This is a genomic window from Nocardia sp. NPDC004573 (genome assembly GCF_053602135.1).
In genome coordinates, this window is sequence record NZ_JBSGDA010000010.1 from 112426 (window position 1) to 226820 (window position 114395).

The 114395-nt window shown below is 69.1% G+C and carries 107 protein-coding genes (2 of these 107 only partly in view); 56 read left to right on the top strand and 51 right to left on the bottom strand.

The annotated features are described in order from the left end of the window. Positions 1–80: the 3' end of a DUF4345 family protein gene (locus ACWEKR_RS18170; RefSeq protein ID WP_452355426.1), read on the top strand. 286 nt of this gene lie to the left of the window's left edge; 80 of the gene's 366 nt are visible here — the last part of the coding sequence; the start codon falls outside the window, past its left edge; the stop codon is at positions 78–80. 13 nt (positions 81–93) lie between these two features. Here the strand turns inward: ACWEKR_RS18170 and ACWEKR_RS18175 are convergent, their stop codons facing one another. Next, positions 94–1530 carry an amino acid permease gene (locus ACWEKR_RS18175; protein WP_452355427.1) on the bottom strand — a complete coding sequence of 479 codons (1437 nt, stop codon included), beginning with the start codon at positions 1528–1530 and terminating at the stop codon, positions 94–96. 200 nt (positions 1531–1730) lie between these two features. Between ACWEKR_RS18175 and ACWEKR_RS18180 the strand changes: the two genes are divergently transcribed. Together ACWEKR_RS18180 and ACWEKR_RS18185 are read left to right on the top strand one after the other, a co-directional pair. After that, a complete protein-coding gene (locus ACWEKR_RS18180) occupies positions 1731–2918 on the top strand; it encodes a serine hydrolase domain-containing protein (protein WP_452355428.1) in 1188 nt (395 codons plus the stop codon). 67 nt (positions 2919–2985) lie between these two features. Continuing rightward, positions 2986–3981 carry an LLM class flavin-dependent oxidoreductase gene (locus tag ACWEKR_RS18185; RefSeq protein ID WP_452355429.1) on the top strand — a complete coding sequence of 332 codons (996 nt, stop codon included), beginning with the start codon at positions 2986–2988 and terminating at the stop codon, positions 3979–3981. Positions 3982–3990: 9 nt separating this feature from the next. On the opposite strand, the gene ACWEKR_RS18190 is transcribed toward ACWEKR_RS18185, so the two are convergent. Continuing rightward, positions 3991–4818: an NADPH-dependent oxidoreductase gene (locus ACWEKR_RS18190; protein WP_452355430.1), complete on the bottom strand. Its 828-nt coding sequence runs from the start codon at positions 4816–4818 to the stop codon at positions 3991–3993. A 111-nt stretch (positions 4819–4929) separates the two neighbouring features. On the opposite strand from ACWEKR_RS18190, the gene ACWEKR_RS18195 reads away from it, so the two are divergent. The 3 genes from ACWEKR_RS18195 to ACWEKR_RS18205 all read left to right on the top strand — a co-directional run bounded on the left by ACWEKR_RS18195 (position 4930) and on the right by ACWEKR_RS18205 (position 8319). Beyond that, positions 4930–5685: a siderophore-interacting protein gene (locus ACWEKR_RS18195; protein WP_452355431.1), complete on the top strand. Its 756-nt coding sequence runs from the start codon at positions 4930–4932 to the stop codon at positions 5683–5685. Positions 5686–6368: 683 nt separating this feature from the next. After that, positions 6369–7082, top strand: a complete 714-nt coding sequence (locus ACWEKR_RS18200; RefSeq protein WP_452355432.1) for a YciI family protein — start codon at positions 6369–6371, stop codon at positions 7080–7082. A gap of 1 nt (position 7083) precedes the next feature. Continuing rightward, positions 7084–8319, top strand: coding sequence for an RNA polymerase sigma factor (locus tag ACWEKR_RS18205; RefSeq protein WP_452355433.1), 1236 nt, complete (start codon positions 7084–7086; stop codon positions 8317–8319). 4 nt (positions 8320–8323) lie between these two features. Here the strand turns inward: ACWEKR_RS18205 and ACWEKR_RS18210 are convergent, their stop codons facing one another. Next, entirely contained in the window at positions 8324–9562 is a 1239-nt protein-coding gene (locus ACWEKR_RS18210; RefSeq protein ID WP_452355434.1) for a NupC/NupG family nucleoside CNT transporter, read from the bottom strand. 213 nt (positions 9563–9775) lie between these two features. Between ACWEKR_RS18210 and ACWEKR_RS18215 the strand changes: the two genes are divergently transcribed. Then, positions 9776–11248, top strand: coding sequence for an APC family permease (locus tag ACWEKR_RS18215; RefSeq protein ID WP_452355435.1), 1473 nt, complete (start codon positions 9776–9778; stop codon positions 11246–11248). 90 nt (positions 11249–11338) lie between these two features. Here ACWEKR_RS18215 and ACWEKR_RS18220 read toward each other — a convergent pair whose 3' ends face one another. The 3 genes from ACWEKR_RS18220 to ACWEKR_RS18230 are packed head-to-tail and all read right to left on the bottom strand — an operon-like array spanning position 11339 to position 14071. Further along, positions 11339–12388, bottom strand: a complete 1050-nt coding sequence (locus ACWEKR_RS18220) for an ABC transporter substrate-binding protein (protein ID WP_452355436.1) — start codon at positions 12386–12388, stop codon at positions 11339–11341. A 2-nt stretch (positions 12389–12390) separates the two neighbouring features. Then, a complete protein-coding gene (locus ACWEKR_RS18225; RefSeq protein ID WP_452355437.1) occupies positions 12391–13275 on the bottom strand; it encodes an ABC transporter permease in 885 nt (294 codons plus the stop codon). Beyond that, the gene (locus ACWEKR_RS18230; RefSeq protein WP_452355438.1) at positions 13265–14071 is read right to left on the bottom strand and encodes an ABC transporter ATP-binding protein; all 807 of its coding nucleotides are present in this window, start codon (positions 14069–14071) and stop codon (positions 13265–13267) included. The genes ACWEKR_RS18225 and ACWEKR_RS18230 overlap by 11 nt, the downstream gene beginning before the upstream one ends. A gap of 155 nt (positions 14072–14226) precedes the next feature. On the opposite strand from ACWEKR_RS18230, the gene ACWEKR_RS18235 reads away from it, so the two are divergent. From ACWEKR_RS18235 to ACWEKR_RS18265, 7 genes are all read left to right on the top strand, one after another. Beyond that, positions 14227–15915: an ATP-binding protein gene (locus tag ACWEKR_RS18235; protein ID WP_452355439.1), complete on the top strand. Its 1689-nt coding sequence runs from the start codon at positions 14227–14229 to the stop codon at positions 15913–15915. Continuing rightward, on the top strand, positions 15897–16568 hold the full coding sequence (locus ACWEKR_RS18240; RefSeq protein WP_452355440.1) for a response regulator: 672 nt from the start codon (positions 15897–15899) through the stop codon (positions 16566–16568). Before ACWEKR_RS18235 ends, ACWEKR_RS18240 begins: the two co-directional genes overlap by 19 nt. Positions 16569–17165: 597 nt before the next feature. Continuing rightward, positions 17166–18215 carry a Gfo/Idh/MocA family oxidoreductase gene (locus tag ACWEKR_RS18245; RefSeq protein ID WP_452355441.1) on the top strand — a complete coding sequence of 350 codons (1050 nt, stop codon included), beginning with the start codon at positions 17166–17168 and terminating at the stop codon, positions 18213–18215. A gap of 85 nt (positions 18216–18300) precedes the next feature. Next, positions 18301–19191: a bile acid:sodium symporter family protein gene (locus tag ACWEKR_RS18250; RefSeq protein WP_452355442.1), complete on the top strand. Its 891-nt coding sequence runs from the start codon at positions 18301–18303 to the stop codon at positions 19189–19191. Between the two features lie 86 nt (positions 19192–19277). Beyond that, a complete protein-coding gene (locus ACWEKR_RS18255) occupies positions 19278–20948 on the top strand; it encodes a protein kinase domain-containing protein (protein ID WP_452355443.1) in 1671 nt (556 codons plus the stop codon). 85 nt (positions 20949–21033) lie between these two features. Continuing rightward, entirely contained in the window at positions 21034–21828 is a 795-nt protein-coding gene (locus ACWEKR_RS18260; RefSeq protein ID WP_195089859.1) for a M50 family metallopeptidase, read from the top strand. Between the two features lie 83 nt (positions 21829–21911). Next, on the top strand, positions 21912–22787 hold the full coding sequence (locus ACWEKR_RS18265) for a DUF5995 family protein (protein ID WP_452355444.1): 876 nt from the start codon (positions 21912–21914) through the stop codon (positions 22785–22787). Between the two features lie 22 nt (positions 22788–22809). Here the strand turns inward: ACWEKR_RS18265 and ACWEKR_RS18270 are convergent, their stop codons facing one another. Next, a complete protein-coding gene (locus ACWEKR_RS18270) occupies positions 22810–23283 on the bottom strand; it encodes a gluconokinase (RefSeq protein WP_452355551.1) in 474 nt (157 codons plus the stop codon). A gap of 308 nt (positions 23284–23591) precedes the next feature. On the opposite strand from ACWEKR_RS18270, the gene ACWEKR_RS18275 reads away from it, so the two are divergent. After that, entirely contained in the window at positions 23592–24827 is a 1236-nt protein-coding gene (locus tag ACWEKR_RS18275) for a PucR family transcriptional regulator (RefSeq protein ID WP_452355445.1), read from the top strand. Positions 24828–24856: 29 nt separating this feature from the next. After that, the gene (locus ACWEKR_RS18280) at positions 24857–25777 is read left to right on the top strand and encodes an LLM class F420-dependent oxidoreductase (RefSeq protein WP_452355446.1); all 921 of its coding nucleotides are present in this window, start codon (positions 24857–24859) and stop codon (positions 25775–25777) included. A gap of 40 nt (positions 25778–25817) precedes the next feature. Here the strand turns inward: ACWEKR_RS18280 and ACWEKR_RS18285 are convergent, their stop codons facing one another. Further along, positions 25818–27821, bottom strand: coding sequence for a CocE/NonD family hydrolase (locus ACWEKR_RS18285; RefSeq protein ID WP_452355447.1), 2004 nt, complete (start codon positions 27819–27821; stop codon positions 25818–25820). A 215-nt stretch (positions 27822–28036) separates the two neighbouring features. Here ACWEKR_RS18285 and ACWEKR_RS18290 point away from each other — a divergent pair, with 215 nt between their 5' ends. From ACWEKR_RS18290 to ACWEKR_RS18310, 5 genes are all read left to right on the top strand, one after another. Then, positions 28037–28927 (top strand): dienelactone hydrolase family protein, encoded by an 891-nt coding sequence (locus tag ACWEKR_RS18290; protein WP_452355448.1) that lies wholly within the window; start codon positions 28037–28039, stop codon positions 28925–28927. Between the two features lie 173 nt (positions 28928–29100). Next, on the top strand, positions 29101–30150 hold the full coding sequence (locus ACWEKR_RS18295; RefSeq protein ID WP_452355552.1) for a PQQ-dependent sugar dehydrogenase: 1050 nt from the start codon (positions 29101–29103) through the stop codon (positions 30148–30150). Between the two features lie 114 nt (positions 30151–30264). After that, positions 30265–30711: a MarR family winged helix-turn-helix transcriptional regulator gene (locus tag ACWEKR_RS18300; protein WP_452355449.1), complete on the top strand. Its 447-nt coding sequence runs from the start codon at positions 30265–30267 to the stop codon at positions 30709–30711. A gap of 2 nt (positions 30712–30713) precedes the next feature. After that, on the top strand, positions 30714–31136 hold the full coding sequence (locus ACWEKR_RS18305) for an organic hydroperoxide resistance protein (RefSeq protein ID WP_159839932.1): 423 nt from the start codon (positions 30714–30716) through the stop codon (positions 31134–31136). A gap of 16 nt (positions 31137–31152) precedes the next feature. Beyond that, positions 31153–32139, top strand: a complete 987-nt coding sequence (locus ACWEKR_RS18310; RefSeq protein ID WP_452355450.1) for a zinc-binding dehydrogenase — start codon at positions 31153–31155, stop codon at positions 32137–32139. On the opposite strand, the gene ACWEKR_RS18315 is transcribed toward ACWEKR_RS18310, so the two are convergent. The 3 genes from ACWEKR_RS18315 to ACWEKR_RS18325 are packed head-to-tail and all read right to left on the bottom strand — an operon-like array spanning position 32127 to position 35365. After that, positions 32127–33686, bottom strand: a complete 1560-nt coding sequence (locus tag ACWEKR_RS18315) for a phytoene desaturase family protein (protein ID WP_452355451.1) — start codon at positions 33684–33686, stop codon at positions 32127–32129. The two genes, ACWEKR_RS18310 and ACWEKR_RS18315, sit on opposite strands and share 13 nt — an antisense overlap. After that, positions 33683–34870, bottom strand: a complete 1188-nt coding sequence (locus ACWEKR_RS18320) for a hypothetical protein (RefSeq protein WP_452355452.1) — start codon at positions 34868–34870, stop codon at positions 33683–33685. The genes ACWEKR_RS18315 and ACWEKR_RS18320 overlap by 4 nt, the downstream gene beginning before the upstream one ends. 39 nt (positions 34871–34909) lie before the next feature. Then, positions 34910–35365: a hypothetical protein gene (locus tag ACWEKR_RS18325; protein WP_452355453.1), complete on the bottom strand. Its 456-nt coding sequence runs from the start codon at positions 35363–35365 to the stop codon at positions 34910–34912. A gap of 134 nt (positions 35366–35499) precedes the next feature. Here ACWEKR_RS18325 and ACWEKR_RS18330 point away from each other — a divergent pair, with 134 nt between their 5' ends. The 4 genes from ACWEKR_RS18330 (at position 35500) to ACWEKR_RS18345 (ending at position 38419) form a co-directional block, all read left to right on the top strand. Beyond that, positions 35500–35868: a hypothetical protein gene (locus ACWEKR_RS18330; RefSeq protein ID WP_452355454.1), complete on the top strand. Its 369-nt coding sequence runs from the start codon at positions 35500–35502 to the stop codon at positions 35866–35868. Between the two features lie 212 nt (positions 35869–36080). Further along, entirely contained in the window at positions 36081–36668 is a 588-nt protein-coding gene (locus tag ACWEKR_RS18335; RefSeq protein ID WP_452355455.1) for a hypothetical protein, read from the top strand. 9 nt (positions 36669–36677) lie between these two features. Then, complete coding sequence (locus ACWEKR_RS18340; RefSeq protein ID WP_452355456.1) at positions 36678–37667, top strand: ATP-binding cassette domain-containing protein; 990 nt, start codon at positions 36678–36680, stop codon at positions 37665–37667. Next, a complete protein-coding gene (locus ACWEKR_RS18345) occupies positions 37664–38419 on the top strand; it encodes an ABC transporter permease (protein ID WP_452355457.1) in 756 nt (251 codons plus the stop codon). Before ACWEKR_RS18340 ends, ACWEKR_RS18345 begins: the two co-directional genes overlap by 4 nt. A 26-nt stretch (positions 38420–38445) precedes the next feature. Here the strand turns inward: ACWEKR_RS18345 and ACWEKR_RS18350 are convergent, their stop codons facing one another. From ACWEKR_RS18350 to ACWEKR_RS18380, 7 genes are all read right to left on the bottom strand, one after another. Beyond that, positions 38446–38808 carry a hypothetical protein gene (locus ACWEKR_RS18350; protein WP_452355458.1) on the bottom strand — a complete coding sequence of 121 codons (363 nt, stop codon included), beginning with the start codon at positions 38806–38808 and terminating at the stop codon, positions 38446–38448. A gap of 13 nt (positions 38809–38821) precedes the next feature. Continuing rightward, on the bottom strand, positions 38822–40738 hold the full coding sequence (locus tag ACWEKR_RS18355) for a TOMM precursor leader peptide-binding protein (protein WP_452355459.1): 1917 nt from the start codon (positions 40736–40738) through the stop codon (positions 38822–38824). Next, positions 40735–42120: a SagB family peptide dehydrogenase gene (locus ACWEKR_RS18360; protein ID WP_452355460.1), complete on the bottom strand. Its 1386-nt coding sequence runs from the start codon at positions 42118–42120 to the stop codon at positions 40735–40737. Before ACWEKR_RS18360 ends, ACWEKR_RS18355 begins: the two co-directional genes overlap by 4 nt. Continuing rightward, positions 42117–43085 (bottom strand): lantibiotic dehydratase C-terminal domain-containing protein, encoded by a 969-nt coding sequence (locus ACWEKR_RS18365; protein ID WP_452355461.1) that lies wholly within the window; start codon positions 43083–43085, stop codon positions 42117–42119. Before ACWEKR_RS18365 ends, ACWEKR_RS18360 begins: the two co-directional genes overlap by 4 nt. Then, positions 43082–45280: a lantibiotic dehydratase gene (locus tag ACWEKR_RS18370; protein WP_452355462.1), complete on the bottom strand. Its 2199-nt coding sequence runs from the start codon at positions 45278–45280 to the stop codon at positions 43082–43084. Before ACWEKR_RS18370 ends, ACWEKR_RS18365 begins: the two co-directional genes overlap by 4 nt. Before the next feature lie 5 nt (positions 45281–45285). Further along, a complete protein-coding gene (locus ACWEKR_RS18375) occupies positions 45286–45654 on the bottom strand; it encodes a hypothetical protein (RefSeq protein ID WP_452355463.1) in 369 nt (122 codons plus the stop codon). Between the two features lie 210 nt (positions 45655–45864). Then, positions 45865–46017: a hypothetical protein gene (locus tag ACWEKR_RS18380; RefSeq protein WP_159839920.1), complete on the bottom strand. Its 153-nt coding sequence runs from the start codon at positions 46015–46017 to the stop codon at positions 45865–45867. A gap of 307 nt (positions 46018–46324) precedes the next feature. Between ACWEKR_RS18380 and ACWEKR_RS18385 the strand changes: the two genes are divergently transcribed. Together ACWEKR_RS18385 and ACWEKR_RS18390 are read left to right on the top strand one after the other, a co-directional pair. After that, entirely contained in the window at positions 46325–46729 is a 405-nt protein-coding gene (locus tag ACWEKR_RS18385; protein WP_452355464.1) for a hypothetical protein, read from the top strand. A 149-nt stretch (positions 46730–46878) separates the two neighbouring features. Further along, positions 46879–47409, top strand: coding sequence for a class IV adenylate cyclase (locus tag ACWEKR_RS18390; RefSeq protein ID WP_452355465.1), 531 nt, complete (start codon positions 46879–46881; stop codon positions 47407–47409). 101 nt (positions 47410–47510) lie between these two features. On the opposite strand, the gene ACWEKR_RS18395 is transcribed toward ACWEKR_RS18390, so the two are convergent. From ACWEKR_RS18395 to ACWEKR_RS18410, 4 genes are all read right to left on the bottom strand, one after another. Next, a complete protein-coding gene (locus ACWEKR_RS18395) occupies positions 47511–47987 on the bottom strand; it encodes a DUF3237 domain-containing protein (RefSeq protein ID WP_452355466.1) in 477 nt (158 codons plus the stop codon). A 1-nt stretch (position 47988) separates the two neighbouring features. Beyond that, the gene (locus ACWEKR_RS18400; protein WP_228830371.1) at positions 47989–48435 is read right to left on the bottom strand and encodes an ester cyclase; all 447 of its coding nucleotides are present in this window, start codon (positions 48433–48435) and stop codon (positions 47989–47991) included. A 359-nt stretch (positions 48436–48794) separates the two neighbouring features. Beyond that, positions 48795–50798 (bottom strand): serine/threonine-protein kinase, encoded by a 2004-nt coding sequence (locus ACWEKR_RS18405; RefSeq protein WP_452355467.1) that lies wholly within the window; start codon positions 50796–50798, stop codon positions 48795–48797. A gap of 437 nt (positions 50799–51235) precedes the next feature. Then, complete coding sequence (locus ACWEKR_RS18410; protein WP_452355468.1) at positions 51236–52489, bottom strand: PucR family transcriptional regulator; 1254 nt, start codon at positions 52487–52489, stop codon at positions 51236–51238. A 125-nt stretch (positions 52490–52614) separates the two neighbouring features. Here ACWEKR_RS18410 and pruA point away from each other — a divergent pair, with 125 nt between their 5' ends. From pruA to ACWEKR_RS18440, 6 genes are all read left to right on the top strand, one after another. Further along, positions 52615–54252: an L-glutamate gamma-semialdehyde dehydrogenase gene (gene pruA, locus ACWEKR_RS18415; protein WP_452355469.1), complete on the top strand. Its 1638-nt coding sequence runs from the start codon at positions 52615–52617 to the stop codon at positions 54250–54252. Next, positions 54252–55211: a proline dehydrogenase family protein gene (locus ACWEKR_RS18420; RefSeq protein WP_452355470.1), complete on the top strand. Its 960-nt coding sequence runs from the start codon at positions 54252–54254 to the stop codon at positions 55209–55211. The genes pruA and ACWEKR_RS18420 overlap by 1 nt, the downstream gene beginning before the upstream one ends. 256 nt (positions 55212–55467) lie before the next feature. Then, on the top strand, positions 55468–56910 hold the full coding sequence (locus tag ACWEKR_RS18425) for an amino acid permease (protein WP_452355471.1): 1443 nt from the start codon (positions 55468–55470) through the stop codon (positions 56908–56910). 112 nt (positions 56911–57022) lie between these two features. Further along, positions 57023–58432 (top strand): amidase, encoded by a 1410-nt coding sequence (locus ACWEKR_RS18430; RefSeq protein ID WP_452355472.1) that lies wholly within the window; start codon positions 57023–57025, stop codon positions 58430–58432. 144 nt (positions 58433–58576) lie between these two features. Then, positions 58577–59218, top strand: a complete 642-nt coding sequence (locus tag ACWEKR_RS18435) for a GntR family transcriptional regulator (RefSeq protein ID WP_452355473.1) — start codon at positions 58577–58579, stop codon at positions 59216–59218. Then, positions 59215–60435 (top strand): MFS transporter, encoded by a 1221-nt coding sequence (locus tag ACWEKR_RS18440; RefSeq protein WP_452355474.1) that lies wholly within the window; start codon positions 59215–59217, stop codon positions 60433–60435. Before ACWEKR_RS18435 ends, ACWEKR_RS18440 begins: the two co-directional genes overlap by 4 nt. A gap of 26 nt (positions 60436–60461) precedes the next feature. Here the strand turns inward: ACWEKR_RS18440 and ACWEKR_RS18445 are convergent, their stop codons facing one another. Together ACWEKR_RS18445 and ACWEKR_RS18450 are read right to left on the bottom strand one after the other, a co-directional pair. Next, complete coding sequence (locus tag ACWEKR_RS18445; protein ID WP_452355475.1) at positions 60462–60893, bottom strand: nitroreductase/quinone reductase family protein; 432 nt, start codon at positions 60891–60893, stop codon at positions 60462–60464. A gap of 95 nt (positions 60894–60988) precedes the next feature. After that, complete coding sequence (locus ACWEKR_RS18450) at positions 60989–61408, bottom strand: TIGR03668 family PPOX class F420-dependent oxidoreductase (RefSeq protein ID WP_452355476.1); 420 nt, start codon at positions 61406–61408, stop codon at positions 60989–60991. A gap of 164 nt (positions 61409–61572) precedes the next feature. Here ACWEKR_RS18450 and ACWEKR_RS18455 point away from each other — a divergent pair, with 164 nt between their 5' ends. The 9 genes from ACWEKR_RS18455 (at position 61573) to ACWEKR_RS18495 (ending at position 69576) form a co-directional block, all read left to right on the top strand. Next, the gene (locus ACWEKR_RS18455) at positions 61573–61989 is read left to right on the top strand and encodes a hypothetical protein (RefSeq protein WP_159839903.1); all 417 of its coding nucleotides are present in this window, start codon (positions 61573–61575) and stop codon (positions 61987–61989) included. A 551-nt stretch (positions 61990–62540) separates the two neighbouring features. After that, a complete protein-coding gene (locus tag ACWEKR_RS18460) occupies positions 62541–63866 on the top strand; it encodes an ATP-binding protein (RefSeq protein ID WP_452355477.1) in 1326 nt (441 codons plus the stop codon). After that, complete coding sequence (locus ACWEKR_RS18465) at positions 63863–64279, top strand: roadblock/LC7 domain-containing protein (RefSeq protein WP_452355478.1); 417 nt, start codon at positions 63863–63865, stop codon at positions 64277–64279. The genes ACWEKR_RS18460 and ACWEKR_RS18465 overlap by 4 nt, the downstream gene beginning before the upstream one ends. Continuing rightward, positions 64276–64641, top strand: coding sequence for a DUF742 domain-containing protein (locus tag ACWEKR_RS18470; protein WP_195089763.1), 366 nt, complete (start codon positions 64276–64278; stop codon positions 64639–64641). Before ACWEKR_RS18465 ends, ACWEKR_RS18470 begins: the two co-directional genes overlap by 4 nt. After that, positions 64622–65266 (top strand): GTP-binding protein, encoded by a 645-nt coding sequence (locus ACWEKR_RS18475; protein ID WP_452355479.1) that lies wholly within the window; start codon positions 64622–64624, stop codon positions 65264–65266. Before ACWEKR_RS18470 ends, ACWEKR_RS18475 begins: the two co-directional genes overlap by 20 nt. Beyond that, positions 65263–66534, top strand: coding sequence for a cytochrome P450 (locus ACWEKR_RS18480; protein WP_452355480.1), 1272 nt, complete (start codon positions 65263–65265; stop codon positions 66532–66534). Before ACWEKR_RS18475 ends, ACWEKR_RS18480 begins: the two co-directional genes overlap by 4 nt. Next, positions 66531–67766 (top strand): cytochrome P450 family protein, encoded by a 1236-nt coding sequence (locus ACWEKR_RS18485; protein WP_452355481.1) that lies wholly within the window; start codon positions 66531–66533, stop codon positions 67764–67766. Before ACWEKR_RS18480 ends, ACWEKR_RS18485 begins: the two co-directional genes overlap by 4 nt. 109 nt (positions 67767–67875) lie before the next feature. Further along, on the top strand, positions 67876–68730 hold the full coding sequence (locus ACWEKR_RS18490; protein ID WP_452355482.1) for a helix-turn-helix transcriptional regulator: 855 nt from the start codon (positions 67876–67878) through the stop codon (positions 68728–68730). A gap of 75 nt (positions 68731–68805) precedes the next feature. Further along, positions 68806–69576, top strand: a complete 771-nt coding sequence (locus tag ACWEKR_RS18495; protein WP_452355483.1) for a glucose 1-dehydrogenase — start codon at positions 68806–68808, stop codon at positions 69574–69576. Between the two features lie 3 nt (positions 69577–69579). Here the strand turns inward: ACWEKR_RS18495 and ACWEKR_RS18500 are convergent, their stop codons facing one another. Next, positions 69580–70572: an NAD-dependent epimerase/dehydratase family protein gene (locus tag ACWEKR_RS18500; protein ID WP_452355553.1), complete on the bottom strand. Its 993-nt coding sequence runs from the start codon at positions 70570–70572 to the stop codon at positions 69580–69582. 224 nt (positions 70573–70796) lie between these two features. Between ACWEKR_RS18500 and ACWEKR_RS18505 the strand changes: the two genes are divergently transcribed. Together ACWEKR_RS18505 and ACWEKR_RS18510 are read left to right on the top strand one after the other, a co-directional pair. Continuing rightward, positions 70797–71393, top strand: a complete 597-nt coding sequence (locus ACWEKR_RS18505) for a helix-turn-helix domain-containing protein (RefSeq protein WP_452355484.1) — start codon at positions 70797–70799, stop codon at positions 71391–71393. 62 nt (positions 71394–71455) lie between these two features. Then, entirely contained in the window at positions 71456–71854 is a 399-nt protein-coding gene (locus ACWEKR_RS18510; protein ID WP_452355485.1) for an NUDIX hydrolase, read from the top strand. A gap of 103 nt (positions 71855–71957) precedes the next feature. On the opposite strand, the gene ACWEKR_RS18515 is transcribed toward ACWEKR_RS18510, so the two are convergent. Both ACWEKR_RS18515 and ACWEKR_RS18520 read right to left on the bottom strand, forming a co-directional pair. Continuing rightward, a complete protein-coding gene (locus ACWEKR_RS18515) occupies positions 71958–72269 on the bottom strand; it encodes a DUF427 domain-containing protein (RefSeq protein ID WP_452355486.1) in 312 nt (103 codons plus the stop codon). A 255-nt stretch (positions 72270–72524) separates the two neighbouring features. Next, positions 72525–72929 carry a hypothetical protein gene (locus ACWEKR_RS18520; protein ID WP_452355487.1) on the bottom strand — a complete coding sequence of 135 codons (405 nt, stop codon included), beginning with the start codon at positions 72927–72929 and terminating at the stop codon, positions 72525–72527. Between the two features lie 452 nt (positions 72930–73381). Between ACWEKR_RS18520 and ACWEKR_RS18525 the strand changes: the two genes are divergently transcribed. The 4 genes from ACWEKR_RS18525 (at position 73382) to ACWEKR_RS18540 (ending at position 76609) form a co-directional block, all read left to right on the top strand. Next, positions 73382–74542 carry a lipase family protein gene (locus ACWEKR_RS18525; protein ID WP_452355488.1) on the top strand — a complete coding sequence of 387 codons (1161 nt, stop codon included), beginning with the start codon at positions 73382–73384 and terminating at the stop codon, positions 74540–74542. Between the two features lie 129 nt (positions 74543–74671). Beyond that, on the top strand, positions 74672–74998 hold the full coding sequence (locus tag ACWEKR_RS18530; protein ID WP_067809656.1) for a plasmid stabilization protein: 327 nt from the start codon (positions 74672–74674) through the stop codon (positions 74996–74998). A gap of 44 nt (positions 74999–75042) precedes the next feature. After that, positions 75043–75285: a hypothetical protein gene (locus tag ACWEKR_RS18535; protein WP_452355489.1), complete on the top strand. Its 243-nt coding sequence runs from the start codon at positions 75043–75045 to the stop codon at positions 75283–75285. A gap of 82 nt (positions 75286–75367) precedes the next feature. Beyond that, positions 75368–76609, top strand: coding sequence for an NAD-dependent epimerase/dehydratase family protein (locus tag ACWEKR_RS18540; RefSeq protein ID WP_452355490.1), 1242 nt, complete (start codon positions 75368–75370; stop codon positions 76607–76609). A gap of 58 nt (positions 76610–76667) precedes the next feature. Here ACWEKR_RS18540 and ACWEKR_RS18545 read toward each other — a convergent pair whose 3' ends face one another. Continuing rightward, positions 76668–77411 carry an IPT/TIG domain-containing protein gene (locus ACWEKR_RS18545; protein WP_452355491.1) on the bottom strand — a complete coding sequence of 248 codons (744 nt, stop codon included), beginning with the start codon at positions 77409–77411 and terminating at the stop codon, positions 76668–76670. Between the two features lie 479 nt (positions 77412–77890). Here ACWEKR_RS18545 and ACWEKR_RS18550 point away from each other — a divergent pair, with 479 nt between their 5' ends. Together ACWEKR_RS18550 and ACWEKR_RS18555 are read left to right on the top strand one after the other, a co-directional pair. Further along, entirely contained in the window at positions 77891–78292 is a 402-nt protein-coding gene (locus ACWEKR_RS18550; RefSeq protein ID WP_452355492.1) for a MerR family transcriptional regulator, read from the top strand. Then, a complete protein-coding gene (locus ACWEKR_RS18555) occupies positions 78289–79146 on the top strand; it encodes a TIGR03619 family F420-dependent LLM class oxidoreductase (RefSeq protein ID WP_452355493.1) in 858 nt (285 codons plus the stop codon). The genes ACWEKR_RS18550 and ACWEKR_RS18555 overlap by 4 nt, the downstream gene beginning before the upstream one ends. A gap of 31 nt (positions 79147–79177) precedes the next feature. Here the strand turns inward: ACWEKR_RS18555 and ACWEKR_RS18560 are convergent, their stop codons facing one another. Together ACWEKR_RS18560 and ACWEKR_RS18565 are read right to left on the bottom strand one after the other, a co-directional pair. Further along, a complete protein-coding gene (locus tag ACWEKR_RS18560) occupies positions 79178–79678 on the bottom strand; it encodes a flavin reductase family protein (RefSeq protein ID WP_159839886.1) in 501 nt (166 codons plus the stop codon). A gap of 358 nt (positions 79679–80036) precedes the next feature. Beyond that, entirely contained in the window at positions 80037–81365 is a 1329-nt protein-coding gene (locus ACWEKR_RS18565; RefSeq protein WP_452355494.1) for an MFS transporter, read from the bottom strand. Between the two features lie 59 nt (positions 81366–81424). Between ACWEKR_RS18565 and ACWEKR_RS18570 the strand changes: the two genes are divergently transcribed. Further along, positions 81425–82372 carry a hypothetical protein gene (locus ACWEKR_RS18570; RefSeq protein WP_452355495.1) on the top strand — a complete coding sequence of 316 codons (948 nt, stop codon included), beginning with the start codon at positions 81425–81427 and terminating at the stop codon, positions 82370–82372. A gap of 35 nt (positions 82373–82407) precedes the next feature. Here the strand turns inward: ACWEKR_RS18570 and ACWEKR_RS18575 are convergent, their stop codons facing one another. The 9 genes from ACWEKR_RS18575 to ACWEKR_RS18615 form a co-directional block, all read right to left on the bottom strand. Next, entirely contained in the window at positions 82408–83637 is a 1230-nt protein-coding gene (locus ACWEKR_RS18575) for a cytochrome P450 family protein (RefSeq protein WP_452355496.1), read from the bottom strand. A 9-nt stretch (positions 83638–83646) separates the two neighbouring features. Then, positions 83647–84909, bottom strand: coding sequence for a cytochrome P450 (locus ACWEKR_RS18580; RefSeq protein ID WP_452355497.1), 1263 nt, complete (start codon positions 84907–84909; stop codon positions 83647–83649). 201 nt (positions 84910–85110) lie between these two features. Further along, the gene (locus tag ACWEKR_RS18585) at positions 85111–86397 is read right to left on the bottom strand and encodes a cytochrome P450 (protein ID WP_452355498.1); all 1287 of its coding nucleotides are present in this window, start codon (positions 86395–86397) and stop codon (positions 85111–85113) included. Positions 86398–86690: 293 nt separating this feature from the next. Then, on the bottom strand, positions 86691–87920 hold the full coding sequence (locus ACWEKR_RS18590) for a cytochrome P450 family protein (protein ID WP_452355499.1): 1230 nt from the start codon (positions 87918–87920) through the stop codon (positions 86691–86693). Positions 87921–87933: 13 nt separating this feature from the next. Then, positions 87934–89199: a cytochrome P450 gene (locus ACWEKR_RS18595; RefSeq protein ID WP_452355500.1), complete on the bottom strand. Its 1266-nt coding sequence runs from the start codon at positions 89197–89199 to the stop codon at positions 87934–87936. A 2-nt stretch (positions 89200–89201) separates the two neighbouring features. Next, complete coding sequence (locus tag ACWEKR_RS18600) at positions 89202–89807, bottom strand: GTP-binding protein (RefSeq protein WP_063020778.1); 606 nt, start codon at positions 89805–89807, stop codon at positions 89202–89204. Further along, positions 89782–90132, bottom strand: a complete 351-nt coding sequence (locus tag ACWEKR_RS18605) for a DUF742 domain-containing protein (RefSeq protein WP_039805398.1) — start codon at positions 90130–90132, stop codon at positions 89782–89784. Before ACWEKR_RS18605 ends, ACWEKR_RS18600 begins: the two co-directional genes overlap by 26 nt. 73 nt (positions 90133–90205) lie before the next feature. After that, positions 90206–90631: a roadblock/LC7 domain-containing protein gene (locus ACWEKR_RS18610; protein WP_159839877.1), complete on the bottom strand. Its 426-nt coding sequence runs from the start codon at positions 90629–90631 to the stop codon at positions 90206–90208. After that, the gene (locus ACWEKR_RS18615) at positions 90631–92001 is read right to left on the bottom strand and encodes a sensor histidine kinase (protein WP_452355501.1); all 1371 of its coding nucleotides are present in this window, start codon (positions 91999–92001) and stop codon (positions 90631–90633) included. The genes ACWEKR_RS18610 and ACWEKR_RS18615 overlap by 1 nt, the downstream gene beginning before the upstream one ends. Positions 92002–92628: 627 nt before the next feature. Between ACWEKR_RS18615 and ACWEKR_RS18620 the strand changes: the two genes are divergently transcribed. Further along, positions 92629–93060 (top strand): type II toxin-antitoxin system Rv0910 family toxin, encoded by a 432-nt coding sequence (locus ACWEKR_RS18620; RefSeq protein ID WP_195089721.1) that lies wholly within the window; start codon positions 92629–92631, stop codon positions 93058–93060. A gap of 9 nt (positions 93061–93069) precedes the next feature. Here ACWEKR_RS18620 and ACWEKR_RS18625 read toward each other — a convergent pair whose 3' ends face one another. Next, a complete protein-coding gene (locus ACWEKR_RS18625) occupies positions 93070–93786 on the bottom strand; it encodes an SDR family NAD(P)-dependent oxidoreductase (RefSeq protein ID WP_452355502.1) in 717 nt (238 codons plus the stop codon). 85 nt (positions 93787–93871) lie between these two features. Here ACWEKR_RS18625 and ACWEKR_RS18630 point away from each other — a divergent pair, with 85 nt between their 5' ends. Beyond that, a complete protein-coding gene (locus ACWEKR_RS18630; RefSeq protein ID WP_452355503.1) occupies positions 93872–94426 on the top strand; it encodes a TetR/AcrR family transcriptional regulator in 555 nt (184 codons plus the stop codon). A 50-nt stretch (positions 94427–94476) separates the two neighbouring features. On the opposite strand, the gene ACWEKR_RS18635 is transcribed toward ACWEKR_RS18630, so the two are convergent. Continuing rightward, positions 94477–96015 carry a DHA2 family efflux MFS transporter permease subunit gene (locus tag ACWEKR_RS18635; RefSeq protein WP_452355504.1) on the bottom strand — a complete coding sequence of 513 codons (1539 nt, stop codon included), beginning with the start codon at positions 96013–96015 and terminating at the stop codon, positions 94477–94479. Next, positions 96012–96947 (bottom strand): 4-hydroxy-tetrahydrodipicolinate synthase, encoded by a 936-nt coding sequence (gene dapA / locus ACWEKR_RS18640; RefSeq protein WP_452355505.1) that lies wholly within the window; start codon positions 96945–96947, stop codon positions 96012–96014. The genes ACWEKR_RS18635 and dapA overlap by 4 nt, the downstream gene beginning before the upstream one ends. Before the next feature lie 71 nt (positions 96948–97018). On the opposite strand from dapA, the gene ACWEKR_RS18645 reads away from it, so the two are divergent. Next, complete coding sequence (locus ACWEKR_RS18645; RefSeq protein WP_452355506.1) at positions 97019–97897, top strand: LysR substrate-binding domain-containing protein; 879 nt, start codon at positions 97019–97021, stop codon at positions 97895–97897. 5 nt (positions 97898–97902) lie between these two features. Here ACWEKR_RS18645 and ACWEKR_RS18650 read toward each other — a convergent pair whose 3' ends face one another. After that, positions 97903–98559 (bottom strand): hypothetical protein, encoded by a 657-nt coding sequence (locus tag ACWEKR_RS18650; protein ID WP_452355507.1) that lies wholly within the window; start codon positions 98557–98559, stop codon positions 97903–97905. A 115-nt stretch (positions 98560–98674) separates the two neighbouring features. Between ACWEKR_RS18650 and ACWEKR_RS18655 the strand changes: the two genes are divergently transcribed. Then, complete coding sequence (locus ACWEKR_RS18655; protein ID WP_452355508.1) at positions 98675–100150, top strand: MFS transporter; 1476 nt, start codon at positions 98675–98677, stop codon at positions 100148–100150. Here the strand turns inward: ACWEKR_RS18655 and ACWEKR_RS18660 are convergent. Then, on the bottom strand, positions 100129–102888 hold the full coding sequence (locus ACWEKR_RS18660; RefSeq protein ID WP_452355509.1) for a hypothetical protein: 2760 nt from the start codon (positions 102886–102888) through the stop codon (positions 100129–100131). The two genes, ACWEKR_RS18655 and ACWEKR_RS18660, sit on opposite strands and share 22 nt — an antisense overlap. 494 nt (positions 102889–103382) lie before the next feature. Further along, positions 103383–103544: a hypothetical protein gene (locus ACWEKR_RS18665; RefSeq protein ID WP_159839866.1), complete on the bottom strand. Its 162-nt coding sequence runs from the start codon at positions 103542–103544 to the stop codon at positions 103383–103385. Positions 103545–104336: 792 nt separating this feature from the next. Here ACWEKR_RS18665 and ACWEKR_RS18670 point away from each other — a divergent pair. Beyond that, positions 104337–105413 (top strand): baeRF2 domain-containing protein, encoded by a 1077-nt coding sequence (locus tag ACWEKR_RS18670; RefSeq protein ID WP_452355510.1) that lies wholly within the window; start codon positions 104337–104339, stop codon positions 105411–105413. Positions 105414–105431: 18 nt separating this feature from the next. Here the strand turns inward: ACWEKR_RS18670 and ACWEKR_RS18675 are convergent, their stop codons facing one another. The 6 genes from ACWEKR_RS18675 to ACWEKR_RS18700 all read right to left on the bottom strand — a co-directional run. Further along, a complete protein-coding gene (locus ACWEKR_RS18675) occupies positions 105432–106118 on the bottom strand; it encodes a PAS and ANTAR domain-containing protein (RefSeq protein ID WP_452355511.1) in 687 nt (228 codons plus the stop codon). Positions 106119–106533: 415 nt separating this feature from the next. Further along, a complete protein-coding gene (locus ACWEKR_RS18680; protein WP_452355512.1) occupies positions 106534–106788 on the bottom strand; it encodes a S1 RNA-binding domain-containing protein in 255 nt (84 codons plus the stop codon). An 803-nt stretch (positions 106789–107591) separates the two neighbouring features. Next, complete coding sequence (locus tag ACWEKR_RS18685; protein WP_452355513.1) at positions 107592–109175, bottom strand: carboxylesterase/lipase family protein; 1584 nt, start codon at positions 109173–109175, stop codon at positions 107592–107594. A gap of 450 nt (positions 109176–109625) precedes the next feature. Then, a complete protein-coding gene (locus ACWEKR_RS18690; RefSeq protein ID WP_452355514.1) occupies positions 109626–113900 on the bottom strand; it encodes a type I polyketide synthase in 4275 nt (1424 codons plus the stop codon). After that, positions 113897–114163 carry an acyl carrier protein gene (locus ACWEKR_RS18695; protein WP_452355515.1) on the bottom strand — a complete coding sequence of 89 codons (267 nt, stop codon included), beginning with the start codon at positions 114161–114163 and terminating at the stop codon, positions 113897–113899. Before ACWEKR_RS18695 ends, ACWEKR_RS18690 begins: the two co-directional genes overlap by 4 nt. 31 nt (positions 114164–114194) lie before the next feature. Next, a protein-coding gene (locus tag ACWEKR_RS18700; RefSeq protein ID WP_452355516.1) for a fatty acyl-AMP ligase crosses the window boundary here: on the bottom strand, positions 114195–114395 show its 3' end. 1467 nt of this gene lie beyond the right edge of the window; 201 of the gene's 1668 nt are visible here — the last part of the coding sequence; its start codon lies off the right edge, out of view — the gene reads right to left on this strand; it ends in the stop codon at positions 114195–114197.

Sequence of the window (114395 nt, forward strand, 5' to 3'; positions counted from 1 at the left end):
AGCGAACGGCTTTCTACCCGACCTGGTTCTATGGCGTTGTCGAGGTAGCGGGCGCCGCCGCGCTCTTCCTCGCCGCTTAGCGGAAAGCGCTCCTCACCTGGTGCGCACGGTGGCGGGCGGCGTGTCGGCCCGGCCGAGCTTGCGCAGCGCCAGGTACCCGGCCGACACCAGCGCCGCCCACACCACGCCGACGACGATCGCGGTGCGCCCGCTGTCGGTGAACAGCAGCAGCACGACCACCAACCCCAGGAACGCCAGCGCCAGCACGGTGGTGTAGGGCGCCGCGGGCAGCCGGTAGTCGCTCGCGGGCAGCTCGCCGCGGGCGACCTTGGCCCGGTAGATCAGGTGGCAGACCAGGATGACGCCCCAGACGAAGATGATGCCGATGGTCGACACCGAGGTGATGTAGGCGAAGGCCTTGTCCGGCGAGATGACGTTGACCACCACGCCGATCACCATCGCGGCCGCCGACGCGGTGATCCCGGTGTAGGGGACCGCGTTCGCGCTCAATTTGTTCAGCCGGGCGGGCGCTTCACCGCGCAGCGACAGCGTCCGCAGCATCCGGCCGGTCGAGTAGATCCCCGAGTTGCACGACGACAGCGCCGCGGTGAGCAGCACGAAGTTGACGATGCCCGCCGCGCCGGGGATGCCGATCTGCTCGAAGACCTCCACGAACGGGCTCTTGCCCGCGTGGAAGTTGCGCCAGCTGGACACCGCCATGATCACCACGAGCGCACCGACGTAGAACAGGCCGATCCGGAACGGCAGCGTGTTGATCGCCTTGCGCAGGGTGGTGCGGGGTTCGCGCGCCTCCCCGGCCGTGACGCCGACCAATTCGACACCGACGTAGGCGAACAGCACGATCTGCAGCACCAGCAGCGACTGGCCGATGCCGTTGGGGAACACGCCGCCGTCGGCCCACAGATTGGTGACAGTGGGATCGGCCGCGTGACCGAATCCGAACAGCAGGACGCCGATGCCGAGCAGGATCATGCCGACGATCGCGGTCACCTTGATGGTGGAGAACCAGAACTCGCCCTCGCCGAACAGCCGCACCGAGATCAGGTTGGCACCGAACATCACCGCGAGCACCACCAGCGCGGTGACCCACGGCGCGATGTCGAACCAGTACTCCACATACTTGCCCGCCACGGTGATCTCGGCCATGCAGGTGGCCACCCACACCGCCCAATACGACCAGCCGGTCGCGAATCCGGCGAAACGGCCGAGGAACTCGTGCGCGTACTCGGCGAAACTGCCGGAGATCGGCCGGTAGGTCAGCAGTTCGCCGAGCGCGCGCATGATCACGAAAATGGCCAGGCCCGCCGCGAGGTAGGCCAGGATGAGACCGGGGCCCGCCTGCTCGATCGCGCCGCCCGCGCCATAGAACAGGCCCGTGCCGATCGCTCCGCCGATGGCGATCATCTGGATGGTGCGCGGGCTGAGGCCCCTGGCGTATCCCTCCGAGTCCCCGCCGTCCGCCGGAGCCAGCGGTTCCGCGTCCTGCAGGTGCCGATCGGAGGCTGTCATACTGCGGTCCTTCCCTCGCTGGGCAGCGGCGCCGGTCGCCCGCCGGTGCGCCGTAACACGATGTCGGATCATCGCACGGCCGCCCGGCCCAGGGCGTCACGCTACCGCCCCGGCCCCGCGCGTCGTCGCCGGGGCGATCGCGGCTACCGGTCCGGCGCCGGGCATGCCATCATCGGATCCCCTACCGATCGGCTTCCGTCATGACCGAACTCTCTCTCCGGCGCACGCGACCCGGACGTGCCGCGCTGCGCGCTCTCGTCGTCCTGCTCGCGGTCGTCGCCGTCCTGATCGGCGCGGCGTTCGCGACGACGGCGATCTTGCACATCCCCGCGCCGCCGACGCTGCTGCGGCTGCTGACCGATCCGCCGTCGGCGCAGGGCGCGCTGTTCGAGAGCCGGACGGTGGCCGCCTCCCCCGTCCCGCATCCCCTGCCGAGGGCGCCGCGGCCGCTGCCCGGCCAGGTGCCGTGGAAGGGCTCGGCTGTGTCGATCGCCGAGTTCCTCGACACGACGCACACCAATTCGTTCCTCGTGCTGCACGGCGGCGCCCTGACCCACGAGTGGTACCGCGACGGCTTCACGGCGACCACCCGGCAGTCCTCCTGGTCGGTGGTGAAGTCCATCGTGTCGCTGCTGACCGGCCGAGCCGTCGCCGCGGGGAAACTCGCCGAGGACGACCGCCTGGTGCGGATCCTGCCCGAGCTGGCCACCGGCGGCGCGTACGACGCCGTCACCATCCGCGACCTGCTCGACATGGCCTCCGGCGTCGACGTCGCGGAGAACTACAACAAGTACCTGCCGCTGACCGGCACCGCCCGCATGTACCTGACCGAGGACCTCGACGGATTCGTCCGCGCGCACCGCGGCCTGCGCTTCCCGCCGGGCAGCGCGGGCGAGTACCGCAGTGTGGACACTCAATTGCTGGGCATGGCGCTGGCGCGGGTCGAGGGCCTGCCGCTGGCCCAGCTGCTGGAGCGCGACATCTGGGCGCCGATCGGCGCCGAGGACGAGGCGCTGTGGAATCTGGATCGCGCAGGCGGCCAGGAGAAGGGTTTCTGCTGCCTGAACGCGACCGCCCGCGACTTCGCCAAGATCGGCGAACTGGTGCTGGACGGCGGACGGGTCGGCGAGGCGCAGATCGTGCCGCCGGCCTGGATCGATCGCATCCGCACCCCGGCCCCGCACCGGGTGGGCGAGTGGCCTTACGGCGCGCAATGGTGGCATCCGACCGGCGGCGACGGCGCGGACCTCACCGCCGTCGGCGTCTACGGCCAGTACGTCTACCTCGACCCGCCCAGCGGCACCGTCATCGTCAAACTCAGCGATCACGGCACCACCCAGGACGAGCAGGACACCATCGAGGTGTTCCGGGCGATCGCACGCGGCTGAGACGGCCGCGAAATACCGCGGGCACGGGTGGCGTTGGCAGTGGAGATCGCCACTGTGGAGGAGACCCATGAACGACGTCCCGCTGTCCGTACTGGATCTGGCGCCGGTGCAGTCCGGCCGCACCGTCGGCGAGGGGCTGGAGGCGACCACCGAATTGGCCAAGCGCACCGAGGCGTTGGGCTATCACCGGTTCTGGGTGGCCGAACACCACAATATGCCCGGCATCGCCAGCTCGGCGCCGAGTGTGCTGCTGGCGCATCTGGCGGCCGCCACCTCGACCATCCGGGTCGGCTCCGGCGGGGTGATGCTGCCCAATCACGCGCCGCTGGTGGTCGCCGAGCAGTTCGGCACCCTGCACGCGCTGCATCCCGGACGGATCGACCTTGGCATCGGGCGCGCGCCGGGCACCGACCAAGCGACCGCTCGCGCGCTGCGGCGGACCGCGGACGGACTCTCGGCGGAATCGTTCCCTCAGGAACTCGCCGCCCTGCTGGGCTATTTCCGCGGCAGCGATCCCGGCGGTATCGCCGCGACGCCGGGCCGCGGCGAGGAACCGGACATCTGGTTGCTCGGCTCCAGCGGCTACAGCGCCCAGGTCGCCGCGGTGCTCGGGCTTCCGTTCGCGTTCGCCCACCACATCAGCCCCGACAACACCGAGCCCGCGCTCGCGCTCTACCGCGAGCACTTCCGGCCTTCGCCGCGCCTGGAGCGTCCGCACGCGATGGTGGCGGTCGCGGCGATCTGCGCGGACACCGACGAGCGCGCCGAGGTCCTCGCGGGGCCGCGTGACCTGGCCTTTCTGAACCTGGTGCGCGGTACGCCGCAGGCGCTGGCCACCCCGGAGGAGGCGGCCGCGTTCCGTCCGTCGGAGCAGGAGCGCGCGTTCATCCGCCAGCGCCGCGCCGGGCAGTTGCTCGGCTCACCGGAAACGGTGCGCGCGCAGCTCGCGGACCTGCTCGAGCGCACCCGGGCCGACGAACTGATGATCAACACGCTGGTCTACGACATCGACGACCGTGCCCGATCGTTCGAACTGCTCACCGAGAAGGTCGTCGCGGCCTGAGACGGCGGATCAATGCAAGCGGAAGCCGTGGTTGGTCAGCGATTCGCGCAGCCGATGCCGACCGTTGAGCGCCGCCGCCGAGGCCAGCCGGGCCAGGACACGTTCGGTCCAGGAATGCGAGAGTTGTTGCTCGGCATAGAATTCGGCGATCCGGGTCTCGTACGCGGCCACATGCGCCCGCTGCGTGTCCAGATCGTAGGTCTCCCGGTGCAGGACCGCGTCTTGCGGCAGGCGCGGCTTCACCCGCGCGTCCTCGGCGGGGTCGGGGTGGCCGACCACCACACCGAACACGGCGAAGACCTGTGGCGGCAGGCCGAGTTCGGCGGCGACTTCTTCCGGCTTGTTGCGCAACGCGCCGATGTAGACGGTGCCGAGCCCGAGCGATTCCGCTGCCACGACCGCGTTCTGCGCCGCGAGCGCGGCGTCGATGAAGCCGACATAACTCGATTCGAGGTAGTCCGCGCCCTCCAGCGGCGCGCTCCGGTCGTCGGCGAGCTGGCGCAGGCGCGCGAAGTCGGCCGTCCAGACCAGCAGCACCGGTGCCTGCACGATGTGGGCCTGGTCGCCCGCGAGCGCGGCCAAGCGGGCTTTGCGCTGCGGGTCGCGCACCGCGATGACGCTCCAGACCTGCAGGTTCGACGAGGTGGGCGCGGATTGCGCCGCGGAGATCAGCAGGCGCAGGGTCGCGTCCGGCACCGGGTCGGCCAGATAGCGGCGCACCGAGCGATGCTCGTGCAGCACCTGCAGGACCTGGTTCCACTGCGCGGGTTCGACCGGTCGAGGGTCGCGGTAGCGCTGTTGCACGGCGTGGGTCGGTGTCGGCACGGACTGCGTCATGGGCATCATCCTTTCGCCCGCCCGGCGCGCCGTCAGCGGTTGGCCGCAGGCCGAGCCGAACACAGGTAGGGTAAGTAAGGCAATCCTAATAATATTTATCGGAGGTTCCCCTTGGCACGTCCTCGCACCACCTTCACGGTGCAGCACACCGAATGGCTCACCCCGCATCTGATCCGGGTGCACCTCGGCGGTCCCGGCTTCGCCGCGTTCCGGCCCAGCGAGTTCACCGACTCCTACGTGAAGTTCATCTTTTCGCAGGAGGGCAACGAGGTGCTGCGCACCTACACCGTCCGTTCGGTCGACCCCGTCGCCGGGGAGATCGCGGTGGATTTCGTCTATCACGGAGCGGAGGGCATCGCGGGACCGTGGGCGGCCGCGGTCGAGCCCGGCGCGACCATCGACGCGTACGGCCCCGGCGGCGCCTACTCGCCGCGCCCGGATGCCGATTGGCATCTGCTGGCCGGTGACGAGGCGGCGCTGCCCGCCATCGCCGCCGCGCTCGAGGCTCTGCCCGCCGACGCGACCGGGCTGGCGTTCGTGGAAGTCGGCGGTCCGGACGACGAACTGCCGGTGAAGAAACCCGACGGCATCGAGCTGACTTGGCTGCACCGGGGCGTCCGGTCCCCGGGCGAGGTGCTCGCCGAGACCGTCCGATCCGCGCCGTGGTCGCCGGGGCAGGTCCAAGTGTTCATTCACGGGGAAGCCGACGCGGTCATGAAGGATCTGCGCCGCTACATCCGTAAGGATCGCGGTGTCTCCGCCGAGTGGGCGGCATCGATCTCGGGGTACTGGCGTCGCGGCCGCACCGAAGAAGGCTTCCGGCAATGGAAGGCCGAACTGCGGGCGGCCGAGGAGGCCAACGCCTGAACCGTCGATCGCCCCACCCGCTCATCGCCACGATCGCGTCCCAGGTGAGCGTCGGATATTCGGGGTGACGCTGCTGCAGGATGGCGCCGGCCAGGCTCGCGGGCGGCGCCTTCCGCGGGTTCGCCGCGGCCTGGGCTTCGATCGCCGCACCGAGCGCGCGGCTGCCGCCCAGCCGCGGATAGGCGGTGTGCACCAGGTCGGCGAAGCCGGTCGGCAGGTCGGTCGGCGCGCCGCCCACGTCGACGGCGATCCTGTCAGCACCCCGTCCGACACCGTCACCACTCGCCCGCACGCACCCGGTCCCGAGTCGGCGCGACGAGTCCCAGCGGTCGGCGAAGGCCCTTATCCCGACCGCGCCTATCCGCCCGCGAGGGGTGGCAAGACGTCGACGCTCGGACTGAGCGCGGCCGTAGGGTCGCGGGTGAGTTCGTCGCTGATCAGGTAGGCGCACACCGACCTGGCAGGACACGACATGGGCAGGGGGTGCCTGCGTTCCGCGCGCCGCAGCGGATCCAGGTCGAGTTGAGCCGCGATCTGCTGTGCGCCCGCCGAGGCGAACGGCGGGCGAGTCCGCTGAGACCCGCGCGGGATTTCTCCGGGCGAAGTGTAGAGATCGGCCCGCGCGGTTCGTCGTCCGAGTAGAAGGGGTATCCGAGCCCTTCGCTGCGAGGAAGGATGACATTATGCACTACCTGGCGACACTGGTAGGACGTGAAGACGGCCCCGGGATCCGGCCCGGCACCCCGGAGTTCGACGCGGAGGTGGCGAAGTACGCGGCGTTCGAGGAACGCGAGGCCGCGGCGGTCGCGGGTGGCGTGGCGCTGTACCCCTCCGCCGACGCGCGGCACATCCGGCGGGCTGACGGACGGATGCTCGTCACCGACGGCCCGTTCGCGGAGCAGGCCGAGGTCGTCGGCGGGTTCTACGTCTTCGAGGCCGCCGACCTGGACGAGGCCATCCGGCTGGCGCGTCAGCTGCCCGCCGCCGAGGACGGAGCGGTCGAGGTGCGCCCCATGGTGATGTGGTCGCCCCACGACACCCCACGCGCGGATTGGTGGTTGGCGCTGCTGTGGGAAGCGCCGGACGCGGTGATCGCGCCGGGCGGTCCGGAGTGGGACGACGCGGTGGCCGCCCATGAGCGGTTCGGTGAGAAGCACGCGGCGGCCCTCCGCGGTGGCGGGGCGCTGCAACCGCCGTCTTCGGCGACCACGGTCCGGGTGCGCGATGGGAAGCTGCTGCTCACCGACGGTCCGTACGCGGAGTCGGCCGAGGTGGTCGATGGGCTGTACCTGTTCGCCGCGCCGGACCGGGAGCAGGCGGTGCGGATCGCGTCGGCCATCCCGGTCGGCGAGCGCGGGCGCACCGAGCTGCGCCAGGTCGTGGACTTGGGCGACTGACGTGCGGACAGGGCGGGCCGCGGCGATCGACGCCGTCTACCGCGCCGAGTTCGGCCGGGCTCTGGCGACGGTGGCCAGGACCGTCGGCGACATCGGACTGGCCGAGGACGCCGTGCAGGAGGCATTCGCCGACGCCGTGCGTACCTGGCCGGAGCGCGGGCTGCCGTCGAACCCGGGGGCGTGGATCACCACGGCCGCCCGCAATCGAGCGCTGGACCGGCTGCGGCGCGAGTCGGCGCGGGCCGCCAAAGAATACGACGCGGCCCTGACCCGGACGCCGAGCGAGGAGAACGAGGTGTCACCAGTGCCGGACGACCAGCTGCGGATGATCTTCGCCTGTTGCCATCCGGCACTGGCGCGACCCTCGCAGGTAGCCCTGACGCTGCGCCTGGTGTGCGGGTTACGGACGGCCGAGATCGCGCGTGCCTTCCTGCAACCGGAACAGACGGTGGCGCAACGGCTCACGCGTGCGAAGGCGAAGATCCGGCAGGCGGGCATCCCGCTGCGGGTGCCGCCCGCGCACCTGATGCCGGAGCGGGTGCCGGGTGTGCTGGCGTGCGTGTATCTGGTCTTCACCGAAGGGTATTTCCCCACTTCGGGGCCCACCGCGGTGCGCGACGAGCTGTGTGACGAGGCGATCCGCCTCGGCAGACTGCTGTGCGAGTTGCTGCCAGGGGAACCCGAGGCCCGGGCGCTGCTGGCGCTGATGCTGTTGCAGGACAGCCGCCGGGGGCAGCGTCGGCGCGACGACGGGGAATCGGTGCCGCTGGAGGAACAGGATCGGTCGCGGTGGGACGACGCGATGGTGCGGGCGGGGCTGGCGTGCCTGCGGTCCGCCGAAGCCGGGGACAGCGGCCCGTACCTGGTGCAGGCGCGCATCGCCGCCGCGCATGCGACGGCGCCGAGTTGGGCGCGGACCGACTGGCACTCGATCGCCGCGGAGTACGACGAACTGCTGCGGCTGGCCCCGTCACCGGCGGTCTCGGTGAACCGCGCCGTGGCCGTAGGATTCTCCCGCGGGTTCGACGCGGGCTTGGCCGCCCTCGACGAGGTCGCCGACGATCCGCGGCTGGCCGGATCGCACCTGGTCCCCGCGACCCGCGCGGACCTGCTGCGACGCAGCGGCCGGTGGCGGGAGGCCGCGGCGAACTACCGCGTGGCGTTGGCACTGGCGCGCAACGATCAAGCGCGGCGGTTCCTGGCTCGCCGTCTCGCCGAGAGCGAGGCGGCTCGCTAGGCGTCTAGGTGAGGAGACCGACGATGGTGGCGGACAGGAAGCTGACCAAGGTGGCGCCGTAGAGCAGGCGAAGGCCGTTGCGCGCGATCACCGTTCCTTGTTTCTCGCTGAGGCTGCGCACCGCGCCGGTGACGATCGCGATGGTGGAGAAATTGGCGAACGACACCAGATAGGTGGACACGATCGCCACGGTGCGGTCGGACAGTCCGCCGTCTCGGCGGTTCAGCTCCTGCATGGCGACCACTTCGTTGGACACCAGTTTGGTGCCCATGAATCGGCCCGCGGCCGCGGCCTCGTCCCACGGGATGCCGGTGAGCCAGGCGCCGGGGGCGAAGACGTGCCCCATCACATCCTGGAACGTGGTGCCGTGGAACAGCGCGGCGAAGATTCCGTTGATCATGGCCAGCAGAGCGATGAATCCGATCAGCATGGCCGCGACGGTGAAGGCGACCTTGAAGCCGACCAAGATGTACTCGGTGAGCATCTCGAAGAACGATTGCCGCTTGCGGCTGTCGGCGATCTCCGCGCCGAGCAGCCGGGCGTCGTCGGCGGCGGTGACCACGTAGGGGTTGATCAACGAACACACCACGAAGGCGCCCAGCATGTTCAGCATGATGGCCACGACCACGTACTTCGGATCGATGAGCTGCATGTAGGCGCCGAGGATGCCCGCCGAGACCGTCGACATCGCCGAGGCCGCCAGGGTGTACATCCGCTGGGACGGGATGTCGTCGAGCATGGCGCGCAGCGAGATGAACACCTCGGACTGACCGAGGATGGCGGAGGCGACCGCGTTGAACGATTCGATCTTGCCGAAGCCGCTCACCCACGCCAGCAGCAGGCCGACATACTTGATGATCCACGGCAGCACCCGCAGGTGTTGCAAGATGCCGATCAAGGCGGAGACGAGCACGATCGGCATCAGCACCGCGAAGAGGAAGGCGGGCCCGCCGCTGCCGACTTCGGGCAGGTCGCCGAACACGAACGCCGTCCCCTGGGCGGCGTAGCCGAGAATATGGTCGAAGGTGTCGCTGATCGCACGGATCACGGTGCGCCCGATCCCCGTCTTCAGCAGCAGGAAACCGAGCGCCACCTGCAGGGTCAGCAAGATGCCTATGCGCGGCAGCCGGCCGGCGGCGGCACGGCGGTCGGTACTGGGCAACCATGCCAGCAGCAGAAAGCACGCCAGCCCGACGAACCCGATCAGATAGTGCACGCGCACCTCGGCTGCGGTGGCGTGCATCGGCTTGTGGGAGCGGCTCTCATGTCGGTCTATGGTGCGTTGTCTCCACAGTTGAGAAGATCGACGACGGCCGCGGAACTTAGGTACGCGAAGTAGCAGTGACATCGCCCAGGTGAGAAGGAATGATCGGTGTGCAGACCGGTCGCCCTGATCTCATCCTGATGACCTTCCCGATCGCCCAGGGGTCGGCGCACCCCTTCAATCGAAGGTGAGGTGGCGGAGGTGGCGCGAGCTTCGACAGACCAGGCCGACGAGAATTCCGTCGAATTCGGCGGCTACCAGCAGGAGCTGGAACGGACGCTCGGCTCCTTCCAGGTGTTCGCGATCTCGTTCGCGTTCATCTCGGTGGCGGTCGGCATCTTCGCGACCTACGACGACGTGCTGCGCCACGCGGGTCCGGTCGGCATCTGGCTGTGGGTCCTCGCGGCGGTGGGCCAGGCCCTGGTGGCGCTGGTGGTGGCGCAGTTCGCGGCGCGCATCCCGCTCAGCGGCTCGTCCTACCAGTGGGCATCGCGACTGGCGAACCCCAAGATCGGCTGGTGGTTCGGCTGGGTGACGTTCTGCTATCTGGCGATCGCGGTGGTGGCGGTCGACAACGCGCTCGCGAGCCAGGCGTTCATGCCGCTCGCCGGTCTAGAGCGGGACGAGGAGACCGCCCGCGTCATCACGCTCGTGGTGCTGTTCGTCCAGGCCGTGCTGGCCATCGCCTCGACGCGCATCGTCAGCATGATCAACACCTCTGCGGTGGGGCTGGAACTGGCGCTCGTCGTGGTGCTGGCGATCGCGCTCGTCGTCGCCGTGGTGATCACGGGCCGTGGGACCCCCGGCAATCTCACCTCGCGCGGTATCACCGAGAACGCCTCCGGCTACTTCGCCGTCGGCGGTGGATTGATGCTGGCGATGATCATGGGCCTCGGCACGCTGGTCGGCTTCGACGCGGCGGCCAACCTGGCCGAGGAGGCGAAGGACCCGCATCGCAGCGTCCCGCGCGCGATCGTGGGATCGGTCGTGGCGGCCGGCGTGCTGGGCTTGCTGTTCCTGATCGCGCTCACCGTCGCGATCGATGACATCCCCGGAGTCAGCGCCAGCGGCTCGCCGGTCGCGGCGATCATGCGCGACCAACTCGGCCCGGTGATGGAACGGGTCCTGCTCGCGGCGATCACTTTCGCATTCTTCGGCGCCGGGATGGTGGTGCTGGCCGCCTGCTCGCGGCTGGTTTTCGCGATGTCGCGCGATGCGCGCTTCCCCGCCCACAAGCTGATGCGGCGGGTCGATCCACGCACGCATACCCCGGTCCCGGCGACGATCCTGATCTTCCTGCTCGGCGTCGTCCTGATGGTCGCGCTGCCGGGTGACGCCCTGCTGGAGCTGATCACCGCCTCGACGATCCTGCCCGCCCTCATCTACGGCGCGACGATCGTTCTCTACCTGGCGGTGCGCAGGCGGTTGGACCGCAGGAAAGGCGCGTTCGATCTCGGGCGCTTCGAGTTGCCGATCGCCGTCGGCGCGCTGGTGTGGTCGGCCTTCGCGCTGTTCGTGCTGGTCACGCCCGCGGACGCGACGGTTCCCGTGGTGATCGTGGCCGGTTTGCTGCTCGTGGGCGGGCTGTTCTTCCTCGCCGTGCTGACCTTCGACCGGCAGGCGCTGGAGACGGAACCCGGTGACGTGAGCGTCTTCGAACACTGAAGTTCGACACTGCGCGGGCGACGATGCGGCCGACGCCGCACCGCCCGGAAGCGTCCTGACTTCCGGGCGGCGCAGCGATGCCGAGCACGGTCACTGGCGCGGCGCGCGCAACGCTTCTTCGACGAACTGCGTGGTGTAGGTCCTCGACAGGTCGATGCGATCGCGCACGGGACGCACGTTCCTCGAGTACTTGCCGAGGATGTCCAGCACGTTCTGCGCGCCTTCGGGTTTCATCAGACCGTCGCCGTTGAACATGCCGATGGAGTCGCGGATCGACTGGACGTAGAGGTCCTTGCCCGCGCTCGCGTACTGCGGCGGCATCTTCGCGGCGATCTCCTCGGGCGTGTGCGTCCGGATCCACTGCAACGTCTGCACGAAGGCGGCGGCGAGTTTGCCCACGATCTCCGGGTGGGCGTCGATCGTCGCGCAACTCATGTACAGCGACGTCGCCGGATACAGCCCGCCGAGCGCGGCGCGGGTGCCTGCCTCGGTGCGCAGGTCGACCAGGATCCGCGCATCGCCGGAGTTCACCATCTGCGCCACGGTCGGGTCGGTGGTCATGCCCGCGTCGATGCCGTCGTGGTTCATACCCGCGATGAACGTCTGTCCCGCACCGACTTTCACCCGGGTGTAGTCGGCGGTGCTCATGCCGACCTGGCCGGTGAGGGCCTGGGTGAGGAAGTCGGTGGAGGAACCGAGCGAGGTCACGCCCAGTTTCCGGCCGCGCAGATCGGCGACCGAGGCGATGTCCGGGTCCGCCTTCGACACCAGTTCGACCTCACCGGGCACGTCGGACATCTGCACCACCGAACGGATGCACTGGTCCTTGGCCTGCAGGTCGATGGTGTGGTCGTAGAAACCGACCACGCCCTGCACGTCGCCGGTGAGCAACGCGGTCTCGGCGGTGGCGCCGGACTGCTCGCCGAGCAGTTTCACATCGATGTCGTTGCGCTCGAAGAAGCCGAGTTGCTGTGTGAGCATGGCAGGCAGATAGATCACCTTTTCCAGCCCGCCCACCATGATGGTGATCTGCGGCCTGCCGTCGGCCATCGGAATGGTGCGGGAGTCCCGGCATCCGGTGGCCGTCAGCAGTGCCACGATCGCGACGGCGACGAGCGCCAGGTGCTTGCGATACCTCATGATCAGATCCCGTGGTTCGATGACGCTTGCGAGGGCCGCCACTTCAGCAACCGGTTCTCCGCCATGCCGATCCCCCATTCGGCGATCAGCGCGATCACGGTGATGACGATCATGCCCGCGTAGATGCCCGCCGAGTCGAACGTGCCTTGCGCGTTGCTGATCAACAGCCCCAAACCCTTACTCGCGCCCGCGTATTCGCCCACGACCGCGCCGATCAGCGCGAAGCCGAAGGCGGTGTGCAGGCTGGACAGGATCCAGGTGGTCGCGCTCGGCAGCACGATCGACACCAGCACCTGCCCACGGCTCGCACCGAGGATCCGGGCGTTGTTGATCACGTTGCCGTCCACCTCGCGCGCGCCGGTGAACGCGTTGAAGAACACCGCGAAGAACACCAGCACCACCACGGTCGCGACCTTGGAACTCAACCCGAGTCCGAACCAGATGATGAACAGCGAGGCCAGCACGATACGCGGCACGGCGTTGAGCGCCTTGATGAACGGCGCGAGCACTTCGGCCCAGTACCGGCTGCGGCCGAGCAGCACGCCCAGCACGACGCCGGCCACCGTGCCGATCACGAAGCCGAGCACGGCCTCCTGCACGGTGGTGTAGATCTGCAGCCAGATGGAGCCGAACTGGGTTCCCTCCCTGAACCATTCGACCAGCCGAGCCCAGATCAGCGACGGCTTGGAGTAGAAGAACGGGTCGATCCAGACCGTGGCGGTGAGTTCCCACGCGCCCAGCCACAGCGCCACCAGAGCAGCGCGCAGGCCCCAGGTGCGGATGCGGGCGCGCCGGGCGGTGGTGCGCACCCTGGCCAGGATCTGCTCTTCGGTCTCGGTCTCCACCACGGGCGCGGCGGCGTCGGGCACCAGCACGTCATGCGACACGGGAGGCTCCCTTCGCGCGCGCCGCCTCGACCTGATCGCGCAGCGTCTCCCAGATCTCCTGATAGATGTCGCGGAACTCGGCGGTCAACCGAACTTCCTCGACACTGCGCGGCCGCGCCAAGCCGACGGGAAAGTCCCCGCAGACGGTGGCCGGGCTCGCGGTCATGACGACCACCCGGTCGGCGAGCACGATCGCCTCCTCCAGATCGTGGGTGACGAAGATGACCGCCGCGTCGGTGCCCGCCCAGACCCGCAGCAGTTCGTCCTGCATGAGCTGGCGGGTCTGCACGTCCAGCGCGCTGAACGGCTCGTCCATCAGCAGGATCTGCGGCTCGTTGACCAACGTCTGCGCCAGGGCCACACGCTTGCGCATGCCGCCGGACAGCTGGTGGGGGTAGTACTTCTCGAACCCGGCCAGACCGACCTTGCGCACCCACCCCGACGCCTTCGCGCGCGCCTCGGCTTTCGACGCGCCGCGCAAGCGCGGGCCGAGCGCCACGTTGTCCAGCACGTTCTTCCACGGCAGGACGGCGTCCTGCTGGAACATGTAGCCGATGCCGTCCGGGATCCCGTCGACATCGTTCCCGCGCACCAGCGTACGCCCGGCCGACGCCGGTTCCAGGCCGGACACCAGCGACAACGTGGTCGACTTGCCGCATCCGGTGGGGCCGACGACGGCGACGAATTCGCCGGGGGCCACCGTGAGATTCAGATTGCGCACGGCGGTGTGGATGCCGCCGCCGGTGCCGGGGAAGCGCTTGGTCGCGCTCCGCAGCTCGATGAGTGATTGCGTCATTGCTTCCTACTCCTGCGAGGTCGGGTAGGGCGAACGTACGTGGCGCCGGTCACACGCCGGAGCTTGTGCGCACAACGGCCACAAACGCGGGATTCGCAGGTTTTGCGCATTCTGCTCATGCACCGTGCGCGGTGGTCTGCGCCTATGCTGCGGCCATGGCCACTGAGGGCGCGCGGGCCGTGCGGTTGCGAACCCAGGTTCTGCTGTCGCAGATCCTGGTCGTCGCGCTGACGCTCGGTGTGGCGTTCGCGGTGTTCGGCTACCTCAGCGACCAGCGGCTGCGCGACGCCTACGGCCAGCGGGCGCTGGCCGTCGCGCGCACCGTCGCGGCCGACCCGGTGGTGCGCGCCGAGGTGGCCAGGTACGCGCCGGGCGCGGTCGCCGACGATCCCGGCGTGCGCCGCGACCTCGCCGCGGGTCCCCTGGAACGGCTCGCGGTCGACGCGACACAGCGCAACGGCGCGCTGTTCGTCGTGATCACCGACGACGCGGGCATCCGCCTCGCGCACCCGGACGCCGGACGGCTCGCCGAGCACGTCAGCACCGATCCGTCCGAGGCGCTGGCGGGACGCGAATCGATCACCGAGGAACGCGGCACGCTCGGCGACTCGGTGCGCGCGAAAGTGCCCGTGCTCGCGCCCGACGCCGATCGTGTGGTCGGCGCGGTGAGCGTCGGCATCGCCACCGACGCGGTGCACGAGCAACTGCTCGGCGATCTGCGCACCGCGGGCGGGCTGGTCGCGGTGGCGCTCGCGGTCGGCATCGCCGGATCGGTCCTGCTCGCCCGCCGGTGGCGCGGGCTGACGCTGGGGCTGGAACCGGACGAACTGGCCGAGCTGGTGCGCGGCCAGGCGGCGGTGCTGCACGGCATCGGCGGCGGCGTGCTCGCCGTCGATGCCTCGGGGCGCACGACGTTCGTCAACGACGAGGCGCGCCGGCTGCTCGGCATCGCCCCGGACATCGGTCGCCCGGTGGACGAGATCGGCCTGACGCCCCGGGTGCTGGAAGTATTGCGCGAACCCGACCAGCCGCCCGCCTCGGCGACGGTCGGCGCGAATATCGTCATCGTCTCGGCGCGCCGGGTCAGCCGCGACGGGCACGATCTCGGCGCGGTGCTCACGGTGCGCGACCGCACCGACGTGGAATCGCTGACCCGGCAGCTGGACGCGGTGCAGTCGATGAGCACGGTGCTGCGCGCGCAGCGCCACGAGTTCTCCAACAAGATGCACCTGGTCAGCGGACTGCTGCACAGCGGGCGCGTCGAGGAGGCGGCGCGCTCGGTCGACGAGCTGGTCGGGGCGGGCCCGCTCGGTCCGGCGACGCCGGGCATCGACGCCATTCACGACCCGTACCTGCAAGCCTTCCTGGCCGCCAAGGCCGCGCACGCCAGGGAGAACGGGGTCGAACTCGTGCTCGGGCCCAACACCTGGGTCGAGGGTGACCTCGCCGATCCGGTGGACGTGACCACCGTGCTCGGCAACCTGCTGGACAACGCCATGGAGGCCGTCCGCGACCGGGACCGGCCGGTGCGGCAGGTGGAAGTCGAACTGGTGCAGGAGGATTCGACACTGCACATCACCGTCGCCGACAGCGGCGACGGCGTCGCCCCCGACTTGGTGGACACCTTGTTCGCCGAAGGGGTCTCGACCCGCGACGATCGCGGCGTCCCCGGCGGGCGCGGGGTCGGCTTGGCCTTGATCCGCCAGATCGCCCGCGCCCATGGCGGCGATGTGCGCCTGTCGAATCCCGGCGGCGGCCGGCCGCCGCTCACCGGCGCGGAGTTCATCGCCCGCATCCCGGGGGTGCTCATGGAAAGCGAGGTGTCGTGGTCACGCCGGCCCTGACCGTCCTGGTCGTCGACGACGACTTCCGGGTGGCGAACCTGCACGCCGGAATCGTGCAGGCCATTCCGGGTTTCACGGTGGCGGGTACCGCCAACACCCTCGCGGCCGCGCGGGAGCTCGTCGCGGCGGCGCCGATCGACTTGGCGCTGGTGGACGTCTACCTTCCGGATGGATCCGGCATCGACTTCGTCCGCGAGATCCACTGCGACGCGATGATGCTCACCGCGTCGACGGAGAGCGACGCCGTGCGAGCCGCCGTCGCGGCGGGTGCCCTGGCCTATCTCGTCAAACCGTTCCCGCACACCGAATTGGCCGCCCGGCTGGCCGCCTATGCCCGCTACCGGCGCATTCTCGCGGTGCCGCAGGTCGACAACGCCCGGGTGTCCGCGGCGCTGCACGCGCTGCGTCCCGCGGTCACCGCGAGCCCGGCGGCGACGGTGTCCTCCCCGACCAAAGAGGCTGTCCTGCAAGCGATCGTCGACGCGGGTGCACCCCTGTCCGCGGGTGAGGTGGCGGGCGCCATCGGTGTCTCGCGGGCCACCGCCCAGCGCTACCTGGCCGGGCTCGTGGCGAGCGGTACGGTGCGCATGAGGCTGCGCTACGGCACCACCGGACGGCCGGAACAGGAGTACTCCGCCGGGCCGCAACGCTGATCAGGCGGCGCCGACCGCACTCGGCGGTATGCGGCCCGGCGCACTGCCCCTCCGCACTCGCCGGTATGCGACCAGCCCGCGCTGCCCCTTCCGCCGCATACTGCCGGGCCGCCCCTTCCGCGCGCCGAGGGTACGCCGACTTGGCGAGCTGACGCCTCCGACCGAGCTCGCCGGTATGCGACCTCGGTGAGCCGACTATGCCGCGCTCGGCGGCGTGCGATCCCGACAGGCAGGCTATTCCGCGTCCGCCGGTATGCGCCGCGCCGGGCCGCGCTCGGCAGTATGCGGCCCTGGCAAGGAGCCCCTTCGATCGTGCTGACCGGTATGCTGCCCCGCGGCTGCGCCTCCCGCACCCGGCGATGCGCAACCCCAGCGGGCTACTCCACCCACGCCCAGCGATGCACACCCCCAGCGGGCTACTCCACCCACGCCCAGCGGCGTGCAGTCCCGGCGGGGTGACGAGCCCGCGCCCGGCGTCACAGGCCGACCCTCCTGCGCCCGGCGGTACGCGGTCTCGCCGGGGTCTGACTGTTTCAGCGCGGACCACTGCGAACGTGGCGATGCCTGCCGCAGTCGCCGGGGCGGTAGCGTCGGGGCATGAGCATCGTCGAGGTGGCCGTTCTCGGTTACGGCCTGGCCGGGTCGGTCTTCCACGCTCCGCTGATCGCGGCCGAGCCTCGGATGCGGGTCGCGGCCGTGGTCACCTCTTCGGAAGAACGCGCGGCCAAGGCGCGCGCCGAACATCCCGGCGTGCGCGTGGTGCCGCGAGCCGAGGACCTGTTCGCCGCGCCGGACGGCATCGGCCTGGTCGTGGTCGCGACGCCGAACCGCACGCACGCGCCGTTGGCCCGCCAGGCATTGGCGGCCGGGCTGCCGGTGGTGGTCGACAAGCCGTTCGCGGTCACGGTGGACGACGCCGAGGACCTCGTCGGTCGCGCGGAGCGCGCCGGGCTGGCGCTTACGGTCTTCCAGAACCGCCGCTGGGACGGCGACTTCCGGACCGTACGGGACCTGATCGAGACCGGGAGACTCGGGCGGGTAGGGCGTTTCGAGTCGCGGTTCGAACGGTGGCGTCCGGTGCCGAAGGGCGGCTGGCGGGAGGTCGGCACCGACGAGGAAGGCGCGGGGATCCTACTGGACCTCGGCAGCCACCTGGTGGACCAAGCCGTCACCCTGTTCGGCCCGGTGGCCTCGGTGTACTGCGAACTGGACCGGCGACGTGCGGGGATCACCACCGACGACGACGCGTTCGTCGCGCTCACCCACACCGGCGGTGTCCACTCCCATCTGTGGATGAGCGCCGTCGCGCCGCAGTTCGGTCCGCGCTTCCGCGTGCTCGGGTCGGAAGCCGGGTACGTCACCTACGGGCTGGACCCGCAGGAGGACGCGCTGCGGTCCGGCCGCCGTCCGGGCGATTCCGATTGGGGCACCGTCGATCCCGACCGCTGGGGCACGCTGGGCGCGGAACCCGATTTCGCACCCGTTCCGACCCTGCCCGGCGCGTATCCCGAGTTCTACGCGGCGATGGCCGCGACGCTGCTCGACGGCGCGCCCGTGCCGGTCGACCCGCGCGATGCCGTCACCACCTTGCGCCTGCTGACGAAGGCGCGAGAATCGGCGGCCCGCGGTGTGACCGTCGCCGCCTGACCGGGGTTGGCCACCTCCCCCGCGACTCGATAACGTCGGAGCGCGGGATCGGCCGGTCCGGCCGCTCGGCGGAGAGGAGACCCGAATGGGTGCAACGGTTTTCGCGGTACTGCTGCCGCTGGCGCTGGCTTTGGTGATGTTCGGGCTCGGATTGACCCTGACCACCGACGATTTCGCCCGCGTACTGCGGTATCCGAAAGCCGCGGTGATCGCGCTGGCCTGCCAGATGGTCGTGCTTCCCGCGCTGTGCCTCGGCCTGATCTATCTGTTCGGCTTGGAAGGCGCGCTGGCCGCGGGCATGCTGCTGCTCGCCGCGTCCCCGGGCGGAGCGTCGGCGAACCTGTTCAGTCACATCGCCGGAGGCAACGTGGCGTTGAACATCACGCTCACCGCGATCAATTCGGTGCTGGCCGTATTCACCATGCCCGTGGTGGTGGCGCTGTCGTACGCCTTGTTTCTGGACGGTGCAGTGTCGGTCGGATTGCGGCCGGAGAAATTCGCTCAGGTATTCGCGATCGTGCTCGTGCCCGTCGCGATCGGCATGGTGGTGCACCGGCGGTTCGCGGAGTGGTCGCGCCGGATGCGCGGCGCGGTGAAGATCCTCTCCGTGGTAGTGCTGGCGCTGGTGGTCGCGGCCGGGGTCGGCTCGAACCTGGACACGCTGTCGGAGCACATCGGCGAACTGTCCGCGATCTGCCTGTCCTTCGCCGTGATCAGCCTCGCGGTCGGCTATTTCGTGCCCCGAGTGTTGCGCGTGGAAGCCGATCAGGCGATCGCCTCGGCCATGGAGATCGGCGTGCACAACGCGGCGCTCGCGATCGCGGTCGCCGCTTCGGTGCTGGACAACGAGACCATGGCCGTGCCGGGCGCGGTGTACGGGGTCCTGATGAACATCCCGGCGGCGATCGCGGCATATCTGCTGGCCAGGCGGGTGCGGCGGGAGCAACCCGAGGCCGAGCCGAGCATCGCGGGTTAGCGGGGCAGCGACCTGCGCGGACAGAGCCGCGGCCGATGAGTAGCCTCTCCGAGGTTCCACCTGATTCGAAGGGAGCCAGCTGCGCGATGCAACCGCTCGGCACGAACGATCCGGCCCGGATCGGGGACTACCGTCTGCTCGGCGTGCTCGGTGCGGGCGGCATGGGCCGGGTCTACCTCGGCCGGAACGCGGGCGGGCGCACCGTCGCGGTCAAGGTCATCCGGCCCGACATGATCGATGCCGAGTTCCGGCAGCGCTTCCGGCGCGAGGTCGCCGCGGCGCGCCGGGTCGGCGGACAGTTCACCGCGCCGGTTCTCGACGCCGACGTGGATGCCGATCCGCCGTGGCTGGCCACCGGGTACGTGGCCGGATTCGCGCTGTCCGACGCGGTCGACCGGTACGGGCCGCTCACCGAGAGCGCGCTGCTCGTGCTGGCGCACGGACTGATCGAGGCGGTGACCGCGGTCCACCGGGCCGGGGTGGTGCATCGCGACCTCAAACCGTCCAATGTCCTGCTGGCGCTGGACGGCCCGAAGGTGATCGATTTCGGCATCGCCCGCGCCGCCGACGACAGCAAGCTCACCACCACCGGGAAAGTCATCGGCTCCCCGGGGTTCATGTGCCCGGAGCAGGTGACCGGCGATCCGGTGGGCCCGCAGGCGGACGTCTTCGCCCTCGGCGGCGTCCTCGTGTTCGCCGCGACGGGCCACGGACCGTTCGGCGTGGGCGAGACGATGCAGATCCTGTGGCGGGTGATGTACGAGGAGCCGCAGCTCGACGACGTGCCCGAACGGCTGCGACCGCTGGTGGCGGCCTGCCTGGCCAAGGACGCCGCCGCACGGCCGACCCCCGACCAGCTGCTCACCCAGCTCACCGCTCTGGGCATCCCCGAGCGTGGCGGTTGGCTGCCCGCCCCGGTGCTCGAGGAGGTCAGCCGCCGCGCGGTGGAGCTGCTGAACCTGGATTCCGGCGCGTTCGACCACGTGCCCCGGTCCGCACCGGCCGATTCGGCCCGCACCGCCGATACGATGGTCGTCCCCGCCGCGCATCCGAACACCTACAGCGACCCGGGGCGATCGGTGCCCACCCAGATGCAGTACCTCGGCTCGCCGCAGGCGTCTCCCCCGTTCATGGCACATGAGACCTACCCGCCCGCGCATCACAGTTCGCCCCGCTTCGGCGCGGTCGCCGCTGCACCTCCGCCGCGCCGCCCTGGCCGCGCCCTGCCCATCGCGGGCGCGCTGGTCGTCTGCGCCGCCGTCGCCGTAGCGGCCTTCGTGGTCGGCGTACAGCTACGGAACGACGATTCGAACCGTTCGGTCGCCCAGACCACCCGAACCGACAGCGCTCCTTCGACGACGACTACCGCCACGCAGGCCGGTGACGCGAATACGACCACCAGCAGTCCCTCCGGCACAAGTATTCCGAAGGCGTTCATCGGCGAGTGGAAAGGCGTGGCCCGTGACGTGCTCGCGTCCTTCGACATCGTGCTGACCATCAGAGACGGCACGGTCGGCGAAGAAGTCGCGCAGTCGTCGAACACCGGCAAACTGAAGGGCGAGCGCTGTGAGCGCACGGAGACGCTCACCGGCGCGACAGAGACCGAGCTGTCCTTCGTCGCGCGCCTCTCCGGCGGCTCGCCCACCTGCTTCGACAACGGCTCCACGTCGACGGTCAGATTGCAACCGGACGGCTCGCTGGCCTACAGCCTTTCCGGCATTCTCGGCAACATCGAGGGGGTCCTGCACAAGAGCTGAGGGCCGCCCGCCACCGTCGCGCCGGGTGCCGTGCACGGGAACGTACGCCCGAGCGCGGGCGACGGCGGGCGGTTAAGGTGCGGCGGTGGACAGAGCGGAATTCTTCGAGCGCGGCGCCTCCATCGCCGATCGTCTGACGACGACGCAAGCGCAACCGCCGTGGTGGCTGGTGGTGGCGGCCGCCGTGGTGGCGCTCGCGCTGGTGGGTTACACCCCGATCTGGCGGCTGACCCGCAATATCGTCACCATCGCGCACGAAGGCGGGCACGCCCTGGTCGCGTTGCTGACCGGCCGGAAGCTCAACAGCATCCGCTTGCACTCGGACACCTCGGGTCTCACGGTGTCGAGCGGAAAACCGTACGGGCTCGGGATGATTCTCACCACGATGGCCGGCTATCCGGCCCCGCCGCTGCTCGGGCTCGGTTTCGCCGCGCTGCTGGGCGCGAGCCGGATCACGCTGATGCTGTGGACCGCGATCGCCCTGCTCGCCGCGCTGTTGATCAAGATCAGGAATGTCTACGGCGGCATCACCGTACTGGGGCTGGGAGCGGTGGTCTTCGTCGTCTCCTGGTTCGGCACGGACACGCTACAAGCGGGTTTCGCGTATCTGGGGGCCTGGTTCCTGCTGTTCGCCGGGGCTCGTCCGGTACTCGAACTGCAGCGCAGCCGTTCCCGGCAGCAACGTGCCCGCTATGACGAGGTCGATTCCGACGCCGATCAGCTCGCCCGGCTCACCCGGCTGCCCGGCCTGCTCTGGGTATTCGTGTTCGGCGCCGTCGCGGTGGGTTCGCTGCTGCTCGGCGCGTGGCTGCTCGTCTCCGCCATCGCCGAGGTCTGCCTGCCGGGCGCGCCCTCCGGCTCCTGCTTCGAGGCACGATGACCGACACCAGATCGCGATCGAGGACCTTCGCAGCCGGCACGGCGAGCATCTTCGCGCGGACATCGACTACCTCTGCCCGACATGTGTTTTCGGCGCTGACGTCGGCCGTCACAGCGCTACTCGCCGCAATAGCACTCTGCCCCATCGCGTTCGCCGCACCGGTCGGCACGGCTTGCGGCACACCGCTGACTCCGGCAGAAACGGCCACGATCACGGGCCTGTCCGACACCGGGACGCTGACCGGCTCCGCGCGGGCACAGTTCGAACAGGCAGTCGAGCGGCACCGGCGGATCACCCAGATCCTGGTCGCGCACCGTGACCTGCGCGGTGTGTTCGCCCTCGGCCTCGACGCGGTCGAGCAAGCCGCCGTCCTACCGCTGCAACGCGACCCCGCGTCGTTCGACGACCCGGACTGGGCGCACCGGATCAGTCTCGAGCTGCTCTCGCGCTTCCTGCACACGGTGCACGCCGAATTCACCGGGGCTTCCGTCGACCCGCACTGGGCCCACTACTTCGCACTGACCCGCCGTTGCAATCTGTCCCCCGCGCGCGTCGCGATGGCCGGATACAACGCGCATCTGACCGTCGACCTGTCCTATTCGGTCGCCGCGGTAGGCAGCACCACCGCCAACGCGCGCGACTATTACCGCATCGTCGACGCGATCGCCCGGCACGGCGCGCTGATCGTCGAGGGGACCAAAGCCGTCTACGGCGGTGACCTCGGGCCGCTGTGGCGCTTCTATTTCGTCGGCGAGGGCTTGGACCTGTTGCTGGGCCGCGGCGTGGCGACCGGTCCATTGCTCCGGCTGGCCGACGCGGGCGCCAATGTCGTCATCTTCGCGAACGGCTTGGGGCTGCAGGATCCGGCCGCGGCGCCCGCCGTCGCCGCCGAGATCGATGCGCTCTGGCGCGGACTCGATCCGGCTTTCCAAGCCCTTTCGGACGTCGGCGCGCTCTAGCGAACATCTACCGAACGCAGGGTCACCTGTGCAGCGCCGCCACGGCATGCCGGATCACCTCCTGGGGCTGGCGTGTCGCATCGACGGTGCGGCCGTACTCGTCGGGATCCAGCGGCTCCAGGGTGGCCAGCTGTGAAGCGAGCAGGCCCGGCGGCATGAAATGCCCTCGGCGCGCGGCCACGCGACGCCGGAGCTCTCCGGGAGGCACGTCCAGATGCAGGAAGAACACGTGGGGAGCGGACGCGCGCAGCCGGTCGCGATAGACCCGTTTGAGCGCGGAGCAGGCGACGACGCCGCCCCGTCCTGATCGCTCGGCCAGCCACGCTGCCAGGGCGTCGAGCCAGGGTTCCCGGTCGGCGTCGTCCAACGGAATCCCCGCCGCCATCTTCGCGACGTTCGCGGGCGAGTGGAAATCGTCGCCCTCGGCGTACTCGACCCCGAGCGCCTCGGCCAAGGCGGTGCCGACCGTCGTCTTTCCCGAACCCGAGACGCCCATCACGACGATCACCGTTACTTCGTGCACTCGAACCTCTTCCCGTACGGTGGCGGATCAGTTGTGCGCGCGGACTTGTGCCCGGCAACAACCTACGCGCAGCCACTTCGTCCACCCGTGCAGTGACGATCGCCGCCACCGCCCGATAGATTTCGAATGCCGAGACCGTGCGATTTCGCGGGACATGAAATACGTTCTGCCGCCGAAATTTTCGAGACAGCGCGGACGACTGGACGGAAGTACCGAATGTTTGCGACGATGCAAGACACGGACCTGCTCCGACATCCGGACCGCGACCGCACGCTCGCCGGATGGGCGGCCGGGAGCGGGATCTGAGCAGCGGCATGCCACCCACACCCAGCGCCTCCACCGCCTCTGGCGAACTCGTCCCTGCCACCGAGCACATCGTGCGCCACCTGCTCGGCATCATTCCCCGGCGGCACGTCGAGCGCGGGAATCTGCTGGGGGAGGAGATCCGTGCCACCGTCGCGCACTGCCTCGATCTCGTCGCGTCCGTCGACCCCGGGCGACCCGCCCGCACGGTCCGCATCTTCGAGGCCGCCGCCCGGTGGGCCGGCGTCGGGGTTCGCCTGGACACCGTGCAGCATCTCGTGCACGAGGGCTTCCGCCTCTATCTCGACGAGCACCTGCGGCGCACGCAGGCTCCGCCGCCCGACGACATACGCAGACTCTTCGACGCACTGCACGCCGTCACCGCGACGGTATCGCTGGCCTACTTGTCCGCCGCGCCCGCCGTCGATCAGGCGGCTGGGCACGGCGTCGCGGTCGCGCTGCTCAGAGGCCACCACCACGCCAAGGTCTACCGGGAGTACGGCATTCCGCTCGCCGACCGCTACACCGTGCTCGCCGTGGCGGTCGAACGGCCCGGTGCGGAACATCCTCCCGGCCGCCGCCCCGGAGACGGGCACAGTATCCGGCAGCGCATGCAGATCTGCCTCGCCGTGCACTGCGGCAGGCACGTGCCCGCGGTGCTCAGCGCGATCGGCGGGACCATCCTGGTGCCGGCGTCGCTGGTCGCCGAGGAGGAGCTCGACGGCTTGGTCGCCGCGCTGGCCGCGGCGGTGACCGCGCCGCTCACGGTGACCGCCCTGGCCTCCGATCCCGACCGTATCCCCGGCGCGGCCGACCAGGCGCACGAACTGCTCGACATGGTCCGGCGCTTGCAGAGCCCGCCGGGCCTGTACCGGTTCGCGGATCTGGCTCTCGAATACCAGCTCACCCGGCCGGGGCCGGGCCGCGACCGGCTGGCCGCCCTGCTCGACCCGCTCGACGGCCATCCCGAACTGTTCGACACCTTGCGCGAGCACATCCGCAACGACTTCAACCGCCGCCGCACCTCCCGGGCGATGTACTTGCATCCGAACACCGTCGACCATCGACTCAAGCGCATCGGCCGCCTCACCGGCCTGGACACCGCCGCTCCGCACGCGCTCTACCGGTTGCGGGCCGCGCTCATCGCGCGGACCTACACGCGGCCGGAGCCCGAAGCGCCGCCGGATGAGCGACGATCTCCGCACCGCGCGTGAGGTCCGGCCCACCGGCTAGGGTCATCGACATGGAACTACGCATCTTCACCGAGCCGCAGCAGGGTGCGAGCTACGACACCCTGCTCACCGTCGCCAAGGCCACCGAGGACTTGGGCTTCGACGCGTTCTTCCGCTCCGACCACTACCTGAGCATGGGCGGCGCCGACGGGCTGCCCGGCCCCACCGACGCCTGGATCACCCTGGCCGGACTGGCCAGGGAGACCAAGCGGATCCGCCTGGGCACCCTGGTCACCGCCGCCACCTTCCGGCTGCCCGGCCCGCTGGCGATCCAGGTGGCGCAGGTGGACCAGATGTCCGGCGGCCGGGTCGAATTCGGCCTTGGCAGCGGGTGGTTCGCCGAGGAGCACGCCGCGTACGGCATCCCGTTCCCCGCCGACAAGTTCGCCCGGCTGGAAGAACAGCTGGCCGTCATCACCGGGCTGTGGGCCACCAAACCCGGCGACACCTTCAGCTACGACGGCAAGCACTACCAGCTCACCGACTCCCCCGCGCTGCCGAAACCGGTGCAGGACCCGATTCCGGTGCTGATCGGCGGGCAGGGCGCCACCCGCACCCCGCGGCTGGCCGCGCAGTACGCGAGCGAGTTCAACATGCCGTTCTCCTCGATCGAGGACAGCGTGCGGCAGTTCGACCGGGTGCGCGCCGCCGCGGAGGCATATGGCCGCGCCGCCGACGACCTGGTCTACTCCAACGCGCTGGTGGTCTGTGTCGGCGCGAACGACGCCGAGGTGGCACGCCGCGCCGCGGCGATCGGACGCGAAGTGGACGAGCTGAAGGCCAACGGCCTGGCCGGTTCGCCCGCAGAGGTGGTGGACAAGATCGGCCGGTACGCCGAGATCGGCACCGGCCGCGTCTACTTGCAGGTGCTGGATCTGAGCGATCTCGCGCATCTCGAGCTGATCTCCGCGCAGGTGCAGTCGCAACTGTGAGCTCGTGTGGGTCGCCTGTCCGGGCGACCCACGCCGGGGATCAGCCCAGCGGGCGGTTGGTCGGCACGATGACGAAGCTCGGCGCCGACGGATCCAGCTCCAGGTGCTGCGGCTTCAGTTGGGTGTTGTTGAGCATGGGCCGGAAGGCCAGCGCCTTCGGCGAGTTGCCCGCGAAGACATCGATCCGCAGCCGGTGGCCGGGTCGCAGCACCGCCTGGGTGGGAATGACCGCGATGTCCAGCGCCACCGGCTCCCCGGGCACGACCGGCCGCACACTGTCCAGGGTGAGCGGATTGAACGGTTCGGTCAGATCGCCGGCCGGGGTACGGCTGCTCTTCTGCTCGTCGACGGCGCGCAGCGACGCGGTCAGCTGTCCGGTGGTCAGCACCTTCGAGGACCCGTCGGGAGCGACGTCGTTCATCGTGACGCTCCAGTAGCCGTCGGTGGCGTCGTGCACCGTGTTCAGGTGCACGTTCACCGGCCCCGAGATGACCGTGGACTCGGTCATCGGGGCACTGGTGAAGGTCAGGGCGTTGCGCTCGGCGATGCGCGAGTCCTTCGCGCACACGTCCACCACCGCGGCCATCCCGGCCGACCCCTGCGCGGTGTCGCGGGAACACGCCGCCGCGAGGCCGGGGGCCACGGTCAAGGTCTGCCGCTCGTCGGGGACGCTCATCGTCAGCGACCCGTCGTACACGGCCTTTCCGGCGGTGCCGCTCGGTTCGGCCGACAGATACACGCGGCGATGGTTGAGGTCCTGCTGCGGGAACTGCCCGAGAGTGATCCAGCCGCCGCCCTGCTCCCACACCGTGATCGGGCCGAAATCGCCCAAACCGTGATCGACGTCCTTCAACCACTTGTCGAACCACACGCGCTGCAACACGTCCAGCCGCGGCGGCGCGCCCGGAATTCCTGTTCCCGCACCGGGATTCGCGTGGTAGGTGTCGCCGACGATCAACTGCTTGCGGCCCGCGGGCAGCGGGATCGCGTTGTACAGCTTGGTCGCGCTGTTGGCGAAGATGTCGTGCCAGCCGCCGTAGACGAAGGTGGGGACGGTGATGCGTTCCGGATGACCTTCGATGCCGCGCCGGAAATAGCTGTCCTCGTCCAACGCGTCGGCCAGCGCGGGCGGTACGTGGTCGAGCGAGGGCGTGAGCAGCGCCTGGGCCAGCAGATCGACATTGCTGGCCGGATCGGACATCCGTTCCTGCAGCCACGACCAGTCGAAGGTGCCCTGCAACATCGACTGCACGTCCGGAATCAGCTTCAGTTGGTTGACCGTGCTGAGCCACAGTGGAAGGAACGTCGTCCCCACGCCGCCGCCCGGCGCGACGACGTCACGCATGAGATCGCTGCCCGGTTCCACCGGGAAGATCGCCTGCAGCGGCGCCGGGGCGTTCTCGGCCGCGCGCAACTGGTTGATACCCGAATACGAGCCGCCGCTCATGCCGATCCGGCCGTTGGACCACGGCTGCGCGGCCGCCCACTCGATCACCTCGCGGGTGTCGAGTTGTTCCCGCTCGCCGAGGGTGTCCCAGGCGCCCTGGGAGAAACCGGTGCCGCGGACGTCGGCGATGACCTGCGTGTAGCCGGCACGGATCAGGTTGCGATCGAGCCCGAGCACGGTCTGCACGGTGCCGCCGTCGACCGCGTGCAGCAGATCACCGAAACCGCTGACCGGCGTGCGGGTCAGATTCACGCGGTTGACCAGGCGCACCGTCAAGGGCTGCAAGCCGGGCACCGCGAGCGCCGTATCGATGAGATTGGTCATGAGCTTGGTGTAGGGCGTGAGGTTCACGACGGTCGGCAGCGGCTGCTGCTCCACCTCGCCGCCCTGCTTCACCGGCCGGTAGACGTTGGCCTTCAGGACGACGCCATCGCTCATCCGGATCGGGACGTCCCAGTCGATGTGCACGTCGGCATACGGCTGGGGACCGTCGTGCAACGCGGTCCACCGCACGCTGTGCGCGTCCACCGACGGCTCCGCGGCCGCGGGCGCCGACACGAATCCCATCGCCGCCAGCACCGCGACCAAGGTAGTCATCCGGATCGCTCTGATCGTCGTTCGTCTCACGCCACGCCCCGCTGCCATCTCGCTCCCTCGATCGGTGTGCGGACCGACCATCGATCGCCCGATTGAGCGCCAACGTAGCAATCTCGTGGCGAACGGCGTGGGAGGTGCGGTCGGGCCGGTTTGTCGCGGGCGAGCAGACGGTGAACGCCGCGCGCCCGCCGACGATCCGGCTTATCGTGGGGCTCATGACGCCGCTGCAGCGCTACATCGCCGAGGAGATCGCGGCAGATCACGCCGACGGCCTGCTCACCCGGCGGGAGGCGCTGCGCAGGCTGGGGCTGCTCGGGCTCGGCGCCACCGCCGCCGCTGCATTGCTGGCCGCTTGCGCGAACACGAGCACCGAAAGCACGGATTCCGCGCCGTCGCCCACGGCGCCCCCGGGTGCCGCGGCCGCCCTTCCGACCACCGCCGTCACCTTCGACGGTCCCGGCGGGGCGCCGCTGCAAGCGGCGTGGGCCGCGGCGCCGCAGCCACGGGGCGGGGTGCTGGTCGTGCACGAGAACAAGGGCCTCACCGATCACATCCGTTCGGTCGCGGGACGTTTCGCGGGCGCGGGCTACTCCGCTCTCGCGGTCGACCTGCTGTCCGCGCACGGCGGCACCGGCGCGTTCACCGATCCGGCCGCGGCGACCGCGGAGCTGAGCCGCATTCCGCCGGACCAACTCGTCGCAGATCTGCGCGCCGGGCTCGACGAGTTGCAACGCCGCGTGGCGGGAAAGAAACTCGGCGTCACCGGTTTCTGTTTCGGCGGCGGCCTCACCTGGCTGCTCTTGGCTTCCGGTCCGTCGCCGCCTGCCGCCGCGACGCCCTTCTACGGGCCGTTCCCGGATAACGGCGATCTGTCCGCGTCGAAAGCCGCGGTGCTCGCCATCTACGCGGCGAACGACGCCCGGGTGAACGCCTCACGGCCCGCCGCGGAAGCGGCGCTGGCCCGCTCGGGCGCTCCGCATCAGATTTTCACCGCTCCCGATGCGGACCACGCCTTCTTCAACGACACCGGTCAGCGGTACAACGCGACGGCGGCCGCCGAGGCGTGGCGTCGCGTACTGGACTGGTACGGAACGTATCTCGGATGATGCCGACCGAATCGGGCCATCGCAACGGGATCCGGACGTTTTTCCGGGGCTCCGGCCGGCGATCCCGATCGGCCGTTCCAAGCGCGCGCAGGCGAGGTCGAGCCGCGGGACGGATCCGGTCGCACAGTCATCACTCGTCCGCAGCGCTCGCGGCGTTCCTGCTCGCGGCGGTGATGACAGCCTGCGGAGCCGACAACTCGACCGGGCCGAGTAGCGCACCTCCGGTGGCGGGCACGGTCGCACCGAGCAATCCCGCCGGCCGGCCCGACCTCGACGCCGCCGAGGACCTCGCCGAGGACCTCGACGTGCCGTGGGGGCTGGCCTTCCTGCCCGACGGCACGGCGCTGATCGCCGAGCGCGACTCCGGACGGATTCTGCGAGTCGGTGCGGGCGGTGCGCCGGAACAGGTGTATCAGGTGCCGGGCGTCGCCGCGCGGGGCGAAGGCGGACTGCTCGGGCTCGCCGTCGCGCCGGACTACGCCGAAAGCCGTTATGTCTACGCCTATTTCACTTCCGAGACGGACAATCGCATCGTCCGATTCCGGCTCGACGGTCCACCGGAGGTGCTGGTCGCCGGCATCGCCGAGGCAGGCAACCACAACGGCGGACGGATCGCCTTCGGGCCGGACGGCATGCTGTACGCCGGAACCGGCGACGCCGGGGAATCCGGGCGATCGCAGGATCCGGTGAGCCTCAACGGAAAGATCCTCCGGTTGACCCCGGAAGGCCGGGCGGCTGCGGGCAATCCGTCCCCCGGCTCACCGGTCTACAGTCTCGGCCACCGCAACGTCCAGGGGCTGGCGTGGGATCGGGCCGGGCGCCTGTTCGCGGCGGAGTTCGGGCAGAACCGGTTCGACGAGATCAATCTGATCGAACCCGGCCGCAACTACGGCTGGCCCGACGTCGAGGGCGCGGGCGGCGCCGACCGCGGATTCACCGATCCGCTGCTGACCTGGACCACCGCGGAAGCCTCACCGTCGGGCATCGCCATCGCCGGGGACACCCTGTATGTCGCCGCGCTGCGAGGCGAGCGGCTGTGGACCGTGCCGCTCATGGACGGCCGCATGGGCGCGCCCCGCGCCGAATTGCGGGACCGGTACGGGCGCTTGCGCACCGTGGAGGTCGCGCCGGATGGGGCATTATGGCTCACCACCTCCAACACCGACGGTCGCGGCGACCCCCGCGGCGGCGACGACCGCGTCCTCCGTTTCCCGGCTCACTGAGCCCGGCCCGGCCGCCCTCGTGCGGCAGGTCGGCATCGCCGCCTCTCGCACTGTGACGAGCGCGACGAATCTTATACGTTGTGCACAATAGAATTGCCCACTATGTTATTGCTCATGACCGATCACCTCACCCTCGACGAGCAGCTCTGCTTCCCGCTCTACGCGGCGTCCCGGGCGATGACCGCGGTCTACCGCCCGAAGCTGGAACGGCTCGGGCTCACCTACCCGCAGTACCTGGTGATGCTGGCGCTGTGGGAACGCGACGAACGCAGCGTCGGCGACGTCTGCCAGGCGCTCGATCTGGATTCCGGCACGCTTTCCCCGCTGCTCAAGCGGTTGGAGGCGGCGGGCCTGCTCGAGCGGCGGCGGTCGGCGGCCGACGAACGCCGCGTCGACATCCGGCTCACCGACCGCGGCCGCGCCCTGCGCGCCGATGCGGGCGACATCCCGGCCCAGATGGCCGAGGCCAGCGGCCTGTCCATGGACGACGTCACCGCATTGCGCGGCATCCTGCACCGACTGACCGACGCACTGAAGTCCCAGCTGAACGAAGGAGAGTAGACATGCAGATCCTCTACACCGCCGAGGCCCTGGCCAGCGGCGACGGACGCAACGGCCACGCGCGCACCACCGACGGCAAGATCGACGTCGACCTGTCGGCGCCCAAGGAGATGGGCGGCAACGGCGAGGGCACCAACCCCGAGCAACTGTTCGCGGCCGGCTACGCGGCGTGCTTCCATTCGGCGCTGCGTCTGGTCGGCAAGCAGGCCAAGGCGAACATCGACGACTCCGCGGTCGGCGCGAAGGTCGGCATCGGGCCGAACGGCGCGGGCGGCTTCGGCCTTGCGGTTACCCTGGAGGTGTCGCTCCCCCATCTCTCCAGGGAGGACGCACAGGCGCTCGCCGACAAAGCACACCAGGTGTGCCCGTATTCCAACGCGACCCGCGGCAACATCGACGTCCAGGTCCTTGTCGCCGACGACTGATCGAGAAGGAGCGGATATGCGTGCCGTAGTCATCGAACGATTCGGTGAACCGAAGGACGTGCTGGCCATCGCCGACCGCCCGATCCCGGAGCCGGGACCCGGCGAGGTGCGGCTCGCGCTGATCCTGTCGCCGATCCACAACCACGATCTGGCCATCGTGCGCGGCGTGTACGGCTACCGGCCCGAGTTGCCCGCCATCCCGGGCAGCGAAGCGGTCGCGCGGGTCGACGCGGTAGGTCCCGGAGTCACCGAGATGTCGGTCGGACGGCGCGTGACGGTATCCGGTGCGATCAACGTGTGGGCCGAGTATTTCGTGGTCCCGGCCCGCCAGGTCGTCCCACTGCCCGACACGGTCCCCGACGAGACCGCGGCCCAGTTGCTGGCCATGCCGTTGAGCGCGCTGATGCTCATCGACGACCTCGGGCTGCGACCCGGCGAGTGGCTGGCGATCAATGCCGCCAACGGTGCGGTCGGCAGATTGGTGAACGTCTTCGCGCGACAGCGCGGGCTGCACGTGCTGAATCTGGTTCGCGGCCCCGGCTCCGTGGCGGCACTGCGCGAACTCGGCTACGAGCCGGTGCTCGACACCGAGAGCGAGGGCTGGCGCGAGCAGGTCGAAGCCGCCACATCGGGTGCGCCCATCGTCCGGGCGGTCGATCAGGTGGGCGGGCGCGCCGCGGCCGACGAGTTGGCGTTGCTCGCGCCGGGCGGGCAGCTGATCTCCTTCGGCGCGCTCTCGGGTAAGCCGCTGTCGCTCGACCCGGGCAGTCTCATCTTCGGCCAAGCCGTGGTGAAGGGCTTCTGGGGCGCCAAGCGGATCGAGGAGATCGGCGCCGACCAGCGCGGACGGCTCATCGGCGAACTGATCGATCTCGCGGCCCGCGGCGAGCTACGGCTCGACATCGAAGCCGCCTACCCGCTGGAGGCCGCGGCCGACGCCGCTGTCGCCACCGAGACGCCGGGTCGCGCCGCCAAGATCGCGCTGCGCGCTCAGCCCGCCTGACCAGCGGCGAGCACGGCCATCGCGGCGTTGTGCCCGGGAATGCCGCTGACGCCGCCGCCCCGGATGGCGCCCGCACCGCACAGGAACACATTGCGGTGGCCGGTCGCCACGCCCCACCGGGCGGCGGGGTCGGCCGGATCGGCGTCCTCCGGGAGGTAAGGGAAGGCCAGATCCCGGTGGAAGATGTGTCCGCCGGGCAGGCCGACCTCGCGCTCGAGTTCGATCGGTGTCTTCGCCTCCAGGCAGGGCGCGCCGTCCTCGTCTTTCGCCAAGCAGTCGGCGATCGGCTCGGCCAGAACCGAATCGAGTTGCGCCAGCGTGGCGTGCACGAACTCGGCTTTGACCGAAGCATGGTCGGCGGCGAAAAGCTTCGCGCGGGCGTGCAGTCCGAACAGGGTGAGGGTATGCGCGCCCCGAGCGGCCAGATCCGGTGCCAGGATGGTGGGATCGGTCAGAGTGTGGCAATAGATTTCGGCCGGCGGCGCGGACGGTATCCGGCCGATCGCGGCCTCGCCGTAGGCTCGGTCGAGCTGGGCATACGACTCGCCGATGTGGAAAGTCCCGGCGAACGCTTCCCGAGGATCCACTCGGGCGTCGCGCAATCGTGGGAGGCGGCGCAGCAGCATATTGATCTTCACCTGCGCGCCCTCGGGCTTCTGCGGCGGGGCCTCGCCGAGCAACCCGGCGAGGGTATACGGCGCCACGTTCGCCAGCACATGCCGCGCTCCGACCTTGCCGTCTACGTGACCGACTTGCGCTGTCTCGCCGTCGGTTTCGACGCTCGTGACCTCGCACCCGGTGACGATCTCCGCTCCTGCCGCACGCGCGGCCTCGGCCAGTGCGCCGGTGAGCGCGCCCATGCCGCCGATCGGCACGTCCCAGTCGCCGGTCCCGCCGCCGATCACGTGATACAGGAAGCAGCGATTCTGCCGCAGCGACGGATCGTGCGCGTGGGTGAATGTGCCGATCAGCGCATCGGTGAGCACCACGCCGCGCACCGTGTCGTCGGCGAAGGTCGACTCGATCGTCTCGCCGAGCGGCCGCTCGAACAGCGCCTCCCAAGTGGCCGCGTCGTCCACGATGTGCCGCAACGCCTCTTTCGACGGCAGCGGCAGGGTCAGCGTCGGGAAGACCCGCCGGGCCAGCTGCCCGGTGGACGCGTAGAACCGCCGCCATGCCAGGTATTCCCTGTCCGAGCCGGTCAACCGCGCGAAACTCGCCTCCGTCTGCGCGGGCGCCGACGAGACCAGCAAACCGTCTTCTCCGACCGGTGTGTAGGACGAGACCGCCCGCCGCCGCGTCTGGAACCGTAAGCCCAGATCCGTCACGATCGACCGCGGCAACAGGCTCACCAGATACGAGTACCGCGACAGCCGGGCGTCGACGCCCGCGAACACCCGCTCGGACACCGCCGCGCCACCGACCTGCGGCTGCCGCTCGAGCACCAGCACCGACCGCCCGGCCCGCGCCAGATACGCGGCGGCCACCAAACCGTTGTGCCCGCCGCCGACGATCACGACATCGTAGGAGGAGCGCGCCGGCGTCATCCGTTCTCGATAGCACGAATCGGCACCGGATGGACAGCGACGCCGCCGACAAGGGCGAGGAAAACTCCGAACCGATCACAGCCGTGGCGACGGCGATCGGATGACGCGACCTCCACCCTGGCCGCCGATGGCCGCTTCCGGCATCCGGCCGGCGCGCACGGGTAACCGGTCGGCGGAACATCGACGGTGGGCCTGACCTCGCGGATCAGAATTTCGGGCTGCCATGTCGGCAAGGCGTGATAGCTTATGCCGCAAGGGGAGTCTTGATTCTGGGGGGTACTCAGTTGGTTACCGACCATGCTCGGCCGGGGCAAGTCGATGTGCGCGCGCCGGCGGCGGATGCGGTGAATCGCCGGTCTCGAAAAAACGCCGACGAACCGGTGTTGCGGCTTCGGAGGAACGCCTTCTACACGACTGCCGATGACCGGCTCGCGGTTCTGTCGCACCGCGGATTCGTCACCAGAACCGTTCCCGATGCCGAGGGGTGGATGGCCCTTCTCGCCCCACTGCTGGACGGGCACAACACCCTGCGTGATGTCACTCAGCCGTTCCCGCAGCAGCATCGACGTTTCGCGGAGAAGCTGATATCCATGTTGGTCGACCTCGGCGTGGTCCAGCAGAGCTCCGCCGACGACCCGCACACGGATGACGACCCGGAAGTCGATCTCGTCGGCTACTCCGTAGCGGCCCCTGCGGCCGCGCTCGCTGTGCTGCGGGCCGCGCCGACAGTCGTCATCGGCGTCGGCCCGCAGGCCGAGGCAGCCGCCGCGGCTCTTCGGGACTCGGATATCGAGACGACGTGCATCGACCCCGCCGCGCTGGACACGGTCGATTTCCCGGCGTGCCACGCGGTCGCGTGCCTGGCGATCACCGATGCCGATCGCATCGCCGCGGTCGAGCAGTGGTGCCTGCGCAAAGACGCGACCCTGGTGCTGGCGGCGCTCGGGCAGTCGTCCGTGTGGATCGCGCCGCCGGGCGTCACCTTCACCGCAGTGCGTCCGCGCTTGGATGCCGTCGACTCGGCAGCTCCGCAGGCTGATTACGCGGCCGCTCCCCTTGCGGCGGTTGCTGCCTATCTGGCCCGAACTCTGATCCGGTGCACGACCACGATCGATGACGGCAGTACCGGTCGGCGGCTGGCGCGCATCGATACCGAAACATTGGAAACGACCACACACCGTCACCTTCCACTCCGGCGAACGCCGCGACCACCTGATCCGGAGTCATTTCTGCGGCGTCTGGCAACCGTGCGGTCGACGGCTGCGTTGCAGGACGAGGACTTCGCTCGCCGCGCTGTCGAAATCACGGATGACCGCGTGGGCGTCATCAGCACGGTCAGCGAGGGACCACACGCGCAACTGCCGCTCCGCGTCGCCGAAACGGTGGTTGCCGACCCGGCCGGCGAAATCAGCACCGCGATCCGGGCCTTCGGGGTCGGCAAAGACACCGTCTCGGCGCGACTGTCCGCGGCGCGTGCCGCGCTGCGAACATACGCGGCACTCGTGGCTCCACGCGACGGATCCGTATTCGGCTACAGCCTCGATCATCACGCGCCAGTCGCGATGAGCGCGGTCACTGCTTTCGGGATAGCAGGAGCGGAAGCCAAGTATGGGCCGCCGGTCGGCACCGCCTACGGTGACAGCCTCGATGACGCGGTCCTGGCGGGGCTGCTCGATCATTGTCGTTCGATCACCCTCTCGACGGTGCGAGGTCGAGCCGGGTACGGTTCCCGGAGATCGATGCTGCGGTATTCGTCGGCGCGCTCGGCAGTTACTGTCTGTCGGCGCTGGCGGCGATGCGTGTGTCGGTGCAGTTGTTCGCCCTCACCGAGGTTCTCGGCGCACCGGTGGTTGCCGTCCTCGTCGACGGGATCACCCTGGCCTATGGGTGCGGGGTCGACCTCGCGCATGCGGTCGAGGACGGGATCGTCACCGCGACCAGGTGCCGACAGGCGCTCTATCATGACGAACCGGACCACCGTCCTGCCCCGGTGCCCGAACTCCCCGCCGACGTACGCGGAACTCGTGGCGATCCGCCGACGGCAGCCGTGCGGCAGGAGGAACTGGTTCGGTCCTTGCATGCCCGGGGCTATACGTCGTCGTTCGTGTTGCTCGATGATGATCCGTGGGTCAGCGCGGTCATGCCTCACGTGGTTCGCGTCATCGTAAGGAAATCTTCGTGAACAGGGCAGATCGAGCCGAGGAACCTGCCCCTCGCGACGAACCGGCTTACTGGGCAGCGATATTGCTGCAGCACGCCTTGTGCAACCCGGCATGGTTGGTCCGATCATCCGTGCCGGACCCGGCCGAGTACGTCGATACGTTCGCCTGGTCGCCTCGTGACCAGAACACGCCTGGGTGGCGCGCACCGTTGACGGCGTTGACGATGGCGATCGTGCGAGTTCGTCCCGACCGTGGGGCCGAAGGACCCGCGGAGGCATCCATCGTGCTGAACATCCCGACTGCGGACGACCTCCGCACCGCCGATTCGGCCACTCGGTTCGGCGATGTCACCACGTTTCCGGCAAACCTGGTCTTGGAAGGTCTGGATGTCGCCGCGGCCTTCCGAGGTCGCCTGCATGCGGTCCGCTCGGTGATCGACGAGGTCGACCGCCAACTCGACGAGGTTCCAGCCGCGGGCGCTCGGTACCGGCGATTGCGGGATGCGGATACGGCGACGGGTCCGATCCTGCGAGCGTTGCCCGAGCCCCCGGTGTCGTTCGCGTTCCTGCACAAGCAGATGCCACACGAGCGCGGATGGAATGCGGCGAGCAGGGGCGGCCGCGCGAAAGAACCCACCCCCGTCATCGACCTGAGTGTGACGATGAACAGCCGAGTACCGGAGATGACCGCGCACTGGACGATCGACCGGAATGTTCTCTCCGAGAAGGACATCGGCGCGCTCAGGTCGGCGTGGCGGCTGGCGCTGTCGCGGATCGTCTTCGAAAGCTCGAGCACGCACGAACCGGCAATCGGAGGATGACCGACAGCGATGATCAAGGCATGTGAACTCGAACAGATCTTCCATCCTCGACTGCGTCGCCGGCGTACCGCTGAGCGGGTGCACGCGGTGAAAGGGGTCACCTTCGATGTGGCGGAGGGGGAGATCGTGTCTTGTCTCGGCCCGAACGGTGCCGGGAAGACGACGACGTTGCGGATGCTGACCACGCTGCTGCCGCCGACATCGGGGCAAGCGCTGGTCGCGGGATTCGATATCGCGACCGATTCCCGGCAGGTCCGCCGCAATATCGGGTACGTGTCCCAAGCCGGATCGACAAACGCCGCGGCGACGGCGCTCGACGAGGTCACCGATCACGGGATGCTGTACGGGCTTTCGAAGAAGGAAGCGCGCCACCGTGCCGGGGCCTTGTTCGAGCAACTGGACCTGATCGGGCTGGAGAAGCGACAGTGCAAGAGCATGTCCGGCGGGCAGCGCCGTCGGCTCGACCTCGCCATCGGGATGGTGCACGATCCCCGGTTGCTGATTCTCGATGAACCGTCGGTCGGGCTCGACCCGCAGTCGCGTGCCAACCTCTGGGAGCACATCCGCCGGCTGCGCGCTGACCACCGAGCCACCGTGTTGTTGACAACCCATTACTTGGACGAGGCGGACGCGCTCAGCGATCGCGTGATCGTCATCGACGACGGTCGGATCATCGCCGACGACACACCGGAAGCGCTGAAGGCCCGCTATGGAGAAGAAACCCTGGACATGGAGGTAACCGACGTGACGATGGTGGCGGGCACCGTCGCGGCGATTCGCACGCTCACCGAGTCCGGCGACATCCGGGTCGACGGATGTCGGGTGCGGGCCGGCGTCGGTCACGGCAAAACGAATATGCAGCAGTTGATGCGGCAATTGGAGCACGCCGAAGTCGAGTTGCGGTCGGTCTCCATCCACTCGCCCACCTTGGACAACGTCTTCCTGGAGCTCACCGGCCGCTCGCTGCGGGAGGACCGTAGCGGAAGTGGTGCGGTATGAGGTTCGCGCGTGAATGTTTCATCGTCTACCGGCGGCAGATGCGGATCATGTTGCGCTATCCAGGGTGGCTGTTGGTCACCATGAGCAATCCCGCGTTGTACCTCGTTGCGTACGGGCCGTTGCTGTCACCATTGGCCGATCGGATCGGGACCACCGACACGAACGCGTTCTTCGTGCCCGGGATGCTCGTCATGCAAGCGCTCTTCGGCGCTACCTTCGCAGGCTTCCTCGTGATAACGGAATTGCATGACGGTGTTATCGAGGCGGAACGGGTGACGCCTGCCAGCCGTACGGCTCTGCTGGTCGGACGGATACTGCGGGTGGTGACGCTGGTGGCTGCCCAAGCGCTGGCGTTGATCGCGATCGGCTATGTGATGGGTATGCGACCGGCCTTCGGGGGTGTCCTGGCGGGGCTCACCCTGGTGTTGTTGCTGGCTGGAGCGCTCACCGCGGCCTCATGCGCTCTCGGGCTCACGATGAAGGATGCCAACGCGATGTCCCCGATCACCCAGGGCCTCAATATGGTTCTCCTGCTTCTGTCCGGCATCTTCCTGCCGATGACAATCGCCCCGACCTGGCTGCAGGTGATCGCCGGCTTCGTGCCCACCAGGCACATCGTCGATGCCGTCCGTACCTGTTTCGACGGGTCGTTCGACCTCGCAGTGATCGCCCGAGGGGGCACGTTCGCCGTGGTGATCATGGCCGCCGCGCTGTGGTGGGGAACGCGCACGTTCCGTAAAGCGGCTGCCTGACAACGGCAATCGTCACTCTTCGGAACTCATGGGGCGGTAGTGCGGGGCACCAACCCCAACAGCGGCAACTCCGTCGGATCGTTATCGCCGAACACGGTGGCCTCGACGTCGAGCCAGCCGGTGGAGAAGTGCGGCGGCACCCCGATCGGGCCGGTTTTGCCGTTCGGAAGCCGCGGCAACTTGTCCATGCTCACGGCTTCTGGGTCGTCAACGATATAGATCGCCCCCCACACACCGGTGCTCTCGTAAGACACCCACGTCTTCAAGCGAACGCCCGGGAATCCAGTGAAGTCACTTCGCGCTTTGCTCGCCACCCACTTTCGGAGTTCATCGAAAGTGACCGGGTGGTCGAGTTTATGCAGCTTCCAGCCGAGAAACATGAAATACATCGCGGTCTTCCTGTCAAGCGAACGGGTGCGGGTCCTGGTTCAGTTCGGCCGTCGTGAGGGGGCGTGCGAGGTACCCGAGGTGATGCGGGACCGAAAGAAGCCGCGGGATGCCCTCGACTCGTCGATTGGCGTGGCCGAACGCCATCGGGACGGCACCGGGAACGATGGCTCGCACACAGGACAGGTCGGCGGCGGCGTGCTCCGGCCCGGTGAGGTCGACGATGACCGGTTCCATCCCGCTGTCCCCGAGCATCGACACGATGGTGGTGAGCGCTTCGCTGATGTCGGTGATGGCGTCGAGCCGTGCGGGCGTTTCCGGCACACGGCGTACGGTGGCGCGAGGTTCGGTCAGGAAACGCATCCGGTCGAACGCTTCAGGCGCGAAGTACATGTTGGCGTGATCGATCAGCAGACGCACCGACGACGGGTTCGCAGCCAGATCCGTGCACCGCCGTCGGTACTCGGGCAACTCGTTCGATTCAGAGTTGTGTGCGAGCATCGCGCTGACCTCGGTGAGTGCGGCTAGTACGGCCGCACCGGGCACAGGATGTGCCGCGACCGCGGCCTTGGGCCACTCTGTCTCGACATTGACGCCGAGTGCGCAGACGCTCGGTACGCCGTGTTCCATGGTGGTGTCGAATACCCGGGCGTCGAAGCCACGCTCCCGCAAGCCGGCGACGATCAGGCGGGCGTCGGTGGAGAACGTATCGAGATCCAGTTCGGGCACGGGTAAGGAGCCGTACCAGGTGATGAGGAACGCGTCGCGTTCGATCACTTCGAGCAAGGCGTGCAGCGCGGCCTCCTCCTTGCCGGCTCCCAGCGCGGTGCCATTGGAGGTTTCGTGGACGAACCGGGTGTGCGTCGCCGGTGGTAAGCCGAAGTAGACGAGAGTCTCGGGGACCAGGATCGGCCGGCGCTGGATCATCGAGAGTCCCCAGACCCAAGTACAAGGGGTGTCCGGTGTGAAGGGCTGCAGTTTGTCATCGGCGTCGTACGCGGCCTGCGTGGGAAGGCCGGTACTGCGGGGGTCGAGAGCTACTGGCGCCAGCTCGGCGTAGCTGCCGCGAACGACGGTGCGCCTGCCGCGCGGACACAGGTTGGCGTGCCGCTCGAGGGCCTCGAGAATGGCGACTGCTTCGGTGTCCGGGAATCGCCTACCGCGACCAGCAGCGGACTCCAAGGCTCCGTTGGGTCGGCGGAACTGGGCAGTGGTACGGGGCAGCACGTCGGTGTACGTGCGGCGTAGCACAGCTACCAGACCGGTCTCGCTGTCGACGTAGGCGGACTTCAATCGCTCCCTGTCGGTCACGATGTTGCGCGTCCGGAAAGCGCTGGGTTCGACGAAGGGCTCCGATCGCGGGGTGATCTGTGTGGCCTCCGGGGTGTCGGCGGGAAGGGGGTTGCATGCGCAATCTGGCACGGGCAGGAACGGGTGGCGGGAGACCGTGAGGTCGGCGAGATCGATGATGAGCAAGGCACGGAAGGTTCTCGGCTGACGCCCGGTTGCGTAGCGTTGGTGCTCGTCGGCTACGAGGACCGCCACAAGTTTGCCTGCTTGTCGCGTCAGCCATCGCGACGGCTGGTCGTCCAGCGCGGCTCGGTGTTCCCGGATCAGACGCGCATAGATATCGCGCTCGATCCTGGCTTCGGTCCGGCGCACGTCCGCGCAACGCGGACAGCCTGGTTCGCCGGGCAGCTGCAGTGGGCCGATGACCACCCGGCCGAGTTCGGTGTGAACCCCGAGCTGTGGTCGGTCGCCGGCAGCCTCGAGGTGTGTGCTCGCCCATTTGTCGCTGACCGTGAACAAGACCGGGGGCGAGGAGACGTTTATCCGATCAGCGAGCTCTGCGCGGACCGCGTCGGCGAGCACGCCGTCGCCGCGGACCTCGGCTACGAGCGGCGGCTTTTCCGTGGTGGCGGGGATCTTCATGTCGGATTCTCCCGAGATCGTTGTGCGGCGCCGACGACCATGGAGCCGATACCGCACAACTGCCATGGAGCCCGGCGCGTGGCTTCGGCGAGCGCCGCGATGTCGACCGGACCCCAGGCCAAGGCTCCGAGACCGAGCGCTGTCGCTACGAGATACAGGTTCTGTGTCAGAACGCCGGCATTGCGGAGCATCAAGGAATAGCCGATCTGCGCGTATTTGCGTAGTACGGAATCCTCTGCGGCGATGATGAGCAGCGCCTGCGGCATGGCACCACCGAGCGTTGGGCCGATCGGCCGGAGAAACTGCGCGAGCGCGGTGTGCTCGCCGGTTGTGATCGGACACAATGTGTGATCGACCGGGCGATAGTGATAGATCCCTCGTTCGATACCGGTGACCGCGTGCGCCACGAGGTAGATCTCGATCTCGTAAGCCGCGCCGCCGGATGGGTAGGGGCGGCCGGGCGGAGCAGTCCGCGTGCGGTCGCGGGCTCCCGCGGCTCGGAACAGTAGTTCGCCGAGCTGGGTCACCGTGACCGGGTGCGCGTCATCGAATCGGCGGCACGATCGACGATCCTCGAGTGCTTCGGTCAGCGTTATGTCGAGCTCTCGCAAGGACAGTAGATTTGGCGCGTGCAGCTCGATCGAACTGTCCGTAGCGGGCATCGGCCGTACCGGCTGCTCGCGTGCCGACGTGGTCGCTGCGAATGCTTCGGCATGCCAACCACGCCCGGTCAAGGAACTGCGGTGATGGAACCACAGTTCGTGAGCGCTCCACGGGGGCTCGTCCGAGGACGGATCCGCCGCTGGGAGCCGCGGACGGAGATGCTTCGACCAGGCGAGATCGGTGCGGACATGATCGGCGACCGGAGCCGGGAACCCTGCCGGCGACGGAAAGAGCAGCAGCGCGGCGATCCGTGAATCGTGTAGTCGGATATCGCACCAGGACGTCGGATTCTCCGAGACCAGATGCTCGTGGTGGCGTCGCACGATGGTGTATCGCGACAGCTCGAGGTCGTCGGCCCGGGGATGGAATGCGGAGGGCCGATCGAACGGCACCATGGTGTACAGCGATGCGCCCTCCCAGTCGACGGTGACGGCGAGAAGCCCTCGTGCCCACAAAGACCGCAGGACTGCTCGGGCTTCCGCACCATGTACGCGGGTGAGTTCGTCCACTGTGTACGCGCCATCGGCGAGAGTGCGCAGTAGCCCGGTTCGTGCGCGAGACCCAGGTGGAAGTGGGTGGATTCGTGGCCAAGCGATCAGCGCCACCATGTCTTCGCTCTTGGCGCCTGCGGACAGCCCAGGCCGCAGGGAATAGCGCTCACGGAGCTCAGCGGCGAACGGGCGGTCGGTGGCTGTCCATCCCGGAGCAGGTGCCGTCACGAGCGAGCTCCCACCGAGTCGCCGAGCAACCGCCGGATCAGATGTCGCAGATAGTGTTCCTCGTGGGGTGTCACACCGATGCGGTTGCAGAACAGGTGCGCGCAGACATCGAGGATCGGCAACCCAGCGCCCGACGTGGTCGCGGATGTCGGAAGTTCTTGTGGCGCATCGGCTTCTATCACGGCCACGTCGGCGGCGAGTTCGGTGACGATGTCCCACCAGCGAGAAAGGGTGGAGCCGGGGGCAGCGATGACGTCGCGAACCACTTCGATGAGCCTGCCCCGCTGTCCGATGTACCGCTCGTGCAGCAGTGCGTCATAGTCGGCGGCGATGGGACGGAAGGAATCCCACGGGTTGTTCACCGCCCATGTGTGCAGGGTGGGGAGGTCGCGGGTGGCGGCGAGCCACGACTGCAGAATCGCGACCAGGGCGACCGCGTTGAGCTGCCTATCGGACGGAGCGGCGGTCACGATTGCTGTCGCCATTCGGCTGGCTCGGCCGAAGTGCTGCTCGACCGCGGCGATGGCTCGTCCGGTGCCGTACCTGTCGTGTTCTCGTGTGTATGCGATGAACTGCACCGACGGGTGGGGAAACAATGTATCCGAGAAGCGCTGCGCGCCTTCGCGGGCCGCGAGCCGGTGTGCGTACGAGCGGTAGTCACGCTGGGACAACTGAGTTCGCGACGGGTTGACTTCGAAGAAGGTAGTCGCAGCGGAGAGGACACCCCGGCGTATCGTTCCGGCTGCGACGCCGGGGGCCGGCAACAGCCGCAAGCGCACGTGCGGACCGCCATCCCAGTAGCGGAGATAGAACCAATCGCTGATCGAGCCGTCGCTCGAAAGTTGTTGCGTGAGCGGACCGACGAGATCGGTGACCACCGCGTTCAACGAGCCCTGGTAGAAGATGTGCGCACTGACCCACGGTGACGCCGCGGTTCGATCTGCCGAGGACAGGCGGCTTGTCATGGCAGATGCCCAGCGGCGGGAAGTTCGATGACGTACTCCATGACGTGCCTCAGTCGAGAGTTCGCCGGAAGCAAGGGATCGGGTAGGGCTTCCTCGAGAACGATCCGCGGCGTATCGGGAAGATTCCGGAAGGCGTCGAGGGTGGCGACGATGTTGCGGACGTCGACGTACAACGGTTTGCGGCGCTTGTCGAATACCTGCTCGGTCGTGAGATACGCCCGGGCGAAGAACCGCTCGGGGAGCGCGAGTTCGTGCAGCCAACCGGACAGACGGAGCAGGAACTGCCCGTCGGTTTCGGTGCGGTGGGGGCACGGCACGATGCCGGTATCGATGACCCACGCCTGCCGGCAAAAGACCACTGATCCGATGCTGACTCGAGGATATCGGCGCACGCCGGGAGCGACCTCCCGACCGAAGGGCGCGAACGGCGTGACGACGGATGCCCGAAAGGAGTGGAAGGCGCCGAACCACAAACACAATGTCCGCGCTGCGGACGGCAGCAGCCGCGTATCCATCATGCCGTTGTGGACCGGAAGCACCTGAGTACGCAGCGCAGCGGAGTGCAGGCTCAACCGACGGGCGTCCAACCGAATGTGCAGATCGGACAGCGGGAGGCACTGCTCGGCACCGCGGCGCGGCGGGACACCGGGGTAGGCGATCGCGTACGGAGCCGCTGGAGTGCACTGATTGAATGCTGCTCCGAATGTTCCTTCGATCTCCGCGAAGACGACGCCGTCCGGATTCTCGGGGGCGGCCAGCGGCCGCGGATGGTGCCCGGCGCGTTCACGAAGGTGGTGGATACGCGAGCGGTTCCGCCCCCACCCGGGATGCGATGCGTTCAGCACGAATCGGCACTTGCCTCCCGTGTGGTCCGGTTGGACGTAGTACGCCACCGACGCCGATCCGGCCATCTCTTCAGGCCATTGGGCCGCTGAGGCGTACACCGTTTCCGGCGAGAGTTCGATGCCGCCGGGAGTCTCCTCGGCGCGCAGCGCGGCGAGGATCTGCTGACGCACTGAATGCATATGACGCAGCCTCGGATGCTGCCAGGGTGTATCGGGGCGGAGCAACAGGTCGACCTGGCTGCGTATCGACGGCGCTGCGAACATCAGCCGGAGGTCCGCTTCGGCGGCACTGCCGATGTCACCTCGCTGCAGGATCTGTTGCAGGTGCAGGTGCGCTTCGACGAAAGGGATATTGCGATCATCACCGAAGGCATCGGACAACAGCTCATGTATGCAGACCCGTGTGACAGTCAGAGGGTCCAGGGCGGTGACAACGCGGTTCACCGCTTGAAGATCTTGCAGCGGTTCGTCCCACTCCGCTGACGATGCCGGTACGGCCGTTGCGAGCACCGCTGTTTCGTGCACCGGAGACGCGGTGAGCGCCGGCTCGATCGGCGGAAGGTGCAGCCGGTTGCGGATGCCCTCGACATACTGGGTGGTTCGGCGTGACCAGCGCCGGTGACCGGACACGTCACCCGAGGGCGGCGGACTGGCGAGCAGCCGTGCCAGCGCTTGCAAGTCAGCGGTCACAGCCCAAGTGGGATGATGTACCGACAACCACGACGACAGAGCCGTGACCGGGTCCACCGTGGTATCGGCTGCCGGACCGTCCAGTACCAGCACATCGGCATGGATGAGCTTGCCGAACAGAGCGGCTGCGTCGGAGCGGTCGATGCCGAGACGGTTCGACATATCCCGCACTGCTGCGTCGAGCGGACGTGCGGTGCGTGCCGCCCCGAGTTCGGAGATCACGGCGTCCACCAGCGGAGTCACCCGAACGGAGGCGACCGCCTCCCGCTGCGTGACAAGGAGGATGTGCTCGCCGACCCGGGTCGCTGTGGGGTTGACCCGCACAGTCAGGTGCGGCCTGACCCGCGGATGCTCCGCCACTCTTGCGGCGATCGAGCCGATCAGCCGGGCTTCCAGGTCGACGACGAAGTCCGGCGTGAGATTCCGGACCGGAGATGCTGTGGCGTCGCCGGTCCAATCGACCTCAGCCGCAATGGTGAAAGCACTGTAGAGTGTCGTTTTCGTCGCCGCGCGGACGACGAATTTGCAAATGCGTTCCACTTTGCGGCGTTTGGGCGCGATGCCTCTGGTGAGCCAGAGTTCGACCTCGTCGGCAAGGGGCTCGCTGCTGGCCGCGATACCGCGGCGAACACAGTCGTAGCCGGCCAGTCGAGCAAGCACCGTGCTCAGCCGCTCCCGCTCAGCCGCTCCCGCTCAGCCGCGACGGTGTTTTCCAGGTTCGAGAGGGCGTCGTGCAGGTCATCGAGTGTTTGCTGCCAGAGCTCGACCTCGGCCGCCAGTCGCGCCGGAATGGCAGTGCGAAGCTCCGGATTCCATTCGTCCCCGCTGAGGCGGCGCTGATTGTGGATCGTCCGTCGCAGGCCGATGAGCCGCCGACGACGAATGTCGCTCGGGGGCAGTACACCGATGACCTCGTACAGCTGGTCGCTGAGCACCACACCTCGGTCGGTGAGTGCCTTCCGCAAGCTGTGAACCTTCGCGAGTGCAGCGTAGGTGGTGTTCGAGCGGAGGCCGGTGAGCGCCTCGGCAGGCAATGCCGCGATCCTGGCGATCGCCGAAGGGCGAAGCGCCGCGGCCGCGCCTCCAATGGACCTCGAAGGCTGTTCGCGCAGCTGGAAAGACATGATCGCCCAGTCCTCATCGCTCAGATGGAATTCGTACTCGGTGCCGTGACGAAGAAGTAGCGAGCCGGCAGACCCGGTCCCGCTTCACGAAGCGGGACCGGGCTTCGATGTCGGCTGCTCTTACGAGCTGCAGCCGCCACCGGTGTTTCCATCGACCGAGGCGACCGGCTGGCTGCCGTGCGGCGCGGCGTCGCTGGTCAGGGTCTCCACCTGGAGCTCGTCGAGAAGATCGACATCGGCGGACAGGCGGCTGAGGTTGTTGTGTGCGGGCATGATTTCACCCCCCTCTTGCGTCTACCGCAGCGGTGACACACGGCACGGGTCCGTGAGTGGGCATTGGCTACGTCATGCTGCAGATCTTCTGCCGCCCCCCGCTGCTATTCGATAGCATGACCTTTCATATGCTATAGCATATAGTGCCGATTGGGAACCCCCGACGTTGCAGGACCGGATATCGATTCGGGTACCCCTGAGCACGCTCGCCTAGGATTCGACCCGCGGCGAACACTTCCGCTGTCGAACTCCGACCGATGCGCCCACGCCTCGGGAACCACAGGCCCTGCGCAAGAATGGACATGACATGCCGGTCAACGAATATCCGACGGAGAGAACCGGTTTCGCTGAGCGACTGAGAGTGCTCCTCGATCAGTCGGCCACCGACCCCGAGGCGCGGATCACCGTGAAGGAACTGTCGCGACGGACGAGAGCGGCAGGCGCTCCGGTGTCGGAGCCGTATCTGTATCAGCTTCTGGACGGCCGTCGTAAGAACCCATCGCTGGCCGCTGTGCGCTCGATCGCAGCGGCCCTCGAGGTGCCTGCCGCTTACTTCGTCGACACCGCAGACCCCGAGTCGTCGCTCGAACGACCCGCGGGCAACGACCTGTCGGATCTGCAGGACGAACTCCGACAGTTGGATCCCGAAAACCTCCGGCACGCACGCGAGTTCGTTGCGTTCCTCCTCGCCAGGCAACGACTTCGGGATTGAACTGAGCGAGGTCCGGATCCGGAATCGCATGCCGCACCGGGCCGGGCGGCGGCGGCCGTCGGCGTCCGCTCGTCCTAGGCTCCGGTGAGCGGCTCGTCATCCGGCGCGCCGGACATCGTCGGCCCAGCGGACCCGGACAGGAGTCAGTAGTGCCTATCGAGCACGAAGCCAAGATTCTCGACATCGACCCGGATGTGATCGGACAGCACATCGTGGACAAGGGCGGGCGGAAGGTGAGAGAGCGGTTCATGCGCCGCTATGTCTACGACGTCACGCCGGGCGATGCGTCGAAGTGGATCAGACTGCGGGACAACGGGGACGGGACCACGCTCGCCGTCAAGCACATCGTCAGCGACGCCATCGACGGCACCCATGAAGTGGAGGTAGGCGTCGCCGACTTCACCGCCACCAATGCCCTGCTCGAGACGCTGGGCTTCACCGCGAAGTCCTACCAGGAGACCAAACGAGTCAGTTTCGTCCTCGACGGCGCCCAACTCGAGCTCGACACCTGGCCGCGGATTCCGCCGTACCTGGAAATCGAAGCCGCGACCAAGGACGAGGTGATCCGGATCGCCGGACTCCTCGGCTACACCGAGGCCGATCTCACCGGCGAGAACACGATCAAGATCTACGCACGGCACGGCATCGACCTCGACGCCGTTCGCGAGCTACGGTTCTGAGCCGTTATCCGAGGACCACGCGCGGCCGTTCAGCGGATCGGATCTCAGGGCGCACACACCATCCCGTCGAGCCGACCGTCGCCGACCGGCGGGTTCCCGGGTCAGACGACCTCGAACACTCGGTAGGCAATGCCGCCCTCGACGGGATATCCCGAGCCGACGCATACTACATCGTTGAGCCATCGATAGTTTCGAGCGCCGGTTTCGAACACCGGGGTGGTGCGGAAGTAGTAGCTCCCGGGATCGACGAGATGTCGCGTGGCCGGATTCCCCATCCGCTCGCGCACCGGTTCCGGTATGGCCCACCGTCCGCCGTAGGTCATCTGCACCAAGGCGTCGTCGTCGGTGCGCAAGGTCAGCCGGACATCGAGCGTCATGCTCCCGTCCCGCCGGAACGTCGCCCAATCGCCGCCGCCCGGCAGCACCGCGCCGCGCAGCTTCGGACCTTCGAAGGATCCGCCTACCGCACCGAACAGCACCCGGCCCTGTCCGATGTTCAGCGGCGGCGCCAGATCCACCACGACGTCGAACAGCTGCCTGGTCTCGATCCCGGCGATGTCCTGGACCCGTGCGTCCACGTCATCTCCCTCCGAACAGTGTCAGCCGTACCGCGTCGGTGGAGACGCCCGATTGGGCGCACAGCTCCGACAGGTCGAAATGGAAGTACTCTCCTGCGATCAGCCCGTCGGCGAACGCGAAGCGCAGGAACACCGGCAGCTCGGCCCGCCTGCCGTTCGGCTCGACGCCGAATCTGTCGCCGGTCATGGTCATTCGCACCGTGCCCCAGCAGACCAGCGTCTCCCGCTCGGTGGCGTGCCCGCCCAGCTGGACGTCGTAGTCCGGAAACGAGGCGAAGAAGCTTCGTAACGCCGCCGCGTTCGCGTCCAGCCCGCGCGCCACCGTCCCGAACGCAGGCGCTTCCAAGACCATTTCGCCGTGCATGAGCCGCAACGCCGCAGTCACGTCCTGCCTGCTTTTGACCACCGCGAGATTCGTCGCCAGGTCCATCATCCAACCACTACCCACGATTTAACTATACGTTCGACCGTATTTATTGTCTAGATGCCACGGACGAGTCGAGCGTTCCACTCGGAGATGAGCTATGGCCCGGACATCCCGAAGACGGCGACTACTCCTCGCCGGAGTACCTGTGCGACGGGTGAGTTCCGGCGATCAGCTCGAAGAAGTGCTCGGCGAACCAGACGTGCGGCGAGGTCGCGCAGAACGCGGCCGATAGAGACATTTCATCTGCCGCTCATCGGCAAGGTGGTCACGGATCGTCAGGCGGGCCGCGGAGGCCGAGAGGCGCTGCGCCGCTGGGCGGTTGCCTCTGACGACGAGCCGACTCGCATCGACGGACGCGCCGGGGCAGCGGAATCTTCGTGCTAGCCGAAGTACTGGCGGAACCACGCCGTCAGGTCGGCTTCGCTCTTCGGTCCCTGGTCCGGGTGATCGGCGCGCAGCGTACAGAAATGCCCGGCGATCGCGAACTTCTGGTGGACCACGAACAGGCAGCTCGGTCCCAGCGCGGGATCGGTGCTCGGATAGCAGAAGAAGCGGCCGAGGACGTTGCCGTTCTGTCGCCAGGCGTCGTCGCCCGGGTCGCCGCTGCCGCACACATGCCCCGAGAACTGTCCGCGGTTCGCCTCGTACAGGTACATCGCGGACTCCTGGTCCGGGAAGCCGAAGAACTCCGCCGCCGGAAACCCGGCCTTCGTGCCGCAGGCCAGCACCGCGTCCACCGGACCGGGCGGCGGGTCGGCGTGGCGGCAATTGGCCGGACCGAAATCACCGGCCAGGTGGTTGAGCACCGCGTGATCCGCCGGGGTGAAAGAGTCCGGATCCCGAGCCGTCTCGGGAGTACGGAACCCGAAACCGTTGCGCGCGGCCACATAATCGCGGTACGGCTGGTCGGCCGGATCCCAGAGGTACACCGCGGCGGCCAACGCCTGCTCGTCCGTCACCAGCAGCGCCGGGCGCGGCGCGGCGGGATCGTCCGCCTTGCTGAGGAAACACGACTTGCGGCCGACTTCCGCGCCGTCGCGCAGCATCGGTCCATCCTGCCCCGGCGGGTCTCCAGGGCAATTCCGTCCTTGCAGACCGGTCAGCAAGGAGGAGATGTAGCCGCGCATCTGGTCGACGGTGCGAAACCGCAGGAACCGCGCGGCGGGATCGCTCGCGGCCGGATTCGCGGCGCAGAACACCACGGCCACGGTCGGTGCAGCGGGGTTCTCGTGCACACAGTTGGCGCGTTTGTAACCAGATGGGCCCACCAGGGACAGCAGGTCGATGTCCGGGCCGTGTGGAGCGCTCGCATCGGGAACCGCGGCGCCGGTGGTGGGCCGGGTGGACTCCCAGCCGAGCAAGCCGAGCGCGGCGGCCAGAAGGACCACGCCGAGCAAGGCGAGCACACGGAGCAGCCGTCGGCGGCGGGGTCGTCCGCCGTCCCGGCGGCCCGGCCCGGTCGTCGCACCCGATCGGTCCGGTGGCGGACCCCCAGTGGTCGGCGGACCCTTGTCCTCCGGTTCCGTCGGCGTCTCCGGCGAGCGGCTCGAGGCGACCGCCGCCTGCGCGGCCGCGCCGAGCTCCCCTGCCGTGGCGTACCGGGCCTGCGGGTCCTTGGCCATGCCGCGCGCGATCACCTCGTCCAATCGGGCGGGCAGTCCGGGACGGCACTCGTGCGGCCGCGGCGGCGGCTCGAACAGGTGCGCGGAGATGATCTGTGCTTCGGTGTCCTTCGGGAACGGCCGCGATCCGGTGAGGCATTCGTACAGCACGCAGGTCAGGGCATAGACGTCGGCGGCAGGGGTCACGGCGCGGGAGTGGAACCGCTCCGGCGCCATGTAGTGGAACGATCCGATCGCCGAACCGGTGCTGGTGAGGCTCTCCCCCGTGGCCGACTGCGCGATCCCGAAGTCCACCAGGTAGGCGAAGCCGTCCGGGGTGAGCAGGATGTTGTCCGGCTTGATATCGCGGTGCACCAACCCGTCGGCGTGCGCGGCGTCCAGTGCCGCGGCGACCTGCCGGATGATCGCGACCGCCCGCTCCGGCTCCAGCGGCGCCCGCGCGGTCAGCAGCGCGCGCAGGCTGTCGCCACCGACCAGGCGCATATCGATGAAGAGCCGGCCGTCGATCTCGCCGTAATCGTGGATAGGGATGATGTGCGGTTCCTGCAAACGCGCCGCGACATGCGATTCGCGCCGGAACCGTTCGCGGAACACCGGGTCGTCGTGCAGCCGCTCGGGCAGCACCTTCAGGGCGATGGTGCGGTCCTTGACGGTGTCGTAGGCCTCGAACACTTCCCCCATGCCGCCACGACCGATCAGGCGATCCAGGCGATACGGCCCGAATCGCGACCCCACCTCGAGCGTCTGACGTCGCGTCGTCATCTCGTCCTCCGTGACGGGGACCCGGAGAGTGTCCGGCGCGGACCGAGCCGAACGCCTTCCCGGGGCCGTGACCCGGGTTCCTGCGCTCAACTGTAGGCCGCGGCCGATCCCCGCGGCAGGCGTATCGCGCAGCGGGCCGGTCAACCGCCGATTCGCGTCGGCGCAGGTCCCCGGCCTGATGACGCGGCCAGAGCCGGACGACGCCGTGATGTCGGGAAGCGTCTTTGCGGCGTCGTCTTCACCGGCGGCACAGGGCGAACCGATATTCCCGTGCGGACTACCGAGATCACCTTCCCCGGCGTGCCGCAGCCCGTGCGGATGGTCGAGTTCGCGCTGACCGAAGTGCGCACCGTTCCCGGCTTGTTCCGGCCGACCACGTCGAAGCCGTTGCCGAGGCCGAGGTGGCCGCGTTGTTCGCCGACCCGGCCGCACCGCCGTCATGCTCCCGGCCCGGGTGGCCGCGGGCGGCGGTGCAGGGCGAGCTGGATCTCCAGTAGCAGACGGTCGGCGGGATCGTCGAGGTTCATACCGAGGACCTCCTCGACGCGGCGAAGGCGGTAGCGCAGCGTGTTCGGGTGCACGCACAGCACCGCGGCGGCGGCGCGCACGTCGCCGTGTTCGCGCAGATAGGTCTCGACACTGTCGCGCAGGCTCGCGGAATGCTTGCGGTCGTAGTCGAACAGCGCGCGCAGCCGCGGATCGCGCAGTTCCGGCCGCGATCCGACGAGATCGAGCACCTCACCGAGCAGTACCGCGGTCCGCGCCTCGGCCAGGGTGGTCACCCGGCTCGCGGGCGTGGCCGCGCCGCTGCGATCCAGGACCCGATCGACTTCCGAGCGCGCAACGGCCACCCGGCCGAGATCGGGTACCGGACAGGCGATCGCCGCCCGCAGCGACAGCGAGCGCTGGGCCTCGAACTGCTCGATCAGCTGGCGCGTCCACACCGTCACCGCCTGCGGGGAGCGGTAACCGGGCAGCAGCACATAGACGCGGTCACCGAGCGTGGTGGTCACGGAGTCACCGCGAAAAGCTCCGGCCCGCAATCGCAGAACGCCGCCTATGGCGGCCGCCTCGGCGCCCGCCGCCCGCTCGCCCGCTACGAGCGCGAACCCGATCACCGCCGCCGGACCGGTCGACGGTAGGTGCAGCGCGTCGGCGACCGCCGCCGCGTCGATCGCCGATCCGCCCGCGCCGAACAGCCGCCGGATCAGCAGCGCCTCGGTGGTGGGTGCGTCGAGGTTGCGGGAGATCAGGCGTGCCGCGATGGCCGCCGCGCCGCACAGGATCTCGGCGGCGTCCGGGGCGAACGGCCGATCGCCCTGCTGCAGCCAGATCGCGCCGAGCATCTGCGGGCCGCGCGCCCGCAGGTCCGCGGGACGACGGACGCCGATCACCAACCTGCGCTTGATGTTCAGCTCGTCGTGCGCGGGCACGTCGACGACCTCGTCGGTGTTACGCAGCCGATCGAACACGCCCCACTGCCGCAGCAGACTCAGATACTCGCGCGGGCCCTCCCGGCCCAGAATCGAGCGCACGCGCAACTCGTCGGCGTTCTCGTCGGACGCCGAGTACGCGAGCACATGCGACTGCGAGTCCTCGATCGACACCATCCCGCGCGCGTCGTCCGCGATCATCTGCGCCAGCGCGAACAGGTCGATCTCCGCGGCGCCCTGATCAGCATCCCCGCCCACGATCCCGTCCTTCGGCCAAGTCGACAACGCACTTGCCCCATCTTTGTCCGATCGACCCATTCTCCGGGCAGTTTTCCGGTGTTGACTTCCATCTACCGAAAAATCATCCAGACGCAGGAGGTCTCATGGATGCCGTCGTGTCGCCGCCCCCACCGGTCAACGAACCGGTGGGCAGCTTCGCGCCGGGCACGGCGGAACGCGAGCGCCTACGGGTGAAGCTGGCCGAGCTGGCCGCGACACCGACCGAGGTCACCCACGTCATCGGCGGTGCGCACCGCCACGGCTCCGGCGAGCGCATCGCGGTGGTGCAGCCGCACCGGCACGCCGCCGTGCTGGGCACGCTCACCACGGCCGGACCGGGCGAGGTGCGCGACGCCATCGCGGCGGCGACCGCCGCGGCGCCGGGCTGGCGGGCGCTGCCCTTCGCCGAGCGCGCCGCGATCTTCTTGCGCGCGGCCGACCTGCTGGCCGGTCCCTGGCGCGAAACGATCGCGGCCGCAACGATGTTGGGTCAGTCCAAAACCGCCTACCAGGCCGAGATCGACACCCCGTGCGAGCTGGTGGACTTCTGGCGGTTCAATGTGCACTTCGCGCGCCGGATCCTCGCCGACCAGCCGCTCTCGGCGCCCGGGGTGTGGAATCGGATGGACTACCGCCCGCTCGAAGGATTCGTCTACGCGATCACGCCGTTCAACTTCTCCGCCATCGCGGGCAACCTGCCCACCGCGCCCGCGCTGATGGGCAACACCGTCGTGTGGAAACCGGCCGTCACACAGTCGGTGGCGGCGTACTGGACGATGCGACTGCTGGAGGCGGCGGGGCTGCCGCCCGGCGTGATCAACATGGTGCACGGCGCGGGCCCCGAGGTATCGCAGCTGGCGCTGGCCGATCACCGGCTCGCGGGCATTCACTTCACCGGCTCCACCGCGACCTTCCGGCACCTCTGGCGCACCGTCGCGGCGAACCTCGACCACTACGACGCCTACCCGCGTCTGGTCGGCGAGACCGGGGGCAAGGACTTCGTCGTGGCGCACAGCTCCGCCGATCCCGAGGTGCTGAGCACGGCCCTGATCCGCGGCGCGTTCGACTACCAAGGCCAGAAGTGCTCCGCCGCCTCACGCGCATTCCTCCCGCGATCGGTCTGGAACCGGATGGGCCGCGATTTCGTCGACCGGGTGGCCGCGCTCAGCTACGGCGACGTCACCGACTTCGGACACTTCGGCGGAGCGCTCATCGATCGGCGGGCCTTCGCAAAGAACGCGGACGCACTCACGCGCGCCAAGGCCACCCCCGGCTTGACCATCGCCACGGGTGGTCACGCCGACGACAGCGTCGGCTACTTCGTCGAGCCCACCGTCCTGCTCGGCGACGACCCGGGTGACGAGGTATTCCGCACCGAGTACTTCGGACCGATCCTGGCCGTGCACGTCTACGACGATTCCGCCCGCGGCTCGTTCGAATCCACACTCGACCTCATCGACCGGGGCTCGCCCTACGGCTTGACCGGTGCGGTCATCGCCCGGGACCGCGCCGCGATCGGCACAGCCCTCGAACGGTTGCGCTTCGCGGCGGGCAACCTCTACGTCAACGACAAACCCACCGGCGCGGTCGTCGGCCAGCAACCGTTCGGCGGGTCGCGCGCGTCCGGCACCAACGACAAGGCAGGCTCGGCACAGAACCTGCTGCGCTGGACCTCCGCTCGCACGATCAAGGAAACGTTCGTTCCCGCGACCGACCACCGCTACCCGCACCAGGAGTTGTGATGGCCTTCTCCGGACTGCTGCGGCCCGCCCTGCTCGCGGCCTCCCGTTCCCCACGCGTGGAGCGCGCGATCACCCGAGCCGCCACCACGAAGAAGCTGGTCGACCGGTTCGTCGCGGGTGAGACCGAGAGCGACGCGGTCGCCACGGCCTCGGCATTGCTCGGCTCCGGCCGCTGCGTGACCATCGACTATCTCGGCGAGGACACCACCGATCTCGACCATGCCCGCGGAACCGTGGCGCACTATTTGCGGTTGCTGTCGGCGCTGGCCGAGCTGGGCGCCGCGGACGAGACCTCGGTGCCGCGGCTGGAACTGTCGCTCAAACTCTCCGCTTTGGGCCAGTCGCTTCCGCAGAACGGGTACGCCATCGCCCGCGAACACGCCTACGAGATCTGCACGGCGGCGAAGGCGGCCGGGATCTGGGTGACCGTGGACGCCGAGAACCACACGACCACCGACTCGACGCTGTCGATCGTGCGCGAGCTGCGGATGGACTTCCCGTGGCTGGGCACCGTCCTGCAGGCTTATCTGAAGCGCACCGAGGAGGACTGCCGGACTTTCGCAGGCCCCGGATCACGGATCCGGTTGTGCAAGGGGGCCTATCGCGAACCCGCGTCGGTGGCCTACCAGAGCCGCTCCGCGGTGGACGAGTCCTATCTGCGCTGCCTGCGGGTGTTGATGGAGGGCAAGGGCTACCCGATGATCGCCACGCACGACCCGGCGCTGATCGATGCGGCGCTGCGCCACGTGGGGGAAAGCGGCCGCAAATCCGGCGATTTCGAGTTCCAGATGCTGCACGGCATCCGCGACGCCGAACAGCGGCGCCTGGCCGGAGCGGGCCACGCGCTGCGGGTCTACGTGCCCTACGGAGACCAGTGGTACGGCTATTTCATGCGCAGGTTGGCCGAGCGCCCGGCCAACATCGCCTTCTTCCTGCGCTCCTTCGGCCGCGACCGCTGAGCGCTGCCGGTCCGGGAAAGCGGATCCAGTCGCGAAGTGACCACAGACGCCTGCGACGTGGCCGTGCCTCCAGCGGTCGGCCGCCGGAGGTGGACTTCCGGCCGGGGGGCCGCACACCTGAACCGGATCACCAGCACTGGCACGCTTTCGCCGCGACTTGCGATGCCACGCGACCATACTGGCGGAACATACGGTTTCGAGCGAAGCGAGACCGCGCATCTGCCGTAGGCGCCGGAAAAACAAACACAGGAGTCGCATGTCCCTCGCGCAACTACGCGCCCAGATGACGCGCCGCAAGCCGCTCGGCGAGGTCGAGGACGAAGCCGCGGCCGACGAGCAACTGTCGCGGTCGCTCGGATTGTGGCAGCTCACCGCTATCGGCGTCGGCGGGATCATCGGCGCGGGCATCTTCACCCTCGCCGGCGCGGTGGCGCACTCGGTCACCGGGCCTGCGGTGTTGATCTCGTTCCTCATCGCGGGCGTGGCCAGCGCCGCGGCCGCGCTGTGCTACGCCGAGTTCGCCGGGATGGTGCCCAAGGCCGGGTCCGCCTACACCTACGGGTACGTGTCGCTCGGCGAGCTCGCGGGCTGGTTCATCGGCTGGGATCTGCTGCTGGAGTACGTCGCGGTCGCGGCGGTGGTGGCCATCGGGGTCTCCGGGTACTTCAAGTTCCTGCTGGAACAGGTCGACATCACGCTCCCGGAATGGATGCTGGGCGCCGCGGGAACCGGCGAGGGGCACGTCGTCGACGTTTTCGCCATGCTGTTCTGCCTCGGCACGGCGTGGTTGCTCTCGCGCGGCATCCGCAGCGTCGGCCGGTTCGAGACCGTCGCGGTCGGTATCAAGGTAGCGCTGGTCGTGCTGATCATCGTGCTCGGCGTGTTCCACATCGACAGCTCGAACTACACCCCGTACTTCCCGTTCGGCACGGCCGCGGTGTGGACGGGCGCGGCCACCGTCTTCTTCGCCGTGTTCGGTTACGACGCGATGAGCACCGCCGCCGAGGAGTCCACCGAGGGCAAGAAACACCTGCCGAAGGCGATCATCTATTCGCTGGCCATCGCCATGGTGCTCTACGTGCTGGCCACCCTGGTGCTGACCGGGATGCAGAAGTACACCGAGATCAGTCCGACCAGCGGGTTCTCCACCGCGTTCGAGTCGGTCGGGCAGCCGGGCGTGGCGAACATCATCGCGGTCGGCGCCATCGTCGGCATCGTCACCGTGGTGCTCACCTTCATGCTCGGCGTCACCCGGGTCTGGTTCGCCATGAGCCGCGACGGGCTGTTGCCCGCGTGGTTCGCCAAGACCCATCCGGTCCGCAAGGTGCCCACCCGGGTGACCTGGATCGTCGGCATCGGCTCGGCGCTGATGGCCGGGTTGCTGGACATCACCGTGGTCGCCGAGCTGACCAATATCGGCATCCTGATGGCGTTCATCGTGGTGTCCGTGGCCGTGATCGTGCTGCGGCGCACCCGCCCCGACCACCCGCGCGAGTTCCGCCTGCCGTTCATGCCGGTCGTGCCGCTGATCGGCATCGGGTTCTCGCTGTACCTGATCTGGTCGCTGCCCTGGGAGACGTGGGCGCGGTTCGTGATCTGGCTGGTGGCCGGTCTGCTGGTCTACTTCGGCTACTCGCGCACCCATTCCGAGCTCGAGCGCGGCCGCCGCGCCACGGCCGAGGGTTCCGCGTCCTCCTGAACGCCGATCCACTGGAGAGGTTCGCAAGCGGTATCCATTGCGGAATGGTTGCTCGACTGCATACGGTCGGGAATGTCGGCATCGGCGTCGAGCCCGGAAGGAGCGCGAGCGGATGGATCTGCAAGAGGTCGTTTCGTCGGGTGTGCTCGAACAGCGCGAGCTGCTGGCCCAGGGGGCGCTGTCGGCGGAGGAGTTGGTCGAGGCGACGCTCGACGGGATCGATGCCGCCGCGGACCTCGGCGCCTTCACCCACGTCCTGCGGGAGGAGGCCAGAGCCGAGGCCGTCGAGCGGGACCGGGAACGCGCGGCGGGCGGCACGCTCGGCCCGCTGCACGGGGTGCCGGTCGCGGTGAAGGACGAATTCGACGTCGCCGGCGTGGTGACCAGCTTCGGCACCAGGGCGAACGCCACGCCCGCCGTGACGGACGCCGAGGCGGTGCGCAGGCTGCGCACGGCCGGGGCGATCATCGTCGGCAAGACCTCGATGCCGGAATTCGGGCAGTGGCCCTTCACCGAGTCCAGCACGTTCGGCATGGCTCGCAATCCGTGGGACCCGAGCCGCTCCGCGGGTGGATCCAGCGGCGGGTCCGCCGCCGCGGTGGCGGCCGGGCTGGTGCCCGCCGCGCTCGGCGGCGACGGGGGTGGGTCGATCCGGATCCCGGCAGCCTGCTGCGGATTGTTCGGTCTCAAGCCGCAACGCGGGCGAGTGCCGCTTTCCCCGAACGAGCACCTGTGGTGGGCGCTGGGTGTCGCCGGGCCGCTGACCCGCGGGGTGCTGGACTCGGCCGTCCTCTACGACGTGATCCGCGGCAGTACCCGCACCGACCGGTTCCGGGCGACGGAACCGTCGAGTTCGTTCGAAGCGGCGGCGCGCGGACCGGCTCGGCCGTTGCGCATCGGCTACAGCGTCAAATCGCCGATTCCGGCGGTGCGACCGGATCCGCAGCATGTGCGCGCCGTTCGCGACACCGCGATCCTGCTCGCCGAACTGGGCCACACGGTGGCGGAGATCGACCTGCACTATCCGGATTCCACGCACGCCTTCTTCCCGCAGTTCTTCGGCGGCGTGCGCGCCGAATTGGCCGAGGTGGACCATCCGGAACTGCTGGAACGCCGCACCAAGCAGACGATCGCGGTCGGCGCCTGGGCGCGCAGGCCGGTGGTCGAATGGGCGATCCGGCGCGGAGAGGCGGTGCGGCGCAAGGCCGATCGGATCTTCACCGAGTGCGATCTGCTGTTGACGCCCACCATCGCGATCCGCCCGCCGCTGCTCGGCGTGCTCGACGGGGCGAACACGGTGCGCGCGCAGCTCGCGTCCGTTCCGATGGTCGCCTACACCGCGATCTGGAACGTCACCGGCCATCCCGCCGCCTCGGTGCCCGCCGGTGTCGGCGACGACGGGCTGCCCTTGGCGGTTCAGCTGGTCGGTCCCACGAACGGAGAGACGAGGATTCTCCCGATCGCCGCACAGCTCGAGCAGGTGCGTCCGCAGCCTCGCCCGGTAATCCATCAAGCCGGATAGATCCGCTCGGGCCGGTCTCGGCGCGACCGGAAGCCGGGCGGGATATAGGTGGGTATCGCGCGCGCGTCGCTCCGGCAGCGGGTGTCACCGACCCCGGCCGACCCTGCCGCAACCTTGCCGCGAACCAGTCGTAGGATACAACTTGTGTCTAAGACGTATTCATCGGCTGAACAGGCCTATCGTGCCGTGAAGGAGCGGATCCTCTCCGGCGCGCTGGCCGGAGGGGAGCTGATCAGCGAGGGGGAGATCGCCGCAAGCCTGGGCACCTCCCGCACACCGGTGCGCGAGGCGTTCCTGCGGCTGGAGGCCGAAGGCTGGATGAAGCTCTACCCGAAGCGCGGAGCGCTGGTGGTGCCGATCCCGCCGGCCGAGGCCGAGCACGTCGCACAGGCCCGCTACGTGGTCGAGACCGCGGCGGTGCGCAGCGCGACCGCGAACGACACCGCCGGGTTGGTCGCGGCGTTGCGCTCCTCGATCGAACGGCAGCGTGAGCTGGCCGCCGCGGGGGATCTCGACGCATTCGCGCTGGCCGACACCGACTTCCACCGCACCTACGTCCTCGCCGGCGGCAATCCGCTGCTGTCGGGCTTCTACGACTCGCTGCGCGAGCGCCAGCGCCGGATGAACAGCGTCGCGCTGCGCCGGGGCCCGGTCGACATCACCCGGATCATCGAGCAGCACGTGCGGCTGGCCGACCTGGTGGCGGCGGCGGACGTCGACGGATTCGCCGACGCGCTGGTCGAGCACCTCTCCGGCGTGCACCAACTGGAGCTACGAGACCGGTGACGGCGACACTCACCGTCACCGCGCCACCCGGTCCGGTCGTCGCAGCACGCTGGCGCGGTGTGGCCGCCGCGATGTTCGCCATCGCCTGGGGCGGAAACGAATTCACCCCGCTGCTGGTGATGTACAAGCACGACGGGCTGGCGGCCACCACCGTCGATCTGCTGCTGTTCTATTACGTGCTCGGCATCGTCCCCGCCTTGCTGATCGGCGGGCCGCTGTCGGATCGGCACGGCCGCCGCGCCCTGCTCCGGCCCGCGCCGCTGATCGCCGCGACCGGATCGCTGCTGCTCGCGTTCGGGTCCGCGTCGGTGCCGCTGATGTCGGCCGGCCGGGTGTTGTGCGGGATCGCGCTCGGGCTGGCGATGGCCGTCGGCGGCAGCTGGCTCAAAGAGCTGACGCAACCGCCCCACGGCCCGCCGCTGCCCGCGGGCACGGGCGCGCGCCGCTCCGCGATGAGCCTCACCGGTGGCTTCGCGCTCGGCGCCTGCTGCGCCGGAGTACTGGCGCAATGGGCGCCATGGCCGCACACCCTCGCGTACCTGGTCGACGTAGGACTGTGCCTGATCGCGACCGTGTGGGTCAGGCATGCGCCGGAAACCGTACGCCTCCGGCGGAATCCGGGTCGGCTCCGCGATGACCTGCGAATTCCCGTGGCGGGACACCGGCGTTTCCGCACGGTGGCGCTGCCTGCCGCGCTGTGGTTGTTCACCTCCGCCGCGGCGGCGTACGCGGTGCTGCCCGCGCTCATGGCGCCCCGGGTCGGCGCGGTGCCGATCGCGTTCTCCGCCATGGTCTGCCTCGTCACGCTGGGCTGCGGGTTCGCCGTCCAGTCCGTCGTACGCCGGTTCGACCGGCCCGGCACCGCACGCGCGGCCGCGGCGGCGTTGATCGCGGTGACGCTCGGGATGACACTCGCCGCGCTGGCCGCAGGCCTGCTGACCCTGTGGGCGACGCTGGCCGCCGCCGTGGTTCTCGGAGCCGGTTACGGCATCGGCCTGGTGGCCGGGCTGCAAGAGATCGAGCGCATCGCCCGCCCGGACGACCTGGCCGGGCTGACCGCCGTTTTCTATTCGGCGAGCTACCTGGGGTTCGGCACCCCGGCCCTGCTGTCGTTCCTGCGCGACACGTTCGGCCTCGGCTATCCCGCGATGTTCGGCGTGGGCGCGCTCGCGGCGGCCGCATGCCTCGTTCCGGTGCTGCGCGACTATCGGGCCTGACCCTCACCGCCGGGCAGGCGCGGGGCTCACCGCTTCGGCGTCAGCAGGACAAGCGGGATCTCGCGCGTGGTCTTCGTCTGGTACCCGGCGTACACCGACTGCGCGGCGGTGACCCGGGGCCACAGTTGCGCCCGCTCTTCCGGCGTGGCCACCCGAGCCGTCATCGGCGTCTTCGGCCCGCTCCGCACCGACACGACGACATCCGGATCGTCGCGCAGATTCAGGAACCACGCCGGGTGGACGGGGTCGCCCCCGCGCGAGGCGACGACGACATAGGTGTCGCCGTCGACGATCGGCGCCGTGAGCATCACCGCGTGTGGTCGCCCGGATTTGCGGCCGGTGGTCGTGAGTTCGAGCGACGGCATGCCGGAGAAATCGTTGCCCAGCTTCCCGAAGCTGAGTTTCAGGAGGGCGCGATGCACCGTATTCATGGTTTTCAGCGCGAAATTCGAGGGCATGCGATCCTCACGATCGACTCGACGGGTGGTCCGGCTCGCCGTCTCCCGCGGCGGGAAGCGGCGAATCGGACTGTACCGGAACCGGCGCGGCCCGCTCAGGTCGCGGACCATCCAGACCAGCGCGCCACTTCGATGGCGATCACCGGTCCCGGTGGCGGCTGTCGCTCGTACTGGGGGTAGCGCGCGGTCAATCGGCGGATCGCCGCTTCCGCTTCGGCGCCGTGGGCTAGGCGAGCCGCGCCGTCCGCGCGGGCCCACCACAACCGGGTCCAGTCGTCGTCGTAGCTGTCGACGAGCACGGCGACCGCCGGGTTCGCCGCGATGTTGTCCAGACGGCGCAGCGCGGTGGTCGTCTTCGGCTTCGCGTCGACGCTGGTGTAGACGATCTCGCCGGCCACGGCGAACACGATGGGTACCAGGTGGGGGCGCGACCGCGCCGAAACGGTCGCCAACCGCGCGACCGGACTGCTCGCGAATCGTTTGCGGGCCTCCTCGGAATTCAGTCGCACACCCATCTCCTCGACATCGTCCTCCCCGCGAATCGGGGATCCGGTCGGTTACCTCCCCTATGCAACCGGACATTTGCCGTGAAATCACGGCGTTCGACTACTCCCACGCTACGGTCGAGTCAATGCGTGACCCGTCAAGAGGCTGTATAAGCCAAAAAGTGGAGGCGGTCGTGGACATCGATATCACTGCTCGGCTGAACCTAGCGTTCGAGATGTGGGAGCGTGCGCACGGGCGCCCGCTCGCCGACGATACGGTCGAGACCTGGGTGACCGCGGCCGGGTACGACTTGGAGCCAGGTCACCTGGCGAAAGTCCGGCGCGGACAACTCACCGCGCTGCCGGAGCAGGCCCGCGCCGGGCTGGCTCACGTGTTCGGGCTGGACCCCAGCTATTTCGTCTTCGATCCCGGTCCGGACCGGGCCGACGACGCCGAAGTCATCGCACACCTGGACAATTCGGCCCTGCGCCGCCTGGGCCAGGCCGTGAACGGCGTGTCGCTGCGGACGCTGTTGTACCTGGAGTCCGTCGCCGAAGTGCTCCGCCAGGCCGACGGCCTGCCTCCGTGCGAGCAGACCGCACAACTCTGATCGAACACGACAGCGGCTCGGTTTCGGCCCCCGGCCAGGGAAGTCCGGCGGGCCGGCCACACCGCCCCCGGCGCTCACCACACACCGCCGTGACCACCCCGGTGCGCCGATAATCCAAATTTCGAATACCGCCTCGGAATACTGCGGCCCCCACGATGCCCGGCCCGCCGATAGTGAATTCCAGGCAAACAGTAATTCGGCAATTCTTTCACCGCCCGCGCTGTCGTGGCCCACTTTTCGGCCGCCACCAGCTTAATCCGAGCATCGACCCCGACCAGGGAAAATGCACCGGTTCCCCGTTCCCTCGAAATCCGTCGAGTGGCGCCGCACCGACCCGCCCGCTATGCTCGGGCCGCGAGATTCGAAACTGCTTGTCGGTCTGCGTATTTGGGGTGGATGGGGCACGCAGAGGGGCAGTGATGCCATTTCCCCGGCGGTGAGCGCGAGTGCGAAAGTACGGAATGTCAGAGTTGTTGCCTCGGGCGGCTTGTGAGCCCGTCCAAGACGCCGTTCACGGGCCGAAAACGCCTTACCTGACATTGTCGGCCTGCGTGGTCGCGAGCGCGGCCGTCGTCACGGCGGCGGTGTACTACGCACCCGCGGAATTCCGCATTACGCTCGCGGCCGGCGCCACCGCCGCGGCCGCCGCCTTATGCGCAGCGGTGACCGCGGCGGTCCACTTCCGCAGGCAAGCCCGGTTTGCCCGGCACTCGGCGGACCGGGCCCGGGACGACGGCGCGCTCGCCGCCGCGGGCGCCCGAGCCGAGGTCACCGCGGCGACCGAGGCCGTCGCCGAGTACGAAGCGCGCGCCGAGAGCAGCGAGAACCGGCGCACCGCCGCCATGGCGGCCTTCGCCGGCGCGGCGGGCCGCATGCAGGCGATGACCACCAGCATGCTGGCGGAGCTGCGCGAGATGGAACACCGCCACGGCGATCCCACCGTGCTCGCCGATCTGCTGCAGCTCGATCACCGCACCGCCCAGGCGGGCAGGCTGGCCGACAGCATCGCTGTGCTCAGCGGCGCGCGATCCGGCCGCCGGTGGGCCAAACCCATTGCGATGGAATCGATTCTGCGCGGCGCGATGGGACGCGTCGCGGGCTATCAGCGCGTGCGGTTGCGCGCGATCGCCGACATCGCGGTCTCCGGGCACGCCGCGGAGGGCGTCATGCACGCGCTGGCGGAGCTGCTCGACAACGCCTGCAACTTCTCCCCGCCCACCACCGAGGTGCACGTCTACGCCGCCGAGGTGCCCGCGGGCGTCATCATCACCATCGAGGACAGCGGGTTGGTCATGAGCGAGTCGGCGCTGCGCCGCGCCGAGGCAGCGGTGGCGGCGGGCGGGCCGGACGCCCGCGGCGCAGGCGCCGACTTGTCCTCGCTCACCGGGACCCGGCTCGGCCTCGCCGTGGTGGGCAATCTCGCGCGCAAACACGGGCTCACCGTCTCCTTCCGGCCCTCCGCCATCGGCGGCACCGCCGTGGTCGTGGTGGTTCCGCGCGATCTCACCACCCGGGTGGAGCGGCCCCAGCCGTCCACCACCACCGGCACGCTGCCCGTCGCACGGGAGCGCGTCACCGCGCCGCGGGAACCCACGCCCACCGATCCGGAGCCTGCGCCCTCCGCCGCGGTACGTCCGTCCACCGCCGAGCACTCCCCCGCCGGCGCGAGCCCGGCGCTGCCCAAGCGGCGTCGCGGGAGCACGCTGGCCGCGGTCCACCCCGACGGGCTCGTCACACCGGAGCCTGCCGTACCGACGCCCCCTGCGGTACGGCCGGACTCGCTCGGCGCGTTCCAGCGCGCGGTGACCAGGCCCGCGACCGGCAGCGCCGCCGATACCTCCTCCGCCCCTTCCGTCTCCGTGGAGAACGAACGATGACGACTTCCGAGACCGCCCAGTTGAGCTGGCTGTTGGAACAACTGCTCACCCGCACGCCGCGCGCCAGGCATGCCCTCCTGCTCTCCAGCGACGGGCTGAAGATCTGCCACACACCCGATCTCACCGTGGACGGGGCCGACCAGCTCGCCGCCATCGCGGCGGGGATCCAGAGCCTCTCGCACGGCGCCTCGGTGGAATTCGGCGACGGCCGGGCCGGGGTCCGCCAGTCGATGACCGAGTTCTACGGGGGCATCCTGTTCATCGTCGAGGCCGGACTGGGCGCGCACATCGCGGTCGTCGCCGCCGAAGACGCCGATGCCGGTCTGGTCGGCCACAACATGCGCGAGCTGGTGGAACAGCTCGGCGAGCACTTGGCGGCCGCGCCGCGCTTTCCGGGAGCGGGCGTGTCGTGACCAGGCCAGGCCGCGACGACGACCCCGACCGGCTCTACACGCTGACCGGAGGACGCAGCAAGCCGGACTCCGACACCTTCGACCTGGTCACCTTGGTGGTCAGCGAGTGTGCGCCCGCGCCGGGTATGCAGTCCGAGCACGTCGCGATCCTCGAACTGTGCCGCGCCCCGACCGCCGTCGTGGAAATCGCCGCTGAGCTGCGGATCCCGGTCGGCATCGCCACCATCCTGCTGTCGGATCTGCTGCACGCGGGCAAGATCACCGTGCGTCCGCCGCAGGCCGCCGCGCCCGGCTCGCCATGGCATTTCCTGCCCGACACCACCACGCTCGAGAAGGTGCTCGTTGGACTTCGCAAACTCTGACCCGCGCCCCGCCCGCGCGAACGCGCCCCTGCATCAGGCGACCACGCGGGGACTGAAGATCGTCATCGTCGGCGGTTTCGGCGTGGGCAAGACGACGATGGTTCGCGCGGTCAGCGAGATCCGCCCCCTCGACACCGAGGCGATCATGACCGACGAGGGGCTGGAGATCGACGACCCCAGCGGCGCGCCGGGCAAGTCGACCACCACCGTCGCCTTCGACTTCGGACGGATCACCGTCGATGACGAGCACGTGCTGTATCTGTTCGGCGCGCCCGGGCAGCAGCGGTTCCGGTTCCTCTGGGATCGGCTGTTCACCGGTGCACTGGGCGCGATCGTGCTGGTCGATCCGCACCGGATCGCCGACTCCTGGTACGCCGTGGACCGCCTCGAACATCAGCGGACGCCGTTCGTCGTGGCCTGCAACGACTTCGGCGGCGGGCACCGCCCCGACGCCGTGCGCGACGCGCTCGACCTGGATCCGCACGTGCCGGTGATCGACTGCGACGCCCGCTCCCGCGAGTCCGGGAAGGGCGTCCTCATCACGCTCGTCGAGCACCTCTACTCCCTCGCGCCGCCACCGGTGGCCCGGCGCCCCCTGTTCCCGACTCCGAAGGCCGCGTCATGACCACGCCAGCGCCGAGTTCCACCGACAGCTGCCCCGTCCGCACCGCGCCGGTCACGTTGAGCGGCCCGCGTTTCCATACCGACCCGCACCAGCTCTATCACGAGATGCGCCGCGAGCACGGCGCGGTGGTCGCCGTCGAACTGCCCGGCGGCGTGCCCGCGTGGCTGGTCATCGGCTACCGCGAACTGCACCAGGTGACCAGCGACCCCGAATTGTTTCCGCGCGATGTCGCACGGTGGAACCAGTGGCCGAACATTCCGCCGGACTGGCCGCTGCTGCCGATGGTCGGGCAGCCGATGCCGTCGATCTATTTCACCGCGGGCGCGGAGCACCGCAGGCACGTGGCGATGGTCGAGCCCGCGCTGGAGCACGTCGACACCTTCCAATTGCGCCGCACCTGCGAAAATTTGGCCGACCGCTTGATCGACGCGTTCTGCGGCCGGGGCGAAGCGGAGCTGGTCGCCGATTTCGCCGAGCCGCTGCCGGTGCTGGCGCTGGCGCGGGTCCTCGGCTTCCCCGACGAGGACGGACCGCGGCTGGCGTGGACGATGAAGACGCTCGCCGACGGCGGTGCCGATGCCCAGGCCGCGCACCAGCAGTTCGCCGAGCACATGCAGCGCCTGCTGGCGACCAAGAAGGCGGCGCGGGGCGCCGACCTGGTGTCCCGGATGCTGGCGCATCCCGGCCCGTTCACCGACCAGGAATACGTCCTGGACCTGATGGCGGTCACCGCCGCGGGGTATCTGCCCACGGCCGACTGGATCGGGAACTCGGTGCGGCTGATGCTCACCGATGACCGGTTCGCCGCCGCCCTCGGCGGCGGACGGCACAGCGTGGGCCAGGCGATGAACGAAGTGCTGTGGGAGGACACGCCGACCCAGATCCTGGCCGGGCGCTGGGCCGCTCGCGATACACGGCTCGGCGACAAGGTCATCCGGGCCGGTGACATGCTGCTGCTCGGCCTGGCCGCGGCCAATGCCGATCCACATGTGCGCCAGCACGTCTCCGACGGCGCAGATCCGGCGCACACCGGCAACAGCGCGCACTTCGCGTTCAGCTACGGCGAATACCGCTGCCCCTTTCCCGCGCAGGAGATCGCCGAGGTCATCGCGCGCACCGGCATCGAGGTGCTGCTCGACCGGCTGCCCGACCTCGATCTGGCGATACCCGCCCAGAACCTGGTCCGGCGACCGTCGGCCTTCCTGCGCGGCATGACCACCCTGCCCGTCCGTTTCACACCCGTTCGCGCCGTCGGAGGTACCCCGTGAGCAGAGCATGCCCCCACGCAACGACCCTTGTCATCGATCCGATGGTCGGCGACCTCGGCCGCGAGACCAGCCTGCTGCGCGACGCCGGCCCGCTCACCCGGATCGAGCTGCTCGGCGCGCCCGCCTGGACCGTCACCCAGCACGCGCTGGCCAGGCAGTTGCTCGTCGACACCCGGCTGGTCAAGGACATCGGCGCGTGGTCGCTGTGGCAGTCCGGCGCGGTGACCAGGCAGTGGCCGCTGATCGGCATGATCGACGCGGGCCGTTCCATGTTCACCGTCGACGGCCCCGAGCACCGCAGGCTGCGGATCAAGACGACTCAGGCGCTGACCAAGCGCAGGCTGGACGCACTGCGCCCCACGATCGAACGCCTGACCGCCGAACTGCTGGACGATCTCGCCGAGGCGGGACGCGACGGCGCGGCGGTCGATCTCAAGACGGTGTTCGCCTACCCGCTACCGATGCGGGTCGTCAGTGCGTTGATGGGGGTGGACCGCGCCGACCATCCGATGCTGCTGACCTGGTACAAAGCGTTCTTCTCGCTGCTGACGCCGCAGGACGAACGGCTGCGGGTGATCGACGAGCTGGACGTCTATTTCACCGAACTGGTGCGCACGAAGACCGCCGACCCGACCGACGACCTGACCAGCGCCTTCATCGTCGGCGGCGACGACATCGAGCCGCTGACCGAGGAAGAAGTGGTGGGCAACCTGAAGGCGCTGGTGGCCGCCGGGCACGAGACCACGATCGGCCTCATCCTCAACGCCGTGCGCGCGCTCCTGGGGCGGCCGGAGCAGTTGAGCGCCGTCCGCGCCGGTGACCTCACCTGGGACGCGGCGGTGGAGGAAACCCTGCGCTGGGACAGCCCGGTGACCCATCTGCTGATGCGTTTCGCCACCGAGGACATCACCGTCGGCGACATCGTCATCGAGAAGGGCGAGGGAGTGGTCATGTCCTACCGTGCGATCGGCCGGGATCTCGCCGTGCACGGCGCGGACGCCGACGACTTCGACATCTCCCGCCCGACCGCCCACCGGCACTTGGCTTTCGGCTACGGCCCACACATCTGCCCTGGTGCGGCGCTCGCCCGCCTCGAGGCGGGAATCGCGCTGCCCGCCCTGTTCACCCGCTTCCCGGAGCTGCGTTTCGCCGTGCCGGTCGAAGAGATCCGCAATCTGCCGGTGCTCACCCAGAACGACCTCGCATCGTTCCCAGTGCATCTCGGGAACTGATCGCAAGCGCCCCGAAAGCGTCCGTGGGTGGCGCATGGCTGCGGCTGACCGCGAGTAGACCGCGCGATGGTGTGCCACTCGCGGCGGCGAGGCCTTGTTACCGTGGCCTATGGCCAGCGAATCAACGGCGGCGCGGCACCACCGGCGCGCCGAGCTCCGCGACTTCCTCCGCACCCGTAGGGCCCGGCTCAGGCCGGAGGACATGGGCCTGCCGACGGTGGGACGGCGGCGCACGCCCGGCTTGCGGCGCGAGGAGATCGCCACGCTCGCCGGGGTGGGCGTGTCCTGGTACACGTGGCTGGAGCAGGGACGCGACATCACCGTGTCGGCGGAGGTGCTCGACGCGATCGGCGCTGCGCTGCGACTGTCCGGTCCGGAGCGAACCCACCTGTATCTGCTCGCCGGTCTGAACCCGCCTCCGCCGGGTGCGATGGGCGACGCCGAGGTCACCCCGCAGCTGCGCCAGCTGCTGGACGCGTGGGGGTGGCGGCCTGCGGTGCTGCGGGACCGCTCCTGGAATCTGCTTGCGGTGAACGACGCCGCGCGAACCGTCTTCGGGTTCACCGACGCCGACCGCAACTGCCTGATCTCGTTCTTCACCAACGTCAGGTACCGCGGCATGCACGCGGAGTGGAGCGCGATCGCTCCCTCGGTCGTGGCCGCTTTCCGCGCGGACGCGGCGCACCACTCCGGCGATCCCGAGTTCGACCGGGTGATCGGCGCGCTCACCGCCGCGAGCTCGGAATTCGCCGAGTTGTGGGCCCGCCACGATGTGGACGCCGCGGGCCCAGCCGTCAAGGCGGTGCGCCACCCCGAAGCAGGCAACCTGCTGTTCGACACGACTACCCTCGCGGTGGCCGATCACCCGTATTGGTTCCTGGTGCTCTACAACCCGCAACCCGGCACCGAGACCGCGCAACGGGTCGACGGGCTGATGCGGATCAGGCTCGCCGCGCCGGCGTGAGCGCAGCCTGGTGGTGCCACACCTAGGTCGACTGGACACTGTTCGGCCGCGGGGGCCCGCGGCACGCTGATTCCCATGAAGCACAACATCTCCCGATTCGACGGCAAGGTCGCGCTGGTCACCGGCGGCTCGAGCGGCATGGGGCTGGCCACCGCACGACGGCTGCTCGCCGAAGGCGCGCAGGTGGTCATCACCGGCCGGGACGAGGCGCGGCTCAAGGCCGCGACCGAAGCGCTGCGCGGCGGTGAGCGAGTGATCGCGATCCGCGCCGACGCGGGTCGTCTCGCCGATCTCGACGCGCTCGCCACCGCCTTGCGCGACCGGCACGGCCGTCTCGACGTGGTCTTCGCCAACGCGGGGGTCGCGTCCTTCCAGCCGAGCGCCGCGATCACCGAGAACGAGTTCGACCGGGTCGTGGACATCAACTTCAAGGGCGTGTTCTTCACCATCCAGAAAGTGCTGCCGCTGCTGTCGGAGCACGCGGCGGTCGTCATCAACGCGTCGTGGACGCTGCACCGCGGCCTGCCCGGCGCCACGCTCTACGCGGCCACCAAGGCGGCCGTGCACAATCTGGCCCGCACTCTCGCGGCAGAGCTGGGCCCCAGGGGGATTCGAGTCAATTCGGTAAGCCCCGGGTACATCGAAACCCCGATGTTCCACGACAATGTCAGCCCCGACGCGCACGCCGCCGTGCTCGCCGAAGTGGCGAGCCGCCGGTTGGGCACCGCCGACGAGGTGGCCGACGCCGTGGCCTTCCTCGCCTCCGCCGAGGCGTCCTACGTCAACGGGCAGGACCTGGTCATCGACGGTGGTCTGGTCGCGGCTGTCTCCCGGGAGCTGATCTGACCGTCAGGCCGGGGAAACGGCTTCGCGACGCACGGAGTCGATGATCGCTTCCCGGATGGGCCGCCAGCGCAGATCGAGTTCGGCCAGCGTGCGGGAGTCGTCGGTCGGCGTGGCGGTGGTGAGCAACCACGCCGCCTCGTAGCCGAGCCCGGCGCTGATCGGCAGGACTCGGGCGGCGGCGTCGGTGAGCCGTCCGAGTCCGAGCAACGCGGCCTTCGGCACCGGGATCCGCCGGATCCGCTGCCCCACAGCGCTTTCCAGGATGTCCACGATCTCGTCGAAGGCCACCATGTGGCCGCCGCACAGATAGCGCCGTGGCCCGAGGCCGGGGCGCATGACGGCGGTGTGCACCGCGGCCACGTCCCGGACGTCGATCATCTGCATGCCACCGCGGATCCGCGGAGCGACGCGGGCGCGCAGGATGGCGCCCCACCCGTCGGAGGTGATTCCGGCCCGGGCGCCGAGACCGGGGCCGACGACACTGGAGGGATAGGTGATCACGATCGGAGCGCCCGCGGCCTGCAACGCCCGCGCGATCCGATCGGCCGCCGACTTGGTGCGACCGTAGGCACTGCGCCCCGGCGCGGTCGGGCTGTCGGGCGTGATGACCGGATCGGGACTGGGAAACAGTGCGCTGTAGCTGGCGACGTGCACGATCGGATCCAGGCCGAGCGCGGTCGCGCGGGCCAGGACGGTGGCGGTCGCGTCGGCGTTGACCTCCCACATCAGTTGCTCGCGCCGGTCGTCGGTGCCGACCACGCCCGCCGCGTGCAGGACGGCGTCGCATCCGTCGAGCAACGCTTCGACCGTCTCGGGGTCCCGGATGTCGCCCGGCAGTACCGCGAGCGCTTCGGGCGTGGTGTCGAACATGTCGACGACCGCCGGGACGGATTCGCTGGGATGGACCAGCAGCACGATACGATGCCCTGCTCGCAGCAGAGCGGAGACGGTGTGCGCGCCGAGGTAGCCCGTGCCGCCGGTGACGGCGATGCGCAGACCGGCCGCCCGCCGCTTCCCGCCGACTGGGTCCGCGGCCCGCGCCGCCGTGCCGGTTGCCGCCGGTATGTCCTTCAATCCACCCATTTCGTTCCTTCGTCACCATGGATTCCGCCGCTTGTTCCACCGGCGCAGCGCCTTCGGCGCACGCGACAATGGCCGCACAGCGGAAGCATCGGCACAAATTCGATGCCACTGGCATCGTAATTGAGGCAGGGAGCGGCATGGAGGAAACGGCGCAGGACCCGCATTCGGCGAGCCGGGGCGCAGGCCGACCGCGGGACGAGTCGGTCGAGCAGCGAGTGCTGGCGACCGTGCGGGAGATGCTGGTCGAAGTGGGGTGGGAGGAGCTGAGCGTGCGAGCGGTGGCGGCCCGCGCGGGCGTCGGCCGGGCATCGATCGCGCGCCGCTGGCAATCGAAGCCGGAACTGGTGCTGCACGCCGTGCTGGGCGAGACGCCCGATCTGGGGCCGTTCGAGGGGACCGACCGGCAGGGGTGGCTCGAGTGGGTGCTGCGCGGCAGCCGGGAACTGTTCGCGCGCGCCGAGGTGCGCGCCGCCGTTCCCGGGCTGCTGACCGCGCTGGATCGGGACCAGCAATTGCGCCACCGGCTGTGGGCCGGATTCAGCGCCCCGGCGGCCGCGCTCTTCGCCGCGGGCGACACCGCATCCCGCGCACAATCCGAGTTGGACGCGAGGGCCGTCATCGCGCTGGCGGCCGGTGCGGCGCTGTTCCTCGAGTTCGTCGCCGACGGGGACGACACCGCGCTGCTCCACAGGCGCATCGGCGAACTGCTGCAGCGCGCCGTGCTCGGGCACTGAGCGGGGCGATCCGCGCGAAAACCGGTTGGCGACCCGCTCCGACCGCTCAGTACAGTGGGCCGGTGATTCGCACCGCCGCACTGGCTCACGTCCGGGATCGCCGCCTGCTGCAAGCGCGCTCGGTCGGCAAGGACGTCTTCTATATGGCCGGCGGCAAGATCGACCCGGGCGAGACGCCCGAGGCGGCGCTGCGCCGGGAGGTGCGCGAGGAACTCGGGGTCGGCGTCGTCTCCTGCGACGAACTCGGAGTGTTCCAGGCCGAGGCGTACGGGCACTCCCCCGGCACCCGGCTGCATATGACCTGTTTCACCGCGGAACTGGACGGCGACCCCACGCCCGCGAGCGAGATCGCCGAACTGCGCTACTTCACCGTGAGCGAGTACGCCGCCATGGACCATGTGGCCCCCGGTTCCATGCTGGTCTTCCGCACACTCCACGAACTCGGCGCGGTCGACTGGTAGACCGCCGGGAACCGGGCGCGGGCTGGAGCATCAGGCCGATGGTTCCAGTGATCCGGACGGATCCGTGCCTCCGGCCAGCCGTGCGCGTAGTACGGCACGACGGTCAGCGGAGCGCGGCGCTCGGTATCTCGTCGTCGACCACTTCCACGCCGCGCCAGAAAGCGACGTGGTCTTTGATCTGCTCCGCCGCGCTTTTCGGGTCGGGGTAGTACCAGGCGGCGTCCTCGTTGCGATTGCCGTGGACTTCCAGGGTGTAGTAGCTGGCCTCACCCTTCCACGGACAGGTCGTGTGCGTCCCGGAAGGGCGGAGGAATTCCTTCCGGACGGACTCGGCCGGGAAGTAGTGGTTGCCCTCGACCAGCACGGTATCGGAGCTGCTCGCCAGAATTTCGCCGTCCCACATTGCCTTTGCCATATCGCGATCCTGTCGCGCCGCCGGGGACGAAAGAATGCCCTGGGGCAGCCGTGTCCGAGTCGGTACCCGGATGTTGCCGTTTCGATTCGCTCCGGTAGTCGCGCGAAAGGAAATGGCGATCCGCTGACCGCGCGATATCGACGACCGGCGGTTTGCCGGCCGACTGGACATGCCTGCCCTACCCGCCGCCACTCACGGTGCGGGCGCCGAGGCTATTCCCGGCGAGCCTCACCATGAGCGAGCCCGGCGCTCAGGTCACTCCCGGGCCCCGTCTCCCGCGGCGACCGGACCGCGACGCGCATGCTCGGCCACCCACACGCCGACGCCGATCGCCCCCGCGACCGGCCACGAAACCAGCCCCGTCACCGCCGCCGCTCCGAGCCCGCCGAAGTAGAGCAACGACTCCCGATCCGGTACCCGGTTGCGCACCGCCGTAGTCGCCGAGGAAACACCGGTCGCCACGGTGCGCGGACCGGGCGGAAGCGGAACTCGGGCCATCCGCATGCCCACGGTCGGAACCGGGACTCGCAGCCGGGCGCGTGAGGTGGCCGGGGCATCCGATTTCGTCGGCGGTTCGGTCTTGGTGTCCGGCACGGCGCGCGCCGTCTCGGGTGTTTCGGAACCGGATTCGCGGACCTTCTGTGCCGCTGTCTTGGACATGACCGCTCCTTCCTTCGTCCTGAACCTCGTCGCTGTGTATGTGATCCAGCCAAGCCGTGCTCGCGCCGCGTCGCAACCCCCGGCCGGGACACCTTTCGCGCTCCGCGGCGATCGCCCGCGCGCGGAACGCGACCGATTTGCTCGTACGCCGTTCTCCCCTACCGGACGACTGACCGTCGTGGCAATGGCTGACAGATTGCTGAACGTCACAATACCTCGCTGGAAAAAAGCAAAATCCGCGCATTTGCTCGATGGGAGAAAGTTTTTCATGCAATCCTGACTCACCTCTACATGTCGCTGGTAGTTTGCCGAACGAGGCACTCGGAGGCAGACCACTGGTCGGCGAATCCGCCGAACTACCCCTGGAGGTCAAGGTCGTGACTCGTCCGTTTCTTCGTTCCCCCCGTAGCAGACGCATCGGTCCGGTCCGTGTCCTCGGCGCCATGGGCGGGATGGCACTCGCCCTCCTGCTGGCGACGACGGCCACCGCGGAACCGGTCTATCCGCAGCCCGATCCAGACCCGTTCTACGCCGCACCTGCCGATCTGGCGGCGCACAACCCTGGCGACGTGCTGGACGTGCGGGTCCTGCCGCCGCTGGCCCTATTCCCCGGCGCCACCGTCAGGCTGGTCGAGTTCCGATCCACCAATTCGCGGGGCGCGCCGATCGCGGCGACCACCACGATCCTCACTCCCCTCGGACAACGGCCCGGGATGCCGCTGCTGTCGTATCAGCACTTCATCAACGCGCTCGGCACGCATTGCGCGGTATCGCACCTGCTCTACAGCAACGATCTGAATCTGACGGCGTCGTCATCGATGCTGAACGTCCTGCTGGCGCGCGGCTGGACGGTCGCGCTGCCGGATCATCTCGGCCCCCAGTTCGCGCTCGGCGCCGGGCGTTTGGGCGGCCAGATCACGTTGGACGGGGTCCGCGCGGCGAAACGACTACCCGAACTGGGCCTGCAGAACAGCCCGGCGGCGCTGACCGGTTACTCCGGCGGCGGGCTCGCCACGGCATGGGCGGCTGCGCTGCAACCGTCCTACGCACCCGAGTTGCGGCTCGTCGGCTCGGCCATCGGCGGCGCTCCGATGAACCTGGTGGCGATGGCGCGCGGGCTGGGTTTCGAGCCGCACCCGGCGTTCGGCCTGGCCATGGCGACGGCCATCGGCCTGGAGCGGGAGTATCCCGATCAGGTGCCGATCAGCCAGAATCTCAACGAGCGCGGCCGGGCGCTGCGCGACGCCATGGCCAACAGCTGCACCAACGACATCCTCGCGGTCGGCGCAGGCGGCAGCGCGCGCGAACTCGTGGACAACACCTCGGTCTTCGACGCGCCGGGCGCGTGGTCCGTGGTGGAGGAAAACAGCGTGGAGCTCTACCCCCACGCCCCAAGAATGCCGATATTCGAATGGCATTCGCCCAGCGACCCGCTGATTCCCGTTGCCGCGATCGACAACACGATCCACCGCTGGTGCTCGGCCGGTGTGCCGCTGCAGACCGTGCACGTGCCCGATGCCGAGCATCTGACCGCGGCGGTGCTCGGCGCCCCCTCGGTGCTGGGGTGGCTCGAGGGCCGGGTTCGCGGCGAGCCCGCGCCCAGCACCTGCTGACCCGGGCAGACGCCCGCGGCCGCTCATGGGCCGCGTGAGCATCCGGACCACGTCGGTTGCGCACGCATTCCTGCCGACCGGATTGCGCGGAGATTCCCGGGGTAAGCCGCAAGCACAGGAGGTGATGACATGCCGAAGGCTTGGACCGACAAGCAAGAACGTCAATACGAGCACATCAAGGATTCGGCGAAGTCCCGCGGCGCGAGCACGGGACGCGCGAAGGAGATGGCCGCTCGCACGGTCAACAAGAACCGCGCCCAGTCCGGGCAGTCCAAGACCGCGAGCAAGACGTCGACCGACGACAAGTCGCCGCAACAGCGCGGCGGTCAGCGTTCGCACAGCGGCGCGCAAGGACCGACCCGCGACCAGCTGTACAACGAGGCCAAGAAACGCAATGTCGAAGGCCGCTCGAAGATGACGAAGAAGGAGCTGGCGCACGCACTCGGACGGGACTGAGTTCGATGCGCGGCTCGACAACGTAGCAGCGAGAGGAGTGGAAGATGGCCGAGCAGCAGGAAACAGGCACCGTCACCGGCACCAGGGACAAGGATTACAACTTGATCTGGTTCGTCGAGGCGTCCCTGGAGAACGCGCTGCGCCTGGACACATTCATCCAGGACGCGGAGCGTGACGGAGACAGCGAGCTGGTGGAATTCTTCCGCAAGGCGCAGGCCGACAGCCGTAAAGGCGGCCGGATGGGCAAAGAGCTTCTGGCCAAGCGTCTCGCGAAGTCGGATATCTGACGTTTGACGACGATGAGCGGGGAGGGCGGCCGCGTGGCTGCCCTCCCGCTGTCGGATCTTGCCGCCGAGCCAAGGAGCAGATATGCGCGTCGTCGTGGTCGGTGCCACCGGGAACGTGGGAACGAGCGTGCTGGAGACGCTGTCGGCCGAAGCGGGAGTCGGCTCGATCGTGGGAATCGCGCGGCGCGTGCCGGGCACGCCCCGCGAGGGCGTGGAATGGGTGAGCGCGGATGTGCGCACCGACGATCTGGAATCGCACTTCCACGGCGCCGACGTGGTGGTGCATCTGGCGTGGCTGTTCCAGCCGACCCATCAGCCCATGGTCACGTGGCGCGCGAATGTCGGTGGCACCGAACGGGTGTTGCGCGCCGTGGCCGCGGCGCAGGTGCCCGCGTTGATCTATGCCTCGTCGGTCGGCGCCTACTCCCCGTGCCACGACGACGAACCGGTGCCGGAGAGCTGGCCGACCGATGGCTGGCCGACCGCCGCGTACACGCGGGAGAAGGCCTACGTCGAAAGACTGCTGGATCGATTCGAGGCCGAGAATCCGGACCGCCGCGTGGTTCGCATGCGCCCGGCGTTCATCTTCCGCCGCGAGACCGCCAGCCAGCAGCGGCGGCTGTTCGCCGGTCCGCTGCTGCCCAATCGCCTGATCCGGCCCGGCCTGCCGCCGATCCTGCCGATCCCGCGCGGACTGCGCTTCCAGGCGGTGCACAGCGACGACGTCGGCCGCGCCTACGCGCTGGCCATCGCCACCGACGCCCGCGGACCGTTCAATCTGGCCGCGGAGCCGGTGATCGATCGCGCCCGGCTGGCCGAACTCTTCGATGCCCGGGTGGTGTCCGTTCCGCCCGCGCTCGTCCGCGCCGCGCTCGCGATGGGCTGGCACGCCAGGACTCTGCCCGCGGCGCCGGATCTGTTCGACGCGGTGCTGCGCCTGCCGATCCTCGACACCGGTCGCGCGCGGGCAGAGCTGGGCTGGACGCCGCGGTACACCGCGGTCGACGCCCTCCGGCACTTGCTGTCCGGCCTGCGTGCGGGCGCAGGGGGCCGACACCCCTCCCCTGGCCCGCGAAGCGGGCGGGCCTTGGCGCTGGCGAGAGATCGCCTCCGGGGTGGGCGGGCGCGAACTAGGTGTCGGCTGATTCGCCGGGCCGACTCTCCGGATATGCACGGCGGGATGTGGACACCGGCTGGGATGCTCGGCGCACGAAGGGCGGCGACTCGCACCGCGGCGCCGGCGGACGCCCGAAGCCGACGGCTGTGCTTGCGCACGGCCGAAGAGGCCTACCCCAATCGTGGTCGGCCTCTCCGGTTTTCCTGATACCTCGTTCACCTGGGCGGCACGCCTGCCTCGGACACGGGTAGGTGCCGGAGCCGCGTCAGCTGTAGGTGAAGAAGACGCCGGAAGTGATACCGCCCGGAGCGGTGACCGTCACCGGCACGGATCCGATCCCCGCGGGAGTGACCGCAGTGATCTGCGTATCGGAAACCACCGTGAACGACACTGCCGGAAGGAAACCGAAGAACACGCCGGTCGCGCCGGTGAACCCGGTGCCGGAGATCGTGACCGTGGTGCCGCCGGTCACCGGCCCCGTATTCGGGGTGATCGAGCTCAGAGTCGGCACGGACACATAGGTGAACGGCACTCCCGCACTGGTGCCGGCCGAATTGGTGACCGTGACCGGCACGGTACCCGTTCCCGGCGGAGCGATCGCGATGATCAAGTTGCTGGAAAGCGCGAAGAAGAGCAGAGCCGGGGTAGCTCCGAAGTTCACGGAGGTAACTCCGGTGAAACCGCTTCCCGAAATCAGAACCACGGTACCGCCGGACGCTGGCCCGGAATTCGGAATAACCGCGGACACCACGGGAACCTGCACCACAGAGGTGTAGGTGTAGGGAACACCATTGCTGGTACCGTCCGCATTGGAAACGGTGACCTGCACAGTTCCCGTGCCCGGCGGAGCGATCGCCGTGATTTGAGTGGGTGAATCCAGAGTGAAAGTGGTTGCGGTTCCGCCGAATCGGACGGTGGTCGGCCCGCTGAATCCGGTTCCGGTGATAACCACGCTGTTACCCCCTGAACTCGGGCCCGTGGTCGGCGATACCGAAGTGATAGTAGGCATGGCATTGCCCCTTTTCAGTATTGATTACCTGCACCGGGGAGCGCTCGACCTTCAGGTAGCCCGGCTGTAACCATTAACGCCCTGAAACCACTGCTGTCGCAATGCAAATGCGATCCGTTTTCGTCCGTTTTCGTCTGGTTTTGCCGGTGGCTCGATTCTCGCTCTCCGCTGGGCATTTCCGCGATTCGCGCGCGTCGGACCCCCCAGCCGGGGCAACGGCTCGGCACGGTAGCGGTCAGGCCCGGTAGACCCCGAGCGCGGCGATGATTTGCCCGCCATCCACTCGTGCGGGATCAGCGCCGGAAATCGCCCGGCGCGCAACAACTCTCCGAGCTTCACCCACATGGCGCGTACTGCGCCTCGGTGTCGTCGGTGTAGTAATGCCTGGCGTCGGCGAGCAACACTCGGCGCCGTTGGTCGTTTGCCTTGACGCCGACGAGAAGGTTTAGCGTGGCGAGGACGAAGGCGAAGGAGGACGGATGCGCATCGGCGAATTGGCGCAGCGGGCCGGCACCAGCACGCGCGCCCTGCGCTACTACGAGGAGCACGGTCTGGTGCGGCCCCGCCGCGCCGCCAACGGATACCGCTCCTACGACGACGCGGAAGTGCTGATCGTGGCGAAGATCCGCGAACTGCTCGGCGCGGGCTTCGATCTCGACGAGATCCGCCCCTTCGTCGCGTGCCTGCGGGCGGGGAACGGCTCCGGCGACGTCTGCCCGGACTCGATCTCCACGTTGCGGCGCAAACTGGCCGAGGTCGATTCGTACCTGGAACGGCTGGGGGACGTCCGTCGCCTGCTGGGCGATCGGCTCACGGCGGCCTGCGAGTTCGACCGGATCACGGCGGCCTGCGAGTTCGCCCGGCTCGAGGAGGGGCGGTGAAATTCGCGGTCGGCTACAGCACCCCGTTCTTCGGCGTCGACCCCGATCGGCTGCTGCGCTACGCCCAGCATGCCGAACGATGCGGCTTCGAGGCGATCTACCTGCCCGAGCACGTCGCGTTGTATCCGGGCGCCGCGGTCGGGCCGATGGAATTCACGCCGACGGTCCCGTTCGCCGACCCGCTGGACGCGCTGAGCTTCGTGGCCGCCGCGACCGAACGGATCCTGCTCGGCACCGCGGTGCTGCTGCTGCCCTATCACCATCCGGTGGTGCTGGCCAAACGCCTGGCGACGATCGACGTGCTGTCCAAGGGACGGATGCGGCTGCTGACGGTGGGATTGGGCACCCTGCCCGGGGAGGCGCATGCCCTGGGCGTCGAGTTCGCCACCCGGGGCCGCCGCGCCGACGAGGCCATCGACGTGCTGCGACTGCTGTGGTCCGGCGACGCGGACGGGGTGAGTTTCGACGGCGAGTTCTTCCGGTTCGAGAACCTGTGCAGCTACCCGAAACCCGCGGGAGGCGGGCCACTGCCGATACACGTCGGTGGTTCGAGCCGCGCCGCGGCGCGGCGTGCCGGATCCCGCGGCGACGGCTATTTCCCCGGCGGCATGCTCGGGCCGGCCGAACGCGCCACCCAACTGGAGATCGCCCGCGCCGGGGCCGCTGCGGCGGGCCGCGCGTTCGAATACACCCGCTGGGGATCGATCGACATGCCGCCCGAGCGGGTCGAGGGACTGGCCGAACAGGGCGTCACGCGCATCGTGGTGAGCGCGAGCACCGGCGACTCGGAGCGCGCCCGCGACGAGTTGTCCGCCTTCGCCGAACGCTTCGATATTGCGAACGCACTGAAGTAGCCATCGCGGCCCGTTCCCGCCGGAAACCTCCTCAGACGGTATGGCCCGCAACCAGATCCGCGACGGAGTGATAGTGCAGTGTCTCCGCGGCCGGTCGCAGCACGGCGCCGTCCTCGGGCTCCAGCAGCATTCCGACGTGATCGCCGAGGTCGTAGCGCTCGCGGATGCGGCCGCTGAACCAGCTCGGCACCGTACTGAGCACCGGAATGCCGCCCGGGCCCGCGTGCCAGTCGCAGTGCACGAACTTGTCGATGTCGTCGCCGGTCTCCCCGCCGAAAAGCCGCGCCAGCGAGAGCTGTTCACTACCCAGCAAATGCACCGCGAGCCGGTCGGCGCGCTGCGCGACCCGATAGGTGTGGTTCTTCTTCGACAGGCCGATCAAGAACCGGCGCGGCTCGATGCTGACCTGCGTCGCGAATCCGACGAGACAGCCGGCACGCCGGCCATCCGCCTGCGCGGTGACCAGCAGCACGGGATAGTCCGCCGCCGCGACCACCGCGTCGAACACTGCGGTCCGGTCTTCGGTAGCCATCGGTCCTCCCAGCGTGATGCGACGTCTTCCCCGGATGCCCGCGCGATCGCCGCGCAAACATGCCGGACCGGGCAGCGCTCACCCTACAACCGAGGCGGCAATTCGTCTCAGACGCCGACGCCGGCAGGGGTGGGGCACCCGTACGACAGCCCCTGTAGACCGGCTCTTTCCGGTCTACATCCCGTGGATGATAGTCCACCACAACGACTTCCGCGGCTGCACTGAAAACGCATCGTGGCGGTCGCCACATTGCGAGCGCATCAATCCATCGAGGCGGCGGCGCGGCCCGAGGGAGGCGCTTCCGCCATGCCGGTCACGCCATGGCCCCAGCGGCGAGCGGCGCTGTCTGCGGACCGGGTCACGACTCCGCGTCCCGGCGCACGGGCACGTCACGAGCGCGCCCCCGCAGTGTCAGCACGCCCACGGCGGCGGCGATCATGCACAACCCCACCACCCAGAGCCCGGCCCGCTGGCTGCCCGTCACATCTCTCAACCCGCCGGTGACGTACGGCGCCACGAAACCGCTGACATTGCCGATCGAGTTGATCAGCGCGATACCGCCCGCCGCGGCGGCGCCGGACAGGAAGGTGCCGGGCAGGGACCAGAACGTCGGCAGCGCCGCGAGCACGCCTACCGCGCACACGGTGACCGCGACCATCGCGGCGAACGGATCGCCCAGATACAGGGCCACCGGAATGGCGAGGCCGCCCAGCAGCGCCGGCAAGGCGACATGCCGGATCCGCTCGCCGGTCCGGTCGGCGTGCCTGCCCCACCACACCATCACCATCGCCCCGACGAGGTAGGGCACCGCATTGATCAGTCCGCGCTGCACCACCGAATACCGGACGCCGTACTGCTGCTGGAAGCCGTCGATGATGGTCGGCAGGAAGAATCCGAGTGCGTAGAGACCGTAGACGATGCCGCCGTAGACCAGGGCGAGCCCGAGCACCCGCGGATGGGTCAGCGCCCGGCGCACCGTCCAGTGTTCGGCGCGCCGCAACGCGGACTGCTCGGCGGCGAGTCGGGCTGCGAGCCAATCGCGTTCGGCCGGCTCCAGCCAGGTCGCCCGCTCCGGGCGGTCGGTCAGGTAGAACCAGGTCACCACCGCCAGCACGATCGCGGGCAGACCCTCCACCAAGAACATGAACCGCCATCCGCTGAGGCCGAAGATCCCGTCGCCGTACCGAATGATCAGGCTGGACACGGTCGCACCCAGGGCGGTGGAAATGGGCACAGCCGTCATGAACAACGCCACGATCCGCGCCCGTTGCGCTTGCGGGAACCAGTACGTCAGGTACAGCAGGATGCCGGGGAAGAACCCGGCCTCGACCACACCCAGCAGGAACCGCAGGACGTACAGCACGGTGGCGTCGGGCACGAACGCCATCGCCGTGGCCACCAGCCCCCAGCTGACCATGATGCGGGCGATCCAGCGCCGGGCCCCGAAGCGGTGCACCGCCAGGTTGCTCGGCACCTCGAGCAACAGGTAGCCGACGAAGAAGATGCCCGAGGCGAACCCGAAGGCGGTCTCGGTGAGACCGAGATCGGTCTTCATGCCGCTGGGTCCGGCGAACCCGATGTTGACCCGGTCCAGGTAGTTGACGAAGTACAGCAGCCCGAGAAAGGGCACCAAGCGAATCGTGACCTTGCGCAACGTCGTGCCGGCCACCTCGGCGGTGGAAACCATCAGCGCACTCTCGGCCCAGGACGGGCACTTCGTCAAGTGCTCCGCAGTAGACTCCGCGTATGGCAGTCACCTGGCCGGACCATGTGGACGACGTGCTCGGCGGCGACCTGACCTGCGCCGCGGCCTATGTGACGCCCGCGGGCGGCGCAATCGTCTCGGCGGTGTCGCCGATCGGACTGCGCGACCGCACGGCGGGCACGGTGGGTTTCACCACCTCGCTCGGCTTCGGGCGCAAGCTGGAGCGGATGAAGCGGGAACCGAAAGTGGCGCTGGCGTATCACGCGCGTGAGCACGGCATCGGCAACCGGAACAATCCGCGCTTCGTGCTGGTGCAGGGCACCGCGAGTTTCGATCCGGCACCGGACCGGGAAGTACTCGATCGCATCGGCGCCCAGTCCGCGCCCTACCTGGGCGAACCGCGGCGCGGGATGTTCTGGGACAGGTGGTTGCGTGCGTACTACGCCGATCGAGTGGTCGTCACCGTCGACGTCGACCGCATCGTCGTCTGGCCGGATCTCGACGCCGCGGGCGCACCCGAAATCCTCGGCGCCGCAATGCCCTCCGCCGAGATGGTGCCGCAGCGGCCGCCGGCGAAGGGCACCGGCCCGCGGGTGGACGTCGCCCGGACCGCGGCGCGGGCGGGGAAATTGCCGCATCGCCTGCTCGGCTACCGGCAGGCCGACGGCTACCCGATGGTCGTCCCGGTACAGGTGACCGGAACCAGCCCCAGCGGTGTGCTGTTGACCGTGCCGTCGGTCGTGCCGCAAGGCGGGCGCCGCGCCGGGCTGCTGGCACACGCGTATCGATCTCAGCTGATCGGCTTGGAATCGCGGCAGCACACCGGCTGGCTCGAGGTCTCCGGCGCCGAGGCGGTGTACGCGCCGCACACCGCGTCCGGGTTCAAAGCGCCGCCGAACAAGACGATCGTGTTGCTTGGCAACGGTTTTCTCGCCCGGCGCGGCCTGGCGAAAGCCCGCAGGACGGGCCGCATCGACGCGTTGCGCTGACCCCGCGCCCCCGGGCCGGAGACGCGGGGGCGCCGTCAGTCCGCCTGCTCCAGGTACACCGGAAGCCTGGCGTGCCCGTTGGAGATGAAGCTGGACACGCTGCCGAGGTCGGCGGGGTCGGCCGCCAAGCGCATGTTCGGGAAGCGCCGGAACAGCGCGGGCAGCGCGATTTCCGCTTCCAGCCGGGCCAGTGGCGCGCCCAGGCAGTGATGCGCCCCGTAACCGAAGGCCAGGTGCTCCTTGGTCGGTCGCCGTACGTCGAACTCGTCGGCGGTGGCGCCGTGCAGTCGCGGATCGCGGTTGGCCCCGGCATAGGACGCGAGGATCGGCTCGCCCTTGGCGATGCGCAGCCCGTCGATCTCGATGTCCTCGGCGGCGAAGCGCAGCGGGAGGTGCGCCACCGGCGCCTCGTAGCGCAGCGCCTCCTCGATCAGATCGGTCCAGGCCGCGCGTCCCTCGGTCACCTCGGCACGCTGATCCGGGTGGGTCAGCAGCGCGAAGACGGCCTGATCGAGCAGATTCACCGTGGTCTCGTGCCCGGCGCTGATCACCAGCAGCAGCGTGTCTACCAGCTCCTGCTCGGTCAGCTGCGAGCCGTCCTCCTCGTCGCGATGCGAGATCAGGAGGCTGGTCATGTCGTCACCGGGCGTCTGCCGCCGGTAGGCGACGAGTTCACCGAGGATCCGGTACATCTCCATATAGTTCGCCTGCGACTCCTCCGGCCCCAGCGATGTGTCGAAGATGCCGTCGACGCACGTGCGCAGACCGGCGTTGAGGGATTCCGGAACGCCCATCAGCGCGCTGATGACCTGGATCGGCAGCGGGTAGGCGAAGCCTTCCCTGAGGTTCACGGCTGCACCGGCCGGCGTCGCCGCGAGCTCGGTCAGCAGGTCCGCGGTGATCTGTTCGATCATCGAGCGCATCGCCTGGGTGCGGCGGTGGGTGAACGCGGGTGCGACCAGTTTGCGCAATCGGCGATGGTCGGCGCCGTACGCGGTGAACATGTTGTTCACCGCGACCCACGGCAACAGTGGCCAGTCCTGCGGGATCTCCCCGTTGATCAGCGCAGGCCAGTGCTGCTTGCCGTCTTTCGACACCCTGGGATCTGCCAGCAACCGCTTCAGCACGTCGGCGTCGGTCACCGACCACGCCCGCACGCCGCCGGGCAATTCGACCAGGGTCACCGGCCCCCGCGCGCGAATTCGCGCCGACTCGCCCTGGATGTCGGCGCCTGCGGGGTCGAGGACTAGAGGTTGTGTGTCCATCAGGACTCCTTAGAAGACGGTCAGCGGAGGGGATTTCGGGAAGACGACCGGCAGGGATACCAGAGCGCGGTGGAACGGGCCCGGCCGCCAGCTCAATCGCTCGGCCGGCACGGCCAGGCTCATCTCGGGCAAGGCGTCGAGGATCTGATCGATGGCGTCCTGGACGACCAGATACGCGGCCGACCGGGCGGGGCAGGCGTGCGGACCCACACTCCACGCCAGGTGCGCCCGGCTGTCGGTACGCTGGCCGACGCCGATCGCGGGATCGTTGTTGCAACCCGCCATGCTGATCACGACCGGCTGGTGTGCGGGTAGCCACACATCATCGATGAGGATCGGCTGCCTCGGAAAGCTGACGCAATAGTTGGCCATCGGCGGGTCGTTGAACAGCACCTCGTCGAGGGCGTCGCGAGTGGAAAGACTTCCGCCGAGGAAGTCTCCCGCGAAGCGTTCGTCGGTGAGCATCAGCAGCAGGGTGTTGACGATCAGGTTCTGCATGGGTTCGATGCCCGCGCCGTAGAGCGTGACCAGCTGATGGATCATCTCGACGTCGTCCAGTCCGGCCTCGTGCCGCAGCAGCCGGGAGGTGATGTCGTCGGCGGGGTCCTTGCGCTTCAGTTGCACCAGTTCGTACAGCGCGTCGGTGAGCATCGCGTTGCCCTTGTCCGCGTTGACGCCTTCGAAGATGGCGGCCATACCGGTCGCGACCTGCTGGCCGATGTCCGCCGGACAACCGAGGATGGCGTTGAGCACCGCGAAGCTGAGCGGAAACGCGTACTGGCTGATCACATCCGCCGCACCATCCGCGCAGAAGGCGTTGATCAGCGGGATGGCGATCTGCTCGACGGTTCCGTGCAGCGCGTGCAGATCTACCCCGGCGACGCTCGCGACATTCGCCTGCCGGTAGCGCAGATGCTCGAGACCCGAACTGCGCAGCGCGTTCGGCCGCCACTCCAGCATCGGGAGGATCGGGCACTCGCCTGGCACGTCCTTCTGCCAGGTCCGCGGATCGGCCGGGAAATGATCGGGGTCGTTCAGGATGCGCAGCGCGGTGTGGTAGCCGATCACCAAGGTGGCCGGTACCCCCGGCGACAACTCGACCGGGACGAGGGACCCGTACCGGCGGCGCATCTCCCGGTACGCCTTATGTGGATCCTCGGCGTATTCCTGCGAATACAACGCGTAGCGGGGGCCGCTGGTATCGATCGGCGAGCCGTGCCGGACGGGACATCCGTTCGCGGACGTGGACGGCGGGAATTGTGGCGTGGTCAAAGACGAGACTCCAGAGAAACGAACAATTCGACGAACGCGATCGCCCGGACGCGTGCGCGCCGCGACGGCGTAGGCCGACATGATGCGTGGGGATCGGTGACAGGCCGGCGCACACCCTCATCAGTTGTGTGTCGTCGACCTCTGAGTGGCAACCTCCTTCTGGATTCGGCATACGGCGATGTCGGTGCGAACGGAGCGCGGCTACGACGCGGGACTCGGCTCCGGATCGAGGACCGGCAAGGGGGGAGATTCCGGGAAGAGGACCGGCAGGGCGGTCAGCGATCGATGGAACGGCCCGGGCCGCCAGGTCAGCTCCTCGGCGGGGACGGCCAGCCGCAGCTCCGGCAGCGCGTCCAGCAGCTGGTCGATGGCATCCTGGGCGATCAGATAGGCCACCGACCGGGCCGGACAGGCGTGCGGACCGACACTCCACGCGAGATGCGAGCGGTTGTCGGTGTACTGCCCCGTGTTGATCGCCGGATCGTTGTTGCATCCGGCCATGCTGATCACCACCGGCTGGTGCGCTGGCAGCCAGACGCCGTCGATCAGCATCGGCTGGCGGGGGAAACTGACACAGTAATTCGACAGCGGCGGGTCGGTGAACAGCACCTCGTCCAGCGCGTCCCGGGTCGACAGGCTACCGCCGAGAATGCCACCGGCGAACCGCTGGTCGGTGAGCATCAGTCGCATGGTGTTGACGATCAGGTTCTGCTGCGGCTCGATGCCCGCGCCGTAGAGCATCAGCACCTGCTGGACCATCTCCTCGTCGTCGAAATCGACGGGGTGCTGCAAGATGCGCGAGACGATGTCGTCGCCGGGGTGAGATCGCTTGAGCGCCACCAGGTCGGCCATCGCTCCGGTGAACATCGCGTTGCCCTGCTCGGCGTCCGCGCCTTCGAACATCGCCGCGAGCCCCATCGCCGCCCGCTGCCCGATGTCCGGCGGGCACCCGAGCATGGCGTTGATCACCGCGAACGACAGCGGGAACGCGTATTGCGCGATCAGGTCCGCCGAGCCGTCTCCGCAGAAGCTGTTGATCAGGGGGACGGCGATCCGCTCCACCGTGTTGCGCAGTGCGAACTGGTCGATCTCCTCGATGCCCGCGACCGTCGCCTGCCGGTACCGGGTGTGCTCCAGACCGGAAGTGCGGATCGCGGCCGGACGCCACTCGAGCAAGGGCAGGACCGGACAGTCCCTGGGCACGGTCCGCTGCCAGGTCCGCGAATCGGCCGGGAAGTGGTCGGGATCGTTCAGGATGCGCACCGCGGTGTGATAGCCGATCACGAGCGTCGCCGGCACACCGGGGGACAGTTCCACCGGGACGAGCGAACCGTACCGTCCGCGCATCTCACGATAGGCACGATGGGGGTCCGCGGCGAAATCGTCCGAGTACAGCGCGACCCGAGGGCCGTCTGGACCGACCGGTGAGCCGTGCCGGACCGGGCAGCCGCTGGAGGTGGACGTGGACGTGGACTGTGCGTGGGTCAAAACGTGACTCCAAAATCGGAACGTTCGACGAGCAGGGTGGGTACACGACACGTTCCGGGTACCGCCGAATCGCCGTGCGTGCATAACGAATTCGACCTTACGCCGAATCTCGCTGGGGCAGAGCATAACTCGTGCGCCACATCGACGCGATCGGGTGGGCGCGGTGCGCCCGCCTGCGGTGGAAACACCTGTACCCGCGTATCGCGAGGGATACGCGGGGAGGCGAAGCCCGGCCCCGGGGCGCGCCGAGCTCCGAGACCGGACAAGTGTGCGCGAGGCTCGTGCGGACTGGACTATTCGGCGCCCGTCAGGAAGACCGGCAGCTCGGCGTGACCATTGGAGATGAAGCTGAGCACCGGACCCAGCCCGGACGGGTCGGCCGCGAGGCGCATATCCGGGAAGCGGCGGAAGATCGCCGGAAGGGCGATCTCGGCCTCCAGCCGGGCCAGTGGCGCGCCCAGGCAGTGATGCGCCCCGTAGCCAAAGGCCAGGTGATCTTTGACCGCCCGGCGCAGGTCGAACTCGTTCGCCGTCGCGCCGTGCACCTTCGGATCGCGGTTGGCCGCCACGTAGGAGGCGAGAATCGCCTCACCCTTGGGAATGCGGACGTCGGCGATGTCGATGTCCTCGACGGCGTAACGCAGCGGCAGGTGGGCGACCGGCGCCTCGAAGCGCAGCGACTCCTCCACCACGTCCGACCAGGGAATCCGGCCCGCCACCACGTCGGCACGCTGGTCCGCCCGGGTGAGCAGCGCGAAGATGGCCTGATCGAGCAGGTTCACCGTCGTCTCGTGTCCCGCGTTGATGACAAGCATCAGGGTGTCGACGAGTTCCTTCTCGGTCAGCTGCGAGCCGTCCTCCTCGTCCCGGCTGGCGATCAGCACACTGGTGATGTCGTCGCCCGGGGTCTCCCGCCGGTATGCGACGAGTTCGCTGATGAGCCGGTACATCTCCAGGTAGTTGGCCTGGGCTTCCTCCGGTCCGAAGGAGGTGTCGAAGAATCCGTCGACACATTTCCGCACGCCGGGGCCCAAGTGCTCGGGCACGCCCATCAGTTCGGTGATGACCTGGATCGGCACCGGGTAGGCGTAGCCCTCGCGCAGGTCGACGGCCGTGCCGGGCGGGGTGGCCGCCAGCCGGTCGAGCAGCTCGGCGGTGATCGCTTCGATGCGCGGTCGAAGCGCCACCGTCCGACGGTGCGTGAAGGCGGGAGCGACCAGTTTGCGCAGCCGCCGATGTTCGGCGCCGTAGGCGGTGAACATGTTGTCGACCGCCACCCACGGGTGCAGCGGCCACTCCTGGGTGATCTCGCCGTTCATGAACGCCGCCCAGTGCTGCCTGGGATCCTTCGACACGCGCGGGTCGGCCAGAAGGCTCTTGAGCACGACGGCATCGGTGATCGACCACGCCGGCACCCCGCCGGGCAGTTCCACCAGGGCCACCGGCCCACGCTCGCGCAGCCGCGCCGCTTCGCCTTGGATATCGGAACCGGTCAGATCCAAGACTATCGGCTCTTGCGACATCGGACGCTTCTCCTTACACCATGTTCAAGGGAGGGGACTTGGGGAAGACGACCGGCAAGGCCGCCAACGCCCGGTGGAATGGGCCGGGCCGCCAGACAACTTGGTCCACGGGCACGGCCAGCTGCATTTCGGGGAGAGCATCGAGAAGCTGATCGATGGCTTCCTGGACGACCACCGACGCCACCGACTTCGCGGGACAGGCGTGCGGCCCCACCGCCCACGCCAAGTGGGAACGGTTGCCGGTGCGGTCGCCACCGCGGATCGCCGGATCGTTGTTGCAGGCGGCGAGGCTGACCAGAACCGGCTGATGCGCGGGCAGCCAGGTGTTGTCGATCAGGATGGGCTGCCGGGGATAGGTGATGCAGAAGTTCGCCATCGGCGGGTCGTTGAACAACACCTCGTCCAGTGCGTCGCGCGTGGACATGCTCCCGCCGAGGACGTCGCCGCCGAAACGATCGTCGGTGAGCATCAGCAGCAGGGTGTTGGTGATCAGGTTCTGCTGCGGCTCGATTCCGGCGCCGTAGAGGCTGATCAGGTTCGACAACATCTCCTCGTCGTTCAGATGGGACGAGTGATGGGCCAACCGGGACGTCACGTCGTCGCCCGGCTCCGCGCGGCGCTGCTGGATCAGCTCCATCAACGCCTCGGACAACATCTGCATGCCCTTGGCCGCCTCGACGGTGTCGAACAGCATCGCCATGCCCGTGGCGACCCGCTGCCCCAGTTCCGTCGAACAGCCGACGATCCGATTGAGCACTTCGAAGACGAGCGGGAACGCGTACTGCGTCACCAGATCGGCGGATCCGACCGCACAGAAGTTGTTGATCAGCGGAATGGCGATGCGCTCGACCATCGAATGCACTTCGTGCAGGTCGATGGCGTCGATGCTCGTGGTATAGGCGCCGCGATAGCGGGCGTGCGCGGCGCCACTGTTGCGCAACGCGTTCGGATACCACTCCATCATCGGCCGGATGGGCGAGTCCTCGGGGATGTTCTTCTGCCAGATGCGGGGATCGGCGGGGAAGTGCTCGGGATCGTTGAGGATCCGGACGGCTTCCTGATAGCCGATCACCAGCGTGGCGGGCACCCCGGGCGACAGTTCGATCGGGACCAGCGAACCATGGCGCCTGCGCATCTCCCGGTAGACCCCGTGCGGGTCGGCCGCGAAACCCTCCGCGTAGAGCGGAATCCGGGGACCGTCGGTATCGATCGGCGATCCGTGTGCGACCGGGCAGGCGCCGCCGGCTAGGTGCGTGGGGAAGGTCGAGGACTGAGACATGGTCAAACGCGAGACTCCAAACGGTGGAACAAGAATTCGACGAGCGTGATCAGCGAACGCAGGCACGTGCCCCGATCACGCGCGTCCAGTGACGTCAGCGGCGTGCCGGGTTCCAGGTCGAGGGCATCGCGCACCTCTTCCAGCGGGTAGGGCCGCGCGCCTTCGAACTGATTGACCGCCACCGAATACGGGACGCCGCGTTCCTCGAGCACCGAGAGGACCTCGTCCGACTTCTCGATGCGGCGGGTGTCGACCAGCACGAGTGCGCCGAGCGCACCGCGGGCCAACTCCTCCCACAAGGGGACGAAACGCTGCTGGCCCGGAGTACCGAACAGGTAGAGCGCGAGTTTCGGACTGAGCGTGATGCGGCCGAAGTCCATCGCGACCGTGGTCTGCGACTTGCCGGGCAACCCGGCCATGTCGTCCACACCGACGCTGGCCTCGGTGATGGTCTCCTCGGTGCGCAGCGGCTTGATCTCCGAGACGCTGCTCACGAACGTGGTCTTGCCGACACCGAAGTTGCCGGCCACCAGCAGTTTCACCGAGCGGGTCACGGTCTCCGGCACGTAGTCGACGGCGCGATCAGACGGCGAGAGCACGGAGCCCATTGAGTACCTCCTCCAGCAGAGCGATCTCCGGCAGGGACTCGGCCGGGGTGGGAGTGACCAGGTGCCCGCCGTCCATGAGATCGGACGCGACGATCTTCACGACGGACGGCGGGAGGTCGAGGTACGCCGCGATCTCGGCGATCGACAGCGCACCTCGACGGCTGCACAGGGCCATGACCCGGCGCGCGTCGGGCGACGCGCCGGGGAGTGGATCTTTGGCGGTCAGGACCAAAGTGACCAGGTCCAGCTCGCGAGTGGGACGCGTACGCCCTCCGGTGCGCACATAGGCCCGGACCAGGTCCGGGTCGCGCCGCGGCTTGCTCATGACGGCACCTCGCTCGTGCTCGGCTCCGTGATGCCCAGCGGCGCAGTACCTTTGACTCGCTCGCTGCGCTCGATCATGGCATTTCGCTGCCGTCTACGCGCCTGCGCGGCTGACTGCCGAGCTCGCGCCCGACCCGGCCGGCCAGCTCGTTCATCCGGTGGGCGACCAGGCCCACGTCGATGTCGTTGGTGGTCGCGACACCGAGCAGCGCGCCCTCGCCCGCCGCGGTGATGAGGATCATCCCCTGGTCGTACTCGGTCATGTTCTGCCGCACGCCGTTCGCGGAGTCGCCGCAGAACTCGCCGAGCGCCTTGCCCAGCGAGCGCAGGCCCGAAGCCGCGGCGGCGAAGCGCTCCGCCTCGTCGCGGGCGATTCCCGCGGAGTGCGCGATCCGCAGGCCGTCGTCGGACAGCAACACCGCGAACCGCACACCCGTGATGTTGAGATCTTCGAGTAGCCAGCCCAGTTTGTTGCTGCTGTCGGTCACGGGTGTGGCCATCAGGATGTCATCCCTTCCGTGTCATCGGATGCGGCGGCGCGGCCGCTCTTGGAGCCGGTATGCCAAGCTGCGGCGATCTCGGGGCGAGCGAGGCCGGGTTCGGTGCGCGGCCCCACCGGGGCGAGCGCGACCGTTCGGCGTCGTCGCTTGGGTAGTCCGCCGCTGGTGATCTCGCTGACCGTCAGCGAGTGCTCGTCCTCGACGGACTGCTCGCTCGGCGCGTCCTTCGCGGGAACCGTGGCCGGTTCCGGTTTTGCCTCGGTCACGGGCGCGACCTCCTGGACGTTCTGCGGGGTGACCAGCAGCGACTCCGGGATGTAGACCATCGCGCGCATGCCGCCGTAGACGTTCGGGCCGTCGATGTAGACGGTGAAACCGTAACGGCGGGCCAGCGCGGCGATACCCGGGAAGCCGACCTTCGGCGACGGGCCGAGCTGGTGGATGTCGACGGGCCGCTCGTGCGCGAGCACCTGGCGGGCTTCCTCCATCTGCTCGGCGTTCATCCGCACGCCCGCGTCATCGATGATGACGGTGACGCCGTGATGACCCTCCTGGAAGTTGACGTCCACGTAGGAGGTCGGCGGAGAGTACCGCAACGCGTTGTCCAGCAGGGTCGCCAGCGTGTGCACGAGGGGTTCCACCGCGCGGCTGATCACGACGCGGTCGAGCTGGTTGGGCCGCACCCGCAGGTATTCCCGGACACGGCCGATGGCGCCGCCGACCACGTCGGTCAACGTCTGCGCGGGCCAGCGGCGTCCGGGCAGACCACCGCAGACGATCACGTAGGACTGCGCCTGACGGATCATCTGCTGCACCGTGTGGTCGATCCGGGTGAGGGTCTCGTACACCGCGTCGTCGCGATGCTCACGCAGCGCGGCGCTCACCACCTGGCTGACGTCCGCGCCGAGGCTGACCACCGAGGTGCCGAACGAGCGGACCGCGGCACTGGTCGCCTGCCGCGACGCGGCGGCGACCTCGGTGCGCGCGGTCTCCTCGGCGGCCTTGATCGCCTGCTGCGCTTCGTTGTTGGTCAGGTCCCTGGTCTCCGAGCGCATCAGGCTCAGATCGTCGGCGTACCGCTCGGAGATCCACCGCAGGATCTGCGCGAGTCGCGAATTCTCCATGCCGGCCTGGACTTCGACCGGGGGCACCTGCGACTCGAACCGCCGGATCGACTCGGCCACCGCGGGTAGCGTGGTGGCGGCGAACCGCTCGAGCGTGTCTTCTGTCGCACGCTGTTCCCTGATCAGCGTCTCGACCTTGGCCCGCTGAGCCCTGGCATACTGCACTGCATACAACGCCCCCGCTACGGCGATCACCACAGCGGCGGCGAGGATCCATGAAAGCACCACGGCGATATCTTGATTCATCAGTTCTTTCGTCGTTGACTGGTCTCGAGGAATCGGCCCACTGCCATCCTGCTTCGCTCGCCTTCCCTCGCCTGCCGACCATGAACGGACCGGTCGGTGGGGTCCGCGTCGGAGAACCGGAAACCCCGCGACGGCACCGGCACTCACGAGAGCGCCTACCGCATAGTGCCCGCAGGACAGGCGATTACACGTCAATCGCCGACCGCCCGGATCGTGTCCGAACGGTAACCAGAACCCGACCATTCGCACATTAGCAGCATTCCAACGAAGTCTCTGCCGATCCCATCGACACTTTTCGGATTCCCGGAGCTGGGACGATACGTGCCGCAGATCGCGACATAGTTGGGCAATAATGTTGGGCTCCCATGCAACCCGTAGGCCATTTGCCCTGCGTACGGGACCGCGCGCCGGACGAGCAGCGGAGACGGCCGTGTCGGCGCTGCGGTCGGTGCGCCCGCGGCGATGGGGGCCGAACAGGCAGAACAGACATTCACTGACGCGTCAACAAATGTATTGGCGGGTGTCTCGATTCGTTTTCGCGAAGACGAGTTCGCCTGGAACCGGAAGTCCACCCGACCGGCGGCCCTCCCGGCTGGGCGGGCTACCGGCGCCGGATACCATGCGCCCATGGCAAAGCTGAAGGTCTCGGTCGACGTTCCGATCTCGCCTGAGGAGGCCTGGACGCACACCTCCGACCTCGCCGAACTCGACAAATGGCTGACCATGCACGAAGCGTGGCGCGGTGCGGTTCCGGCCGAACTGACCGTCGGCACTCAGCTGGTCGGCATCGCCTCGGTGAAGGGCCTGCGCAACCGGGTCACCTGGACGGTGCGGGCCGCCGAGCCGCCGCGTCGCCTGCAACTGACCGGCGCGGGCAAAGGCGGCACGAAACTGGGACTGCAATTGCTCGTCGCGCCGAAGGGCTCCGGGTCGGAGGTCACCGTCGACATCGAACTCGGCGGCGCGCCGCTGTTCGGACCGATCGGCTCCGGAGTCGCCCGCGCGGTCAAGGGCGATATCGAGCGTTCGCTGGACCGCTTCATCGCCCTCTACGGCTGAACTCGACCGTCACCCGCCGAGGGCGTCGAAGATCTCTTCGGCGCGGTCGCGGGTGCGGTACATATTCCACGCGGTGTCGGCCAGGTCGTCCGGATCGAGAGTGTGGCCTTCGGGGCTGCCGAAGCGCGCCGGATCAGCGGTGACCATGGCATGGATGTCGCCGCGTTCGACGAGGCCGCCGATGGTGAGCGTGCCCGCGTAGAGGTTGCGCCCGGCCAGCGCGGCATTGAGGGTGAGCGCGTAGTTGCGCAGCGCGGCGGCCGCGAGAGCGAGGTGGCCGAGCATGGGCATGGGTCGGACACTGGAGAGGCCCCCGGCGAAAAATAGTGCGCCGTCGCCGTGTTCGAGCATGCCGGGCAGCACATCGCTCACCACGTCGATCGCGGGCCACACCCACTCGAACGCCGATCGGGCCGTGGCCGCGTCTACGTCGGTGATCGGCACCGGATGTTGCGTCGGCCCCGGCCCGTAGTAGACCATGCCGATCGGGCCTTCCCCGCGGATGTCACCGAGTACCGCGCCGAGCCGCGAGCGATCGGTGACGTCCGCGACGTGGGCGGTGGCGTCGATGCCGCGACGTTCCAGGTCCGCCAGATACGCGGCATGCCGCGCGTCGCTTCGGGAGACCAGCGCGACCCGGAATCCTTCCCGGCCGAAGCGCCGCGCCATCGACATGCCGAGACCGGGGCCGACGCCGACGATCACCGCTGTTCCCTGCTGTGCCATGCCTTCTCCTAAAATATGAGGCCCCCCTCGAATTCGTACGGTAGCACGAAATCGAGGGCTGCCTCAGATTTTGTAGAATGGCCGGGTGACCAAACCGCTGCGCCGCGACGCCGCCCGCAATCGCGAGAAGTTGCTCGCAGCAGCGGCCGATGTATTCACCGAGCAGGGCCTGGAAGGCTCCCTGGAGGAAATCGCGCGGCGCGCGGGCGTCAGCATCGGGACGCTCTACAACCATTTCCCGACCCGGGACGCGCTCATCGACGCACTCCTACCGCCCCGACTGGCGGCGGTGGACGAGATCGCGGCCCGGGCGGCGGCCGAGCCGGACGCGTGGACGGCGTTCACCGGGTTCGTAGCCGACCTGCTCGGGAGATTCACCGCCGATCGCGGACTGCTCGAGGCGTTCACCGGCGATCATCCGGCGGCGGCGCAGCTGGCGCAGGCCTGCCGACGCGGGATGTCGCACCTGTCCGAGGTTCTGGCGCGCGTTCGCGACGCCGGTGCGCTGCGCGCCGACGCGACCGACGAGGACGTCGTCAACTTGGTATGGGCGCTGTCGCTGCTCGGGGAAACCACCGGCTCGCCGTCGTGGCGGCGCGGACTGGAGATCGTCTTCGACGGCCTTCGAAGCCGTCCGTGACGAATGTCCCGGGAGCGCTTGAGCGCCAGGCGATCCCGGGACAGGTACCGCTATGCGTGGATCACGGTCGCCGCGTCGGCTGCCTGCGGGTCCTTCGGCTTCGTGCGCGGCAGGAAGGACGCCGGGATCAAGGTGAGCACGATCAGCACCAGCGCCACCACGTAGGTGTGGCTGAACGCTTCGGCGGCCTGCTGCAGACCGGTCTCCACCGCCCCGGGCGGAAGCTGCTCCGCGAGGCGGGGATCGAAGTTCGCCGCGATCGCCGGACGTGCGAGCGGCTGGTTGTTCAGCAGGTTGGTCAGCACTACCGACATCGTCGCCGTGCCGATGGAGCCCGCGGTCTGGTTGACGATGTTCATCAGCGTCGATCCGCGCGCCACCTGCTGGTGGGTCAGGGTCTGGATCGCCGCGGTCATGATCGGCATCATGGTGCAGCCCATGCCGAGGCCCATCACGACCAGTGCGCCGATCATCGGCAGATACGAGCTGTCCGCGTCGAGCTGGACGAAGTAGGCGGTGCCGATCGAGATCAGCGTGATGCCGATGAGCACGATCTTGCCGGGGCCGATCTTGTCCACGAAACGGCCCGCGATCGGCATGCTGAGCATCGCGCCGATGCCCTGCGGCGCGATCAGCAGACCGGCTTGCAGCGCCGACTCACCGCGCACCTGCTGCAGATACGTCGGCAGGAGCAGACCCGCCCCGAAGAACGCGACGGCGAACAACACCATCGTGAGCACCGCGAACGTCAGCGCGCGATTGCGGAACAGGTGCAGATCGATCAGCGGATGTTCGGTGCGCAGCGCGTGGAACACGAACGCGACCATCAGCAGCGCGCCGATGGCGGCCGGAATGAGCACCCGCGCCGCGAGCACCGTCCCCTGCTCCGGGATGGAGGAGACGCCGAACAGGAACAGGGCGAGGCCGGGCGAGGCCAGCAGCATGCCGACGAAGTCGAACGACTCCGACGGCTCCGGCTTGTCGCTGGGCAGCACGATGAACGCGAACGCGAGAGCGACCACGCCGATCGGCAGGTTGATCAGGAAGATCCAGTGCCAGCTGAAGTTCTCGATCAGCCAGCCGCCCAGAATGGGGCCGCCGATCGGGCCGAGCAGCATCGGCACGCCCAGCACCGCCATCACCCGGCCGACCCGCTGCGGGCCGGCGGCATGGGTCATGATCGTCATGCCCAGCGGCATCAGCATGCCGCCGCCGAGCCCCTGGATCACACGGAAGGCGATCAGCGATTCGATGTTCCATGCCGTGCTGCACAACAGGGAGCCGAGCACGAAGAAGGTGAGCGCCATGATGTACAGCCGCTTGGTGCCGAAGCGGTCGGCCGCCCAGCCGGTCAGCGGGATGACGGTGGCCAGCGCGAGCGTGTAGCCGGTCATCGTCCATGCCGCGATGGCGTAGCTCGTGTCGAATTCGCGCTGGAAGGTCGGGATGGCGACGCTGACGACGGTGATGTCGAGAATCGACATGATCGCGCCAAGCACGACCACGCCGGCGACCTTGAAGACGGCCGCGTCCAGTTTGTCGGTCGTCGGGTCGGGCCCAGCCGCCTGGGTATCCGGAGGTTGTGTCACCGCTTAAGCGTGGCAGCTTCGGGGCCGCAATACCAGTCATCAGCGGTTCCTGTCGGCGGGAATTCCGCGAGCACCGACAACGCCGCCCGGGTCGCGGCCTCGCTCGCCGGGAGCAGCGGCAACCGGACCATCGGACTCGGGATGCGACCCTGCGCCGCGAGCACCGCTTTGATCACCGTGGGATTGGGTTCGGCGAACAGCGCGGCCGACAATACCGCCAGCCGGTGACCGAGCGACCGCGCCGCGCCGACCGGACCGGTGCGCCACGCGGCCACCAGGGCCGCGAAAGCCGCGGTGTGCACGGCGGCGGAGGCCGTGATCGCGCCGGATGCGCCGAGGGCCAGCAGCGCCGGAGCGAACACGTCGTCGCCGGCCAGCACGGCGAAATCCGCGGGCAGCGCGCTCATCAGCGCGACGGTCGCTTCGTCGACGGCGCCGACGGCGTGCTTGAGACCGATGACGTTGGGCAGGTCGGCGAGAGTGAGCAAGGTGCCGGTGCGCAGGGAGAGCCCCGTCCGGTAGGGGATGTGGTAGACGACCAGCGGCACCGGCGCCGCCGCGGCGAGCTCACGGAAGTGCGCGAGCACGCCCGCTTCGGAGGGCCGTGTGTAGTACGGGACCACGGTGAGGGCCGCGGTGCTCCGCGCGTCCAGGCCTTCGAGGGCTTCGACGGAAGCGGCCGTCGAGTTCGACCCCACGCCGACGATCAACGGCGCGTCGCGTGCCCGGCAGACGCGCGCGCAGACGGCGACCACCTCCGCCCGCTCCGCGGCCGTCAAGGTCGCGGGTTCCCCGGTGGTGCCGAGTGCGACGAGGCCGGTGGCGCCGTCGTCCAGTACCTCGTGGGCGAGCCGCTCCAGCGCGTCTGCGGCGAGTGCGCCGTCGGCGGTGAACGGCGTGATCAGGGGGACGAAAAGACCTGCGAGCGTCATGACAGTCAGCCTGATCGGTCGAAACCATCAGATCCAGTTCACATTTCTGTCGCAGATCATAAGCTGAACTGATGCTCGATGTCCGTAAACTGCGCCTGCTGCGGGAACTGTCGCATCGCGAAACCATCGCCGCGGTCGCGGAGGCCCTCGCCTACACTCCCTCGGCGGTCTCCCAGCAGCTCGCCGCCCTGGAACGCGAGGCGGGTGTGCCGCTGCTGGCGCGAACCGGCCGGCGGGTGGCGCTGACCCCGGCGGCGGTGACCCTCGTCCAGCACACCGAACGCATTCTCGCGGTGCTCGAACAGGCCACCGCCGAACTGGCCACGACCCGCGCCCAACTGACCGGAATCCTGCGCATCGGAGCATTCCCCACCGCCGTGCGGACCATCCTCTCCCCCGCACTCGTCGCGCTGAGCAGTGCGCATCCGCGGCTGGAACTACGCGTGACCGAACTCGATCCGGCGCTGGCTCCCGACGCGCTCCGCGCCGAGACACTGGATGTCGCGCTGATCCAGGAGTACGACTACGTGCCGGTCGCGGCCGATCCCGCGCTGCACAGCGAACCGCTGTTCGAGGAGATCGTCTATCTCGCCGCGCGCTGCGCAGGCCCACTCTCCGCGCACCGCGAAAGTCCCTGGATCGCGAGCACGCCCGGCACGCTGTGCCACACGATGACGGTGCGTGCTTGCGAGGCAGCGGGTTTCACGCCCCGGATCCGGCATCACGCCGACGACTTCGGCACGGTCCTCGCGCTCGTGGCGGCCGGGCAGGGCGTCGCGCTGGTCCCGGAATTCGGGACGCGGGATCGCCCAGGAGGCGTCACGCTCGTCGCACTGCCGACGCGGCGGCGGACCCACCTCGCCTATCGGCGCGGCGCGGCCGACCATCCCGTGGTGCGCGCCGCTCGCGTGGCGCTACGCGAATCGGCCGAACGCTCGCCCGGCCGCTGACCCGCTCAGCGCAGCCGATACCGGCTGGTGGGCACGACATCCAGATTCCGGTCGCCGCCGAAGGTGGCGACGCTGGCCATCAGCCGGTCGATCCGGCGGGCCAGCTCCGCCGCGTCACCGCCACTGCCGTAGAACGCGTGCGGATCCCCGAGCGCCTCGATCGGGAACAATTCCTCCACGATTCCCGCGATGCCGGGCGCATCGGCCGTCGCGGGCCCGGTCACGACGTTCTGCACGTAGCCGAACGTCGCCTGCGTCTCGATGGCGATCGCGGTGTGACGGTTGCGCCACCGGTCCAGCCAGTCGGCCTGCGGCAGGTCGTCCGGCTTGCGCAGGAAGGCGATGTTCGACAGGCCCGGCGCACGCTCGAGCACGGCGGTGACCGGTGGCCGGATGGGCGTCGCCTCCTCGACGTGCCAACCGGCCACGCGCTCGGCGACGGCGCCCAACGCTCGCTCGGCCGCCTCCGCCTGCGGGCGGTCCGCCCACCAGACGCTGACGACGGCTTGCACCGGCGCGTCGAACGTCGTGATGCGCAGCATCGCCGTCTCGACCGCCGCGTCCGCGATGTTCGCCTGCGCGGCGGCCGCTTCCGGCAGGCGCGCCGCCAGATCCGCCGGGCGCAGGTCTCCGACGCCCCACAGCGCAAAGATGGTCTTCATCCGCAGGCCACTTTCTAGAACACGTTTCACTCTCGGTGCGAGCCTAGCTCACCGGCGGGATTGGCCGACGCGGCTCGGGGTATCCGACCCCCGAGCTTGGCGAAGGTGGTGATCCGTGCGGACCATATCGACCGACATCCCGGCCAGACTGGATCGTCTGCCCTGGTCGCGGTGGCATTGGATGATCGTGATCGGGCTCGGATCCGTGTGGATCCTCGACGGGCTCGAAGTGACCGTCGTCGGCAGCGTGGCCGCCCGGCTGTCCCAACCGGGCAGTGGCCTGACCATCACAGCCGCACAGGTTTCCGGCATCGCGGCCGCCATGTACGTCGCCGGCGCAGGCTCGGGCGCGCTGTTCTTCGGGTGGCTGACCGACAGATTCGGCCGGAAGAAGCTGTTCCTGATCACCCTCGCGGTGTACCTCTTCGCGACCGCGATGACAGCGCTCTCGTTCTCGATGTGGTGGTTCGTCTTCTTCCGGTTCCTCACCGGGTTCGGTATCGGCGGCGAGTACGCGGCCATCAATTCCGCCATCGACGAACTGATTCCGAAGCAGTACCGCGGCCGCATCGACATCGTCATCAACGGCACCTACTGGCTCGGGGCCGTCGGCGGTGCGCTGCTGTCGATCGTCGCGCTGAACACGGACCTGTTCCCCCCGAATGTGGGCTGGCGGTTGACCTTCGCGCTCGGCGCGGTCTTCGGTCTGGTCATCCTGCTGGTGCGCAGGCACGTCCCGGAGAGTCCGCGCTGGCAGTTCATCCACGGTCACGAGGACGACGCGGAACGCACCGTGACCGCGATCGAACAGCGCGTCCGCGCGGACACGGGCACGCAGTTGGCAGACGTGTCCGATCAGCGGATCCGCATCCGGCAGCGCCGGACGATTTCCTTCCGGGAGATCGCCGAGGTGATGGTGCGGCACTATCCGCGCCGCGGTGTGCTCGGACTGTCGTTGTTCATCGGGCAGGCGTTCCTCTACAACGCCATCACGTTCAACTACGCGCTCATCCTGTCCAGGTCGTTCGGCATCCCGGACGACCGGGTCGGCTACTACTTCGCGGTGCTGTGCTTCGGCAACTTCCTGGGCCCGCTGTTGCTGGGCAAGCTGTTCGACACGGTCGGGCGCAAGCCGATGATCGCGGGCAGCTATCTCGGTTCGGCGGTGCTCCTGCTGGGCACCGCATGGCTTTTCGCGGGCGGTCACCTGACCGCCACGACACTCACGGCATGCTGGACCGCGGTGCTGTTCGTCGCGTCGTGCGGCGCCAGCGCGGCCTATCTGACCGTCAGCGAGATCTTCCCGATGGAGACCCGCGCCATGGCCATCGCCTTCTTCTACGCCATCGGGACGGTCGCGGGTGGCGTCGCGGGACCGTTGGTGTTCGCCGAGCTCACCGCGGACGGTGAGCCGGGGAAGACCGCCCTGGCGTTCGTCATCGGCGCGCTGGCCATGTTCGCGGCCGGGTTGGTCGAACTGGCTTATGGGGTGCGGGCCGAAGGCCGGTCGCTGGAGGAGCTGGCCGAGCCGCTCAGCGCGACGCCGGAGCCCAGCCGGGTGGAGGCCGGTCAGCCGCCGCCGAGCGGGTAGGGGCGGCACTGCGCGGTGTCCTCGGCGGAAGCCCGGCCACAGCCGTAGATCATCACGGGTTCGGCGGTGGTCGAGGGATCCCAGATCTGCTCCACGCTGAGCATGCCCACCCACTTGTCGTGCGCCACCCGTCCCGCGTGCGCGCCCTGACTGACCGAGAAGTCCAGCACACCGCTGCTGGATTCGATCACCGGATGCCGAGGGAGATCACGCAGCGCGGCCCACACCGCGGCCGCGCTGATCGGGATCGGCTCGGTCCACACGCCGGAGACGGCCGGAGCCAGCGCTTGCACGGCGCGCACGAACAAGCCCACCGCGTCGTAGGTCAGCGCGACCCGCTCGCCCAGCGGATGCAACTGCACGCGCTCGCCCAGCGGTTTGTCCGCCTCGGCGCAGGCGTTCCAGCTCGGGATCTCCGGATCCACGGTGGTGGCGAGGTTGTAGAACTCGACCCGGCTGCGTCTGCCCTGCCCCTTGTTCCGGCAGGTCACCAGGCTCGCCTTCGCCACGTAGACGAGCGGGCGCGCGCTGTTGGCGGCCCTGCGCCGGTCCGCGCTGGCCATGAACCGGTTGACCGAATCATCCGCGATCAACAGCACCCGCCGGTCGCCGCACGCCTTGTTGAGGCTTTGCAGGAAGTCGGGGAACTCCGAATCCCGGCCGGCGAAGAACAGCACCTCGTCGCACGCGTCGGTGTTGTCCGGCCCGGTGAAGGCCTCGCGCCGGTCCCAGGATCCGTCCCAGATCCGGCGCCCGCCCCGGGCGAGGATATGCAGGTCGGCGGCCATGTTCTCGGTGTAGAGATCGGTCGGGTCGGGCCGGTGGTAGATCCGCACGCCGCGTCCGGCCGAGCCGGGCAGCGAGTTCAGATACTGCTCGATCATGTCGGCAATCGCGGAATTCGGCGGCGCGATCTGGAAATACAGCGGCGACGATGTCACCATCTCGTCGGCCGACAGGCTCGGCGCGACGATCGGAAGGCCGAGGCCGGTCAGCGCGTTGATCATGCCCAGTGTCGCGGTGCGGCTCTGGTCGAGCCCGATCGCCCCGACGATGCTCGGCTCGGCCCCGACGAGCGGCGCCAGCAGATCGACGACCTGCGGCCCCTGCAGATTGGCCGGCCCCGTGTTCGCGAGCAGCAACCGGATCAACGGGATCGTGTCGGGCGTGCGGGCGTCGGACAACGCGACCGCTTCGAGCCCGCTGTACTGCGCCAGGGCCAAGCCCTCGATGTCCTCGCTCTGCGCCGGATAGTCGCCCGGGACGCCGGTGAGCTGACCGAAATAGACCAGCGTGAACAGCGGCCGCGCCGGCTGCTCCCGGGCCAGCTGTTCGGCCAGCAGATTCTGCTTGTACACCCGCCGCTGCACGTCCACCAGGCGGCGGCTGCCGGGCTCGTCGCTCGCGAACAGGAAGCCCCGCCCGCCTGCCGCGGGATCGTCCGGATCGTAGGCGCTGAATCCGACGCAATTGCCGTCCGCGCCGGGAACGACGCGCACCCACTGGTCGGCCGTACCGGTCGCGCACGCGGGTGCGCCCGCACGCCACGGTCGCCAGGTCGCGAAGCCGGCCGCGGCCAGTGCCAGCACGACGACCAGGGCCATCGCGGTCACCGTCACCGCCCGCCGCGCCCACCACGGCGGCGCGGGCGGATCGATGCGACGGAACGGGTCCGGTTCGTCGTCGTTCGGGCCGGTCGCGGGCACCCCGAACCACAGCTGCCAAGCGCGCTGCCGCTGCCGCTGCCGCGCGACGGGCAGTTCGTCCAGCCAGATCTCGTACAACCGCCGCACCCGGTACGCCGGTCGCGCGGTGACGCCCAGCGGCGGCGTCCGCGTGCCCGCCACCACCAGCAGCGGATCGTCTTTGCCGGTCTCGTTGCGAACGTCGTTGATCAGATCCAGCAGCCGTTGACCGGCTTCACCGTCGAGTGCGCGCAGGATCGCGACCGGATAGGTGGTGCGCCGCGCCGCGCCGATGCCCAACCCGCGCCGTTGGTAGGCGACCCGCAGGTCTTCGACGAACGCGTGCACCAGCAGCTTGGCCAGCTGTTCGCCGTTCTCGCGGCGGCGGGCGCCCTCGGTGAGCCGGTGGGCGAAGCCGAGGAACTGACTGGACTGTTCCGGCGCCAGATACTGCTGGCGCATGAACCAGCGGAACTCGCGCCCCACCCCGGGTATCCGACCGCCGGTCCGCGCCCGGAACACCGCCGCCGGGAGCACGATGCGCAGCAATCCCAGCACGAGCCGCTGCACCACGCCCACCGTGGCCTCGGCTTCGCCGAGCAACTCCTCACCCCATCGGCCGAAGTCTCTGCGCAGCAGCGACGCCAGTTCGTCGAGCTCGTTGTCGGAACTCAGCTTGCGCGCCATCAACCACTCGGCGAGCCGGTAGCGCCGGAACGGCAACGGGCTCGATCGCCCGAAGCGGTCGGCGGACAATCCTTTGCACAGGTTGTAGAGCAGTCGGCGCAAATCGGTGAGCCCCGGCGTGGTGTCGTCGACCACGGAACTGCCCTCGGGCAAAGGGTCGAGAGCGTCGACGTCCACGGCCGCGTGCAAGGCGCCGCCCAGTGCCGTACCGAACATGTCCAGACAGGCATCGACGTTGGTGAGATCGCCACACAAAACCACCATCGGCAGCGTCGACTCGCCCCGCGGCGGCCGTCGTACCAACCAGCGCAGCAGATCCTCGAGCACATCGACTCCCCGAAAGGAGACAGCTCTGGTGCCGGACATGACGCCCCCGTGTCCTCCGCCGAATGTGACCACCCATTGAAGCAGAAGCCAAACCCTTTGACAGGCACAGAGCTTCGCTGGAGACGGCGGTGGCGGAGCGCGGCGGCCGGGCAGCCGGCACGGCGCACAAGCACGCGAGACGCGGCAGAGCACGGTCGGGATGGGGCGTCTTCACACGACAGTTCAGGGGAACTCGAAACGAGTCTTCGATTTCGCACGTCTCGGAGTGTGTTTCGCGCGACCGGCCGGCGAATTCGCGACACGTCCGGCTCGGTGTTCGAGCCCTGAGCGGCTATTCACACGCCGCCGTCGCGTTTACCGATGTCATCGGCTCCACATGAAAGTACTTTTGCACGTGCATTCGGAGTGGGACGCCAAAAGGCGCACGTCCACAATTTCGGCGCCACCGCCGCGCCCCTGTGGCAGGGCCGCGCACGGCATCGGAATCCGTCCGTCCGCACGTCGCACGGGACGGGAGGACGCCGTCGGTTCGCTCAGTTGTGCCGCGGGTCGGCGGCGGAGGAAGAGTGGGGCCGGGTGATCCGGCGATGAGCCATGACCTCGGCCCACCAGCCGCTGAGCGGGCTGGGGTCGGGCCATACGATCCGATCTCGTTCGTCGTCGTCCGCGACGGGCGCTTCGGGCTTCTCGATCACGATGACATTCCTCTGCGCTGGTGCACGTGGCCGTACACATCCTTGCGGAGAGCCCTCGTGTTCGTGCGCGCCGGTAGTTCCGCGACAGAGCGCTTCGAAACGGCTGAACATCGAGCAGCGCGGGTTCCTCGCCCCTTTATCGGCCGACCGCGCTGTCGATCCGATACCTCCCACATTTACCACAGCCGCGAGGAAACAAACCGATCTTTTCGGTTTACGATCCGGACACCAACTGGTCACTTGGTCACATTTCTGCCCGCTGAACAGTGGAAATAGCCGCTCGACCGGCTTTCTTACACGAAACCGAAAAAGGCGCCCCGGTGGCGAAACGCACCCGATGCTCGCGCCCTGCCGGCGGAGCACGCGGACCGGCGGAATCCGCTCCCCGGCGCTCGATGCCCGGCTCGCAGCCACGCTGCTCATCGGTTGCCGAACCCGGCCGAGGCCGCCCGGTGACCCACATACCCCGCGGTGACACAGGAACGGCCACGATGCCACCCGGGTGCGGGCGGAGCGGAGGGGGCGGCGGGCCGGATCCGTCCATCCAAAACCTCTCGGCCACAAACCTTTCGACTATCGCGCGCGACAGCGGCAGGCGCCCCGTGAAGTTTCGCGTCGACTGATTCGGCTCGAGACACCCGGGTACCCGCCGACTATGGTTCGCCGAACCGAAGCCGTTGGCACTCACGACGGAGTCACCCGGGCGCCGAGGCCCACGGACCGGGTGGCGTCAGATGGTTGCCGAAGACCGTCGGCGCGGACGTCCATGGCCGACGAAACCAGGTGATACCGATGGCCGACCTCCGCCGGATAATTCGAAAGCACGGCCCCTTCGCCTCGGTCTGCTTCGACAGTTCGCAGAACACCGAGGACGCGACGCGGGAGAGCGAGCTGCGGTGGCGCTCGATCGACACCGAACTGGAACGCAGCGGAGCCCGGCCCCGCATGCGACGGCTGCTGGCCCAGGCGATCGCGCTGCACCCGCCGCCGCGGGGACGCTGCGGCCGACTGCTCATCGCCGACGAGACCGAGGTGCTCGCCGACGAACGCCTGCCGAGCCCGCCTGCCACCCGGATCGTCCGGGTGTCCCCGCTGCCCTATCTGCTGCCGCTCCTGGAAGCGCAGGCGGAGAAGGTTCCGCACGTCGTCGCCCTCGTGGACCGGGTGGGCTCGGAACTCTACTCGCTCGACGGCCACGGCAGCGAAGCGCGGGAAGCCCTGCGCAGTCCCGCCCACCCGGGGCAGCCGATCCGGCGCGACGACTGGTCGCATCGCACGCTCCGGCAGCAGGTCGAGGACACCACGCGGCGCAACATCCGCGAGTTCGCCGACGAGCTGGACCGGCTGGCCGAGACCGTGGGCGCGGAGGTCGTCGTGCTCGCCGGCGAAGCGCGCGCCCGTTCGGAGTTGCGCGCGGCGTTCGACGCGAAGGGCCGCGACGTCGTCGAGGCCGAAGCCGGTCCGCCTGCGCCGGGTTCGGACCCGAAGGCGCTCGACGCGGAGATCCGCGAGATCTTGCATCAGGTGGTGGCGCAGCGCCGCCGCCGGGTGCTCGAGAACTTCGCCACCGAGATCCGGCTTGCGGACGGCCTGGCGGTGGCCGGGCTGGCCGCGACCACGACCGCGTTGCGCTCCGCCGCCGTGGAGCGACTGCTGCTCGACCCGGGGGCGCTGGGCGACCGCTTGGTGCTGGCCGGGACCGCGCCGAACCCGCTGCTCGGCCCGGCCGCGCACAGCTCGGCCGGCGAGATGCGCCGCGCCGACGAAGCCCTCCCGGTGGCCGCCCTGGCGATCGGGGCCGAGGTCATGCTGGTCGAGGCCGTCGCCGACCTGCGCGACGGGGTCGGCGCCGTGCTGCGCGGCCGATAGGCCCGCGGCGCGGCGACCTCACGACTTCGGCATGCGCTCGTGCAGCGTGAGCAGCATGTGGTCGAAGGCCGTCTGCACCGCGGGCGGAGGCTGCGGCAGGCAATCGAGTTCGGCGATGAGCTGGGCGGCGAGGTCGCGCAATTTGACGTTGGTCTCCTGGGATCGCCACTGCAGGACGTGGAATGCCTGGTCGGCATTGATCCGGTAGACCCGCATCAGCACGCCTTTGGCCTGCTCGATCAGCGCGCGCGCCTCGAACAGTCTCGGCAGCGTGCCGTCGAGCAGATCCTGCCGTTCCTCGGCGATGGTGGCCGTCAGATCGACGTAGTAGCCCGCGGTGCCGACCACGGTGCCGTCCTTGTCGGTCATGGTGTCGCCCAGCACGAGGACATGGTGCGGTTCACCGGCGGTGTCGATGATGCGGTGGCGGCTGCAGAACGGTTCGGCGTTGCGGACCGACTTCTCGATCGCCTCGGCGACGTGATCCCGGTCCTCCGGGTGCTTGTGCGCGAGGAGCAACTCGGTTGTCGGCGTCACCGTGTCGGGCGCGTAACCGTGCATCGCGGCGACCTCGTTCGACCACTCCCACCGCTGATCGGCGAACCAGAACCGGAAGCTTCCCGTGGTCTGCGGCGTCCCGGCGCCGACCACCCTGGCTACCGTCCCCTCGGCCGTGTCCACGATTCGGTCGCCCGATTCGTTCATCGCGTCCGTATGCTCCTGCCTGCAGCGTCGTAACGTACATCTCGTCGGTCGAGGCAGCCGTCCCGACCGCGCTCACCTGCGGTGACGACCTCATCTTAGGCCGATCGAAGCGACTTTCCCGCACGGCCGGGGATGCTCGGCGACACCTCCCTTCCCACCGTCGCCATAACGAACCTCCGGTTTGCTGACGACCTACGACCCAGGGAGCGCACCTTCTCTACATGGGGTGCAATGGAGTCGCGCCCGGATTGGCGAGACGGTTCGCGCGGCAACACGCGCGGGCCTGAGGGGCTCCGGACGGGCGGTCCCGGCACGCTGAACCGACAGGATGGTCCGCCGCGCCCGCGGGGATGCGGATAGTCTTGGGGGTGTGCCGGGGCAGGTGGAGTCTGCCCCGGCACACCCGTGCCGAGTGTCAGTCAGCGTGCGCCAGAGCGACCCGCTGCCTCTCGGTATCGATATCGAGAATGCGCACCGTCAGCGTGGCGCCGATCTGCGGCTCGGTAGACCACTCGGTTCGGTGCAGCAACCCGTGAATGCCCGGAGCGACCTCCAAGAAGGCGCCGAACGGCGCGATCTGAACGACGGCAGCCTCGAGCACGGAGCCCCGCGCGTGCGCGGCGACGAACTCCGGCCAGCCGCGCTGCGGCGATGATTCCGAAGGGGACATGTATTCACCTCCTTCCGATGTCCCGATAATTCCTGGGATTTCGTGAAGAAGGCGGGCGGGCCCCTGGCCCGCCGGAAGATCACAGCGCGGCCGGGTAACCGTTCTGTGTGCGGCGTGTCGCCGACCCGGCAGTCATGGCGACGACCATAACCCAGCGCGTCGCCATGGAGCAAGACCCGCGTCCGGAAAGTAGCGAAAAGCTCAGTCCGAAGCGCCTTTTCGCACTCGAGAAACGTCGCCCGGCGCGTCGCCGGGACAGGGGGCGGGTGATGTGGACGCAACCCGGCCGAGCGTCGGCAGCGACTCCACGCCGAGAGATCCGAGGGTCCATGCGGCCCGGAGCAGAACCGCCGCCGGGCGGTCCAGCAGCCCGGCGATCCGTGCGATCTTCCCCGCTACCGCCGCATCCTGCGCGCCGACCGCCATCACCAGTCACGCCAGTGCGCCGAGGACCGCTGTGCGCCGCCGTTTTCGGCATCCACGTGCGGCATCGCCGGGTCGAACAGCTTCGTGATCGTCCCCGGGTCATCGATCACCGCGGCGGCGGCACGGAAGAAGGACCGGCGAGATCGTGGTCGCCCTCCGTGAGCACGCGGCGCAGTTGCACCGCCTGCAGCGCGCAGACCGTCATACCCTGGCCGAACGCGGGACTGAAACTGCACACCGCATCACCGAGGACCAGCAACCCGACGGGGACCCCGCGTCGAACGAGCTGTCTCGAGCTGACCGAGGCGGGCGACGGTCTCCCGCGTTCGCGGCGGTCGGTCCGGGCACCCGATCACCGGGCACGGTGTGGGCACGCGTCAGCGCTCGCGTTCGGCCCAGAACGCGCAGTGGTGGCGAGCGGCGAAGTCGTCCGTCATGAAACTGCCGGTCGCGCGCATGATCAGCGCGGGCCCGTCGGTGCCGTGCCCGGCCGATTCCGGCCAGGCCGACCATTGCGGCGAACCGGGAGCGTTCGGGTCGCCGGTATGGGCGAAGGTGGTCCACCATCGTTGCATCTGCGCGGCGAACGCGGCCGACGCGCCGGTCCAGGGGATCGGCACACCCATGAGACCGGAGAAAAGATACGGGAGTTCGGCGGAGTGGAAGGCGCCGGGCAGCACGGGGTTGTCGGCGCCGAACGGTGCCTCGTCGAATTCGTACTGCCACAGCGGATGCCCGGCATCGCGAGCGGTGCGGCTGATGAACAGGGCGGGACAGGCGAACAGGCCATCGGTGATCACCGCGGTCTGGGCGGCGGCCACCGAGGGGTACCGGTCGAGCGGATATCGGGCGAGTACGCGGTCGGCGTAGCCGCCGAAGGATTGGCGAACATAGCGTTCATAGCTCGCCACATCCGGAACGTGGCCGCGGGCGTAGTCGGATTCGGCGACGAACAGCGCTCCTTCCGCGCTGTTGTTTCCGACGATGAGCGGTCGCTTACGGGGGTCCTCCGCCAGGGCCGCGTCGAGCGTGCGGGTGATGACGACGCCGTCGACGCTGGGCACCCAGATGGGTGTCGGCCCGTCGAATCGGACGCTCGGCGAGTCGAGCAGTGTCGCTTCGGGCAGCGCGCGCAGGCAGGCCAAACGGGTTGCGGCGTCCGCGCATCCGACGCTGTCCGCATAGTGTTGCGAGCGCTCGTAGGCATCGTCGCGATTGCCGGGGACCAGCGGTGATCGGTCGCACGAGCCGCTTTGGACGATCGCTTTGGCATACAGCTCGTCGGAGCCGGGTGCGGCGAAGTGTGTACAGACGCTCCCCCCGCCTGCCGATTCTCCGAATATCGTGACATTTCCCGGATCGCCGCCGAACACGGGCGCGTTGTCGCGCACCCACCGCAGCGCGGCTTGCTGGTCCTGGATGCCGACCGTCCCGGTGGCGCCGCCGGACTCGGCCGCCAACTCGGGAAGCGACATGAAGCCGAAGGGTCCGAGTCGGTAGTTCGGGACCGCCACGATGACGTCGCCGTCCGCGACCATCCCGGTGGGCGCGTCGTATTGGCTGTTGGAGCCGGTGACGTAACCGCCGCCGTGGAAGAACACCATGACGGGCAGCGGGCGCGCGGATGCGCGGGCCGGCGCGTATACGTCGATGGTCAGGCAGTCCTCGCTGGTGGGTCCGGTCGGCGGTAGACCGGGCAGGTATCCGTTCTGCGGACACTGCGGCCCGTGGTCGCGCGCCGGACGAACACCAGGCCACGGCGGGACGGGACGTGGCGGGCCGAACCGCGCCGAGCCTCCGGTGGGCGCGGCGAACGGGATGCCCAGATACTCGACGGTTCCGTCGGCGACGCGGCCGGAGATCGAGCCGCCGGTCACGAGCACCTCCAGCGGCGCCGACGCGACCACGGGCGCCGGGACACCCGCGAACCACGAACCGGTGAGGACCGTCAGAGCGATCACGGTTCGCACGATCCAACGAATCATGGCTGCCCCATACCTCCGATGCGGTCGCTACGGTCGGCGGCGGGCTTCCGGCCTCGTCCGCCGCGGTAGCCCGATCGGCTCGGCGGCGCGGCGCTTCCGGGTCGGCAGTCGACCGGCCGCACGCGACGGAAGCCGATTCGTCGCTGCAACCCTCATCCGGTGGATCACGCGCACGGCCCGGAACTGCGGCCCGACTCCCTCGATCGACGTACGAACCCTGCCCGCGGCAGCGGACGTCGCGCCCGGCCCTCATCGTCCGCCCACGCCCATGACGTCCCCGCTACCCATCTGATCTGGAGCGATGGCACCTCGGGTGATGCTACAGCGGTCGGGTGCGCGGTGCGGGCCACGACGCAGCTGTTCGGAGCGCCCCGTCCTCGGCACCGCCGCCTGTTCCGGCCCGATCGGCGACAGCCGAGTCGGGCCTCAGCTCTCGGTGAGCACGGCCAGTTCCTCGGTGAGGATTTTGACCGTGTCGCGGATCTGATCCTCGGTATGGCAGGCGGTGACGAAGAACCGCAGCCGCGCCAGATTCTCGGGTACCGCCGGATACAGGATCGGGTTGACGTTGACGCCGCGGCGCAGCAGGGCGTTCGACAGTTTCAGCGTCTTCAGCGAGTCACCCACGATGCACGGGATGATCGGGGTGTCGTTGCTGTCGCCGGTGTCGATGCCCGCCTCCCGGGCCAGTCGCAGAAACAGCCGGGAGTTGCGGCGCAGACGGTCCAGCAGTTCGCCCTCGGACCGCAGCTGCCGGATGGCCGCGGCCGAGGCCGCCGCGTTCATCGGCGTCATGCCGACGCTGTAGACGAAACCCGGCGTCGTGTATTTCAAGAAGCGGATCAGTTCCGCGCTGCCCGCGACGTACCCGCCGCACCCGGCGAGCGCCTTCGACGTGGTCCCGGACCACAATTCGACATCACCGCGATCGACGCCGAAATGCTCGCCGATGCCGCCGCCGCTCGCGCCGAGCACGCCGACGCTGTGCGCCTCGTCGATCATCAACAGCGCCTTGTGCTTCTTCTTCACCGCGATGATCGCCGGCAGGTCCGGGATGTCACCGTCCTGGCTGTAGACGCCCTCGATCAGGATCAGCACGCGCCGGTACTGGTGGCGGATCTCGGTGAGCAGTCGGTCGAGGGCGGCGTGGTCGTTGTGCGGGAACGGACGCCGGGTCGAGCCCGACAACTTGCAGCCCTGCATGATGCTGTCGTGGGCGAGGCTGTCGTGGATCACGAGGTCTTCCGGCCCGACCAGGTGCCCGATGATCGTGACGTTCGTGGAGTGGCCGCCGACCAGCGCGATGGCGTCCTCGGTGCCGAGCAGGCCCGCGAGTTCCGCCTCGAGTGCGCGGTGCACCGGCTTCTCGCCGGAGAGGATCCGGCTGGCCGAGCACGAGCTGCCGTAGCGCGCCACCGCGTCCTGCACGGCGGCGACGACCGCCGGATGGCCGGACAGTCCGAGGTAGTTGTAGCTGGAGAAGTTGATCGCGGGCGCACCGTCGACCACGGAGGTGTCCCGGGTGACGCCGTCGTTGATCAGGAAGTAGGGGTTGCGCAGGCCGAGCGCTTCGACGGCGGAGAACCGCTCCGCGATCGCCTTCACCTCGGCGAAATCCGCGATCCGGTACTCCGGCTCGACGGCCGTGCGCCGGGGTTCGGGTGCTTCGGCAGGGGCGGTTTCGGATTGCCGCGGCGCGGGCGCGCCCGCCTGATTCGTGACGTGCGCGAGAACGTCACCGAGCGTCGTCGTGGGTGTGAACCGGGCCGGGTCGATGGTCGCCGCGGGCAGCTTGCGAACCAGCGCGGCGATCAGGTCGGTCAGCATGAGGGAGTCGAAGCCCAGATCGTCACCGAGGGTGTGGGCATCGCGGAGCCGATCGGCCGGGAACCCGCTCACCCTGGCGAACTCGGCCCGGACGACCCCCGCGACGGCGGCCGGGTCGACCGGCAGGTCGGCGCTGGTGGTCCGCGTCGCGACCGCGGGCGCAGCGCCGCCCGTGGCCTGCGGGACGCGCCCGGCCGACGGCGCGCCCACCAGACTCGCCAGTACGGCGTTCTGTTCCCGGAAAAGTGCGATCAACTGGTCCATGGAGGTTTCCTCGGGTGCTGCGGCAGGCGTCGGCGTAGTGCTCGGTTCGAGCCAGAAACGCTGATCGGTGGAGAACTCGTAGCCGGGCAGCCGGTGACGGACGCGCTGCTCGGGTTCGTAGAGCCGGTCCCAGTCGGGATCGAGGCCGTCGCGATACAGCGCCGCGACGGTGCAGGCGAACTCGTCGCCGGTCGCGCCCGGCCCCGGGCTGGGCGCCAGGCAGCGCGCCGCGAGATCCGGGCGGACGCGGCCGACCAACGCGGTGAGGACCCGGCGCGGCCCGATCTCGATGACATGACTGGGCTCGGTGGCGAGCGCGGCTTCGACGGCCTCGCCGAAACGAACGGTGGCGCGGACGTGCTCGGTCCAGTACGCGGCGTCCATCGGCTCGTTCGCCTCGAGCAGGCGTCCGCGCACGGTCGAATAGACGGGCAGAACCGGTGCGCGGTAGGCGCACTCGCGGGCGACGGCCTCGAACCGCTCCAGCATCGGCTCCATCAGTGGGCTGTGGAAGGCGTGGGAGACCGTGAGCGCCTTCGCGCCCACCCCGCGCGTCGCGAGTGCCTCCCGCACGCGGTCGATCGCCCGGGCGGCGCCGGACAGCACGATCTCCTTCGCTCCGTTGACCGCGGCGATCGCGACCTCGGACCGGTCGGCGAGCAAGCCTGCGACTTCCGCCGCGCCCGCCCGCACGGCGAGCATCGCACCGCCCGCGGGCAACCGCTGCATCAGCTCGCCACGCGCGACGACGAGCCGGCAGGCGTCGTCCAGGTCGAATACGCCCGCCACCGCCGCGGCGGCGAACTCGCCGATGCTGTGCCCGAGCACCCAGGCGGGACGAACGCCGACGTCGGCGAGCGATTTCGCGACGGCGTACTGGATCGCGAAGATCGCCGGTTGCGCCAAGTCGGTGCGGTCGATGTCGATGTGCTCGTCGAGCGTCAGCTCGCGCACCGAGCGGCCGAGCGGCGCCAGCATGGCCCGATCGACCAGTTTCAGCGCGCGCCGGAACAATGGACTGGCCGCGTCCAGCGCACGCGCCATGCCCGCGAATTGCGCTCCTTGCCCGGGGAACATCCAGCCGACGCCGAGCGGGCGCACCATCCCGCTTTCCGCACCGTCGCGCAACCGCGCGATCGCGGCGTCACGATCGGCGGCGACCAGGGCGAGCCGGGCGCGCCCGGACGCCTTGACGTGGTTGCTCGTCCAGCAGAATGGGGCGAACTGGTCCGGCGAGGCGGCGGCCAAGGCATCGGCGAGGCGATGAGCGTTGCGTCGCAACCCTTCCGCGTCGTTCGCCGAGAGCGTCAGTACTCCCCAACCGGATGCCACGGGCGGCGCGGCGGCGGGGGCGCTGCCCAGCACGACATGGGCGTTCGTGCCGCCGATGCCGAAACTGCTGACTCCGCCGTAGCCGGGACCCGCCAGCGGCATGGGGTCGGTGAGCAACCGCAGACCCTGCTGCGTCATCCGCAGCCGCGGGTTCTCCTGGTCGGCAAACCGGGACGGCGGTACGACACCGTGGCGCAGGCTGAGCGCGACCTTGATCAGGCCCGCCACACCCGCCGCGCCCTCGGTGTGGCCGAGATTGCCCTTGATCGAACCGATGCCGCACGGGCGCACCCGGTCGCGGCCGTGCAGCTGTCCCAGCGCCTTGACCTCGATCATGTCGCCGAGCACCGTGCCGGTGCCGTGCGCCTCGAGGAAATCCACCTGCTCGGCCCGCACCCCGGCACGCTCGCACGCCTCGCCGATCACCTGCTGCTGCGCCCACCGGTTCGGCGCCGTGATGCCGTTGCTGCGCCCGTCGGAATTGACCGCGCTGCCCTTGATCACCGCGTAGATCGGCAGGCCCGCCGCCTGGGCGTCGGCGAGCCGCCGCAGCACGAGCACCGCCACGCCCTCGCCGCGTACGATCCCGTCGGCGCTGCCGCTGAACGGCTTGCACCGCGCGTCCGGCGCGGACAGACCCGCCTGGGTGTAGAACACCCCGACGGCGGGAGTGAGCACGAGGTTGACCCCACCGGCGATCGCCTGGTCGCACTCGCCGGAAGCCAGTGCGCCGCAGGCCAGATGGACCGCGACCAGCGACGACGAGCAGGCTGTGTCGACCGCGACACTCGGCCCCTTGAGATCGAACTGGTAGGACAGCCGGTTGGCGGTCATGAAGTATCCGTTGCCGGAGCCGTGCTGCGGTGTGATCGCGGCGTAGTCGCTCATCTGCAGGTTGGCCCATTCGTTGGCCATCACGCCGACGAAAACGCCGGTGCGCGAACCGGCCTCGCCGCGCGGGTCGAGGGTGGCGTCCTCGAAAGCCCGCCAGGTGGCTTGCAGCAGCAGCCGCTGTTGCGGATCCATCGCCTCGGCTTCCCGCGGGGCGATACCGAAGAATTCGGCGTCGAACGCGTCCGCGTCGTCGAGGAAGCCGCCGCTGCGAGTGTTGATCGTGCCGGGCGCACCGGCCGGGTCGTGGAAGTCGGCGGCGTTCCAGCGGCTCGGCGGCACCTCGGAGATCGCGTCCCGTCCGTCGAGCAGCAGTCGCCACAGCGCGGCCGGATCGGGCGCTTGGGGGAATCGGCAATCGATGCCGACGATGGCGATGTCGGTCATGCGGCCAGGCTGAATTCGTCGGCGATGTACGCGGCGATGTCGGCGATGGTGGGGTACTCGAAGACCAGCACCGGGTCGACCTCGAGCGACCAACGGTCCTCGATCTCGCCGCACAGGCTCACCGCCGAGACGGAGTCCAAGCCCTGTTCGGCGAGCGGGACCACCGGATCCACCTGCTGGGGTAGCCGTTCGGTGTAGTCTGCCACGCGCTCGATGAGCCACTCCTGGATCGTGGCCGGACGAATGACGTTCGTGCTGAACATGTTTCGGCTCCTCGGGCGGGGTACGGATCGATCAGGCGGTCAGGGATCGGCTCAGCGCCGGTTCGAGATCCTCGTGCAGGACACCCACGACGCGATCCTGGAGAAACGCCTCCCGCATCGAGTTGCGCTGGACCTTGCCGCTGGTGGTGCGGTGCACCGACCGGGGTGGAACGAGAACGACGTTCGGCGCGGGCACGTCGAACCGGCGGGTCACCGCGATCTTGATCGCGGA

What these genes read in the sequence shown, in the direction of transcription:
- ACWEKR_RS18175 (WP_452355427.1), bottom strand. Translation starts at nt 1,530, where the DNA reads ATGACAGCCTCCGATCGGCACCTGCAGGACGCGGAACCGCTGGCTCCG.
- ACWEKR_RS18180 (WP_452355428.1), top strand. Translation starts at nt 1,731, where the DNA reads ATGACCGAACTCTCTCTCCGGCGCACGCGACCCGGACGTGCCGCGCTG.
- ACWEKR_RS18185 (WP_452355429.1), top strand. Translation starts at nt 2,986, where the DNA reads ATGAACGACGTCCCGCTGTCCGTACTGGATCTGGCGCCGGTGCAGTCC.
- ACWEKR_RS18190 (WP_452355430.1), bottom strand. Translation starts at nt 4,818, where the DNA reads ATGACGCAGTCCGTGCCGACACCGACCCACGCCGTGCAACAGCGCTAC.
- ACWEKR_RS18200 (WP_452355432.1), top strand. Translation starts at nt 6,369, where the DNA reads ATGCACTACCTGGCGACACTGGTAGGACGTGAAGACGGCCCCGGGATC.
- ACWEKR_RS18210 (WP_452355434.1), bottom strand. Translation starts at nt 9,562, where the DNA reads ATGCACGCCACCGCAGCCGAGGTGCGCGTGCACTATCTGATCGGGTTC.
- ACWEKR_RS18220 (WP_452355436.1), bottom strand. Translation starts at nt 12,388, where the DNA reads ATGAGGTATCGCAAGCACCTGGCGCTCGTCGCCGTCGCGATCGTGGCA.
- ACWEKR_RS18230 (WP_452355438.1), bottom strand. Translation starts at nt 14,071, where the DNA reads ATGACGCAATCACTCATCGAGCTGCGGAGCGCGACCAAGCGCTTCCCC.
- ACWEKR_RS18235 (WP_452355439.1), top strand. Translation starts at nt 14,227, where the DNA reads ATGGCCACTGAGGGCGCGCGGGCCGTGCGGTTGCGAACCCAGGTTCTG.
- ACWEKR_RS18245 (WP_452355441.1), top strand. Translation starts at nt 17,166, where the DNA reads ATGAGCATCGTCGAGGTGGCCGTTCTCGGTTACGGCCTGGCCGGGTCG.
- ACWEKR_RS18250 (WP_452355442.1), top strand. Translation starts at nt 18,301, where the DNA reads ATGGGTGCAACGGTTTTCGCGGTACTGCTGCCGCTGGCGCTGGCTTTG.
- ACWEKR_RS18255 (WP_452355443.1), top strand. Translation starts at nt 19,278, where the DNA reads ATGCAACCGCTCGGCACGAACGATCCGGCCCGGATCGGGGACTACCGT.
- ACWEKR_RS18270 (WP_452355551.1), bottom strand. Translation starts at nt 23,283, where the DNA reads ATGGGCGTCTCGGGTTCGGGAAAGACGACGGTCGGCACCGCCTTGGCC.
- ACWEKR_RS18275 (WP_452355445.1), top strand. Translation starts at nt 23,592, where the DNA reads ATGGGCGGCCGGGAGCGGGATCTGAGCAGCGGCATGCCACCCACACCC.
- ACWEKR_RS18280 (WP_452355446.1), top strand. Translation starts at nt 24,857, where the DNA reads ATGGAACTACGCATCTTCACCGAGCCGCAGCAGGGTGCGAGCTACGAC.
- ACWEKR_RS18285 (WP_452355447.1), bottom strand. Translation starts at nt 27,821, where the DNA reads ATGACTACCTTGGTCGCGGTGCTGGCGGCGATGGGATTCGTGTCGGCG.
- ACWEKR_RS18290 (WP_452355448.1), top strand. Translation starts at nt 28,037, where the DNA reads ATGACGCCGCTGCAGCGCTACATCGCCGAGGAGATCGCGGCAGATCAC.
- ACWEKR_RS18295 (WP_452355552.1), top strand. Translation starts at nt 29,101, where the DNA reads ATGACAGCCTGCGGAGCCGACAACTCGACCGGGCCGAGTAGCGCACCT.
- ACWEKR_RS18300 (WP_452355449.1), top strand. Translation starts at nt 30,265, where the DNA reads ATGACCGATCACCTCACCCTCGACGAGCAGCTCTGCTTCCCGCTCTAC.
- ACWEKR_RS18305 (WP_159839932.1), top strand. Translation starts at nt 30,714, where the DNA reads ATGCAGATCCTCTACACCGCCGAGGCCCTGGCCAGCGGCGACGGACGC.
- ACWEKR_RS18310 (WP_452355450.1), top strand. Translation starts at nt 31,153, where the DNA reads ATGCGTGCCGTAGTCATCGAACGATTCGGTGAACCGAAGGACGTGCTG.
- ACWEKR_RS18315 (WP_452355451.1), bottom strand. Translation starts at nt 33,686, where the DNA reads ATGACGCCGGCGCGCTCCTCCTACGATGTCGTGATCGTCGGCGGCGGG.
- ACWEKR_RS18325 (WP_452355453.1), bottom strand. Translation starts at nt 35,365, where the DNA reads ATGATCGAGCAGCCCCGCCAGGACCGCGTCATCGAGGCTGTCACCGTA.
- ACWEKR_RS18340 (WP_452355456.1), top strand. Translation starts at nt 36,678, where the DNA reads ATGATCAAGGCATGTGAACTCGAACAGATCTTCCATCCTCGACTGCGT.
- ACWEKR_RS18345 (WP_452355457.1), top strand. Translation starts at nt 37,664, where the DNA reads ATGAGGTTCGCGCGTGAATGTTTCATCGTCTACCGGCGGCAGATGCGG.
- ACWEKR_RS18350 (WP_452355458.1), bottom strand. Translation starts at nt 38,808, where the DNA reads ATGTATTTCATGTTTCTCGGCTGGAAGCTGCATAAACTCGACCACCCG.
- ACWEKR_RS18355 (WP_452355459.1), bottom strand. Translation starts at nt 40,738, where the DNA reads ATGAAGATCCCCGCCACCACGGAAAAGCCGCCGCTCGTAGCCGAGGTC.
- ACWEKR_RS18365 (WP_452355461.1), bottom strand. Translation starts at nt 43,085, where the DNA reads ATGACAAGCCGCCTGTCCTCGGCAGATCGAACCGCGGCGTCACCGTGG.
- ACWEKR_RS18380 (WP_159839920.1), bottom strand. Translation starts at nt 46,017, where the DNA reads ATGCCCGCACACAACAACCTCAGCCGCCTGTCCGCCGATGTCGATCTT.
- ACWEKR_RS18385 (WP_452355464.1), top strand. Translation starts at nt 46,325, where the DNA reads ATGCCGGTCAACGAATATCCGACGGAGAGAACCGGTTTCGCTGAGCGA.
- ACWEKR_RS18405 (WP_452355467.1), bottom strand. Translation starts at nt 50,798, where the DNA reads ATGACGACGCGACGTCAGACGCTCGAGGTGGGGTCGCGATTCGGGCCG.
- pruA (WP_452355469.1), top strand. Translation starts at nt 52,615, where the DNA reads ATGGATGCCGTCGTGTCGCCGCCCCCACCGGTCAACGAACCGGTGGGC.
- ACWEKR_RS18420 (WP_452355470.1), top strand. Translation starts at nt 54,252, where the DNA reads ATGGCCTTCTCCGGACTGCTGCGGCCCGCCCTGCTCGCGGCCTCCCGT.
- ACWEKR_RS18425 (WP_452355471.1), top strand. Translation starts at nt 55,468, where the DNA reads ATGTCCCTCGCGCAACTACGCGCCCAGATGACGCGCCGCAAGCCGCTC.
- ACWEKR_RS18430 (WP_452355472.1), top strand. Translation starts at nt 57,023, where the DNA reads ATGGATCTGCAAGAGGTCGTTTCGTCGGGTGTGCTCGAACAGCGCGAG.
- ACWEKR_RS18445 (WP_452355475.1), bottom strand. Translation starts at nt 60,893, where the DNA reads ATGCCCTCGAATTTCGCGCTGAAAACCATGAATACGGTGCATCGCGCC.
- ACWEKR_RS18450 (WP_452355476.1), bottom strand. Translation starts at nt 61,408, where the DNA reads ATGGGTGTGCGACTGAATTCCGAGGAGGCCCGCAAACGATTCGCGAGC.
- ACWEKR_RS18465 (WP_452355478.1), top strand. Translation starts at nt 63,863, where the DNA reads ATGACGACTTCCGAGACCGCCCAGTTGAGCTGGCTGTTGGAACAACTG.
- ACWEKR_RS18480 (WP_452355480.1), top strand. Translation starts at nt 65,263, where the DNA reads ATGACCACGCCAGCGCCGAGTTCCACCGACAGCTGCCCCGTCCGCACC.
- ACWEKR_RS18490 (WP_452355482.1), top strand. Translation starts at nt 67,876, where the DNA reads ATGGCCAGCGAATCAACGGCGGCGCGGCACCACCGGCGCGCCGAGCTC.
- ACWEKR_RS18495 (WP_452355483.1), top strand. Translation starts at nt 68,806, where the DNA reads ATGAAGCACAACATCTCCCGATTCGACGGCAAGGTCGCGCTGGTCACC.
- ACWEKR_RS18505 (WP_452355484.1), top strand. Translation starts at nt 70,797, where the DNA reads ATGGAGGAAACGGCGCAGGACCCGCATTCGGCGAGCCGGGGCGCAGGC.
- ACWEKR_RS18515 (WP_452355486.1), bottom strand. Translation starts at nt 72,269, where the DNA reads ATGGCAAAGGCAATGTGGGACGGCGAAATTCTGGCGAGCAGCTCCGAT.
- ACWEKR_RS18520 (WP_452355487.1), bottom strand. Translation starts at nt 72,929, where the DNA reads ATGTCCAAGACAGCGGCACAGAAGGTCCGCGAATCCGGTTCCGAAACA.
- ACWEKR_RS18525 (WP_452355488.1), top strand. Translation starts at nt 73,382, where the DNA reads ATGGCACTCGCCCTCCTGCTGGCGACGACGGCCACCGCGGAACCGGTC.
- ACWEKR_RS18530 (WP_067809656.1), top strand. Translation starts at nt 74,672, where the DNA reads ATGCCGAAGGCTTGGACCGACAAGCAAGAACGTCAATACGAGCACATC.
- ACWEKR_RS18535 (WP_452355489.1), top strand. Translation starts at nt 75,043, where the DNA reads ATGGCCGAGCAGCAGGAAACAGGCACCGTCACCGGCACCAGGGACAAG.
- ACWEKR_RS18540 (WP_452355490.1), top strand. Translation starts at nt 75,368, where the DNA reads ATGCGCGTCGTCGTGGTCGGTGCCACCGGGAACGTGGGAACGAGCGTG.
- ACWEKR_RS18545 (WP_452355491.1), bottom strand. Translation starts at nt 77,411, where the DNA reads ATGCCTACTATCACTTCGGTATCGCCGACCACGGGCCCGAGTTCAGGG.
- ACWEKR_RS18550 (WP_452355492.1), top strand. Translation starts at nt 77,891, where the DNA reads ATGCGCATCGGCGAATTGGCGCAGCGGGCCGGCACCAGCACGCGCGCC.
- ACWEKR_RS18560 (WP_159839886.1), bottom strand. Translation starts at nt 79,678, where the DNA reads ATGGCTACCGAAGACCGGACCGCAGTGTTCGACGCGGTGGTCGCGGCG.
- ACWEKR_RS18565 (WP_452355494.1), bottom strand. Translation starts at nt 81,365, where the DNA reads ATGGTTTCCACCGCCGAGGTGGCCGGCACGACGTTGCGCAAGGTCACG.
- ACWEKR_RS18570 (WP_452355495.1), top strand. Translation starts at nt 81,425, where the DNA reads ATGGCAGTCACCTGGCCGGACCATGTGGACGACGTGCTCGGCGGCGAC.
- ACWEKR_RS18575 (WP_452355496.1), bottom strand. Translation starts at nt 83,637, where the DNA reads ATGGACACACAACCTCTAGTCCTCGACCCCGCAGGCGCCGACATCCAG.
- ACWEKR_RS18590 (WP_452355499.1), bottom strand. Translation starts at nt 87,920, where the DNA reads ATGTCGCAAGAGCCGATAGTCTTGGATCTGACCGGTTCCGATATCCAA.
- ACWEKR_RS18595 (WP_452355500.1), bottom strand. Translation starts at nt 89,199, where the DNA reads ATGTCTCAGTCCTCGACCTTCCCCACGCACCTAGCCGGCGGCGCCTGC.
- ACWEKR_RS18600 (WP_063020778.1), bottom strand. Translation starts at nt 89,807, where the DNA reads ATGGGCTCCGTGCTCTCGCCGTCTGATCGCGCCGTCGACTACGTGCCG.
- ACWEKR_RS18605 (WP_039805398.1), bottom strand. Translation starts at nt 90,132, where the DNA reads ATGAGCAAGCCGCGGCGCGACCCGGACCTGGTCCGGGCCTATGTGCGC.
- ACWEKR_RS18610 (WP_159839877.1), bottom strand. Translation starts at nt 90,631, where the DNA reads ATGGCCACACCCGTGACCGACAGCAGCAACAAACTGGGCTGGCTACTC.
- ACWEKR_RS18615 (WP_452355501.1), bottom strand. Translation starts at nt 92,001, where the DNA reads ATGAATCAAGATATCGCCGTGGTGCTTTCATGGATCCTCGCCGCCGCT.
- ACWEKR_RS18620 (WP_195089721.1), top strand. Translation starts at nt 92,629, where the DNA reads ATGGCAAAGCTGAAGGTCTCGGTCGACGTTCCGATCTCGCCTGAGGAG.
- ACWEKR_RS18625 (WP_452355502.1), bottom strand. Translation starts at nt 93,786, where the DNA reads ATGGCACAGCAGGGAACAGCGGTGATCGTCGGCGTCGGCCCCGGTCTC.
- dapA (WP_452355505.1), bottom strand. Translation starts at nt 96,947, where the DNA reads ATGACGCTCGCAGGTCTTTTCGTCCCCCTGATCACGCCGTTCACCGCC.
- ACWEKR_RS18645 (WP_452355506.1), top strand. Translation starts at nt 97,019, where the DNA reads ATGCTCGATGTCCGTAAACTGCGCCTGCTGCGGGAACTGTCGCATCGC.
- ACWEKR_RS18650 (WP_452355507.1), bottom strand. Translation starts at nt 98,559, where the DNA reads ATGAAGACCATCTTTGCGCTGTGGGGCGTCGGAGACCTGCGCCCGGCG.
- ACWEKR_RS18660 (WP_452355509.1), bottom strand. Translation starts at nt 102,888, where the DNA reads ATGTCCGGCACCAGAGCTGTCTCCTTTCGGGGAGTCGATGTGCTCGAG.
- ACWEKR_RS18670 (WP_452355510.1), top strand. Translation starts at nt 104,337, where the DNA reads ATGGCCGACCTCCGCCGGATAATTCGAAAGCACGGCCCCTTCGCCTCG.
- ACWEKR_RS18675 (WP_452355511.1), bottom strand. Translation starts at nt 106,118, where the DNA reads ATGAACGAATCGGGCGACCGAATCGTGGACACGGCCGAGGGGACGGTA.
- ACWEKR_RS18680 (WP_452355512.1), bottom strand. Translation starts at nt 106,788, where the DNA reads ATGTCCCCTTCGGAATCATCGCCGCAGCGCGGCTGGCCGGAGTTCGTC.
- ACWEKR_RS18690 (WP_452355514.1), bottom strand. Translation starts at nt 113,900, where the DNA reads ATGACCGACATCGCCATCGTCGGCATCGATTGCCGATTCCCCCAAGCG.
- ACWEKR_RS18695 (WP_452355515.1), bottom strand. Translation starts at nt 114,163, where the DNA reads ATGTTCAGCACGAACGTCATTCGTCCGGCCACGATCCAGGAGTGGCTC.